The sequence below is a fragment of the Martinezella tropici genome, assembly GCF_008370325.1.
Classification (GTDB): Bacteria; Pseudomonadota; Alphaproteobacteria; order Rhizobiales; family Rhizobiaceae; genus Rhizobium; species Rhizobium tropici_B.
In genome coordinates this window covers 1-102,609 of the sequence record NZ_VNIP01000016.1, presented here as the reverse complement: position 1 = coordinate 102,609, position 102,609 = coordinate 1, and the positions used below count along the sequence as shown (strand labels likewise).

94 protein-coding genes and 7 pseudogenes are annotated in these 102,609 nt (G+C 58.5%); 50 read left to right on the top strand and 51 right to left on the bottom strand.

Translation table 11 applies throughout. The features are described from left to right. Positions 1-253 precede the first annotated feature (253 nt). Positions 254-895 (bottom strand): CGNR zinc finger domain-containing protein, encoded by a 642-nt coding sequence (locus FP026_RS27860; protein WP_149637798.1) that lies wholly within the window; start codon positions 893-895, stop codon positions 254-256. 50 nt (positions 896-945) lie between these two features. Here FP026_RS27860 and FP026_RS27855 point away from each other — a divergent pair, with 50 nt between their 5' ends. From FP026_RS27855 to FP026_RS27840, 4 genes are all read left to right on the top strand, one after another. Beyond that, a complete protein-coding gene (locus FP026_RS27855; protein WP_149637797.1) occupies positions 946-1,917 on the top strand; it encodes an EamA family transporter in 972 nt (323 codons plus the stop codon). Between the two features lie 466 nt (positions 1,918-2,383). Next, positions 2,384-2,599, top strand: coding sequence for a hypothetical protein (locus tag FP026_RS27850; RefSeq protein ID WP_149637796.1), 216 nt, complete (start codon positions 2,384-2,386; stop codon positions 2,597-2,599). Positions 2,600-3,435: 836 nt separating this feature from the next. After that, positions 3,436-3,687 (top strand): DUF982 domain-containing protein, encoded by a 252-nt coding sequence (locus tag FP026_RS27845; protein WP_149637795.1) that lies wholly within the window; start codon positions 3,436-3,438, stop codon positions 3,685-3,687. Between the two features lie 1,016 nt (positions 3,688-4,703). Further along, a complete protein-coding gene (locus tag FP026_RS27840; protein WP_149637794.1) occupies positions 4,704-4,886 on the top strand; it encodes a hypothetical protein in 183 nt (60 codons plus the stop codon). Between the two features lie 19 nt (positions 4,887-4,905). Here the strand turns inward: FP026_RS27840 and FP026_RS27835 are convergent, their stop codons facing one another. From FP026_RS27835 to FP026_RS30995, 3 genes are all read right to left on the bottom strand, one after another. Continuing rightward, positions 4,906-5,778: an NmrA family NAD(P)-binding protein gene (locus FP026_RS27835; protein ID WP_149637793.1), complete on the bottom strand. Its 873-nt coding sequence runs from the start codon at positions 5,776-5,778 to the stop codon at positions 4,906-4,908. Beyond that, a complete protein-coding gene (locus FP026_RS27830) occupies positions 5,771-6,229 on the bottom strand; it encodes a VOC family protein (RefSeq protein ID WP_149637792.1) in 459 nt (152 codons plus the stop codon). Before FP026_RS27830 ends, FP026_RS27835 begins: the two co-directional genes overlap by 8 nt. Before the next feature lie 227 nt (positions 6,230-6,456). Beyond that, positions 6,457-6,924 (bottom strand): hypothetical protein, encoded by a 468-nt coding sequence (locus tag FP026_RS30995; RefSeq protein WP_432444160.1) that lies wholly within the window; start codon positions 6,922-6,924, stop codon positions 6,457-6,459. A 394-nt stretch (positions 6,925-7,318) separates the two neighbouring features. Here FP026_RS30995 and FP026_RS27815 point away from each other — a divergent pair, with 394 nt between their 5' ends. Next, the gene (locus tag FP026_RS27815; RefSeq protein WP_149637791.1) at positions 7,319-8,227 is read left to right on the top strand and encodes a hypothetical protein; all 909 of its coding nucleotides are present in this window, start codon (positions 7,319-7,321) and stop codon (positions 8,225-8,227) included. Positions 8,228-8,417: 190 nt separating this feature from the next. On the opposite strand, the gene xth is transcribed toward FP026_RS27815, so the two are convergent. Continuing rightward, entirely contained in the window at positions 8,418-9,191 is a 774-nt protein-coding gene (gene xth / locus FP026_RS27810; RefSeq protein ID WP_149637790.1) for an exodeoxyribonuclease III, read from the bottom strand. A 503-nt stretch (positions 9,192-9,694) separates the two neighbouring features. Between xth and FP026_RS27805 the strand changes: the two genes are divergently transcribed. From FP026_RS27805 to FP026_RS27795, 3 genes are read left to right on the top strand one after another with little or no spacing between them, the layout of a single operon-like run. Then, positions 9,695-10,009 (top strand): co-chaperone GroES, encoded by a 315-nt coding sequence (locus FP026_RS27805; RefSeq protein ID WP_149637789.1) that lies wholly within the window; start codon positions 9,695-9,697, stop codon positions 10,007-10,009. A 51-nt stretch (positions 10,010-10,060) separates the two neighbouring features. Beyond that, positions 10,061-11,689 (top strand): chaperonin GroEL, encoded by a 1,629-nt coding sequence (gene groL / locus FP026_RS27800; RefSeq protein ID WP_149637788.1) that lies wholly within the window; start codon positions 10,061-10,063, stop codon positions 11,687-11,689. Positions 11,690-11,747: 58 nt separating this feature from the next. Next, a complete protein-coding gene (locus FP026_RS27795; protein WP_149637787.1) occupies positions 11,748-11,987 on the top strand; it encodes a hypothetical protein in 240 nt (79 codons plus the stop codon). Between the two features lie 225 nt (positions 11,988-12,212). On the opposite strand, the pseudogene FP026_RS30685 reads toward FP026_RS27795, so the two are convergent. From FP026_RS30685 to FP026_RS27730, 13 genes and pseudogenes are all read right to left on the bottom strand, one after another. Next, positions 12,213-12,317 (bottom strand): annotated as a pseudogene (locus FP026_RS30685) (ABC transporter permease); the annotation flags it as partial. A gap of 107 nt (positions 12,318-12,424) precedes the next feature. Further along, positions 12,425-12,649, bottom strand: a complete 225-nt coding sequence (locus tag FP026_RS27785) for a hypothetical protein (RefSeq protein WP_149637786.1) — start codon at positions 12,647-12,649, stop codon at positions 12,425-12,427. Between the two features lie 69 nt (positions 12,650-12,718). Then, the gene (rpsU, locus tag FP026_RS27780; protein ID WP_149637785.1) at positions 12,719-12,961 is read right to left on the bottom strand and encodes a 30S ribosomal protein S21; all 243 of its coding nucleotides are present in this window, start codon (positions 12,959-12,961) and stop codon (positions 12,719-12,721) included. A gap of 202 nt (positions 12,962-13,163) precedes the next feature. Beyond that, entirely contained in the window at positions 13,164-13,502 is a 339-nt protein-coding gene (locus FP026_RS27775; protein ID WP_432444159.1) for a YkgJ family cysteine cluster protein, read from the bottom strand. Between the two features lie 58 nt (positions 13,503-13,560). Further along, on the bottom strand, positions 13,561-13,884 hold the full coding sequence (locus FP026_RS27770) for a hypothetical protein (RefSeq protein ID WP_149637784.1): 324 nt from the start codon (positions 13,882-13,884) through the stop codon (positions 13,561-13,563). A 56-nt stretch (positions 13,885-13,940) separates the two neighbouring features. Beyond that, positions 13,941-14,981, bottom strand: a complete 1,041-nt coding sequence (locus tag FP026_RS27765; RefSeq protein WP_149637804.1) for a fatty acid desaturase — start codon at positions 14,979-14,981, stop codon at positions 13,941-13,943. Positions 14,982-15,066: 85 nt separating this feature from the next. Then, positions 15,067-15,447, bottom strand: a complete 381-nt coding sequence (locus FP026_RS27760; RefSeq protein WP_149637783.1) for a DUF6481 family protein — start codon at positions 15,445-15,447, stop codon at positions 15,067-15,069. 168 nt (positions 15,448-15,615) lie between these two features. After that, entirely contained in the window at positions 15,616-15,825 is a 210-nt protein-coding gene (locus tag FP026_RS27755; protein ID WP_149637803.1) for a cold-shock protein, read from the bottom strand. A 477-nt stretch (positions 15,826-16,302) separates the two neighbouring features. Further along, positions 16,303-16,413, bottom strand: a pseudogene (locus tag FP026_RS27750) (DinB family protein); the annotation flags it as partial. A 14-nt stretch (positions 16,414-16,427) separates the two neighbouring features. Continuing rightward, entirely contained in the window at positions 16,428-16,853 is a 426-nt protein-coding gene (locus FP026_RS27745) for a type II toxin-antitoxin system VapC family toxin (protein ID WP_149637782.1), read from the bottom strand. Further along, the gene (locus FP026_RS27740) at positions 16,853-17,107 is read right to left on the bottom strand and encodes a type II toxin-antitoxin system Phd/YefM family antitoxin (protein ID WP_034510174.1); all 255 of its coding nucleotides are present in this window, start codon (positions 17,105-17,107) and stop codon (positions 16,853-16,855) included. The genes FP026_RS27745 and FP026_RS27740 overlap by 1 nt, the downstream gene beginning before the upstream one ends. A 335-nt stretch (positions 17,108-17,442) precedes the next feature. Continuing rightward, positions 17,443-18,774 carry an alpha-amylase family glycosyl hydrolase gene (locus tag FP026_RS27735; protein ID WP_149637781.1) on the bottom strand — a complete coding sequence of 444 codons (1,332 nt, stop codon included), beginning with the start codon at positions 18,772-18,774 and terminating at the stop codon, positions 17,443-17,445. Continuing rightward, on the bottom strand, positions 18,755-19,222 hold the full coding sequence (locus FP026_RS27730; RefSeq protein WP_149637780.1) for a MarR family winged helix-turn-helix transcriptional regulator: 468 nt from the start codon (positions 19,220-19,222) through the stop codon (positions 18,755-18,757). The genes FP026_RS27735 and FP026_RS27730 overlap by 20 nt, the downstream gene beginning before the upstream one ends. Before the next feature lie 175 nt (positions 19,223-19,397). On the opposite strand from FP026_RS27730, the gene FP026_RS27725 reads away from it, so the two are divergent. Next, positions 19,398-20,183, top strand: a complete 786-nt coding sequence (locus tag FP026_RS27725) for a DUF899 domain-containing protein (RefSeq protein ID WP_149637779.1) — start codon at positions 19,398-19,400, stop codon at positions 20,181-20,183. 408 nt (positions 20,184-20,591) lie between these two features. Here the strand turns inward: FP026_RS27725 and FP026_RS27720 are convergent, their stop codons facing one another. After that, a complete protein-coding gene (locus tag FP026_RS27720; protein ID WP_149637778.1) occupies positions 20,592-21,491 on the bottom strand; it encodes a LysR family transcriptional regulator in 900 nt (299 codons plus the stop codon). A 109-nt stretch (positions 21,492-21,600) separates the two neighbouring features. Between FP026_RS27720 and FP026_RS27715 the strand changes: the two genes are divergently transcribed. The 4 genes from FP026_RS27715 to FP026_RS27700 all read left to right on the top strand — a co-directional run bounded on the left by FP026_RS27715 (position 21,601) and on the right by FP026_RS27700 (position 25,334). Further along, entirely contained in the window at positions 21,601-22,683 is a 1,083-nt protein-coding gene (locus FP026_RS27715) for a 4-oxalomesaconate tautomerase (RefSeq protein WP_149637777.1), read from the top strand. Between the two features lie 47 nt (positions 22,684-22,730). Beyond that, complete coding sequence (locus FP026_RS27710) at positions 22,731-23,732, top strand: ABC transporter substrate-binding protein (RefSeq protein ID WP_149637776.1); 1,002 nt, start codon at positions 22,731-22,733, stop codon at positions 23,730-23,732. 74 nt (positions 23,733-23,806) lie between these two features. Further along, the gene (locus FP026_RS27705; RefSeq protein ID WP_432444162.1) at positions 23,807-24,577 is read left to right on the top strand and encodes an ABC transporter ATP-binding protein; all 771 of its coding nucleotides are present in this window, start codon (positions 23,807-23,809) and stop codon (positions 24,575-24,577) included. After that, entirely contained in the window at positions 24,561-25,334 is a 774-nt protein-coding gene (locus FP026_RS27700) for an ABC transporter permease (RefSeq protein ID WP_149637774.1), read from the top strand. The genes FP026_RS27705 and FP026_RS27700 overlap by 17 nt, the downstream gene beginning before the upstream one ends. 144 nt (positions 25,335-25,478) lie before the next feature. Here the strand turns inward: FP026_RS27700 and FP026_RS30990 are convergent. Both FP026_RS30990 and FP026_RS27690 read right to left on the bottom strand, forming a co-directional pair. Beyond that, positions 25,479-25,700 (bottom strand): annotated as a pseudogene (locus FP026_RS30990) (cation transporter); the annotation flags it as partial. A 400-nt stretch (positions 25,701-26,100) separates the two neighbouring features. Then, positions 26,101-27,657 (bottom strand): winged helix-turn-helix domain-containing tetratricopeptide repeat protein, encoded by a 1,557-nt coding sequence (locus tag FP026_RS27690; RefSeq protein WP_149637773.1) that lies wholly within the window; start codon positions 27,655-27,657, stop codon positions 26,101-26,103. A 108-nt stretch (positions 27,658-27,765) separates the two neighbouring features. Between FP026_RS27690 and FP026_RS27685 the strand changes: the two genes are divergently transcribed. Beyond that, positions 27,766-28,227 (top strand): cupin domain-containing protein, encoded by a 462-nt coding sequence (locus tag FP026_RS27685; protein WP_149637772.1) that lies wholly within the window; start codon positions 27,766-27,768, stop codon positions 28,225-28,227. A gap of 283 nt (positions 28,228-28,510) precedes the next feature. On the opposite strand, the gene FP026_RS27680 is transcribed toward FP026_RS27685, so the two are convergent. Beyond that, positions 28,511-29,245, bottom strand: a complete 735-nt coding sequence (locus tag FP026_RS27680; RefSeq protein WP_149637771.1) for an SDR family NAD(P)-dependent oxidoreductase — start codon at positions 29,243-29,245, stop codon at positions 28,511-28,513. 84 nt (positions 29,246-29,329) lie between these two features. Here FP026_RS27680 and FP026_RS27675 point away from each other — a divergent pair, with 84 nt between their 5' ends. Beyond that, positions 29,330-29,785 (top strand): winged helix-turn-helix transcriptional regulator, encoded by a 456-nt coding sequence (locus tag FP026_RS27675; RefSeq protein WP_149637770.1) that lies wholly within the window; start codon positions 29,330-29,332, stop codon positions 29,783-29,785. Positions 29,786-30,079: 294 nt separating this feature from the next. On the opposite strand, the gene FP026_RS27665 is transcribed toward FP026_RS27675, so the two are convergent. From FP026_RS27665 to FP026_RS27635, 7 genes are all read right to left on the bottom strand, one after another. Then, on the bottom strand, positions 30,080-30,937 hold the full coding sequence (locus tag FP026_RS27665; RefSeq protein WP_149637769.1) for a transporter substrate-binding domain-containing protein: 858 nt from the start codon (positions 30,935-30,937) through the stop codon (positions 30,080-30,082). Positions 30,938-30,972: 35 nt separating this feature from the next. Further along, positions 30,973-31,740 carry an ABC transporter ATP-binding protein gene (locus FP026_RS27660; RefSeq protein WP_149637768.1) on the bottom strand — a complete coding sequence of 256 codons (768 nt, stop codon included), beginning with the start codon at positions 31,738-31,740 and terminating at the stop codon, positions 30,973-30,975. Beyond that, positions 31,737-32,477 carry an ABC transporter permease gene (locus tag FP026_RS27655; protein WP_149637767.1) on the bottom strand — a complete coding sequence of 247 codons (741 nt, stop codon included), beginning with the start codon at positions 32,475-32,477 and terminating at the stop codon, positions 31,737-31,739. The genes FP026_RS27660 and FP026_RS27655 overlap by 4 nt, the downstream gene beginning before the upstream one ends. Then, positions 32,477-33,196, bottom strand: a complete 720-nt coding sequence (locus FP026_RS27650) for an ABC transporter permease (RefSeq protein ID WP_149637766.1) — start codon at positions 33,194-33,196, stop codon at positions 32,477-32,479. The genes FP026_RS27655 and FP026_RS27650 overlap by 1 nt, the downstream gene beginning before the upstream one ends. Positions 33,197-33,276: 80 nt before the next feature. Beyond that, the gene (locus tag FP026_RS27645) at positions 33,277-34,131 is read right to left on the bottom strand and encodes a transporter substrate-binding domain-containing protein (RefSeq protein WP_149637765.1); all 855 of its coding nucleotides are present in this window, start codon (positions 34,129-34,131) and stop codon (positions 33,277-33,279) included. Between the two features lie 59 nt (positions 34,132-34,190). Continuing rightward, positions 34,191-35,867: a M28 family peptidase gene (locus FP026_RS27640; protein ID WP_149637764.1), complete on the bottom strand. Its 1,677-nt coding sequence runs from the start codon at positions 35,865-35,867 to the stop codon at positions 34,191-34,193. After that, positions 35,860-37,284, bottom strand: a complete 1,425-nt coding sequence (locus tag FP026_RS27635; protein ID WP_149637763.1) for a M20 family metallopeptidase — start codon at positions 37,282-37,284, stop codon at positions 35,860-35,862. Before FP026_RS27635 ends, FP026_RS27640 begins: the two co-directional genes overlap by 8 nt. A gap of 178 nt (positions 37,285-37,462) precedes the next feature. On the opposite strand from FP026_RS27635, the gene FP026_RS27630 reads away from it, so the two are divergent. Next, a complete protein-coding gene (locus FP026_RS27630) occupies positions 37,463-38,104 on the top strand; it encodes a GntR family transcriptional regulator (RefSeq protein WP_149637762.1) in 642 nt (213 codons plus the stop codon). A gap of 207 nt (positions 38,105-38,311) precedes the next feature. Here FP026_RS27630 and FP026_RS27625 read toward each other — a convergent pair whose 3' ends face one another. The 3 genes from FP026_RS27625 to FP026_RS27610 all read right to left on the bottom strand — a co-directional run bounded on the left by FP026_RS27625 (position 38,312) and on the right by FP026_RS27610 (position 42,952). Beyond that, positions 38,312-38,515 carry a hypothetical protein gene (locus FP026_RS27625; protein WP_149637761.1) on the bottom strand — a complete coding sequence of 68 codons (204 nt, stop codon included), beginning with the start codon at positions 38,513-38,515 and terminating at the stop codon, positions 38,312-38,314. 1,018 nt (positions 38,516-39,533) lie between these two features. Beyond that, positions 39,534-40,034: a GFA family protein gene (locus FP026_RS27615; RefSeq protein ID WP_149637759.1), complete on the bottom strand. Its 501-nt coding sequence runs from the start codon at positions 40,032-40,034 to the stop codon at positions 39,534-39,536. A 578-nt stretch (positions 40,035-40,612) separates the two neighbouring features. Next, positions 40,613-42,952, bottom strand: a complete 2,340-nt coding sequence (locus FP026_RS27610) for a methyl-accepting chemotaxis protein (protein WP_149637758.1) — start codon at positions 42,950-42,952, stop codon at positions 40,613-40,615. Between the two features lie 572 nt (positions 42,953-43,524). Between FP026_RS27610 and blh the strand changes: the two genes are divergently transcribed. Then, a complete protein-coding gene (gene blh, locus FP026_RS27605; RefSeq protein WP_149637757.1) occupies positions 43,525-44,820 on the top strand; it encodes a bifunctional sulfur transferase/dioxygenase Blh in 1,296 nt (431 codons plus the stop codon). Positions 44,821-45,030: 210 nt separating this feature from the next. On the opposite strand, the gene FP026_RS27600 is transcribed toward blh, so the two are convergent. From FP026_RS27600 to FP026_RS27575, 6 genes are all read right to left on the bottom strand, one after another. Continuing rightward, positions 45,031-45,876, bottom strand: a complete 846-nt coding sequence (locus FP026_RS27600; protein ID WP_432444161.1) for a carbohydrate ABC transporter permease — start codon at positions 45,874-45,876, stop codon at positions 45,031-45,033. Between the two features lie 69 nt (positions 45,877-45,945). Next, a complete protein-coding gene (locus FP026_RS27595) occupies positions 45,946-46,881 on the bottom strand; it encodes a carbohydrate ABC transporter permease (RefSeq protein WP_149637755.1) in 936 nt (311 codons plus the stop codon). Positions 46,882-46,947: 66 nt separating this feature from the next. Beyond that, positions 46,948-48,261 (bottom strand): ABC transporter substrate-binding protein, encoded by a 1,314-nt coding sequence (locus FP026_RS27590; RefSeq protein WP_149637754.1) that lies wholly within the window; start codon positions 48,259-48,261, stop codon positions 46,948-46,950. Positions 48,262-48,414: 153 nt separating this feature from the next. Then, positions 48,415-49,482, bottom strand: coding sequence for an ABC transporter ATP-binding protein (locus FP026_RS27585; protein ID WP_149637753.1), 1,068 nt, complete (start codon positions 49,480-49,482; stop codon positions 48,415-48,417). A 168-nt stretch (positions 49,483-49,650) separates the two neighbouring features. Beyond that, entirely contained in the window at positions 49,651-50,394 is a 744-nt protein-coding gene (locus tag FP026_RS27580; protein WP_149637752.1) for a FadR/GntR family transcriptional regulator, read from the bottom strand. A gap of 139 nt (positions 50,395-50,533) precedes the next feature. Then, positions 50,534-51,529 carry a LacI family DNA-binding transcriptional regulator gene (locus FP026_RS27575; protein ID WP_149637802.1) on the bottom strand — a complete coding sequence of 332 codons (996 nt, stop codon included), beginning with the start codon at positions 51,527-51,529 and terminating at the stop codon, positions 50,534-50,536. A 184-nt stretch (positions 51,530-51,713) separates the two neighbouring features. Between FP026_RS27575 and FP026_RS27570 the strand changes: the two genes are divergently transcribed. The 4 genes from FP026_RS27570 (at position 51,714) to FP026_RS27555 (ending at position 57,799) form a co-directional block, all read left to right on the top strand. After that, complete coding sequence (locus FP026_RS27570; protein ID WP_149637751.1) at positions 51,714-54,458, top strand: glycoside hydrolase family 2 protein; 2,745 nt, start codon at positions 51,714-51,716, stop codon at positions 54,456-54,458. A 243-nt stretch (positions 54,459-54,701) separates the two neighbouring features. Then, the gene (locus tag FP026_RS27565; RefSeq protein WP_149637750.1) at positions 54,702-55,961 is read left to right on the top strand and encodes a hypothetical protein; all 1,260 of its coding nucleotides are present in this window, start codon (positions 54,702-54,704) and stop codon (positions 55,959-55,961) included. Between the two features lie 66 nt (positions 55,962-56,027). After that, positions 56,028-56,921 carry a carbohydrate ABC transporter permease gene (locus FP026_RS27560; RefSeq protein WP_149637749.1) on the top strand — a complete coding sequence of 298 codons (894 nt, stop codon included), beginning with the start codon at positions 56,028-56,030 and terminating at the stop codon, positions 56,919-56,921. After that, on the top strand, positions 56,918-57,799 hold the full coding sequence (locus FP026_RS27555) for a carbohydrate ABC transporter permease (RefSeq protein WP_246665471.1): 882 nt from the start codon (positions 56,918-56,920) through the stop codon (positions 57,797-57,799). The genes FP026_RS27560 and FP026_RS27555 overlap by 4 nt, the downstream gene beginning before the upstream one ends. A 39-nt stretch (positions 57,800-57,838) precedes the next feature. Here FP026_RS27555 and FP026_RS30675 read toward each other — a convergent pair. Both FP026_RS30675 and FP026_RS27545 read right to left on the bottom strand, forming a co-directional pair. Continuing rightward, positions 57,839-57,967 (bottom strand): annotated as a pseudogene (locus tag FP026_RS30675) (helix-turn-helix domain-containing protein); the annotation flags it as partial. Positions 57,968-58,357: 390 nt separating this feature from the next. Continuing rightward, the gene (locus tag FP026_RS27545) at positions 58,358-59,656 is read right to left on the bottom strand and encodes an Nramp family divalent metal transporter (protein ID WP_149637748.1); all 1,299 of its coding nucleotides are present in this window, start codon (positions 59,654-59,656) and stop codon (positions 58,358-58,360) included. Positions 59,657-59,893: 237 nt separating this feature from the next. On the opposite strand from FP026_RS27545, the gene FP026_RS30670 reads away from it, so the two are divergent. Next, entirely contained in the window at positions 59,894-60,106 is a 213-nt protein-coding gene (locus tag FP026_RS30670) for a hypothetical protein (protein WP_149637747.1), read from the top strand. Between the two features lie 63 nt (positions 60,107-60,169). Here FP026_RS30670 and FP026_RS27535 read toward each other — a convergent pair whose 3' ends face one another. The 3 genes from FP026_RS27535 to FP026_RS27525 all read right to left on the bottom strand — a co-directional run bounded on the left by FP026_RS27535 (position 60,170) and on the right by FP026_RS27525 (position 63,834). After that, positions 60,170-61,192, bottom strand: coding sequence for an ABC transporter permease (locus tag FP026_RS27535; RefSeq protein ID WP_149637746.1), 1,023 nt, complete (start codon positions 61,190-61,192; stop codon positions 60,170-60,172). After that, the gene (locus FP026_RS27530; RefSeq protein ID WP_149637745.1) at positions 61,176-62,696 is read right to left on the bottom strand and encodes a sugar ABC transporter ATP-binding protein; all 1,521 of its coding nucleotides are present in this window, start codon (positions 62,694-62,696) and stop codon (positions 61,176-61,178) included. Before FP026_RS27530 ends, FP026_RS27535 begins: the two co-directional genes overlap by 17 nt. Before the next feature lie 151 nt (positions 62,697-62,847). Next, a complete protein-coding gene (locus FP026_RS27525) occupies positions 62,848-63,834 on the bottom strand; it encodes a sugar ABC transporter substrate-binding protein (RefSeq protein WP_149637744.1) in 987 nt (328 codons plus the stop codon). 335 nt (positions 63,835-64,169) lie between these two features. Between FP026_RS27525 and FP026_RS27520 the strand changes: the two genes are divergently transcribed. Continuing rightward, positions 64,170-65,180, top strand: a complete 1,011-nt coding sequence (locus tag FP026_RS27520; RefSeq protein WP_149637743.1) for a LacI family DNA-binding transcriptional regulator — start codon at positions 64,170-64,172, stop codon at positions 65,178-65,180. A gap of 1,750 nt (positions 65,181-66,930) precedes the next feature. Here FP026_RS27520 and FP026_RS27505 read toward each other — a convergent pair. Both FP026_RS27505 and FP026_RS27500 read right to left on the bottom strand, forming a co-directional pair. Then, complete coding sequence (locus FP026_RS27505) at positions 66,931-67,305, bottom strand: VOC family protein (protein WP_149637742.1); 375 nt, start codon at positions 67,303-67,305, stop codon at positions 66,931-66,933. Positions 67,306-67,350: 45 nt separating this feature from the next. After that, positions 67,351-68,157, bottom strand: coding sequence for an AraC family transcriptional regulator (locus FP026_RS27500; RefSeq protein ID WP_149637741.1), 807 nt, complete (start codon positions 68,155-68,157; stop codon positions 67,351-67,353). A gap of 472 nt (positions 68,158-68,629) precedes the next feature. Here FP026_RS27500 and FP026_RS27495 point away from each other — a divergent pair. Both FP026_RS27495 and FP026_RS27490 read left to right on the top strand, forming a co-directional pair. After that, positions 68,630-68,899 (top strand): annotated as a pseudogene (locus tag FP026_RS27495) (HlyD family secretion protein); the annotation flags it as partial. Positions 68,900-69,382: 483 nt separating this feature from the next. Beyond that, positions 69,383-71,638, top strand: coding sequence for a bifunctional diguanylate cyclase/phosphodiesterase (locus tag FP026_RS27490; protein WP_149637740.1), 2,256 nt, complete (start codon positions 69,383-69,385; stop codon positions 71,636-71,638). A gap of 406 nt (positions 71,639-72,044) precedes the next feature. On the opposite strand, the gene FP026_RS27485 is transcribed toward FP026_RS27490, so the two are convergent. Together FP026_RS27485 and FP026_RS27480 are read right to left on the bottom strand one after the other, a co-directional pair. After that, a complete protein-coding gene (locus tag FP026_RS27485) occupies positions 72,045-72,347 on the bottom strand; it encodes a hypothetical protein (RefSeq protein ID WP_149637739.1) in 303 nt (100 codons plus the stop codon). A gap of 121 nt (positions 72,348-72,468) precedes the next feature. Then, positions 72,469-73,065 carry a BA14K family protein gene (locus FP026_RS27480; RefSeq protein ID WP_149637738.1) on the bottom strand — a complete coding sequence of 199 codons (597 nt, stop codon included), beginning with the start codon at positions 73,063-73,065 and terminating at the stop codon, positions 72,469-72,471. Between the two features lie 388 nt (positions 73,066-73,453). Between FP026_RS27480 and FP026_RS27470 the strand changes: the two genes are divergently transcribed. Both FP026_RS27470 and FP026_RS27465 read left to right on the top strand, forming a co-directional pair. Then, positions 73,454-73,711, top strand: a complete 258-nt coding sequence (locus tag FP026_RS27470; RefSeq protein WP_149637736.1) for a hypothetical protein — start codon at positions 73,454-73,456, stop codon at positions 73,709-73,711. 326 nt (positions 73,712-74,037) lie between these two features. Next, complete coding sequence (locus FP026_RS27465) at positions 74,038-75,129, top strand: nucleotidyltransferase family protein (protein ID WP_149637735.1); 1,092 nt, start codon at positions 74,038-74,040, stop codon at positions 75,127-75,129. A 206-nt stretch (positions 75,130-75,335) separates the two neighbouring features. On the opposite strand, the pseudogene FP026_RS27460 reads toward FP026_RS27465, so the two are convergent. Further along, a pseudogene (locus FP026_RS27460) lies at positions 75,336-75,719 on the bottom strand (DUF4143 domain-containing protein); the annotation flags it as partial. Between the two features lie 200 nt (positions 75,720-75,919). Here FP026_RS27460 and FP026_RS27455 point away from each other — a divergent pair. From FP026_RS27455 to FP026_RS27415, 9 genes are all read left to right on the top strand, one after another. Beyond that, complete coding sequence (locus tag FP026_RS27455) at positions 75,920-76,528, top strand: J domain-containing protein (RefSeq protein WP_149637733.1); 609 nt, start codon at positions 75,920-75,922, stop codon at positions 76,526-76,528. Between the two features lie 272 nt (positions 76,529-76,800). Beyond that, the gene (locus tag FP026_RS27450; RefSeq protein ID WP_149637732.1) at positions 76,801-77,811 is read left to right on the top strand and encodes a LacI family DNA-binding transcriptional regulator; all 1,011 of its coding nucleotides are present in this window, start codon (positions 76,801-76,803) and stop codon (positions 77,809-77,811) included. Between the two features lie 44 nt (positions 77,812-77,855). After that, entirely contained in the window at positions 77,856-79,130 is a 1,275-nt protein-coding gene (locus FP026_RS27445; RefSeq protein WP_149637731.1) for an ABC transporter substrate-binding protein, read from the top strand. Positions 79,131-79,202: 72 nt separating this feature from the next. Then, positions 79,203-80,054, top strand: a complete 852-nt coding sequence (locus tag FP026_RS27440) for a carbohydrate ABC transporter permease (RefSeq protein ID WP_149637730.1) — start codon at positions 79,203-79,205, stop codon at positions 80,052-80,054. Continuing rightward, the gene (locus FP026_RS27435; protein ID WP_149637729.1) at positions 80,051-80,911 is read left to right on the top strand and encodes a carbohydrate ABC transporter permease; all 861 of its coding nucleotides are present in this window, start codon (positions 80,051-80,053) and stop codon (positions 80,909-80,911) included. The genes FP026_RS27440 and FP026_RS27435 overlap by 4 nt, the downstream gene beginning before the upstream one ends. A 13-nt stretch (positions 80,912-80,924) precedes the next feature. Continuing rightward, on the top strand, positions 80,925-81,983 hold the full coding sequence (locus FP026_RS27430; RefSeq protein ID WP_149637728.1) for an ABC transporter ATP-binding protein: 1,059 nt from the start codon (positions 80,925-80,927) through the stop codon (positions 81,981-81,983). Between the two features lie 31 nt (positions 81,984-82,014). Beyond that, positions 82,015-83,265 (top strand): MGH1-like glycoside hydrolase domain-containing protein, encoded by a 1,251-nt coding sequence (locus tag FP026_RS27425; RefSeq protein ID WP_149637727.1) that lies wholly within the window; start codon positions 82,015-82,017, stop codon positions 83,263-83,265. Between the two features lie 451 nt (positions 83,266-83,716). Continuing rightward, positions 83,717-84,013 carry a PRC-barrel domain-containing protein gene (locus FP026_RS27420; protein ID WP_149637799.1) on the top strand — a complete coding sequence of 99 codons (297 nt, stop codon included), beginning with the start codon at positions 83,717-83,719 and terminating at the stop codon, positions 84,011-84,013. Positions 84,014-84,209: 196 nt separating this feature from the next. Next, complete coding sequence (locus FP026_RS27415; RefSeq protein WP_149637726.1) at positions 84,210-84,557, top strand: VOC family protein; 348 nt, start codon at positions 84,210-84,212, stop codon at positions 84,555-84,557. Between the two features lie 129 nt (positions 84,558-84,686). On the opposite strand, the gene FP026_RS27410 is transcribed toward FP026_RS27415, so the two are convergent. Next, positions 84,687-85,262, bottom strand: a complete 576-nt coding sequence (locus FP026_RS27410) for a TetR/AcrR family transcriptional regulator (RefSeq protein WP_149637725.1) — start codon at positions 85,260-85,262, stop codon at positions 84,687-84,689. A 104-nt stretch (positions 85,263-85,366) separates the two neighbouring features. On the opposite strand from FP026_RS27410, the gene FP026_RS27405 reads away from it, so the two are divergent. After that, complete coding sequence (locus FP026_RS27405; protein ID WP_149637724.1) at positions 85,367-86,053, top strand: glutathione S-transferase family protein; 687 nt, start codon at positions 85,367-85,369, stop codon at positions 86,051-86,053. A 98-nt stretch (positions 86,054-86,151) separates the two neighbouring features. Next, on the top strand, positions 86,152-87,123 hold the full coding sequence (locus FP026_RS27400) for an alpha/beta fold hydrolase (protein ID WP_149637723.1): 972 nt from the start codon (positions 86,152-86,154) through the stop codon (positions 87,121-87,123). Positions 87,124-87,220: 97 nt separating this feature from the next. Here FP026_RS27400 and FP026_RS30390 read toward each other — a convergent pair whose 3' ends face one another. Continuing rightward, the gene (locus FP026_RS30390; RefSeq protein WP_188112705.1) at positions 87,221-87,364 is read right to left on the bottom strand and encodes a hypothetical protein; all 144 of its coding nucleotides are present in this window, start codon (positions 87,362-87,364) and stop codon (positions 87,221-87,223) included. Positions 87,365-88,215: 851 nt separating this feature from the next. Here FP026_RS30390 and FP026_RS27390 point away from each other — a divergent pair. From FP026_RS27390 to FP026_RS27370, 5 genes and pseudogenes are all read left to right on the top strand, one after another. Then, on the top strand, positions 88,216-89,241 hold the full coding sequence (locus tag FP026_RS27390; protein WP_149637722.1) for a ketopantoate reductase family protein: 1,026 nt from the start codon (positions 88,216-88,218) through the stop codon (positions 89,239-89,241). A 51-nt stretch (positions 89,242-89,292) separates the two neighbouring features. Beyond that, positions 89,293-89,877 (top strand): TetR/AcrR family transcriptional regulator, encoded by a 585-nt coding sequence (locus tag FP026_RS27385; RefSeq protein ID WP_149637721.1) that lies wholly within the window; start codon positions 89,293-89,295, stop codon positions 89,875-89,877. Next, positions 89,874-90,476, top strand: coding sequence for a 2-hydroxychromene-2-carboxylate isomerase (locus FP026_RS27380; protein WP_149637720.1), 603 nt, complete (start codon positions 89,874-89,876; stop codon positions 90,474-90,476). The genes FP026_RS27385 and FP026_RS27380 overlap by 4 nt, the downstream gene beginning before the upstream one ends. A gap of 52 nt (positions 90,477-90,528) precedes the next feature. Beyond that, positions 90,529-90,723: pseudogene (locus FP026_RS27375) on the top strand (FAD-linked oxidase C-terminal domain-containing protein); the annotation flags it as partial. A gap of 51 nt (positions 90,724-90,774) precedes the next feature. Further along, a complete protein-coding gene (locus tag FP026_RS27370; RefSeq protein ID WP_149637719.1) occupies positions 90,775-93,099 on the top strand; it encodes a molybdopterin guanine dinucleotide-containing S/N-oxide reductase in 2,325 nt (774 codons plus the stop codon). A gap of 105 nt (positions 93,100-93,204) precedes the next feature. Here the strand turns inward: FP026_RS27370 and FP026_RS27365 are convergent, their stop codons facing one another. After that, positions 93,205-93,480: a hypothetical protein gene (locus FP026_RS27365; protein WP_149637718.1), complete on the bottom strand. Its 276-nt coding sequence runs from the start codon at positions 93,478-93,480 to the stop codon at positions 93,205-93,207. On the opposite strand from FP026_RS27365, the gene FP026_RS27360 reads away from it, so the two are divergent. The 7 genes from FP026_RS27360 (at position 93,479) to FP026_RS27330 (ending at position 102,370) form a co-directional block, all read left to right on the top strand. After that, positions 93,479-95,131 carry an ABC transporter substrate-binding protein gene (locus FP026_RS27360; protein WP_149637717.1) on the top strand — a complete coding sequence of 551 codons (1,653 nt, stop codon included), beginning with the start codon at positions 93,479-93,481 and terminating at the stop codon, positions 95,129-95,131. The two genes, FP026_RS27365 and FP026_RS27360, sit on opposite strands and share 2 nt — an antisense overlap. 38 nt (positions 95,132-95,169) lie before the next feature. Continuing rightward, positions 95,170-96,180, top strand: a complete 1,011-nt coding sequence (locus FP026_RS27355) for an ABC transporter permease (protein ID WP_149637716.1) — start codon at positions 95,170-95,172, stop codon at positions 96,178-96,180. Further along, a complete protein-coding gene (locus FP026_RS27350; RefSeq protein WP_149637715.1) occupies positions 96,177-97,025 on the top strand; it encodes an ABC transporter permease in 849 nt (282 codons plus the stop codon). The genes FP026_RS27355 and FP026_RS27350 overlap by 4 nt, the downstream gene beginning before the upstream one ends. Beyond that, entirely contained in the window at positions 97,004-98,731 is a 1,728-nt protein-coding gene (locus FP026_RS27345) for an ABC transporter ATP-binding protein (protein WP_149637714.1), read from the top strand. The genes FP026_RS27350 and FP026_RS27345 overlap by 22 nt, the downstream gene beginning before the upstream one ends. After that, positions 98,728-99,816 (top strand): LLM class flavin-dependent oxidoreductase, encoded by a 1,089-nt coding sequence (locus tag FP026_RS27340; protein WP_149637713.1) that lies wholly within the window; start codon positions 98,728-98,730, stop codon positions 99,814-99,816. The genes FP026_RS27345 and FP026_RS27340 overlap by 4 nt, the downstream gene beginning before the upstream one ends. 157 nt (positions 99,817-99,973) lie before the next feature. After that, entirely contained in the window at positions 99,974-101,077 is a 1,104-nt protein-coding gene (locus FP026_RS27335) for an LLM class flavin-dependent oxidoreductase (RefSeq protein ID WP_149637712.1), read from the top strand. Between the two features lie 111 nt (positions 101,078-101,188). Further along, a complete protein-coding gene (locus FP026_RS27330) occupies positions 101,189-102,370 on the top strand; it encodes an acyl-CoA dehydrogenase family protein (RefSeq protein ID WP_149637711.1) in 1,182 nt (393 codons plus the stop codon). Positions 102,371-102,609 lie beyond the last annotated feature (239 nt).

Below are 102,609 nucleotides of genomic sequence, written 5' to 3'. Positions count from 1 at the left end.
CCCCACCGTGGGGTTACGCTGGATATGGTCCTTACCGAAAAGCATTGAGGACTGGGCGCGCATAGTATCCGCAAGCGAATTCCCGGTCACACTGACGCTTGGTCAGCCCGGCCTACTGCTCGAACGCGTTGAAGCGGAAGCGCTCCCGACATGCGGGCACACCCGATGCGGCGAGAACGTTGCGCCAGGGAAATCAATGCGATGGAGACGCCACATACGTCTTTGCTGCCTCCCAGGTCGAAGAGAATGCCGCCTAGCTGGAGGAACTGATGCTTTTATCGCGCGATCGTCGGTAATGCCGCTGGGCCTTTGCACGGTTTCCGCAATCTCCCATCGAGCACCAACGTCTATTCATTGCCCTGCTCTCGTCGACAAACAGCCACCCGCAGCCGCGATCATCCTGGCACTGGCGGACACGATGCGCTTTCGGACCGGTCATGAGGTTCGCCGCGGACATGATGATGGGTTTGAGCAGATCTGAATCGCTGGCTTCATCGATACACCAGAACAGTTCACCCGCCATCGACCGCAGCCTTATTCCATCCCCGGATCGAACCAAAAATAGGTTGAAATTCTCGAGAGCCTCCATCGGCGGGGCGACATCGGCGATGCGAGCGACAAGGAGCTCATAGATAGCCTCGCGCAGCGTAATCACCGCTTCATAGAATTTGGCGCCGTCCTGTTGATGTGTGCGCCAACGCGCACTAATCATCGCCAGCTGCTGTTCCATCCCAGTTTGGTTGGCGGCCAGCCAGCGCAAAAATGCCTGTGCGTCGGAAAGTCGCTCTTCGTGGGACGTGCGCAACCGCCAAGCTACAGTGTTCACAAACCGGATCGCCAATTCCTCTTTGGGGTCGCCGCCGGCGCTTGAATGACGGTAGCCTTTGGAACTCATGATCTTGATCCTAGTTTGGCTCCTAACCCTATAAAAGGTTAGGACTAGCCATGATGCTTTCAAGGACACATATCACGACCGGCGCGGCCTTTGCCGCAATCTATGTTATTTGGGGATCGACCTATCTTGCCTTGGCTTTGGGTCTGCAAACCCTGCCGCCGTTTCTCCTCATGGGCACGCGCTGTCTGATCGGGGGCACCATTCTCTACACCTATGCGAGGCTGAAGGGTGCTGCCGTTCCTTCAATTACGATGTGCGCCATCGCAGTAACCTGTGGTCTGCTCTTTTTCGTCGGATGCCACGGAGTTCTCGCGTATGCGCAGCAACGTGTCCCATCCGGCGTGGCCGCTCTGCTGCTGGCAACGATCCCGTTCTGGATCGTACTCCTGCAGGCTTTCATTCCCGGGGGTGAGCGGCCGACCGGGATGAGGGCGGCACTCCTCGTTCCCGGTATCGGAGGTGTTGCTCTCATCGCATGGCAGGAAATATCTTCCAACGCGAGCGCGGTGCACCTCGTGGACTTGCTTGTCCTGCTGGGGGCGTCGCTATCATGGGCAGTCGGAACGGTCATATCCGAGCGCTATTCCGCCAAATTTGCCTCAACGGGGCTCGCTGGCCTGGAGCTGCTCGCCGGCGGAGTTGCGTTGGCGGTGATAAGCGCGCTATCGGGTGAGTTGGATGCTGTGGAGCCGACCCAGATCTCCGCTGTTTCGCTGGGCGGCTTGGCCTACTTGATTTTGTTCGGCACCGTGATTGCCTTCGCTGCATATACCTGGTTGCTAAAGCGAAGATCGCCTTCACTAGTCGCCACCTATACGTTTGTAAACCCGATCATTGCCCTTGCCCTTGGCTGTACATTTCTGGGGGAAAGCGTGACGACGTCTATCATCGTCGGCGCTGCCATGATCATAATCTCGGTTGCCGGGCTGCTGCTGACCCAACACAAATCAAGTAAGGATGGCAAAACGTCCTATTCTCGCGAGGGTCAAATATCTCGGCGGCGCCCCCTGAGAACGCGTTGAAGCATTGCCTTAAGTCAGTTCCCGGGAGGGGGAAAACTTACCCGCCAAGGAATGGTTCCCAGTTCCTTGGCTAGCGCGTGGCTGGCCGCAGAAATTTTCAATTGGATTTGGGAAGCCTCGGGGATCTGGACCGAAAGCCCAGGCGATACGATTTAACTCTTATCGCGCCGCTTCGCGGCGGGGTGGGTGTAACGATGTTGCGCTCGCCTCGGCTCTTGAAGGAATATGATCCACTGATGCGAAGACATCGTCCAGCAAGAGCAGAAACGACAAGTTGCGCAAATCTCCACGCATCAAATAGCCTTAATGGAGAGGGATGCTGTTTCGTCAGTGCAGCTCTCGTCTTCTCGTCATTGGAATGCGAACAGCGGTAAGGCTCTTACAAGGGCAAGTCTTTGTGACAAGCGTAAAGGCAGGCTGAAATGTCCCTGCCCGCGCCGCTTTGCGCTCCAAGGAGGAAACAACCATGCAAGTCGAAAATTTCGCCGGCCCACCCGGCTTTAACATGGCATCGACGCTTCCTGATCCGATAAATGCAGGAGTGATCAAATCTCCAGATTTGAAAGTTTCCGATGAGGCAGCCAGAGAAGCCTACGAACGTGGCGGCGACGCCGGCATGCGCGAGATGGAAGATGACGAAAACCCTTACCCCGGAAGGAAGCGTGCTCGCGAAAGCCTTTGAACACGGCTATCTCGATGGGCAAAAGGCACACCGATAGGACAAGCTTTGGAGAGGAAAAGTACTAAGCGTCTTCATCTTCGGTCGCTGATAATACGGCGAGCACCGTCTTTTTCGTTAAGGATGGCGGTCCAAGCGCTCGCGGCCTCCTTATACGCAGTCTGCTCCAGTCGCGGCTTGTAGTGCTGGGCAATGCGTGTCAATCATAACTAAATTACGATTTTTTAAAGTTTATAAAACTTTTCTAAAAATCCATGCTACTGTGCATAGCTCGTAGAAAATAATCATAAAAAGGAACGAACATGACAAACGCTATTCTCCTTAACACGACACGCCGCATGACGCGCCTCTTGATTGAGACATCCGTTCTGATTGCTGGCGTGGCAGCTATTCTCAGCATCAGCCTTCCATCTGCTCACCTTTGGTCGTGACCATGTCCAAAAGCTCGAAGTGGTTTAATTGTCCCATCCGCGAGAAGACCGACACAGTCTTCCAGCCGATTGTAACTGGCGATGTGATCAAGCGACTTGAAACGGCCGCGCTTCTCAAGGCTCTAAGAATAGAGCGAGATCGGCCGACGCGGCCCCAATCCACGCGTTAACGAACGCCCAAATGCGAGTGCCGGAATTCTCCGGGCATCGCGAACAAATGTCACAATAACGATTGCGATATAAATCGACTCAAAACCCGAGAAGGGCAATTCCAGGCCTGACCGTCAGTTGGCAGCTTTTCGCCGTTGCCGATTATTGTGATGGTACAACCTGGCTGTGAAGTATGGCCGATCCACCATCGGGAACATTCCGAAACGCCAGTCGTTGACGGCGGATAGGAGAACGTACATGGCCCAATGGTGGAGCAAGTCGGTCATCGTGGAAACGCGACAATCCGCGGACCGGCTGGTCATCTCGAACGCCGAGCGCGCAGCGGAATATCTTCTGAACGAATGGCCTACTCTTGAAAATGAGCGGGCCCATAAAGCTGCAAGAAAAGCGTTGCTAGCCGCACATGAAGGAAAGATCGACGCGGAGGACGCCCGAGCGGCGTTCGTAGCCGCGTTAAAAGAAGGCGGCATCTATATCTTCGAGGAGTAGGGTTACTCCGCTCACCTTCAGATCGTGGCAAGGCCGCCCTGCATGCGCAAGGCGGCTCTCAATTCGACATTCTTGGCCAGTCGACATTATTGGCCAGCGATACGTCGGAAAACCACTTCTGAAACACCACGTCCGCCCAGCGCCGCCCAAGGTGCCAAGCCCGCTATCGATCTATCTTTAGCTTGGAGGCCGTCCTGTGCAGTCAGGCTGAAGGACTGAACGGCAGGTCCCTGCCGTTGCTTAGGCTCCGCGAGACCCTGGAGGCAAAGGAACATCAGTGTCGCCAGCCGCATATTCCAAATTGAGCAGCTTTGCCATATCCTCCGCGATACCTTCGCTCAGCCCGCCAAGAATGACGTCACTATAAGCTACAACCCGGCCAGTAGTTGCGTCGATGACAGACCAAGACCAGGCGGCATCCCGCACGGCGTAGTATCTTGTAGGGATCATATCCGATCTCCGGAAAGGCATGCTGCCGAAACATTCCGGATGGCTTGAAGTTCCCGCGGTGGCCGCATTTTTCACATATTACTATCGGAGTTTCCCTGGGTCCGTCCGAGCAAGAACGCAGGATCATGCCTGGTTATGCCCAGGTTTCGGGGACGAAACGAGCCGCGAGGATATCGTGCCTTTGTCCTCCAAAACGTCATCCGCGACCAGGCGTATCGCTGCCTCGTCGTCGACAACCAACATCGATTGGGCCATGCCGCCAAATCTTGCCTGTTCATTCTTCGAATAATGATCCAGCGCGCTCGCCGGTCAATGTCGAGTGGATAAGAAAGACTGAAATAACAATCGATACTTCGACGTCGTCCAGGTCGACGACACGACATCTCCAAAGACGGAAGCCGCAATAAAAAAGGCCGGGGCGAAACCGCACCGACCTTCCTCATCGTCGCTTACTCACCCTTGCCAGTACATCCGTGGTCAAAGCTGAAACGACTACAACATTGCGAGCGGCAGATTCATTCCAGCGCTCATCAGCAATGTCGACTGTGGTGGTATAGCTGGCGATTGTGTTAGAAACAAGTTCAAGCCGCGAGATCCTGAAATTCAAGGGCCGCGAATGCCAGTCGTCGTCCATCGCCCGCCGATCCTCGCGCACCATCAACAACGCCGTCCATTCCGACAAGGACAAGTTAATCGGTAAGGCTCAGGCTTCCCTGGACGAGGTGCTCGACGCCAAGCGCTTCCGGTGATGACCTGCAAAATCCGGCTCTACGGCTTCGGTGCACTATCGACAAGCGAAGCGATGTGTTCTTGCAAGGACGTAGCCCCCCGTTCGGGATCGGGCGGAACTTCGAAACCGCCGTCTATGCTTGCCTTCATCATTCGCGCGTAGGATTCCGCCGCCTCTTTCGAGAAGCCGAGTTTGCGAAAGCTTTGTTCGATCTCGTCTCGTGGGATCGTCCGCAATTCAACCCGACGGGAAAGGACTGACGAGAATGCGTCGGCAACCTCGGCAAATGTGTAACGCTCCGGACCTTCGACATATCGGATCCCAACGTCCGTGACAGCTGACATCAGACGCACTGCAGCGGCACGTCCCAGATCGTGGGGCGACACCATCGGTATCTTGAGATCAGCCGGGAATGGAGAAGCGATGACGCCCTGCCATGCGGATTCAAGGGAGGCGTCGAGGTTGGAGAAGTAGTACGCGCCGCGGTTGACGGCACAGGGAATGCCCGTCGCCCTGATCATCTGTTCGAAATCGTAGAGAATCGAAAGATCGCCAATCTTTTCGCCGGGCTGGGCACCGTAGGTCGAGGCGACCACCACCTTTTCCAACCCCGAACCCCGCACCGCTTCGGCAATGCACCTGGCACTTGCCGCTTCTCGCGCGTCGGTGTCCGAACTTGGATCAGCGGGGGGATTCAAAAGGAACGCGCGTCCGGCCTCCTTGAGGACCTCGCGGAGCGCTTCGGTGTCCATCACATCCATGACACGAGCCTCGACAGCTGGCCCGGCAATGCTCTGCGCGCTTTCCCGCGAATGAGCGATTGCGATTGCTGACCCGCCTGCTTCAATCAAAGTCCGGATAACCGCCGAGCCGATGTGCCCGGTGGCTCCAAGAACGACAAAGCTACTCATCCGCCATGCCTTTCTCCCGAAGCTCCTGCCGAGCTTGAGCGCGTTTTTCGATCTGCAATCCCATGGCGCGCATGACGGCGTCCGTTTTGCTGAACTGCAGATCGGCATACTCCACGACCTCGATCCGGTTACCCCATGGATCCAGGAAATCCAGGAACCGCCCCTCGACGAGCGTGGCTCCAGCTGCTTCGGCGAGCGTCCTCACCGACGTCCGGTCGTCGACGACGAGGCCGAAATGTCGGCTCTCGTCGGGAGATTGACCGCGTCCGCGAATGAGGGCAAGGAACTGATCACCCATATCGATGAAAGCCATAGCAATCCGGCCTTCGTCGTCCTTGTGCGTTCCCCTAAGCTCAAACTTGAAGATGCAATGGTAAAAGGCCAACGCGTCCTCGACGTTGCCGACCTCCAGAGCGACATGATTGATGCCGACAAGCCGTGCCCTATCCATGGTCTTCTCCATGACTGATGAGATGTGAGATAACGGCCGCCATTCCGGCAAGTTCCGCCTCAGGCGGGTGCGCCACTTATTTTGAATGCCCGTGGTCCGGTCGATAAACCAAGGGCGCGGGTCTCGACCGGCGATCACAAGCGAGCAAACCTTATCAGGCTGAAGAACGTCAGTTTACAAACATGGTTCCGGGTTCACGGGGTTCCGGGCGATCGTTGACCGGTTGTCTAATCATATTGTTCGCCATGACCGATCTGCTCGCGAACGACGTCGCTGATGACTGGATCGTCGGCGGGATCAGGATCGGCCGCGTCCGCTTTCTTGAGCACCCTTCCTGCTTCCAGGATTGCGGAAATAATTTCGCGCGTGCTCCAGCCTGCTTCGTTAGCCGAAGCGACGATATCGTCCAGGACGCCCCGGACAATGGTCTGCACCTCTTCGAAACGCTCCGCCTCGACGTTAGTCGTCGGTGACGGAAACACGCGATTTGCCGCGCCCCGAGCGGCCAAGGGTTTCAACTCTTCGCGGTCGACAGCGCCATCGGCAGCACGTACTTCGCCGTCCGGGTGGGAGACCACGACGTCGAGATTCTCTGAAAGCTTCGTCGCCTGGCTGGCGTTCATGATGCCCATCGGCACCTCATCGCCGTTATCAGTCATCACCTTCACCTCGACGATCTTCTTTTCCTCAGTCATAGCGGTCTCCTTCGGAGAGAAACTTCCGAGGCTCCCATCGGTTCCTCTCCACGGGAGCTGGCTCAGGCGTGCGGAGGCTAAACTTCCGTTTGGCAGATGCAAAATCCTCTAACTGTTCCTCGCTCATAGACGTCTCGTCCACGGCGTGCCGATCAGCAACGTAGCGCATGATGACTTCGAATCCCTCGCGCATTAAGCAACATGCCGGCGTTACTGAACAAACCGCATAACGCACCATCCAATTCTGGAACAAAAGCCCTCGATCGCGGTTGAAATTGACATCAGTTCACGCCCGGAGGATTTCAAAATGGGTCGAGGTATTCTGCTCTGGCTTCTCGGCATTCCGTTGCCGATCGTCATTCTTCTTGTTCTCTTCACTCGATAGGAGGCAGCGATGTCCTCCGCCGTCGAAAGTACCCCCGCAGGGACTACCCCTGTCGAATCGTCCAAATCCGCCCTTGTCTGGGCGCCCATCATCGGGGGCGCCCTTGCCGCAACCGGCATCGCCCTCATCCTTCTGCTACTTGGATCCGGCGTCGGCCTGACGATGGTATCTCCATGGTCAGGCCAAGGCAGTTCGGCCACTACGGCTGGTCTCACCGCTGCCATCTGGCTGGTGGTCGTTCAATGGCTGTCATCAGCGATTGGAGGCTACCTGACCGGCCGCCTCCGCACGAAATGGGTCGAAATCCACTCCGATGAGGTCTTTTTTCGCGATACGGCACATGGTTTCCTGAGCTGGGCACTTGCGACCGTATTCGTGGCAGGCTTCCTCGCCTCTTCGTTAACCTCGTTGGCGGGTGCGTCTGTCAATGCTGCAGGCCAAATCGCTCAAACCGCGGTTAATGCAGCCTCCTCAGCGACACAAAAAGACAACGCGGACGCGGCTGCCTATTTCACCGACGCCCTGCTGCGGCCTGCAAAGGCAGCAGACCGCGCTTCGTCCGACGATCGGGCAGGGGCGGCAGAAATCTCGCGAATTCTCCTGTACGGAGCAACCACCGGCCAGATACCGGACGGAGACAAGTCCTATCTCGTCACCATCGTTTCCGCCCGTACCGGGCTTTCGGAGACGGATGCCCGTAACCGCGTCGACGCGATGCTCAAGCAAATCGATGATGCTAAACTGGCAGCGAAAGAAGCGGCTGACAAAGCCAGGAAGACAAGCGCAACGACCGCTCTGATCGGCTCTCTGTCGCTATTAGTCGGTGCGTTTATCGCATCAGCAGCCGCAGCACTTGGCGGCCGTCAGCGCGATGACGAGGAAGACTTGGTCGCTGGAGTATACCGGCCGCGCCCATAGGCGAGATATTGCCGTGTGTCGTCGAGCACTCGCTTCAGATCCTCGCAATTGCCGAGATCAACGAAAACGTACTGGATTACATCACTTGCCTCCACGACGAATGAGATTGTAGCCGAGAAGCGCAACGCCAGGATAAACGCTCTCGGCCGCTTTTCCATGGATCGATAGCGCTCTACTCGCTTGCATGGAGTCAAACCGCGATTTCAATCCAAACCGGTGCATGGTCGCTGGTGTGTGGCAACGCGCGAATTGATTTATCGACGCCCGCGGCGACCAAGGCTTTCGCCAAGGGCGTGCTGAGGAGGAAATGATCAATGCGCAGCCCTGCGTCTCGTGCGAAGGCGTTCCGAAAATACTTCCAGAAGGTATAAATGCGTCGATCGGGATAGAGCTCGCGGATCGCGTCGGTCCATCCCTGCGCAACCAAATCCGCGAAGGCTTTTCTTACCTCCGGCCGAAACAGCGCGTCCTCGCGCCAGCGCTCTGGTGCATAGACATCGAGATCCGTGGGCATGACGTTGAAATCACCCACCAGCGCGGCTGGCACGCCAAGATCGCGAAGCTCTCGCGCATACCCCTGCAGTCGCTCGAACCAGCGGAGCTTATAGTCGAACTTCGGGCCGGGTGCCGGATTGCCGTTGGGAAGATAAAGGCAGCCGATGAGGATGCCGTTGATTGCCGCTTCGATATAGCGGCTGTGGACATCGTCCGGATTTCCAGGCAAGCGACGGCGTGTCTCGATCGGATCGATATCGCGCGCGAGGATCGCGACGCCGTTCCAGCTTTTTTGGCCATGCCAAATCGCCCCATAGCCCGCCTTCTCAAGCGCGCGGCGCGGAAACTTCTCATCCGGAGCCTTGAGTTCCTGCAGACAGGCGACGTCAGGCCGAGATTCTTCGAGCCACTCGAGCAAGATGTCGAGCCGACCATTGATGCCGTTGATGTTGTAGGAGGCGATCTTCACCGTAGCTCAGCGCTTCGTCTTACGGTCGCGCGATCGCCTTCGCGGAGCTTGGGCATCATGTTTGGCCCTCTGGCGGTCGGCGGGCAAGCGATCGGTCGACATCAACGCTCTCCTTGAAGTGTCCTTGTTCGTCGCGACGCACTGTGCCGGCGGTATCGGCCGGTTCGCGCTTGATCATTGAAAGGGTTCCGTACGATTGCTGCAAGGAAAACGCAGCCGACGCCCAAAGGATGCATCGCAATCATGATGTACAAAGCCTTCGCAGATGCCACTCCCAGCGCGCTGTTTTCTAACACATGACACTAGTTTGCTGTTCCTTTACAGCGCGTTAGCAGCCGCTGCCACCGACTGCTAATTTTTTCTTTCACCCCTCTTGAAATGGGAAAATCGCGAAACCAGATCATTGCGCGCAAAACGCTCGAACGAGGCTTTGCACCCGCCCGGACTGGTCATCCGGTCCGGTGAGGGGAACTATGTCAACATTGTTGTCCATGGAGGAAAACATGTCGTTCCGACCGCTTCACGATCGCATCCTTGTTCGCCGGGTCGTTTCCGAAGAGAAGACCAGAGGCGGCATCATCATTCCCGACACCGCGAAGGAAAAGCCGCAGGAGGGCGAGGTCATTGCCGCCGGTCCGGGCTCGCGCAATGATGCCGGTCAGCTCCAGGCGCTGGACGTCAAGGTCGGCGATCGCATTCTCTTCGGCAAATGGTCCGGCACCGAGATCAAGATCAATGGTGAGGAACTGCTGATCATGAAGGAAAGCGATGTCATGGGTATCATCGAACCCCAGACCGAACAGAAGCAGGCCGCCTAAGCGTGATTAGCGTCATCAGTCAAAATAGCTGCCTATCGAAGGAGTGAAGAAATGGCTGCGAAAGAGGTTAAATTCAATATCGATGCCCGTGAACGCATGCTGCGTGGGGTCGATATATTGGCAAATGCGGTAAAAGTGACGCTCGGCCCGAAGGGCCGTAACGTCGTTATCGACAAGTCCTTCGGCGCACCGCGCATCACCAAGGACGGCGTCACCGTCGCCAAGGAAATCGAACTCGAAGACAAGTTCGAAAACATGGGCGCCCAGATGCTGCGCGAAGTCGCGTCGAAGACCAACGACCTCGCCGGTGACGGCACCACGACCGCGACCGTTCTTGCGCAAGCAATCGTCAAGGAAGGCGCCAAGGCGGTCGCCTCCGGCATGAACCCGATGGACCTGAAGCGCGGCATCGATCTCGCCGTTGCCGAAGTCGTCAGGGAACTGAAAACCAACGCCCGCAAGATCACCAACAATTCGGAAATTGCTCAGGTCGGCACGATTTCCGCCAATGGCGATCCCGAGATCGGCCGCTATCTCGCCGAGGCAATGGAAAAAGTCGGCAACGAAGGCGTCATCACGGTTGAAGAAGCCAAGACCGCCGAAACCGAACTCGAAGTCGTCGAAGGCATGCAGTTCGACCGCGGCTACCTCAGCCCCTACTTCGTCACCAATGCCGACAAGATGCGCGTTGAGTTCGAGGATCCCTATATCCTGATCCATGAAAAGAAGCTCTCGAACCTGCAGTCGATGCTTCCGGTTCTCGAAGCTGTCGTTCAGACTGGCAAGCCGCTCCTCATCATCGCTGAAGACGTCGAAGGTGAAGCTCTTGCGACGCTCGTCGTCAACAAGCTGCGCGGTGGTCTGAAGATCGCTGCCGTCAAGGCTCCTGGCTTCGGCGACCGCCGCAAGGCCATGCTGGAAGACATCGCCATCCTGACGGGCGGCACGGTCATCTCGGAAGACCTTGGCATCAAGCTCGAGTCTGTTACCCTCGACATGCTCGGCCGTTCCAAGAAGGTGGCGATCGAGAAGGAGAATACCACCATCATCGATGGCGTCGGCTCAAAGTCCGACATCGAAAGCCGCGTTGCCCAGATCAAGGCCCAGATCGAGGAAACCACCTCCGACTACGACCGCGAGAAGCTGCAGGAACGTCTTGCCAAGCTCGCTGGCGGCGTTGCCGTTATCCGCGTCGGCGGCTCGACGGAAATCGAAGTGAAGGAAAAGAAGGATCGGGTCGATGATGCGCTGCATGCAACCCGGGCGGCGGTCGAGGAAGGCATCTTGCCGGGCGGGGGTGTAGCCCTTCTACGCGCGATCAAGGCACTCGATGGCCTGCCCACACAAAACGGCGACCAGCGGGTCGGCGTCGACATCGTGCGGCGTGCGATAGAAGCGCCGGTCCGCCAGATCGCCGAAAATGCCGGTGCGGAAGGCTCGATCATCGTTGGCAAGCTTAGAGAGAAGAGCGACTTCTCCTTCGGTTGGAACGCGCAGACCGGCGAATATGGCGATCTCTACGCGCAAGGCGTTATCGATCCAGCCAAGGTCGTGCGTACGGCTCTTGAGGATGCGGCCTCCGTTGCCGGACTCCTGGTGACGACGGAAGCCATGATTGCGGAAAAGCCGAAGAAGGAGGCCGCGCCTGCGGTGCCAGCCGGAGCAGGAATGGACTTCTAGTGCTTGAGGCGGCCCGCTCCATCCTGTGTTGGGGCGGGCTCTACAAACGGAGATCACCATGGTTCAGACGATCATTAAAAGATCAGATGCGCCGCTGGATACACGCGATTTGCAACTTTGTCAGCGCGTTTTCGATGAGATTCGGGCAGCGGCAGACATCCCACGCAAATCGGAAGAAGGCGAGCGCATCGCCGCAATAGTGATAGAGTTATTCCGTCAGGGCGTCAGGAATCCGGAGCACCTGAAATTGTTGGTACAGGGTGCGCGTGGCACCTTTCCAGAGGCGGCGGAACGATGAACAACAAGGTTTCTCTTTCGCGGGAAGATCTACGGATGGGCATGGATATTGTGAAAGCGATAGCGCGTGACAGGGAAGCCGCAGCATGGCACAACTTGTCTCGCTAGGCTTCGCCCGGCGCGGTCGCCCGCGGCTGGCAGGTAGTGGTGGCCGACGTTAAACCCGAGGTCTGATCGGAATCTCGACCATGAACGCATGACTCGGCAAGCTCCCAAGGCATGGGGGCACGCCCATCGGCAAGAAGGTCAGAAACGGCAGCCATCCACTGGCGGCGAACGCATTGATATGGTCGGCGAAGGCCAGATAGATTTCACGCTGATATTCGATAATCGCTACAGGCCATTCATCGTCGCACGAGGGATGGCAGCCATCTGCGGTGCCATCCAAATAGGTGCGCTGGCTGCAGGTTAAAAGCCGGCAGCTTGCGCTCGCGGTTGTTACGCCTTGCGACCTCTTGCGGAACTCGGCTTGGCGCCGCTTGGCTTATCAGGGGTTTCCGCCGCAGGTTGAGACAAACGAAGTGCACGAAGTCTCTCCGTCTTCTTAGCCCTGATCGCAGCCTCGGCATCGAGGATGTCGCGGGCGTTGGTGGCGGTTTGCGCCAATTTCGTTTCGGCGGTGGTTGTGGCCGGTTTGAAAAAACGGTCTTTTGTCGCAGTCATGTATTACCTCTCAGATGAAGATCCTATCGAGTGCGGAGCGTCGGCAGATAGCGAGCAATGGCAGTGCGCTCACCGCGCCCTTCCGATTGTCTTCTTTTTTGGCGCAGGAAGAAGGCCTTCTCGCTGCGCCTGCTTGCGGGCGAGCTTGCGGCTCCGTCGGATCGCATCGGCTTTCTCTCGCGCGCGTTTCTCCGAGGGCTTCTCATAGGCACTGCGGGCCTTCATTTCGCGAAAGAGGCCTTCGCGCTGCATTTTCTTTTTCAAAACGCGAAGCGCCTGATCGACGTTATTATCTCTTACATCTACTCGCAAGATTGCTCCTTTGCTTGGTGTTTTTCGATTCCGATTGCGTTTGAATTGAGCCGGTTAGAGTGCTTTGCCGGTGGGAGAAAGCGCGCTTGTCGGGCAGGACCCAGAGCGTCTCCGCTTTTCTTCGAATCGCGAAAACAACCTATCTTTCTGTTTTTACGCAATTCCTCCCGGAAAACCGCTGCGCACTTTTCCTGGAATTGCTCTAGGCTCTGCTATTTCGGTTCGAGGCATGATCTGCGCCGAGCAGGAACGCGTCACGTGCGATCATACATGCATCGTCACCCGGCAGACAGGCCCGGCAAACGTCGGGCCGAACATCATAGACGAGACAGGATGTCCGCGAGCCGACACGGCCCGAAAGCGCAGAACAGCGTGAGCCCTCACATCGCATCCCTCGTTGATCTTCGGCGACGAAGCGGGCTGGAACCAACTCGAGAGCAGCATCGCTTTCAGTGGTGAACCTAGGCCAGTCAGATGAATACGCGCAGCAAGCGCCGCATGTCTGACAGTCAAAGTCGGGTGTTGGGGATATGGGATTCATCAAATAAACATTCCTGAGGTCGACGGAAAGAGAATGGTTCTGCCGTCTGCGTCCAGTGTCACTTGTGTTTCAGCAGCCACATCTTGCCGGCCATCGTTATGGCATGAGCCGGTTCTGAGGAACCAATTTCGGCGTCGAGGCTTCGTAGAAGCCCGTAGTCCCGCAGTTGCTCCAAGGTTGTCGTCGTTACGACCTTCACCTTAATCGGGCGCTCCTTGAAGCGGTCGGATCTTGCATAGGTGACGGTGGCATTGAGGTGCGTCCACCTCTTCGCATCCTGAGGATAAAGGTCGCCATCTCTTGCCAGCTTCAAGGCTCTGATCTCGGTCGGGGTGAGGGTGATGCTCAAAGGGATTGCGTTGGTGGTGGTCTTCGCGCTCATATTCAAATTTCGATCCTAAACACGGGTAAGTTTGCAGCGGCCCTCATTGTTGAAGGTCATTCATGTGTTTTTGCCTGCGCAGCATCGCGGAAGGAAACGAGCCTGCCGCTCTTTTCATCCCAAAGAACGAGCCGGATGCAGCGGAGGCTCTGCCGCAGGGTGACCCGGCCGACATCGGCCAGTTCCGGATGGTCACGCAGCACTTCCGTCAGCCGGTAGTAGGGAATCCTGCTTGCAAGATGGTGTATGTGATGGAGGCCGATATTGCCCGTCAGCCATCGGAGCACCGGCGGCAGATCGTAGTGGGATGCACCGTGGAGGGCGGCTTCGGGAAATTTCCATTCTCCGGTCCGCGACCAATGGGTTTCTTCAAACTGGTGCTGGATATAGAAGAGCCAGACACCTGCTGCCCCTGCGAGAAGCACGACCGGCAGATGGACGATCACAAAGGGTACCGGTCCAACAAGCAGAACCATCATGACGGTCAGGATCGCGATCGCCACATTGGTGGCCATCGTGGAAATCCACGGCAACGCGCCCGCGTTCATCATCCCGAAAGGCAGACGCTGCTTGAAGAGAAAGAGCCAGGCAGGCCCGATGCCGAACATGACCAATGGGTGGCGATACAAACGGTAGGCAAGACGCCCGGATCGGGAGAGAGAGCTATATTCGGAAATGGTGAGCGTGGAAATGTCGCCCACGCCTCGCTCGTCGAGATTGCCGGCCGAAGCATGATGGGCCGCGTGCGCGCGTCGCCAGTAATCATAGGGTGTCAGGGTCAGGACGCCGAGCATACGCCCTGTCCAGGTATCGACCCCTCGCCGCGCAAAAAAAGATCCGTGTCCGCAGTCGTGCTGGATCATGAAGAGCCTGAGCAGGAAACCAGCAGCCGGCAAAACCAGGACAAGTCCCGGCCAGAAACCCTGAGCGACCGAGATACAGGCCCCACTCCAGAAGAGCGCGAATGGTACGAGCGTGATGATCAGCTCGAACACGCTGCGCCGCATGTGAGGCTGTCTGTATGTCGCGAGAATTTTTAGCCAAGCACCGGCATCATCGTCAAAGCTCGCTTCAGTCGCATGGGCATGAACATTCATGGATGATATCCCTTCCAGCCTGACGCCGCCTGCGTGGCCGCTAATGTCGGCGCCGAGCAGGCCAGTCTGATATAGGCCGCGCTTCTCAGCCCTGACGTGCCTTGCGGGCCGCATAGCGGCGATCCCGCTCGGCCTTACGTTCGGCCTCATCAGCCGCGACCTGCAAAAGGCGATTGTTGCGTTCCACTTCCCGAGCGTGAGCTTCCGCCTTTTGGTGCGCCTCAGCGGCCGCTGCCAACATTGCGGCTTCTTGTAGCAGACGCTCGTTTTCCGCAGCTTTCTGAGCCTCGCGTTCAGCCCGGCGAGCCGCTCTCGCCACGGTGATTGCCGCGCGGGCGGCAGAACGTTGCTGCATGGCGGGATCGGTCGGTTTTGGCGCAGATGCAAATTTCGTCAAAAGCTGCCGCTTGGCATTATCCGCAGTCTTGCGGCGTTCGGCGAAGCTGTTGTCGTTCGGATGTCTCAATAGATTGTCCTTCTGGCGCAAAAGGCCTGCACGACACGGCCTTGCTGCAAACCGCGCGATTGCCAGGCGAGATCGTATCGAATGAAAAAAGGCCAGACATCTGTCTGGCCTCCAAATGCTCCTGCCAGCCACGCCAGTACATCCGTGGTCGTGGCGGCTATAAGAGCTTTAAGCAGCTTGAAGCTGGCCGGCGGACATCTTGCCGGACTTGCGATCGCGCTCCAGCTCGAATCCGAGCTTCTGGCCTTCAGCGATCGAGTTCATTCCAGCGCGCTCGACGGCAGAAATGTGGACGAAAACGTCGGCGCTGCCGTCGTCAGGCTGGATGAAACCAAAACCCTTTGCGGCGTTGAACCATTTAACTGTGCCAGTGGTCATAACGAACCCTTTCATAGCAAAAAATAATGTCCCGCCGGGCGACGCACGGCGGTGTTTCGACTTTTGAAAGGGAAGTTGATCAAGAGGCGCTAAGCGCAGCCAAACAAATATCGGCAAACAAAGTATCGATTACCGTGTAATACACAAGCCGACCTCCGTCGTCTACCTTTTGTTTTTGAACTTTGTAAATTTGCTATACAGAGGGGTATTCGCGCACCTTAGGTCTCTGGCCGATCCACCAAGCGTTCTGGCTTGCATGGATTCCTTATCGCAACGCCCTCACATTTCTTTTCGCGGCGGACTGAGGATCGATGATATCCGTGGACAATTATCATTGCTCTGTTCAAACCGCGCGGCTGAATTTCTTCACAGGCCGCCTGTCCGATACTCAGCCTGGGCAGAAACCTACATTGACCATGCGAGCAGCTCATAATCTTTTCGGGTCAGGAACCTGCCCAGCTTGGGAAAACAGGCAATCTATTCCAGCATTTGAAGATCAGTCGGCTCTGGTTCTGCGCCCGCTGCCGTCAGCATCGCGTGGACCTGACCTCGATGGTGTGTCTGATGATTGAAAAGCTGCATGACACAGAAAACAGCCATCGCTATGCTGGCCTTTCCCACGGATTCACCAGCGCCACTCTCATGCCTTCGAAATCTTTGACGTTTCGCGTGACCAGTGTCATGCGCCGGGTGAAGGCTATCGCCGCGATATAGGCGTCATTGATCGGCTTGGGATTGGGGACATGCCATTTCGCCGCTTGAACGGCTGCCGCTTCGTCCAGCGGCAGGATGCGGCCAGAAAATGTCTTGAGGACCGTATTTTCCAGCCAGTTGCGCAGGACCTTCCCTGCGACAGTATCACTGTGCTCCGCGAGCCGGACGCCAATTTCCAGCTCGTGCAAAACCACAGACGAAATGAAGGTTTCGGCCGGATCAACGGTTTCGTTCCACACTACGACATTGGGATCAGCCTTGCCGCCCGCGACCTTGCGCAGCTCGGACACAACATTGGTATCGAGCAACAGCATCAGGACAGGTCGACCGGCTTGGCATGTTCCGTGCGCTGCGGCAGCGGCAAGTCAACGTCTTCCGCTCCCGGTGCGGCGAGCATATCACCGAGCGTCCGCATCTTACCGGTAAGACGCTTGTATTCGTCGAACGACAGGAGGACATGCGCGGGCCGGCCCCTGTCAGTGATGATGACAGGGCCGTCCTTGGCAGCGCGCTTCGCACGGCCAAGATCCTGATTGAGTTCACGGCCTGAAAGCGTGGTGACGGTCATGACAAGCTCCAACATTCGCGGCCCAACATTGTGGCTACGTAACCACATTTAATGCGCGGAAGCTGGAATTGCAAGAATCAGGTATGATTATCGGCCGTGTCGCCGCGACGTCAAACGAGCACCGATTTCCTGCGCCAGCTCTCGTAGATGCGAACGAAATGCGCCTGTCGGATCCGTCTCGGCTTTCGAGCCTATTGGAACCGGACAAATCCCAATCCATCACGATCCATTTCTCGATATGCTTCGCGAGCGTTTCCCTGATCGGCGCGTAGACATCCTGTGCGACACCGAGCCTCTCGGGCTAGGGCTGCTGGCAGGTCCGCTCGATATAGCTTTCAGGTGTGCCTCGAAGGGCCGAGCACGGCCCATCCGTGCGGTGCCAGTCGGACCGATATTGCGCGATCGGGGTAGGCCTTCCTCACCTCAGCAGCTCCGGCCAATACATCACCGCCACCCGGCGCAGGGAGTATTGTCTCCCTGTCATTGAGATTGAGCGCGACGAGAAGACTGTTGTCGCCCGCTTCCATGGCCCAGACGGCCTCCCGCTTTGTGAGATGAATCTTCCGGCTTCTGGCTTTGAAAAGCCAGGGGTGGCGACGGCGAAGTCCGATGAGTTGCTGATGAAGTCGGTAAGTTGGCCAGCCGAACGGGGCTAGCTGCTCCGGCGTCGCGGGAAAGGCAGGTCGGATCGCATCATCGCCGCCCGCCCGGTTTTCCTTGATACCTCGAAATGCCTGTTCATCCCCCGCGTAGATGGTTGGCGTACCGCCGATGGTCAGCAGGAGCGCCAGGGCGTGGGCAATGTGCAGTTCGTCGGTCAGCCGGCTCGCCAGTCGTGTCACGTCATGGTTTCCAACGAAGGTGAGCGGCTGGAAATGCTCGAGGAAACCGTTGTGCCGTTCGAGCGCCCATTGCAGCTCGAACAGATTGCCGTCGTTGATCGCGCTCCAGATCGCTTTCCACAATTCGTACTGCGTCACGGCGTCGACGCCCGTGTCCGCTACAATCCCCTTGTAGTCGCCGTGAATGACCTCGCCGAATATGTAGGCGTCGGGATGGTTTCGGCGCACATCCGACAGCACCGTCTTCCAGAACGGTCGGGGTACTGCGTAGGCTGCATCGAGCCGCCAGCCGGAGGCGCCCCGGTCCAGCCAGTGGTTCATCACGCGCGTCACATAAGCGATGACATCCGGTGACCCATGATTGAGCGTGACTAGGGCGCGGTGTCCTTCGAAGGTCGCATAATCGGGCTCGCCTGCACTATCCTCGCGGCCGAGCCAGCGGAACCAGCCCGCTTCAACGCAAGTCGGGCCGTTTTCAAGAGCTGCCCGGAGAAGCGGGAAGTCCCTTCCGACATGGTTGAAGACGCCATCGAGGACGACTTGCAATCCGCGTGGTCGCGCCTCTGAGATGAGCTGGTCGAAATCCCCGTCATCTCCCAGGCGAGGATCTATCCGAAAATGGTCAATCGTATCGTAGCCGTGCGTCGATGAGGCAAAGACCGGCCCCAACAGGAGACCTGATGCCCCCATCACGACCGCATAGTCGAGCCAGTCGACGATGTGGACGAGACGATGACGAACGTCGGCTTCCGCGTGCTGCGGAGCATCCACGAAACCGAGCGGATATAGGTGCCAGAAGACGGCATTATCGATCCAGCGAGTCATGAAGCCCCCGTTTGCCATGGCCGTCGAAGGCCAGCTTGAGCATGATGTCGGCGGCCGCGATCAAAGCCGTGCGCTCCTCTTCTGAAAGCGCTCCCAGCATCGCGTCGCGCAACCACGCCTGGCGCGCGCGCAAATCATCCGCGAACACGGTCTTGCCCTTCTCCGTCAGAGCGATGATCAACGCTCGCTGGTCGGTCGGGTCTCGCCGGCGTTCGATCAGCCCGTCGCGTTCGAGACCGGCAATGATCCGCGTCAGAGATTGAGGCTGAAGGCGCTCCTCGGCGGCCAGTTGCACGGCCGGCGTTGGTCCAAGGCGACCGAGCGTTCCGAGAAGACTGATTGCAGCCAGCGTCACCGCGCCTTCCGGGCGTTCCGAGCGCAAGCGCCGCCCGAGCGCGAGGACGGCGCGGAGCAGAAAGAGAGCTTCTTGATCGAGATCTTTTGTCATATGCTACGCATAGCGTATCAATTGAGGAAAGGCGAGCCCTCTCTTGTCAGCCGTCCTTCAAGCGAATCCCGGCAGAATTGTTACTCCCGCCCTCTCGTCATTCGGCGGTAATTTTTCCATCGCGACCGTTGGGATCACTGCTCCTAATGGCAAATCAGCGTGAAAGGAGAAGCTCATGAACACCGACAGCGAATTGACCAAAACACTCCAGAATCATCCCCCCGTCGTTTCGGCCAGCGAATGGCGCACGGCGCGGCAGGCGATGCTGATCAAGGAAAAGGCACATGTCAGGGCGCGTGATGCGCTTGCCGCCGAACGCCGGAGGATGCCATGGATGGCCATCGAAAAAGACTATGTGTTTGAAGGGCCTGACGGCAAAGCCAGCTTGCTTGATCTTTTCGCGGAGCGCCGACAGCTGATCGTCTATCGCGCCTTCTTCGAGCCTGGGGTCTTCGGTTGGCCCGATCATGCCTGCCGCGGCTGTTCGCTTGGCGCGGATCAGGTTTCCAATCTGGTCCATCTGAACGCACGTGACACCACTCTCGTCTACGCGTCTCGCGGATCACAAGACGATATTACGCGACTGAAGATGCGCATGGGATGGGAGCACATCCCCTGGTACACGATCACAGACGACTTCGATCGGGATTTCGGGGTCGACGAATGGCACGGTCACAATGTCTTCATTCGCGACGGCGGCCTGATCTACCGCACGTATTTCACCGACAATCGCGGCGACGAGGCATTGGGCACCGTTTGGAGCTATCTCGACCTAACCCCGCTTGGACGGCAGGAAATCTGGGAGGATTCTCCGGCGGGTTATCCGCAGGACCCTCCGTATAAATGGTGGAACTGGAACGACAACTATGAGACCGAGGTGACACCCAGTGCGCGATGGGCAGAGGTATCGGACGCAGGCGAAGCGGCATTTCGCAACGGGCAAGCCGAGCCGAAGCGATAAGGGTGGCCCACCGCGGTTCGGAACAACCGGCGCCAACATGCGTGGACGCATCGCGATGCGTCCTATCGACCCGCGGGCGCGCTGACCCGACTTGCGATGTACCAGCAAACAAAACCAGCGCCCGGAAACGCGGCGTTGGCTTATATCTTCTGCTTGTGACGGCATCAGCCGATCACGTTCATGCCCTCTTCTGCGACATCAGAGTTCTATCGGCGTTTCCCGCGATATCTCTTCATGATAGCCCCCAAATATCACCACTCGGGTTGAAATTGCCGCCCCCCACGCATAACGCGCATAGCGTCGGAACCAACTCGTCGATTGCAGTAGAGGCAGATGCCCCTGCAACCCCGTGCGTATCGCTGACGATAGATCATGGCATGATCGTCAGGTGCACCCATTCGCCAAGCCTTAGGCTTGCGTCCATGCACCGATCAACATGCGCATGAAATGCTCCGCGGCCGGCGACAAGGTCCCGCCGCGACGCCGGACGACGCCGATGGTGCGCGTGATTTCCGGGTTTCGAATTGGACGTGTGATAAGGAAGGGGTGTTCCCCTTGCGGTGTCGCCATTTTCGGCAACACCGAAATTCCCAATCCAGCCTCCACAAGACCGAGCGACGTTGAGAGATGAGTGACTTCGTAGAACCAGTTAAGCTTGATGTTTGACCTCGCCAGAGCGGCGTCCAGGAGTGTCCTGTTCGCGCTGGAGCGATGGACGGTAATAAGGGGGTAAGGTTCAAGGTCCTGCCACCTCACCTCTTTCGTTTCCGCCAAAGGGTGGTCCCTTTTGGCTGCCAGAACGAAAGGATCCTCGGCCAGCCTCTCGAAGACCAGATCGCTGTCGGAACTCCCCATGATATTGATCCCAAACTCGACCTCACCCCGTGCCACGGCCTGCAGTGCGTCAGTCGCGGTAAGGTCGAGAATCCGAAGCCGAATATTCGGATACTCCTGATTGAATTGACGAATGACGGAAGGCAGGAAGTAAAAGGCTGCCGTTGGCAGACATGCAATAGTTACCAAGCCCCCACGTTTGGCTCCCAGTTCCCGCATCGAAAACAGCGAACCGTCGAACTCCTCGAGCATACGCTGCACCAGAGGAACAAGCTCGGTCCCAAGAGCTGTCGCCGCGACGTGACGCGTCGTCCTTTCCAGCAGCGGCGCGCCGATCGCCTGCTCAAGCTTTTGAATGCGCCGGCTCAGCGCCGGTTGCGACATGTTCAACTGATCGGCCGCGCGATGAAAGCCCTGCAGCTCCACGACGGCCAGGAACGCTCTAAGGTCAAGAATTTCACAATTGATGTTCATTTCGTATCAATCGCCTCGATTTTAGCATTTCACATATCAATCATTCATTCGATAATAGCAATAACGAGGCTGATTAATACGCCAATCACATTATCCGACGAGAAAACGCATGAATGACTTGCTCTCCATACCCTGTGTGTTGATGCGGGGCGGCACCTCAAAAGGCCCGTTTTTTTTGGCATCGGACCTGCCGCAAGATCCTATCCAGCGGGACCAAGTGCTTTTGTCCATAATGGGCTCGGGGCATCCTCTCCAGATCGATGGCATCGGAGGGGGAAACCCTGTGACCAGTAAAGTTGCCATCTGTGGCCCGGGAACGGCGCCCGGCGCGGAAGTGGACTATCTGTTCGCGCAAGTTCGCGTGGATCAGCAGATCGTCGATACCTCTCCCAATTGCGGAAACATGTTGGCGGCTGTCGGGCCGTTCGCGATAGAGGCAGGGCTTGTGCCGGTTTCCGGTAACACCACTCTCGTTAAAATCTTCAACGTGAACACCGGCAAGATGATCGAAGCCGAGGTTCCGACCCCAAATGGTGCCGTAGCCTATCTCGGTGACGCAGAAATTGACGGTGTACCCGGTCACGCCGCTCCGATCGCGCTCACGTTCAAGGACGCGGCAGGTGCCCGAACGGGCCAGCTTTTCCCAAGCGGCAATTCGATCGAGACGATCGACGGCATCGATGTGACCTGTATCGATTGCGCGATGCCCATGCTCTTGATCGAAGCGGCCTCGCTTGGCGTGAGCGGATACGAGAGTGCCGCGGAAATGAACAGCAACCGTTCATTGATCGAGCGGCTGGAAGATCTTCGTATCCTTGCCGGCGAGAAAATGGGAATGGGTGATGTTCGCAATCAAGTCACCCCAAAACCGGTTCTCCTTTCTCCTGCCCGACAAGGCGGCGCGTTGAGCGTTCGATATTTCATGCCGAATGAATGCCATCCGTCACTGGCAACGACAGGTGCGGTCGGGATCGCAACGGCGTGCGTAAGCGAAAACACCGTCGCGTCTCGTCTTATCGGAGTTCAGACGCCGCCCGTCGTGCTTTCCATTGAACATCCCAGCGGCCATCTGGACGTAAAGTTGCAGTTACGGGATGGAAAGCTTGTCGCCGGAATTCTTCGAACCGCACGTAGGCTATTTGAGGGCCATGTCTTCGCGAAACCTGCCAAAGCGCTGGTTTGTGCCGCATAATCAATCAACCTATGGTGCCGGGAGGGTGCCGAAATGGAGGAGATCGAATGAAAAAGCTTATTCTCGCACTCGCTGCCACGGTAGCGCTGTCCGGAGCAGCTTTCGCTGAACCTGTTCGCATTAGCATGGGTTCCTACAACCTCAACAACCTGCCTTTTCCTGTCGCGCAGGGTTTGGGCCTCTATGAAAAGGAAGGGCTGGAGGTCACCGTCGAAAACTTCGCATCCGGTGGATCAAAGACCTTGCAGGCTCTGGTTGCGGGCTCGACCGATGTCGCTGTCGGCTTTTATGACCATACGATTCAAATGCAGTCGCAGAACAAGAATGTCGTCGCGTTCGTGGAGCTTGGACGCAATTCCGGGCTCGTGCTGGCCGGCGGCAAAGACGCGAAATTCGATCCGAAAAAGCCGGAAACCATCAAGGGCGCCAAGATCGGAATCACCGCTCCCGGATCGTCCTCGGATTTCTTTGTTCGCTACTATCTTCAGCGGCATAAGCTCACAGCGAACGACGTTTCGATCATCGGCGTCGGCTCGGGCTCGGCTGCTGTCGCAGCTCTTCAGCAGGGCAAGATCGATCTGCTTGTAAATTACGATCCCGCGGCGACGTTCGTTGTCGAGAAGGGTGTCGGAAAGATCCTGATCGATGCCCGTAACGACGACGGCGCTAAGGAAATCTATGGCGGCATCTATCCGACATCGGTGCTTTACGCCACGCAGGATTACATCTCCAAAAATCCGGAGACCATTCAGAAGCTCACGAACGCAACGGTAAAGGCGCTTCAGTGGATGAAGACGCACAGCGCCGCAGAGATCGTCGAAAAGCTTCCGCCTGAATTCATTTCGGGGGACAAAGACACCTACATCAAGGCAGTCGAAAATGCTCGACAGATCTTTTCCACGGATGGGCTGCTGAGCGAAGACGATATCAAGACGCCTCTCGATGTTCTGACGTCGTTCAACGACAAGGTCAAAGCCGCCAAGATCGACCTTTCCAAGACCTATACCAACGAATTTGTAGCTAAGGTGCCGGCGACGGCATCGAACTAAGGGAGGTTAAGATGTCCGTGACAGCCTTGAAACCGGCAACACAGACACCTCATGCAGCGGCGTCGCCCAAAGCGATGGTGGCGATCAAAAATGTCACCATGTCCTTCGGCTCCTTCGTCGCCGTCCAGGATGTGAATCTAGCAGTGGCCGATGGTGAATTCGTCGCAATCGTCGGGCCGACTGGCTGCGGCAAAAGTACGATCCTGAATGCGATCGCAGGGCTTTTGAAGCCGGCAGAAGGGTCGGTTTCCATCGATGGGGCGTTGGTCTCCGGTATCCAGAACAACATCGGGTATCTGTTTCAACAGGATGCGCTACTTCCTTGGAAAACCGCGATCGAAAATGTGGAACTAGGTCCATTGTTCCAGAGCGTTGGCGCCCGCGAGCGCCGAGAACAGGCTCTAAAATGGCTGGCGAAGGTCGGCCTCAAAGGCTTCGAAGACCGCTATCCGCACCAGCTTTCGGGCGGCCAGCGCAAACGAGTGCAGATGGCTCAGGCGCTGATAACCGGGCCGAAAGTCATCCTCATGGACGAACCTTTCTCCGCCCTGGACATTCATACCCGGCATTTGATGCAAAATGAGCTGCTTCGACTGTGGCAGGAAGAGCAGCGGGCTGTCGTTCTGATTACGCATGATCTCGAGGAAGCAATTGCTTTGGGGGATCGCGTCGTGGTTCTGGCCGCGGGTCCCCGGTCTCGGGTAATCGACAGTTTCCCAGTCGACCTGGAGCGGCCCCGCGATGTCGCCGAAATCAAGCTCGATCCCCGTTTTACCGAGCTGTATCGCAATATTTGGGCTTCCCTGCGCGGAGAAGTGGAGAAGAGCTATGAACGCCATGACTGAAAGACTTACGCAACTGGCATTGCTGCTGATCATCGTCGGCGGATGGGAAATCGGCGTGAACCTGGGCGTGGTCGATGTCTTCTTCTTTCCCTCTCCTGTCGATATTCTGAAGCAGGTGTTCGGCTGGGTTACTGATCCAGGGTTTTTCAAGCATGTGACCATCACCCTAACGGAAACGGTACTCGGCTACGTCATCGGCACCGGCCTTGGCGTTGCCGCGGGGGTGTGGCTCGGCCTGTCGCGCTCAGCCGCTCGCATCCTCGATCCGTTCATCAAAGGGTTGAACGCCATTCCCCGCGTGGTTCTTGCCCCGATCTTCGTTCTTTGGCTCGGGTTGGGTCTGTGGTCCAAGGTGGCCCTCGCCGTCACGCTTGTGTTTTTTGTGACCTTTTTCAACGCGATGCAGGGTGTACGCGAAGTCAATCCGGTGGTGCTGTCGAACGCTCGCATCCTCGGTGCGACGAGGTCCGAACTCCTGCGGCACGTCTATTTTCCGGCTGCCGCGAGCTGGATCCTTTCATCGTTGCGAACGTCCGTGGGATTTGCGGTCGTCGGTGCGATCATCGGTGAATATCTGGGTGCATCGGCCGGCCTGGGATACCTTATCGCGCAGGCTGAAGGGAACTTTGATGCCGTCGGCGTCTTCGCAGGGATCTTCATCCTTGCCGTGTTCGTCCTACTGATCGATCTCGTCCTGGATTTCGTCGAGGCTCGTCTGATCAAATGGCGGCCACGTGCCGCGGAACGTGCGACGTGATTCTACAAAGATCGCCAAAAGCCCCGGAATAGGGGCTTTTGGATCACGGCATCTTGTCGATTTTAATCCGCGCACGGCCAACCAGAAGGCTCCGTACAAATCCCTCAAGAACTACACCAAAGATTTCGATGACATCTCGTACGCTGTTGGCGGATGCCGCACCGGCACGAACGCGATCCACAGAGGGATCGCGGTCGTGGCATCTCCGATGTTGTGGATAGTGTCGGCGAGAAGTGCGCCAGAGCCAGAGGCGAAGACGACGATCAACGGCAGCACCGCCGTGATCGCGAGGATGACGAAGGACCATTTGATCGCCTAAATGCCGCGCTCGGAGGTGGCGATGCTGGAATCGACGACGCCGTGGGTTCTAATCATCGCCTCCGTTTTCGCACTTGCGGCGATAGGCGGCGCCTCCGCCACAGCAGTTTTTCCCTCTACGCGAAGATTTCGATCCGATGTTCACGAGCAAGGAATCGGGAATGGGTACGGGTCTTGCAATATGCCGATCTATTGTTGAGGCGCATGGGCAAACCTAACGGTCGAGCCCGCAAATCCGAGAACTGTTTTCAACTTTTCGATTGGTCTTGCGCCCAAGGTTTCGCAGCAGAGATCGGCATGGTTGAAATGTCGAACAGCTGAGCAAGTTCGCAAACCGTGCCCCCCGACATCGCAGGCCTTGCTGCCATTCCGTGCGGCGTGGACGGATGAGATGCTTGATAAAATCCGCCTTGCCTTCCGTGCGGCTGCGGTAGGTCTGAGACGCGAGCTACTCCGGCAATCCGGCGTCACGTAGGGCGCTGCCGAGTGTTGATGCGAGCTCCGGCGCGCAATTAACGCCTGCAAACTGACGGCCGTAACGAAAGGAAGGCTGAAGCTCAAGCACGCGCGCGGCCGCCGCCATTGCTTCCTCAAACCGGCCAAGTTTGGCCAGCGCGGCAGCCAATTGCACATAAGTGATGCTATGCGCGGGATTGGCCTGAACGGACTTATAGGCGGCACGACAGCTGTCCTCGTATCGACCGCGCAGCAAGTGGCTCATCGCCTGCGCGTCAAAAGCGGCGAAAGTCCATGGATCGAATGGGCTGAGCCGCATGCCGCGCTCGCTCCATTCGATCGCCCGTTCCGCATCTCCGCCCCATCCCAAAATGACGCTGCCAAGGATGTAGGTCAGCGCTGACGATGGACTGAGGGCGAGCGCGGCTTCCAGCGCCGTGAAAGCCGCGCCACGGTCGTGCCCATCCATGCCCAAGGAAAATCCCGCTAATGTTAATGCGGCCGCATCGTCCTGTCCGTGGATGATCGCTAAACGGGCGTGGCGGATCGAAGCGGTGCGGTTGGCTTCCTGCAAGCCCGCGCGGAGAAACAAACAATGATGACACATGGCGGCATTGCCGTGCGCCAGCGCATAAGCAGGTTCGAGTGCGATAGCACGCTCAAGAAGCGTCAGTCCTCTCGTGACTTGCTCCGGCATGCCCGAATCAACATCAGGCTGAGCCTGGAGCACCAGATCGTAGGCATCAAGGCTTTCAGGGCGTTTCCGCTTGACACGTTCAAACTCCGCTTTTCGAAGGCTTGGCGCGATAGCACCCACCGCTGAGAGCGAAATCTCGTCCTGAAGCGAAAAAATATCCGCCGAATTGCAATCATAACGCTCGGCCCATACATGGGCTCCGGTCGATGCATCGATCATCTGCCCAATCACCCGCACGCTGCCGCCAGATCTGCGCACGCTGCCTTCCAGCACATAACGCACCCCAAGCTCGCGGCCCACCTGTTTCACATCCGTAATGCGCCCCTTATAGGCAAAGCTGGAATTTCGCGCGATGACGAACAGCCACTTAATGCGTGCAAGGCCGGTGATAATCTCGTCGACTATTCCATCAGCGAAATAGTCCTGCTCAGGATCGCCGCTCAGGTTCAAAAAAGGCAGAACAGCAACCGAGGGCTTCTCGGGAAGTGCGAGGGCTGACGCGGCGCTAGCCGGAACATCGCGAACGTTCGTGACAACTGCCGGCGGCCCGACATAGCGATAGCCGCGCCGCGGCATCGTTTCGATCCATCTTTCGGCATCCGCCTCCGCCAGCACCCTGCGCAAGGCTGCAATTTGAACCGTCAGATTGTTGTCGGCGACCGCCAATCCGCCCCAACCTGCCTCGACCAGCACGTCTTTCGACACGGGTGCCCTGGCATTTTCGAGCAGCCGGCACAGCAGCACGACGGCGCGACGCCCAAGCATGGTTGGTTCGTCCCCTCGATACAAAATACCCACCGCGGGGTCGAGGCGGAACGGGCCGAACTGGTAGATTTCGCTCCCACTCGTCATTCACCACTTTTAGCAGATTTTTAGCAACGGATTCACGACTTTTCGGCACCGAGCGCCGATCTTACGACGATGTTTACAGCAGCAGACCCATTGTCAATGGAGGATCAAATGAGCGCCGCAACCATTGTCCGCATGCCCGATGAGAAGAACGGAGTGATATTGCGCGGTCACCCCATGCACTTTCTCGTCACCGGCGAAAATACCAGGCACACCAGCATGTTCGACTGGACGATTCCCGCAGGGTTCGCCACGGGGCGCCACGTCCACCGGGTACAAGAGGAAACCTTCTACTTGCTCGAAGGCGAATGTGAGTGGCATGTCGGCGACAGGATTGTCCGCGCGACGCCCGGAACTTACCTGTTCATCCCGCCAGGCGTGACGCACAACATTACCAATGTCAGCGAGAAACCTGCCCGTGTGTTGATGACGGTCTCACCGCCCGGCCATGAGCACTATTTCGAGGAGCTAGCGAAGCTTGCCGCGCAGGGCGCCCCGGATCCAGAAGCCCTCGCCAATCTGCGAAGCCGCTACGACACCGATCAGCTCTCAACCTTAACCACACGCACGTGAGCTTACGTTTTGGTCGTAATGACTTAGGTGGGGCGACCTGCCGAGATGAGGCAATGGCGCGTCTGTAGCCTCCGCGATGATCAAGTTAGCGTCACCAGCACATCGACGGTGGATGCTCTTGAACGAATACCCGCGTCTCGTCGATACGATTCTCCGACCTGGGCTCGCGCATTGAAAAGGTTGCCACAGGGCATGACGAGCGGCTGCGAATGCCAATCCTAAACCTTGCCGTGAGGGCTTCTTGTTCCAGATCATAAGCCCTCACGCTTTGCGTTAAAGCGTGTCAGACTTGTGCCAAGCCTCCATCGACAAAAACTTCGCCGCCGGTCATGAAGCTGCTGTCCGAAGAAGCCAAGAATGCAGCCACCGCGCCCGTCTCGGACGGGTCGCCCATGCGACCCAGCACTGTCGTGGCGCCTATGGCATTCATTCCTTCATCACCCAGGACCTCAAGCGCCAGTTCTGTTGTGATCGGCCCCGGTGACATCACATTGACGCGGATACCGCTGCCGCGAAGGTCGAGTGCCCAACTGCGGGCAAGGTTGCGAACCGCTGCCTTCGTGGCGCTGTAGATGCTGAACGCCGCCGTGCCCATCACACCCGTGCTCGAACCGGTCAAGATGATCGAAGCGCCCTGCCCCATGAGCGGCAGAGCCTTCTGCACCGTAAACACCAGACCTTTCACATTCAGGTCGAACGTCTGATCGTAATGTTCGAGCGTGATGTTTCCAAGAGCCGCGAATGACCCGGTCCCGGCATTGGCAAGTAATATGTCGAGCCTTCCACGTTCCTCTTTCACCGTCTCGTACAGCCGGTCGAGGTCGTGTGGATTGGTTACCGAGCCTTGCACGGCGCGGGCCGACGAACCCAATTGCGTGATCGCGGCGTCAAGCGTCTCCTGCCTTCTGCCAAAGATGTATACGAATGCTCCTTCGTCGATAAATCGCCTGGCAGCACCAAGCCCGATGCCGCTTCCACCGCCTGTTACCACCGCTGTCTTACCTTGCAGTCTGCTCATATGATTGCTCCTTCATTGAGACCATACGAAGCTGGCGACTTACATCCCTATTGACAAGTATGCACCTTTTGGTAAGTGCATAGAATGTCATCCGATCACGTCGGCCCGACGGTGCCGCCAGAGGAAACCCTGCCGCCAACCGAGATCAATCCCTCAACGCTTCCAGGCTTTACATGCGGCCTCGATGCGACTTTGCGCGTCATTTCCGGCAAGTGGAAACCGCTGATCTTATACTTCGTGGCTCAAGACGGCCCCACCCGGTACGGCGCGCTTCGGCGGGCAGTGCGAGACGTCAGCGATAAAATGTTGATACAGCAGCTTAAGGAGCTCGAGGCAGACGGTCTCGTGAAGCGGACCGATTACAAGGAAATTCCGCCACGGGTAGACTACAGTCTCACGCCATTGGGCCGCAGCTTGGCTGAAGCGCTGGTTCCACTCTGCTCATGGGGCACAGAAAATATGGCAGAGGTTGCACGCCTCTTTGAAGAGCGCGATACCTCGAGCAGAAACCTTCGCAGAAACGGCCAGCTCAGCACTTGATGGGAACAGAATCGGAGCGCTCCTCTTCAGCATCCAGTTGCAGTTGAAGGGGTCAGAGCCGGAAGCCCATTTTTAGTGCCGCCGCGAGGCCCGGCAGCAGCACGGGCTTCCGCCCGCATCTGTCGGAGAGCTGTCCAGCTGCCAGTAGGATCAGCAGCAGACTGAGGATGTAGGCGGCCGAAGACGATGGTTAGCGTCGCCGAAGAAAAGCCGATCGTGGCCTGCCAGCGCACAAGATGCGCTCCACTTTAATGAAATCCGGCCATGCGCCAGCTCGGGGATTTCAATAGAGTTTCACTTCGGCGTAACGTCGAAGCCAAACCACTTCTGCGATAGCTTGGCGATCGTACCATCCGCCTTGGCTGTGGCGATCGCATCGTTGAACATGGCTTTCAGTTCTGTGTCATCCTTGCGCAGGCCGACAGAACTGCCCCGCCCGAGCATGCCGCCCTGGAAGCGCGGGCCGGTGACGATCATGTCCTCATTGCCCGGCTTTGCCGCCGCGGTCGAAAGATAAGCCATGGAAGCCATAATGAGGTCGAGGCGCCCGGCCTTCAGATCGAGATCGTGCTGTTCGGTCGTCTTGTATTCACGGATATCGGCAATACCCTTCAGATATTTGTCGAGGAAGGTCGCGGCGATCGATGCTGTCTGCACGCCGATCGTCTTGCCCTTGAGTAGCGGCTCCAATTCCTTCACCGCCTTGGCGGCGCCGGCTTCGTCCGTCGCGAGCGAAAAGACCTCGCCCTTCAAAGGCAGGGTGGCAAGCGAGGAGTCTTTCAGTGTCGCGAAGGTCTGGCCCGTCGTGCCGTAGGAATCGCTGAAGGCAATGACTTCCTCGCGCTTGGCGGTCGCCGACATGCCGGAGATGATCGCATCGAATTTGCCGGCATTCAGCGCCGGGATCATGCCGTCAAAGGGCTGGATTACGGTCGTGCATTCGACCTTCATATGGGCGCAGAAATATTTGATCAGCTCGATTTCGTAGCCGTCGAGGCTGCCGTCGGCCTTGGTGAAATTCCACGGACGGAATGCTCCCTCCGTCGCGATCGTCACATGTGTCCATTTCTTCTCGTCGGCACGTACAGCGGTCGAAATGGCCAAGGTGGCGATCATCATGAACGCCGTCAGAATTGTGGTCAGGTATTTCATGCTCGAGTTCCCCTTTTTAATTGAGCTTGCTGAAACTATTGACTGATGAACTGCCGAAAGCGGTCCGACTGCGAGTTCGAAAAGACATCCCGCGGCCTGCCGTCCTCCTCGACGACGCCTTTGTGCAGGAAGATGACGCGGCTGGAGACGTCGCGCGCGAACCCCATCTCATGCGTGACGACCAGCATGGTTCGCCCTTCCTCGGCAAGCGAGCGCATGACCCGTAGCACTTCGCCGACAAGCTCGGGATCGAGCGCGGACGTCGGCTCATCGAACAGCATCACCTTGGGGTGCATGGCGAGCGCGCGCGCAATGGCGGCGCGCTGCTGCTGGCCGCCGGAGAGATGGGCGGGATAGAAATCTCGCTTGTCGGCAATGCCGACCTTGGCGAGCAAGGCCTCGGCCTCGTCTACACATTCGGCGCGGGAGCGGCGCTGAACATGGATCGGCGCCTCGATAAGGTTTTCGAGGATCGTCTTGTGAGACCAGAGATTGAAGCTCTGGAACACCATTCCGAGCTGGGCGCGGATCCGGTCGACCTGCTTTCCATCGGTCGCGCGCTGTGTACCGCGCGCGTTGCGCTGCATGCGGATCGTTTCGCCGGCGATGGTCACTTCACCGGAATCGGGTGTTTCCAGCAGATTGATGCAGCGCAGGAAGGTCGACTTTCCCGAGCCGGACGAGCCGAGAATGGAGACCACGTCGCCTTCCAAGGCATCGAGGGAAATGCCCTTGAGGACCTCGACAGGCCCGAAGCTCTTGTGCATGTCGCGCACCCTGAGTGCGATGGGCATGGCCGTCATTGTGATTCTCCTGCAGGGGTCGCCGTCGCCGCACTCTCTCGGGTGACGGGAAGGGGGGCACGCAAATGCGGGCTCAGCCTGTATTCGGCGAATTGAATGAGACGCGTCAGCACGAAATTGATGACGAGATAAATCGCCCCGGAGACCACGAAGACCTCGATTGCCCGATAGGTCTCAGAGATGATCTTGGCGGCGACACCCGTCACCTCCATCAGCGTGATGATCGAGGCAAGCGATGTCGCCTTGACCATCGATATCATTTCGTTGCCGTAGCCAGGCAAGGCCTGGCGGATCGCCAGCGGCAGCACGATGCGGCGAAACATCAAAAAGCGATGCATACCGCAAGCACGAGCAGCCTCGATCTGACCGTGTGGCACCGAGAGCAGGCCGCCGCGAATGATTTCGCTGGCATAGGCCGCGGTATTCAAGGTCAATGCCAGAACCGCACACCAATAGGGATCGCGCAGGAACGGCCAGAAGATGCTGTGCCTTACGGCCGGAAACTGGCCGAGGCCGTAGTAGATGAGAAATATCTGCACCAATAAAGGGGTGCCGCGGAAGACAAAGACATAGAGCCGCGCGAACCATTCCAGCACGGCGATGCCGGAAAGGCGGGCAAGTGCCAATAGCAGCGCCAGAATCGCGCCGAGGCAGATCGATGTCACGGCAAGTTCGATCGTCAGCGGGATTGCGGCGACAAGGCTCAGAAACGTTTCTTGGAGAAACTGCCAATCCATCAACGCCTCCTCACGCCGCGCGACAGGCGCCGCTCGGCCTGCTGGATGATGAGGCTCGAAAGGGTCGAGATCATGAGATAGATCGCACCGGCGATCAGGTAGAAATCGAATGGAAGCCCGGTCGATCCCGCTCCGACCTGAGCCTGACGCAGGAGTTCAGCGACGCCGGTGATCGATACCAGCGCCGACTCCTTCAAGACGACCTGCCAGACATTGCCGAGACCTGGAAGCGCATGACGCAGGGTCAGCGGCCCGATGATCCGCCGCAGACGCAGCCAGCGCGGCATGCCGCAAGCAATGGCAGCCTCGATTTCGCCTGGGTGGACCGCCTTGAACCCGCCGCGCAACACTTCCGTAAACTGCGCACCTGATGTGACGCCCACGGCGAGCGAGCCGGCAAGAAAGCCCGGAAAGCCGAGAAAGCCTTCCGCGCCGAAAAGCCTACCGACCGCCGTGACCACGGCACTGCCGCCGAAATAGAAGAGATAGATGACCAGCAGATCGGGGATGCCGCGCAACACCGTCGTATAGGCGTCGGCGGTGGCGCGAGCAAAACCGTTGCCGGCGATCTTGGCCCAGGCCCCGAGCGTTCCGATGCAGGCGCCGACGGCATAGCCGGCGACCGCGACAAGTATGGTCATCCATGCTCCGGCCAGAAGCGCATGTCCCCAGCCGTCCGGTCCAAAACCGGCGAGATCAAACAAACCCGGCTGGTTCATGGTGCCGCCCCGGGAAAGCGGCGTTTTGTGGCAAGTGACATTGTCTAGCCTCGGCTAAGCGTAACGCGGGAATCGCGCGCTCAATTGGCGTCGAAGGTTGGCGTGAGGTCGATCTTGCTCCACTTTTCCGAAAGCTGCTTGATCGTCCCATCCTTGGCGGCCTGCTTGATGGCGTCATCGAATTTGACCTTCAGATCGGTTTCGCCCTTGCGCATGCCGAGCGCCACCTCGGTTGCCAGCATCGCACCCTTCACCAGCGGGCCGGACATCATCAGATCGTCGTTGCCGGGCTTGCCGAGCACGGAGGTTTCATAGACACCGCTATCGAAGCCGGCATCGATGCGCCCGGCCTTCAGATCGAGATCTCGTTCACCGGAATTCTTATAGGCGCGCACGGCGACATCGGATCCGAAATAGGCGTTGATCAACTGCTCCTGGCTGGTCGATTGGACCACTCCGACTGTCTTTCCCTTGAGAGCTTTGCCGATTTCGGCCATCACAGGGTCGGCCTTTTCCTTGTCGTTCAGATTCAGTCGTTCGCCTGTCATCGGAAGCGAAGAAATCGGCCCATCCTTCACAAGCAGGAAGCTCGCGACCCCGCTTGCATAGGGTACCGTGAAATCGACCACCTGCTTGCGCTTCTCATTGATGCCGAGCGTCATCACCAGATCGAACTTGCCCGCATTGAGACTCGGGATCATCGCATTCCATTCGCCGGCAATCAGCTCGCAATCGACCTTGGCGCGCTTGCAGAGGTCATTGATGAGGTCGACGTCGAAGCCGGCCAGCTTGCCGCTGGAATCCATCAGGTTCCAGGGCGGAAATGCGCCCTCGATGCCGACCTTGACATGCGTCCAGTCCTTGGCGCCGGCGACAAGCGGGGCCAGGAAAGCGATGGCGCCGAACACGGCGGCCCATAGGTTTCTATTCCTCATTTTCAGTTCCCTTTTTTCAGCCACGAAATGGCCTTTGTTTGATCCGGAATACGACCGCGTCAGTCCTCCAGCGCCGTGCGCAATGCCGCATTGGCCTCCCTCAGCGCATGGGCGGCGCGATTTTTCACCTGCCGAGCATGGACGGCGTAGAAAGCTGTCTCCGGCGATGCCATGGGTAGCGCCGCCAGCGCTCGCAGTCCCTCCAGCGCCGGCCACGCCGGGTGCGGAAGGGCGGAGTCATGATGGAAGCGCTCTCCGCTCGTATAGTTCAGCGGCACGAGATGGCGACCGGCGCGCATCAGCGAGGCATTGATGCGAGCCGCCCTTTCAGCCGATACGTCACCCACCTTCGATATGGCTTTCGCATTGATGCGCAACTCGTCGATTGCGTTTGCAAGAACGGATATGTCAATGCGGCCGGCGAGCTCCGCCTGCAGTTGGGCAATCTGCTTGCCAAGGGCATCCGCGTAAACAGTATAGTCCAATGGCAGGATCGGCGAGGTCAGCAGGCGCCAAAGTATCTCCAGCACGATCCGCGTATCCCGGCTCAGATTGTCGGGATCGATATGTTCCGCCGTGTCGTGCGGCGTGTGCCACCACCAGCCGAGCGCCGTCAGCATCTTGACGGGGCCAGGCGGCTGATGGCTGAGACTTCCGAACATGGAAGGGATGCCGACACCCCAAAAGGATTGATCCGCGGCTCTGCCGTGACGCCTGCCGGCATGCCTTTGTCCACTTAGCCGCTCGATCACCTCGGCTGCCAGGGGTTTCAACTCATCGATGACGCCGGAATTGGTAAGGACGGTCGCCCCCTCGCCGCCAGTGGAATCGACGTTGACGTGCACGGCACAACGGCGATCGAGTTCGTCGAAATATTCGTCGGCATACCACGCAGAACCGGAGTAGCGGCCGTGCGAATGGCCCGACCAGAAGCAGACGCGCAGGCCACGCTGCCAATCGCTGGCGTGAAGGGCAAGCAGACGCGCCGCTTCCAGCATGGTGGCGTTGGCGCCGCCATTGTCCATGACGCCGAAATGCCAGGTGTCGTGATGGCCCGAAAACAACACGAATGGCTTGTCCTCGCCCGCCGGCTGAAGCTCGGCGACAAGGAGCGGCGTCTTGCGCCATCCGGTGTCGACCTTTGTCATGAGCGTTGCTTGCACCTTTTCGCCGCGAGCGAGCCTTTCGCGCAGGCACCTGCCATCATCCCTGGCAATGGTGCAGATGACTGTCTTCGGAAGTTGGGCGCGCGTATATTGCGACGGACTGCCCCAGACCGGCGACACACACATTTCGTAGAGATGCTCATTCGGGCTGACATGAAGCTCCCCGAGTGCACCGGCCGCGCTCGCAAGTGCGGCAACTTCCTCTGTCGCGATCCCATCGACCAGAATGATCTTTCCGGCTAGGTCCTTGTCGGCAAAATCGGCCTTCGTCCCTTCGCCGACATAGGCGAGGTCGCCGCTTACGCCTTCTACTTCGCTCGAAACCGACATCGAATGGGTAATGCAGCGCAGGCTTTCGCCCTCGATCTCAACCTTGCCCGCACCCGGTAGGCTTATGAAAGCATCATGCGACAGCAACTGCGTCCGATACCCGTAGCTATCCATCTGAGCTTGAAGATAATAAAAGCTCTGGAGTTCCTCCGGCGTTCCCGACAATTTCACCCGGCGGGCGAACTCGCGGATATGCGCCATTAGGCGTTCACGATCGGGCTGCAGAGCCGGGTTAGGCATGGGCCTTCTCCGGCAGCGGCGGCTCGACGTCATCCGGGATCGGATTGACGAAAGGCATCCCTTCAAGGCGCGCCTTATGGTCGGCCTTGGCGGCCTCGATCAGCTTGGGATTACGGATGAGATCGGCTGCCGTGCTCGCCATCACCTTAGCGGCATGTTCGGTTCCCTTGTGAGCAACCGGCAGCTTGCCTTGGGCGACCAATTGCCAGGAATGACCGGGCGTTCCGATGGCGTAGGTCGCACCGCGCATCTGCACGGTCGGCACCACCCAGCTGACGGTTCCGACATCGGTGGAGCCGACCAGCGTGCCATCGCCGGCGTTCAGCGGGAAAATCTCCTCGCAAAGCGGCTGGTCTTTCCTCGGCTTCAGCGCGAAACGGCCATAGGAGGCTGCTATATCCTCCGCATTGAAGGTCTGCTGAAACTTGCGGGCCGTTTCCCGGTCCGCATCATCGAACTCTGGAGGTCCAAGCCGCTGCAGATGCGAGAACATACATTCTTCGAGCGGTGTATTGCCGACGAGATTGGCATCGCCGCTGATGATCTCGCTGCGAACGTTCGTCTCGGTCATCAGGGCCGCACCTTCGGCGACCTTCTTGACGCGGGCAACCAGCGACAGCAGTTCCGGCAAGGTTCTCGCCCGGACAAGATAGCGCACCGTGGCGCGCGCCTGGACGACATTCGGCGCCGCGCCACCCGCATCGGTGATGGCATAGTGGATACGCGCGGTCGAAGGCATGTGCTCGCGCATGTAGTTGACGCCGACATTCATCAACTCCACGGCATCGAGGGCACTACGGCCGAGATGCGGCGTGGCGGAGGCATGTGAGGCGCGGCCTGAAAAATGAAAGTTGATTTCGTTGCAGGCGAGCGAGATGGGATTGTTGACGCCGGCGAAGGCCGCTGGATGCCAGGAAATCGCGATATCGACATCGTCGAAAACACCGGCTCGAACCATGAAGCCCTTCGAAGAGCCGCCCTCCTCGGCCGGGCAACCGTAGTAGCGCACCCGCCCCTTCAAACCGTTCTCCGCGAGGAAATCCTTGACGGCAGCGGCGGCGAGCATCGATCCGGCACCGAGCATGTTGTGACCGCAGCCATGACCATTGCCGCCTTCCACCAGCGGCCGCTCCTCGGCAATCCCGGCCTCCTGGCTCAACCCCGGCAGCGCATCGAACTCGCCAAGGATCGCGATCACCGGGCCGCCCTCCCCTGCTTCTCCCATGACGGCTGTCGGCAAGCCGGCAATGGCGCGCTCGACGCGAAAACCCTCGCTTTCGAGCAGGCGGGCATGCTCTTCGGCCGATTGATATTCAAGATAATTCGTCTCCGGGATCTCCCAGACCCGATCGCTCAACTCGAAAAACGCCGCGCGCTTTCTTTCGACAATTTCCCAAACGGCATCGGAGTTTTGCATGGATTTACAACCCGCCTCATATAATGGTAATCAAATTGGCGCCAATTTATGATCCAATTATAGTGAGTGCGCAAGAGATAAGCATGGATATTTTTTCGGCACCAATCATCGGCCTCGTTGTGAGCCAAAGGAGAGCTATGATAGTCATCGCCGAAATCGGGAGGCTGGGGAGAACTGCATGAATCCGCTGGAAGCCGAAGCGACAGCGCATACACAAGAACAGCAAACGCCGGACGTAACCGAGCTCATCCTCCAGGATATCCTTGCCGGCCGCCTCCCGCCTGGAACTTGGTTGAAGCAGATCGACCTCGAACGGCGATATAACTGTACGCGACCCGAGGTCCGCAGGGCGCTCGACAGGCTGGTGCAGAAGCGACTAGTGGAGCATGTTCCCAATCGTGGCTATCATGTCCATGAGCAGGATGGACGCCGTGCTCAGGAGGTCAGCGACATTCGCGTCATTCTTGAGGTCGCGGTCTGCGACCGTATCATTGCGAATGCAAGCGCGGCGGATATCGCGAATTTGCGGGTTCTCGCCTCACGCTTCGACGATCTGGTTCTGAACGGCACCACGCTTGAGCTTTACGAAGCCAACCTTGCCTTCCACCGCCATTTGCTCGCTCTCGCCGGCAATCAGGAACTCGTGGAACTGATCACGGAAATCAGGCAGCGAACGTCTTCGGCGCCGGTGTCGCAGTGGCGAACGCGTGCCCGCATCGAACAATCCGGCCGTGAACATCAGCAGATGGTCGATGCGATAGAGGGACGCGATGTCGATCGCCTGACGGAGCTAACGCGCAGGCACATTCTTCAAGCTTGATTGGCTATTTTCAACGGGCGCAGATGGGTTTCCTAGATGGGAACCGAACTTGCATCCCACTATGGTCCGAAGACAAGCTGAAGAAGTGATTGCCGCCACACCGCACTGAATCGCTCGCGATGTCGCGCGAACCGGTTGTTCACCGTCCGATGGCCTATCGCTACCTAACACAGACGCATGCATCTCTGTTCAGCGTGTTCATCCGCTTCAAGGTCCACTTTCCTCGGCCCGCAGCTGATCGATAGCCTCCAGCGCCTCGTCCGCCGACCATCCCGCACGCAGAGCTGCGGCGACCAGCCGGACTTCTAGCTCTTGCTCCAATTTAAGAAAAGAAACCTCGAGTGCTTCTTTTGCCGTCACGACATGATTGTCATGTGGGACAACGTCAGGAATTCTCGCAGTCTTTGGCACAGCACTCTCCGTCAAGTTGAGGGACTGTTTTTAATGGTTTCAACTTCCGCAGCGGCGGAATCGTTCTGTTTCGGCATTTGTCGGCGGGTTTAAAGCCCCCTCGCCTCAATAAAATACTCCGAAGCTCCCGAAATGTTCCACTCAATAGATAACTCGCTGTGGAACATCGGGTCGGCGCCTGACCTCACGAGTGGCAATGGGAATATCCCAGCTGATGGATTGCACCTATCTGCGATCGCGAGGTCCAAAATCTGCGCCGCAATGCGGTACGGTAATGATTGGGCTATGTGAGCGCCGCCCTGAATACCGCGGTCGAGCCGAGCCACAGCGGGCCATGGCGGAAGCACATGCTTGGCTTGTTAGCGGAGATAGAGGCAAATCTGTTGCCCTCGCATCAGGTAACGATTCCAAGCCGAGCTCAACGCGGAGGCCGGAGCCTGACGGTAGAGACGCCAGCCGTTGCAGCCGCCATTCGCGGCACGGACTGGAGGTTGAGACAAAGGGAGATCAGACGTTTCCACCAACCGCTCGGCCTGGCCCGAGAGATGAAGGTCGCGCTATCCGGGCTATTCGGCCGCTTCCGCTTACCTAAATCTGAGACAGGGCAGTTTGCGCATCTATCGCTCACCAACTGAAACGGGGACCGAAAGTGCCGTAGGAACCTGGCGCCGAGCCGCTTGGAGCTAACTCATTATCTCGTTGGACTCTCTCTGCCCATCGCCGACGGTCAGCCGCCTTGTCTTTGGCAGGGTCTGTCGATTTGCTGGCGGTCACGGCGGCAGGTCGACCGGCGGTTCCGCCGACCGTCGAGCAGGAAACAAAGAAAACAGCGGAAAAAATGAACAGGATGCCTAAAGCAGCTGCCCTCGTGAGCCCGTGGTAAATCGGCGGCATGGACATCCCTAACGCTCTCTTCGACCATTTCTAATAGCGAGATGTTATTCGGTTTCGCATCGAGTGGAAACTAAAGGCTATTCCTCGGCAGACAGTGCCTCACGGTCAACCGTCGGAATAGGTCTCAGTCGTCACGCCCCCTCACCGCCCATGAGGCGGTATCGTGATCGGGGTGCTGGTTGTTGCTCTCCTTGATCGCCGCGGCCCAATCGGTGCCGTTGTTTTCGGTCGCGCCGGCATTTTCTATGCCCGTGATCGTATCGAACCATGCCACCATGTTCTCGGTGCAGGTATTGGCGTGCGGCGAGAAGGCGTGCGGATCGTCAAGCGAGCCGATCATCAAATTGGTGCGGCCGTTTTCGAGGTGGTGGAAGAATAATGGCGTGCCGCAATTGGCGCAAAAGCCGCGCTCCACAAGCTCCGAGCTCTTCCATACGCTCGGCTTGCCGCGTGTCCAGGTGAGCGCATCATCGGGCGCCGCGACCAGCGCGGCAAAGATGTTGCCCGATGCTTTCTGGCACATGCGGCAATGGCAAAGATGCGCGTTGTCGAGCATAGCGGCTGTTTGGTAGCGTACGGCACCGCATTGGCAGCCGCCGCTCACCTCCATCTCGATGCGCTTCATTTTTCCCCTCCTTCAGAAACCGGCTCGATCTCTTTTAGGGTCGCATCGTTTGATCGTCCAGCGGAAGGATGGCCCCCATCACGCCTTTCTATTCAACGGCAAACTTGATCGAACCGAAGCACCGCCATCGATGACGATATCCTGACCGACAATATAGGCCGCGGCATCGGAAGCGAGCCAGATGGCTGGCCGCCCGCAACGGGTCTCAAAACAGAGATTGTCCGAGCTTTATCGCCCTTCGCTTGCATCGCTCGACTGAGGTCGTGCCGCTGTGGACACTCCGCCAACGAGATCCATTTCCAGCAGCGTGTAATCCTTGGGCACTGCCTGCGAAACTGGCGCCGGCCATGCCACACGACCATAGCGGCTCACTCGATGCAGCCTTTGTCCCGCTTGCGATTGCGACGGAAACGCAGGAGGCAGCATTGATTACGGAAGCTTACCGCAACGAGCATCAAGATCAAATCTGCTGCCGCGGGAAGCCGGCTAAACGAAAATGGCCCGCACAAAGTGTCCAGGCCAATCTTCGCTTCTTGAACCGCGGTAGAATTGCGGTGCCTGCCTTCACAGCAGACTAATCAGAACTCCGACCACTCCTGCTGGAGTTGTTTAAGCGCAGCATTGCCCTGCGTGACGGGAGCGGCGCGTGCAGCAAGCCGGGCTATTGTCGGGGCTGAGGCAGCTCGGGCGGCAGACCTCGCCTGCGGCTCCATGCGCTCGGCCTCGCCTGTGCGGAATGCGCTCAGGAGCTCTCCGAGACGCTTGCTTTCTTCGGCCAAACCAGCGCCAGCCGCATTCATCTCTTCGACCATGGCGGCATTCTGCTGTGTCGCCTGGTCCATGTGATTGACAGCGCTGTTGATCTCCGAAAGCCCCATGGACTGCTCCTGAGCGGCGGTGGCAATCGCATCCATATGCTGATTGATCTGCAGGACCAGGTCGGCGATAGCCGCGAGGCCCTCGCCAGTGTCGTTGACGAGTTTCACGCCTTCGCCAACGGCAACCTCGGAATTGCCGATCAGGGCCTTGATCTCTTTTGCGGCATTGGCCGAACGCTGGGCAAGCTCACGCACTTCCTGGGCGACGACGGCAAAGCCTTTTCCGGCTTCGCCCGCACGCGCCGCCTCGACGCCGGCGTTGAGCGCAAGCAGATTGGTCTGGAAGGCGATCTCGTCGATCACGCTGATGATCTGGGTGATCTGCTTGGAGGAATGCTCGATCCTGCCCATGGCATTGACGGCGTTATTGACGACTTGGCTGGAGTTTTCTGCCCGCGACCGGGCGCCGCGAACCAGGTCACGCGCATCGCCAGCCCGCTTGGAAGTCGACTGGACGTTTGCCGTAACCTCCTCGAGGGCGGCGGCCGTCTCCTCGAGCGAGGCGGCCTGCTGCTCAGTGCGCTTGGAAAGGTTATCGGAAGCCTGTGAGATTTCGTAGCTGCCGCTGTTGACGAGCGACGCGGCCTGGCCGACCTGGGACATGGCGGCGCGCAGCTGGCTGACTGATGAATTGAAGTCGTGACGCAGAGCTTCGAACTGCGCGGCCAGCGGCGTTTCGATCTCGCAACGCAGGTCGCCGGATGCCAGATGACGAAGACCTGTCGCAAGCGAACCCGTTGCCTGCAGCAGCCTCTCTTCGGCCTCTGCTTCGGCACGGCGCTGGACTTCGACGCGTTCGTTCTCCGATGTAATGCGTGCCTCGGCGGCTTCGGCTTCGAGCGCCTTGTTGCGCAGAGCTGCCTGCTGGAAAATCTGGACAGAACGCGCCATGGCGCCAATCTCATCACGCCGTTCGACGCCACCGATTGAGATCGAGAGGTTGCCTTCGGCGAGTTCGGTCATGGAATGGGTTAGCGCTCCGACCGGCCTGGTGACACGGAAAACGATGACGCAGATGCCCGTGATGCTCAGAATCGCCGCGACGAGGAAAGTGAGCCCGTAGGCGATCAGGCTGATGAACGCATCATTCTGGCTGGCGGCGGCCTTGGCGACCATGCCATCCGCTGCTGCCGCGGCGGTGTTTGTGATGGTCAGAAGGGAGGCGTTGCCAAGCGGACGCCAATCGTCGAGGGGCATGGCCTTCTTCTCACCGGCCGCGAACCTCGCGAGCAATGCGTTGTGTTTTGCTGCGAAGTCACCGCTGAAATAGGCCGTGCTGGCGACTTTGTAGGCGTCCTTAACGACCTGCGGTGTCGACGGATGATTGACCAGGGTGCCGATCTGTCCCCAGGTGAAATTCGCAGTGTAATCGAATTGCTGGATCTTGCTGACGTCCTCTGGCTTCATCGCCTCTCCAGAGGCAAGTGTGTTGACGAACAACAGGTTTGCAGCACCCGCTGTCGCGCGGGTGTACCATGTCAGTGCACGGATCTGAATGAGTGCCGTCATTGAAGGATCACTCGCGCGGATCCGGCTTTCAATGGCGGTCGAACCTGTCTCCAACGCGGTCAAGAACTGCTGACCGAGATCCAGCGTGGTAGCCTGCAGTGTGGGATCGCGATCAGCGAGCTTCTTGGCGATTTCGCTGTCGAGCTTTGAGCGGAATGCGACCCCCTGATCGTAGGCGTTCATGACGCCGGCAATCGGTGCTTTGAGCGTCTCGTCGTCGATGTTTGCAAAGACCGACCTCGCGTCAGTCATATATTTGTCGACGACGCCCCTATCCGCTTTCAGCAAGGCAAGCGTCGCGTCTTGCGCGCCAAGCTCAAGTTTGGCAAGCGACGATCCGTCACCTCGCTCGTTACGAAAGTTGGCGAGCGTCTGGAAGAGCGCCCGGTCGAGCATGGTGAGGTTCGAGACGTCGGCATAGGTGCTTTCGCCCCGATAGGCATGGAGCATGGACGAACCTGTCAGCACACATAGAGCGATGCTGAGAAGAAGGAAAATTCCAACAAGTATATTGCGAAGAGAAAAAATCATAATTGCTCACCTACGTTCGGGGTGCTGTGACGCTACCCGCTTCGCCGAAACCCGTATTTCTGGAGCTCTTGTGGTGAAACTTCTAAAAGAAAAGGAGTCCGTGAGCCGTCGAGGCGCCGCCCGACAACAGGCGCGTCATGCCCTGCCCAATCAGGAGAAAAGTTAGCCCAGCTTTATTGAAACAGAATTAATGGTTTCCCCTAAAAACACAGGGGGATGTTTCGATCAGCCCCGTTAGCGCTCTGTACCGCCTCGATTTGACCCGTTTTGCCACTTTCATCTTTCCTGGGTGAACGAAGAAAGACAAAGTATTCGAGAAAGAAGGAAGGCATCTTCTTCGGCACTAATGGGGTTGTCTCCAGTAACACGGGCAAGGGCCAAATGACGCTTGAAGACTTCATGTCAGCCAATCAGGCTTCGTTCTTCCGATAAATCGAAGCCACGGCGGACCAATTTTTCGGACACTTCGACATGAAAGGAGCTGCGACGAACAATGCTGCCAATTGACCTGCTTCGGCAAACCATCACACAGTGCCATTGTCCAGATGACGGATGCCCTTGGAGGAAAGCCCATGAACATCGTGAAAATCAACGACAAGCTCTCGGTCGCAAGCCAACCCGCGCGGGAGGATTTCGAGGATCTTGCGTCTCAGGGCTACAAGGCCGTCATAAACGCCCGCCCCGATAATGAGGAGCCGAACCAACCCGGCAACGCCATTGAGAAGGTGGCATCGCGAAACGCGGGACTTGATTATTCGTTCATTCCCGTCACAGGACCAACCATTACCGAAGCCGATGTGCGCGCTTTTCAAACGGCCATCAACAATGCCGAGGGTCCCGTTTTCGCGCATTGCAAAAGCGGAACCCGTGCACTGACGCTTTACACGATTGGCGAGGTGTTGGGCGGCAAGATGAAGCGCGAGCACATCGAAGCGTTCGGAGCAGCCCACGGCGTCGATCTGACGGGTGCCGGTCGTTGGCTGGACCAACACGCAAAAAGGGCTCCTGTCGTGAAAGGATTTTTCGACGACCGCACATCGAGTGTCCAATATGTCGTAACGGATCCGGCGACAAGGCGATGCGCGATCATCGATCCCGTTTACGACTTCGATGAAAAGTCGGGAGCGACAGGCACCATCAATGCCGACGCCATTCTGGCTTATGTCAAAAGTGAAGGCCTCGTGGTGGAGTGGATATTGGACACCCATCCGCATGCCGATCACTTCTCCGCCGCGTGGTATCTGAAGAACGCCACCGGTGCCCCGACCGCGATCGGCGCACATATCGTGGCGGTGCAGAAGCTTTGGAAGGACATCTATAACTGGCCAGGTTTGGCAGCAGACGGCTCACAGTGGGACAGGCTGCTCGCCGACGGAGACACCTTCAAGGTGGGCTCAATCGACGCGCTGGTAATGTTTTCGCCGGGCCACACGCTCGCCTCGGTAACATACGTCATCGGTGATGCCGCCTTCGTGCATGATACGCTTTTCATGCCGGATTCGGGAACAGCACGAACCGATTTCCCAGGCGGTGACGCATCGACGCTGTGGTCGTCCATCCAATCGATTGTCGCATTGCCGGATGAGACGAGGCTCTTTACGGGTCATGACTATCAGCCGAATGGCCGCAATCCGAAGTGGGAAAGCACGGTGGGCGAACAGAAGCGCTCCAACGCTCACCTTGTTGGAATGGACGAAGCGCGCTTTGTGGTGTTGCGGAACGCACGGGACCGATCCCTACCAATGCCAAAGCTGATCCTGCACGCCCTCCAGGTGAACGTTCGCGGTGGACGGCTCCCTGAGCCCGAAAGCAACGGACGAAGATACCTGAAGATACCACTCGACGCTCTCGGCAATGCTACGTGGTAGATGCGTTCGGCCTTCGTCAGGCGCCAACGTGATCGCCCGAACGAGGTGGGTGGAGCGCGCGAGAATAATGCAATTCCACATGGAGCGGCGAAAGTGACGAAGTCATCATTGCACAGGCAAAATCACCACAGCTTAGCTCCTTGACCGAATACTCTGAATGTTGGAACGCCGGGGAGCGAACTGCTGCCTAACGATCCGCCGTAGCATTCATCATTCTTTCACCGCACCAGTCATCGACGAAACGTAGTAATCGACGAAAAAGGAGTAGAGAATGACGACCGGCAATGAACCGAATAGAGCGCCAGCCATCAGCGACCCCCACTCGAAGACATCGCCGCGAACCAACTCCGTCAGAACACCAACTGGGATTGTTTTGTTTTCCGACGATTGAATGAAGGTAAGCGCGTAGATGAATTCGTTCCAGGAAAGAGTAAAGGCGAAGATGCCGGCCGATATCAGGCCCGGCACCGCCAGCGGGAGGATAATCTTGACAAGGATTTGCCAGCGGCTGGCGCCATCGACCAGCGCGCTTTCTTCCAGCTCGAAGGGTATCGACCTGAAATAGCCCATCAACAACCAAGTGCAGAACGGAATGAGGAAGGTTGGATAGGTGAAGATGAGCGCCAGCCTTGAATCGTAAATTCCAAGCTTGAAGACAATGAAGGCCAACGGAATAAACAGGATCGAGGGCGGAACGAGGTAGGCCAGGAAGATCAGCAACCCGATGGGACGCGAGCCTGTAAAGCGCACGCGTTCGATTGCGTAGGCGCCAAAAATCGACGCCAGCAGTGATAAAGCAGTCGATCCCACGGCCACCAGTATCGTGTTCCAGAGCCAGCCGGGATAGGAGGTTTCGAAGAACAGGTACTTGATGTGATCGAGCGTCGGCTCCACCACCCAGAAGGGGCTGTAGTTATTGTAGTCGGTCAACTGTGCATTCGGCTTGATGGCCGTTATCGCCATCCAATAGAAGGGAAACAGAAGCACGAAGACGAAGACTGCCATCGGCAGATAAAGCATGACGATGCGCCGAGGCAGGCGGTTGAGATAGCCCATGCCCTCGACATTATCAGTGAGTACCGGATTGGCGGTGTTAGCTTTGGTGTTCACGAGGTTCTCCCAATCTCAGTCCTGTCCGCCCTGCTGCCATTTGCGGCGCTGCAGACCGAAGAAGCTGAACATGATGGCGGCAAGCAGGAAGGGAATCATGGCAACCGCGATTGCGGCCCCCTCGCCGAGCTGCCCTCCGGGGATGCCGCGCTGAAAGGAAAGCGTCGCCATCAGATGTGTCGCATTGACCGGTCCGCCCTTGGTTAGCACATAGATGAGCTGAAAATCCGTAAAGGTGAACAGCACGGAGAACGTCATCACCACGGCGATGATCGGCGTCAACATTGGTAGTGTTACGTAACGGAAGCGCTGCCAACCGGTGGCTCCATCCAGGGATGCCGCCTCCTGAAGCGAAGCAGGAATGGTCTGCAGACCGGCAAGCAGGGAAATCGCGACGAAGGGAATGCCGCGCCAGACATTGGCGATGATGACCGAGATGCGCGCATTGGTCGGATCGCCGAGGAAATTGATCGGGCCATGGATCAGGCCCATCTTCATCAGCGACCACGAGATGATGGAAAATTGGGAATCGTAGATCCACCAGAATGCCAATCCCGAAAGCACCGTCGGCACGACCCAGGGCAGAAGCACGATTGCACGGAAGAACGACTTGAATGGCAGGTGCTGGTTGAGGAGTAGTGCCAACCAAAGGCCGAGCACGAATTTCAGGACGGAGGCAACGAACGTGTAGAGCAAGGTATTGAAGACCGTCAACCAGAAGACGGAGTCATGGGCCAGGAATTGATAATTCTCCAGTCCGATGAAACTCCCAGCACGCCCGATCCGCGTGTCGGTGAAACCGAGCCAGACCCCGAGCCCCAGCGGATAGGTGAGAAAACAAACCAGAAAGATGGCCGCCGGCAACATGAAGAGGAAGCCGAGCATATTATTGTTCTGCATGAGCGATCTGATCGGGCCGCGAGTCGTATCGCCTGATGTCACGGTCGACATGGTATTATCTCCTGATGGACGGTCGCAGCATGCCGTTACCGGCATGCTGCAGATCTTCGCGGGGGATCAAACCTTGTAGTAGCGGTTTGCTCGGCGCTCAGCCTCTTTCATCGCATCCTCTGGCGTCATCTGGCCGGTCACAGCGGCGGCGAACATGTCGACGAGCACGTAATCGGCCATCACGCCTGCCGAGGCATAGCCCAGTGGACCGGCATAGCCGTTTGGGCGCAGCGTTTCCGAGGCGCGGGCATAGGGTGCGTGGACCGGATCGGCGGTCCAGACAGGATTGTTGGCAAAGGCCTTCAGGGGTTGGCAACAATAGGCGCTGGACCCTTGAATCCAGGCGTTCATCTGGTCGCCTTCCATCATGAACTTGATATAGGCCTTGGCTGCTTCCGGATATTTGGTATGGCTGAAAAGAACCAGCGAACTCGTCTGGTGCAGCTCGACGCTCTTGCCGACCGGGCCGATCGGGAAGTTTGTGGTTCTGATATCGGCCGCTATTTCGGCGAGCTTCGGATCTTTCTTAGCTGCATAATAGACCGAAACGCCGTTGGCGATCAGCGATACCTGCCCGGCAAGGAAGGCCCGGTTGTTGTTGATGTCCTGCCAGCTTTCCGTACCGGGGATGAAGGTCGCATAAAGATCCATCGCATAGTGGATGGCTGCCAGCGTCTCAGGGCTATTGATGGTCACCTTGCCGCTTTCGTCCACCATCTTGCCACCATGGCTCCAAAGCAGCCAGTGGGCGTAATTGTTGCCGTCGCCGACGGCCTTGCCATGCGGGAAGCCGGCGGGCGTACCTTTCGCCTTCATGGCCTTGCAAAGCTCCAAGAACCCGGCGGTATCCTTGGGGAACTCGCTGAAGCCGGCCGCCTTTACATGACTATCGCGATAAACGACGGCGTTGCCGATCGCCGTCAGCGGCATGGCGATGAACTTGTCGCCGCGGGTTGCATAACCACGCACGCCATCATACCAGCCGCCGTATTTGTTGCCGAGGTAGTTGCCGAGTTCGGTCAGGTCGACGAGTTTGTCAGGATACTGGTGAGCATCGTCGAACCAGCACATCACCATGTCGGGACCGGAACCGACGTTGGCGGCGACGGCAGCCTTCGGTCGGATATCTTCCCAGCTTTCCTTGTCGACACGAACCTCGACACCCGTCGCCTCCGTGAACTTCTTGGTATTGGCAAGCCAGGCATCCTCGTCTCCCTTGACGAAGGGTGTCCAGCGAAGAAGCCTGAGACTTGCGCCCTTTTCGGGCGTGTAGCCGGGTTCGGCTTGGGCGAAAGATGGGCGTATGCCGAGCGGCGCGAGGCCTGCGATGCCGGCCGCTGCCGCGGATGCGGCAAGAAAGTCACGTCTCTTGAAAGTCATGATACTCCTCCTTTGAAAACGGGAGCAAATTCCCCCGGCGCCCACCTTCCCGTTTGGTGAACGACGACCATCGCATCCGAACCGGCCGAATGCTTCCGCATCGGCGGGCGAGCAGGGAGACTCCTCCTCTTCCCGCTTCCCACCGAAGCGATATCAGATCGTCAATCTCTGCCCGCTTTCAGCGTCGAAGAGATGGACATGCGGCGCATCGATGGAAATGCGCAGCGTTTCGCCGGGTCGGGCATTGATCCTTTCCCGAAAGATGCAGTTGACGTCGCTGCCGCCAAACCGAACCGTCATCTGCGTTTCATACCCGGTCGGCTCGATCACGATGATTTCCGCCGGCAGACCGTCGGCATCGAGCGCGATGTATTCCGGGCGCAGCCCATAGACGAGATCCCGACCCTTTGCGCCAGCGGGCGGATTTACAACCGGCAGCACCGTTCCATCCGATGCGATGAACCGGCTGCCATTCTCCACATCGAGGCGACCTTTGATCATGTTCATTGCCGGCGAACCAATGAAGCCCGCGACGAAAAGATTGGCAGGTGTGTCGTAGAGCTCCAGCGGCTTTCCTACCTGCTCGACGACGCCGTCATGCATGACGACGATCTTGTCGGCCATCGTCATGGCTTCAATCTGATCATGCGTGACGTAGACGGTCGTGGTACCGAGACGTTGATGAAGCTCCTTGATCTCCGCGCGCATGGCGACCCGGAGCTTGGCATCGAGATTGGAAAGCGGTTCGTCAAACAGGAAGACCTGTGGATCGCGCACGATCGCCCGGCCCATGGCGACACGCTGGCGCTGGCCGCCGGAAAGCTGGCGGGGATAGCGGTCGAGAAGCTTGGTAAGGCCCAGGATTTCCGCGGCCTTCTTGACACGCAGATCCATGTCGGCTTTCGGCGCGCGTTTGAGCATCAGCGAGAAAGCCATGTTCTGTGCCACCGACATATGCGGGTAGAGCGCATAGTTCTGAAACACCATGGCTATGTCGCGATCGCCCGGCGCGACGCCGTTGACGGCGCGATTACCGATACGGATCTCGCCCGCGGAAATATTTTCGAGCCCGGCAAGCATTCTCAGAAGCGTGGATTTTCCGCACCCAGACGGTCCGACCAGGATTACGAACTCGCCGTCCGCAATCTCGATGTTCACACCTTTGATAACCGGGAACGCCCCGAATGATTTCCTGACATCGACGAACTCGACACCTGCCATAAAAGTCCTCCCAGAACCTTTCACTTCCTTGACTTGCGGTCATCCCTCCTCCGGAACACTAACCGCCAGAACGCATCAATCCGATTTCGACGTCCTATACCCTGCCGACGAACGGCATCTTTGTCTCCCCCACGTGCATATCAGGCAGATCTCCTCATGCTGGTCAGATCAGACCGGATTGCCGCTGGCCAGTTGAACCTTGGTCGTTTCGTAAATACGTGTCAGATGATGCTCGAACGCCGCAACGACGGCGTCTCGGTCATGGCGAGCGAGCGCTTCAAAGATCGCTAGATGATCGCTGTAGCTCGCCTCGATGGCACCCGGCTTGGCCATGACGTAGCGGCGATAATTCATCATGTAGGTGTATAAATCGGTGACGAAGGCAGCAAGCAGCGGGTTTCCGCAGGCCCGATAGATGGCCACGTGGAATTCGCGGTCGCAGATCAGGAAACGCATCGCGTCGTTGCCCCCGAGACGCTGAGCCTCCAACAGGGCTTGCAGCTTTGCCAGGGTGATGTCATCGATGCGCTCGGCGGAGTCGCCGACAACCTTGAGTTCGATATGAAGACGTGCAGCGTGGACCGATTCCAGATCGTAGCCGTCAATTGCATTGGAAGAGGCGATCGTCACGGTAGTGTGGCTGAGGTCGACCTCACAGACGCGACTGCGGCTGCCATGCGAAACCTCGATAATGCCCTGCGCGGCGAGCGCCTGAATAGCGCCACGCACCGTCTCGCGGCTGACATGAAGAACGTTGGCCAATTCGCGCTCGCCCGGTAGCTCGTCGCCCGGCCGTAGCATGTTGGTGGCGATCAGGACCATCAGCTTCTCGGCGATGACATCACGCGCCGTTCGGCGGGCGAGGCTCCGCGCGATATTCGGTACCTCGGTCAAGATCGGACTTTCGTCCATCGCGCCCCCCGGTCCACTGGTTGGTCCAGTAGATCAGTTAATTAAAGGTCGTTGAGGAAGTCCGTCAAGACAATTTCGTTGCTGCAACCGAGGACACGGAGCCCGAATTGTTAGCTCCGCAGTATCGCTTCATATTACCTCAAGGCGGTGGGCCGATGGAATCGCGTATAACCAATTGGCATTCCATCTTTAGGCGCACTGGCGACTTCTTCGGCTGCACTACCTTTTCCAAGAGTTCAGTCACCGCCCATCGCCCCATGTCCATGTGCGGCAGCTTCAACGTCGTGAGCGGGGGCAGGATTTTTCGGGCAAGGCTTTCATCGTCGAACCCGACGACGGAAATATCGTCGGGGATTTTCAGGCCGCGCATCCTGATTGCGTCATAGGCACCCATAGCGACACGGTCAGAAAAGCAAAACACCGCTGTCGGCGGCGACGGCAGGTCGAGCAGTTGAAGCATCTTCTCCCGACCGAGATCGAGCGACCAGGCTTCGGAGAGGATCAACTCAGGATCGACGGCGATATCGTAAGTCGTCAGTGCCTGGCGATAGCCGCTTAGGCGATCCCGGGCGGCTTCAAGCCGCTGCCTGCCTGCGTCGATCATGCCTATGCGGCGATGTCCTGCTTTGATCAGCACTTCCGTCGCCGCAAAGCCGCCAGCGTGATCACCCGGAATGATGGACGAGAATTCGGCTCGCTGCTGGTGACAATTCAAAAGGACGGCCGGATAGCTACTAAGCTTGGTGGGCAGCACTGGCGCCAGCTGGGTGATGAGCGTGGCATAGATCACGCCGACAATTTGGCGCCGCCCCAGATAATCGAGAATCGACTCAGCGAATTCGACTTGTCCGCCGGTAACGACTGTGAGTGCCGCCATGCCCTGTTCTTCCGCCGCGCTGCGAACGCCTTCGATCAGTGGAGCCGCATGCTGAGAAGCCATGAGATCGTCGATCAGGAGAACAATAATCCCGCCGATGGGGTCATTGGCTGGCGCGGTCTTCTGATAGCCAAGTTCCTCGGCAACCGCCAGAACACGCTCACGTACCTTCTCCGAAACCCGCCTGCCGGGCACCTCGTTCAGCACCAATGAAACCGTCGCATGCGAAACGCCGACCCGCGAGGCGATATCGGACATGGTCGGTCGTTTCGTCGTTTTGTCGTTCACTCAGTTTCTTTCTCGGACTCAGCGCAGCTCCATGCACGTTAGAAAATCTGACGGACGATGTGAAGCTGCGGCTCTTGCGGAAGTTAAATATATAAGTTACGAAACTTATCTGTAACTTATTTTGTGACTTAATCCAACCGGAAAGCTCGCGGCTATGACCATCGCCTCCCGCCGTTTCGCCGGCACTCATTCCGGGCCGCGTGCGCGCCTGTCTCTCGATGGAACCTGGGACTTTCATCTGGAAGGACAAACGCCGATAACGATTGCCGTACCCGCACCTTGGCAGGCGCATTTTCCGGATCTGCGAGCCGAAGCTGGCGTAGCAATTTATTCACGCGCCCTCACGGTGCCGAAGGAGTGGCGGGATCGTCAGGTCATCCTGCATTTCGGGGCCGTGAATTATTTTGCCGAAGTCTCGGTCAACGGCCATGCTCTCGGTTCCCACGAAGGCGGCTATTTGCCGTTCGAATTTGTCATTCCCGGCGATCTACTTGATGGCGAAATGCGCCTTGAGGTAAAGGTTACGTTGCCGAGTGCCGATGCGCAGGCTTTTCCCGACTTCCCATTTGACGAGATCCCGCACGGAAAGCAGAGCTGGTACGGCATGCTGGGCGGCATCTGGCAGTCGGTCTGGCTCGAATGCCGCTGTAAGGCGCATATCAACCACCAGGCCATTCGCGCCGATCTCGCCACGGGTGACGTCATCGTTGATGTCGAGCTGGCATCAGCCTTTACCGGCGCGTTGACGATCACGCTTCTCGACCGCAACGGCACGATCGCATCGGCCACCGAGCTCGCACTCAATGGCGAAACACAAGCCTCTGCTGCCCTCAACGTCGCGAAGGCGGAGGCGTGGTCGCTCGATGATCCCGCGCTCTATCGCGCCGTCGCGGAGTTGTCCGAGGGCGGTGTCGTAATTGACGCAGCCGAGCAGAATTTCGGCTTTCGCACCTTCGAAACGAAGGGTGGCAAGTTCTTCCTGAACGGGCGGCCCTTCTACATGCGTGGCGCGCTGGATCAGGATTATTATCCCGAGGGCATCTACACGCCACCATCGATCGAGTTCCTGGAAGATCAGGCGCGCAAGTCGAAGGAGCTCGGCCTTAACCTCCTGCGCTGCCACATCAAGGTGCCCGATCCACGCTACTACGATGTGGCAGACCAGTTTGGTCTGCTGGTCTGGACGGAGATCCCCAACATTCAGACCTTCACCGAGAAATCGGCGAAGCGCCTGCTCGATACAATGGAAGGAATCCTGCGCCGCGACGGCAATCATCCCTCCATCGTGATCTGGACCATCATCAACGAGGACTGGGGGACGCGCCTTGTCGAAAGCGCCGATCAGCGATCCTGGTTGGACAACGCCTATCACTGGCTGAAAGAGAAGGACCCGACTCGGCTGGTCGTGGACAATTCCGCCTGCATTCCCAACTTCCATGTTGTTTCCGACATCGACGACTACCATTATTACGCCTCCGTTCCGGAAATGGCGCGCGAATGGGCCGATTGGGTTTCAGTCTTCGCCGGAAGGCCGAGCTGGTCCTATTCGCCGAACGGTGATGCGAAACGGCGCGGCGACGAGCCGCTCGTCGTCTCCGAGTTCGGGGTTTGGGGTTTGCCCCATCCAGACAAGCTCAAGCAGGATGGAAAGGAGCCGTTCTGGTTCATCAACGGCCTGGAATGGGATAGTGACGGCGCGACCTATCCGCATGGCGTCGAGCAGCGCTTCCGCACCTATCAGTTCGACAAGGTTTTTCCGTCCTTCGGCTCCTTCATCGACGACGCGCAATGGCATCAATTCAATGCGCTCAAGTTCGAGATCGAGGAAATGCGCCGCCATTCCTCGATCCAAGGTTACGTCATCACCGAGCTGACCGACTTGCATTGGGAAGCCAACGGACTGATGGACATGGAGCGCAATACGCGTGTCTATCACAACCGCTTCCATGAGATTAATACCGATGTTGTCATCGTACCGCGCATGCAACATTACGCGGTGTGGGCAGGCGATGCGGCGAGCATCGAACTCGAAATCTCGACCGGCGGCAAGGCGCTCCCACCGACCGAACTGCGCTGGAGCGTCAATGGTGCGGATGCCGGAAAGACCGCGATCCCCGCGCTGAACGCAACGTCGGTGCATCGTTTGCCAGCACTTTCCCTGCCCTTCACGATGGATATGGCCGGCGAACAGATCAGCATCCACTTCACGCTCACTGCCGACGACAGGGAGATCGCGCGCAACAGCCTCGACATCAGCGTCTATGGTCGTCGCCCGAAGCCTACATTCTCGGTATTCTCGGCGGAGCCCGAGATCGCGCAATATCTGAGCGCGCTTGGTTACGAGCTTGCCGATGCCGCAAAGGCGGAGGTGCGGGTTGCATCCTCCCTCAGTCAGACCGATATCGATGCCATGGAGCATGGTGCCCATTATGTATCGCTGGCCGATGCGGCAACCCTTCCCTTCGGCAATCTGCGCAATGACCAGCCAAACTGGAATTATCCGACTGGCGGCGATCGCGGGCAGTCCATGCCGCAGATGCGTGTCACCGAACGCAACGGCACCATCTGGAAAGGCAATTGGGTTACGGGTTTTAGCTGGGTGAAGCGTTCAGGGGCCTTCGAGCGCCTGCCAGGCGGCCCGCTGACAGACCTTTCCTTCGTCGGCGTGAACCCCAACCGCGTCCTTACTGGCTTTCGTCCGATCCATTTCGACGGACTGGTCCATGCCGGCACGATGGTGGGCTGGATTCACAAGCCCTGTGCCACAATTGCCGAACGACGGGTGGGTACCGGTCGCATTGTAGCCACCACCTTCGGTCTGATGCGCGAACCCGCCGGTGCCGATCCAGTTGCGGCAACCTTGCTTGATTGCATCATCGAAACGGCGGCTGCCGGATAGGCCGGTGGCAGAACCGAACCACCGCACCGTCAGCGAGAGGAGACGCAGAAGGTCAATCGGCATCGACGTTTCAGACGAACATGTGGCAGCCCCGGAAATGCGTTTGCCGCCGGCGAAACGACAGGGTGCCCGTTTGATGCAAGGGGCTACGAGTATTTCGCGGCTCGTTGGCGGCGAGGCAGGACTTAAGGCTACCCTTGAAGGGTTGCTTGGGAGGAAAATAGAACAGCCTGGAGGAGAGAAATGCGTAATCTGTTGAGAACATCGATCGCGGCGCTAGCCCTCATGACTGCCTTTCCGGCATTCGCAGTCGAGAATGTCGTCTGGTGGGACTTTTTGTCCGGAGGCGACGGCGTGCGAATGAAGGCACTGATTCAGCGCTTCAATGACGAGCATAAGGACAAGATTAAGATCACGGGCACCACGCTCGAATGGGGCATTCCCTATTATACCAAACTGCAGACATCTGCTGCTGTCGGCCAAGGACCGGATATCGCGACCTATCACCTGTCGCGGCTGGCTGCCGCGGTTTCGGCCAAGACGGTCGCGCCGATCGATCCGAAGGAGCTCGAGGCCGTCGGCCTGAAGGACAGCGACTATCCGCCGAACTCAATCGCCGCCTCGACGGTCGACAATTTACGTTACGCCGTTCCTTTCGACGTGCACGGCGAGGTGCTCTATTACAACAAGACTGTGCTGAAGGACTTGGGGGCACTCGGCAACGACGGAAAACCCACCGGCATCGGCACGCTGGAGGGCTGGCGCGCGCTCTTGGCCAAGGCCAAGGAGGCAGGCAAAAATGGTGTCGTCATCGCCTCGTCAACCGGCGATTTGCGCGACATTTATACGCTGTTCGGCCAGTTGGGAGGTACGCTAACAGACAATGGCAAGTTCCTGCAGGGCGACAATCTCGATAAGATGGAAAAGGCCTATAACGAAGTAGCCGATTGGGTGAAGCAAGGTTGGGCTCAGCCCTATATCGACTCCGAAACCATCACGCCGACTTTCCTCGCCGGTCAATCCGCCTTTTTCCTGAACGGAAACTGGGAGCTGCCGACCATGGAAACCGAGGTCGCCAAGGGCAATGGTTTCGATTACGGCATGATCAATATACCGGCCTGGATGGGCAAGCCCGCCAATTGGGCGGACTCGCACTCCTTCGTAGTTCCCAACAATGTCGGTGTCACCATGACGCCGGAAAAGCGCGCCGCGGTTCTCGAAGTCATCCGGTGGATGAACGTGAACTCGCTGGAATGGGCCGCCGCCGGTCATATTCCGGCCTATTTGCCGGTCAGCACATCCGCTGCCTACAAGGCGCTCAAACCGCAGTCGGATTACGCCGCCATGGCGCTCAATGCGTTCTACATGCCGAAGACGCCGCTCACCGGTGCCGCGTCCAAGTTCGATGACGACTGGCAGAACATGGTGTCCGGGCCGCTGAACGGCGAAGGCGATGTGAAGGAAACACTTGAGAAGTTTCGTGACCACATGAACTCTCAGTGAGTTTTCCGTCAACGATCCCCAGGGGCCTTACGCCCCCTGGGGTTGAGTAACCCAAGGCAGGCGACTATGGCGGCAGTCAGCAATAGGAAGCAGGACAATGTGATTGCGGCGTTGCTGGTTGCGCCGGCCGTCATCACCTTTGTGCTCATCTTTGCCTATCCGACTTTTCGCATGGTGGCGATGAGCCTGACCAATGCGCCGCTGATCGGCCCTGGCGAATGGGTGGGGCTCGACAATTACACGCGCCAGCTTGCCTCACCTCAGTTGCAAAAGGCGCTTGTGAATACGCTGTATTTTATTGTTCTGACCGTCGCTCCCGGCACGTTTCTCGCTCTGTTCATCGCCATGGCCATCAACCGTTTGAGCGGGCGCATACAGATGCTCGTCCTCGCGTGCTTTTTCCTGCCCTCCATTCTACCGGTTTCCGTCGTGACTCAGATCTGGACCTGGATCGCAAACATGCAATACGGCGTCATCCAGAACGTCATCGGCCTGTTTACCGGCGGGCGGCCGCTGCCGGTGCTGCGTTCGCCCACTTATTTCATGCCTTCCGTCGCAGTCGTCACGATCTGGTGGACGATCGGCTTCAATATCCTTCTGTTCCTGGCTGCCCTGCGCAGCATTTCGCCCGACATCTACGAAGCGGCCGCGCTCGACAATGCCAACCGCTGGCGCACGTTCTCAAGGATAACCTGGCCGCTGATCTGGCCCGTCACGGCACTGGTGCTGACACTGCAGCTGATCGCGCAGTTCAAGATTTTCGCGCAGCCTTACCTGCTCGGCTATTTCGCCCACACGCCAGCTGACGCTCAATCCGTCGTCATGAGCGTCATCTACGATCTCGCTTTCAAGCAGAACAAGGGCGGTGAAGGCGCGGCTGTCGCTACTATCCTGTTCGTCATCATTCTGGTTGCCTCGGTCCTGCAATACCAGTTCCTGCGGGCGCGAGGCGAAAGATGAGCGACCGGAGAAGCGATGCGCGAGCAGGCCTTGCGCCGGCAAGCCGACACCTCGCTGCCGGGCGCTGGAGCAGCCGCGCACTGACTGTGCTGACCGCGCTTGGAGCGCTGATTTGGTTTTTTCCGCTTTACTGGGCCATCGCGACATCGCTAAAATCGGACACCGAGGTCGTGAGCAGGACGCCCGGGCTTTTTCCAAAAGCGCCGACGCTGGAGCCTTATCGCTACGTGATCGAGCGCTCGAGCATCATACAATGGTATATCAACTCGGTCGCGACATCGGCGATTGTCGCGGTTATGGTGCTTGCGATGAGCCTCTGCTGCGCCTATGCGCTCAGCCAAATCCAGTTTCCCGGCCGCCGCCTGATTTACGGCGCATTGATTGCCTCGGTGATGGTCCCGACTGAAGCGCTCATCATCAACCATTTCGTGCTGATGAACTCGTTCGGATTGATCAACACCTGGGGCGGCATCGTTCTGCCGCAGTTGGTCGTACCGTCGGTCATCATCATCCTGAAGCAGTTCTTCGATCAGATCCCCAAGGAATTCAGCGAGGCGGCAATGCTCGATAATGCAGGTCACTTAAGAACGCTTTGGAAGATCTATGTGCCAATGAACTGGGGTGTTATCACCGCGCTTGGCATCACCACATTTATCGCGGCATGGAACAATTTCCTATGGCCTTTCCTAGTCGCGACGTCGGATGCGACAATCACCATTCCCGTTGGCATCACCCAGGTGAAGGACGTCTTCGGCGTCCGTTTCGCCAAAGACATGGCTGCGGCGGTATTGGCGGGTCTTCCGGTCGCCATTCTTTATCTCCTCTTTCAACGGCAAATCACGCGCGCCATCATGCTTTCCGCCGGAATAAAGGGATAATAGTCGGGCGATATTCAAGCCCGCGTGGCAGAATCGACGCTCGCAGCCAACTCGCCGCGCCGCCTGCGGTGTCATCTCGAGCGTGTTGGCGACCATGCCGGCCGACACGACCGGCCGCGCCATGACGAACTCGACCAGTTGTAGCAGCTTTGACCAGGTGCGTCGGCCACAACTGGTTTCTCTATGCCGAAACATGGCCAAGGCACCTCGCATTGACGAGATCGAGCGTCCTCTGATCCCGCTACGCGATCGGGTGACGCCGGCAAGGCTTTGCCGTGGTCGCACAGAAGCGACGAGCGAACTCGGACAGGGATCCATCATCACGGCGAAAGAGTTCACGGCACTCATTTCCACATCCGGTCACCAGGTCGAAAGCGGCGCTGCATTTGCCGGTCCTCATTCAAAAGGACGGCTTTTACACGAGAGTCATAAACGGTCCGAGAGAGATGCTTCGATATCTGCAGAAGGACTTCGAACAACACTCGGATCAGCTCTTTTAGAACGCGGTTTATTCCTGCACGAGGACAAATAGTCGGAAGTTCGCTTCCCAAACGATTTCTACAAAAGGGTGGTTACGCCCATCCCGATCACGGCGACAAACATGGCGACGCATGACAGCCAGCCGAAGACCTTCAGCCACGTTCCGATGATAAACTGCTTCATGACCTTACGGTTGGTCGCGATCAGCATCAAGATCACCATGACGGGAACGGCGACCATGCCATTGAGGACGGCACTCCAGAACAAGGCCTTCATTGGCGGGATCGGCGTAAAGTTCAAAAGCATGCCGACGGCAGTCGCGAGCCCCACCGTCACATAGAATGCCTTGGCTTCGCTCGGCTCGCGCGATAGTCCCACTTTCCAGCGTGCCGCCTCGCCGACCGCATAGGCTGCCGAGCCGGCGAGAACTGGGACAGCCAAAAGGCCGGTTCCAATGATGCCGGTCGCGAAGATGATCTTGGCAAAACTTCCGGCAAGCGGCTCTATCGCTTTCGCTGCATCGACCGAGCTTTCGATGTTGGTCGCACCCGCACTGTTGAGCGTCGCGGCTGTAGTCGTGATGATCGCGAGTGCGACGATGTTGGACGCGGCCATTCCGATCAGCGTATCGAGCGTGATGCGCATGTTCGCTCTTTTCGCTTCCTGAGGATGCTCGACGAGTGGTTCCTGACGGGGCTTCTCCTTCAGGTCTTCGGCTTCCTCGGACGCCTGCCAGAAGAAAAGGTAGGGGCTGATCGTCGTCCCGAAGATCGCGACGATCATCGACCAGTAGTTCGCGTCTCCCTTGAATGTCGGCAGCAAAAGCCCTCTCGTGAAGTTCGACCAATCGACATGCACGACGAATAGCGTCGCGATGTAGGAGAGCAGCGCGAGGCTCAGCCACTTCAAGACCGCAACGTAGCGTTTGTATTTCAAAAGTACCTGCAGGAGGACGCAGATCACGCCGAAGGCCGCGACATAGATCAAGGAGTTGCCATTGAGGAGCAAATGAGCTGCATCGCCCATCGCTCCAAGATCCGCGCCTAGGTTGATGACATTGGCGAGCAGAAGCGGAACGGTGATGCTGACGCCAACCCAGCGGGGATAACACCGCGCCATGCTGCCCGCCAAACCCCGGCCCGTCGTCCGACCGATGCGTGCACTAATCATCTGCACGGCCGCCATCAGCGGATAGGTGAAGATCAACGTCCAGCTCGCGAGATAGCCGAATTGCGCTCCCGCTTGCGAGTAGGTGGCAATGCCGCTCGGATCGTCGTCCGAAGCGCCAGTGACCAGGCCCGGTCCAAGGATTTCCAACAGCCGTGGTTTTGATGGTTCGACGACGGCGCTCCTGTCGTCCAAATTATAGTTACTCATGACCGCCTCCCAGCAGAAGTCCGACGCAGCACATATCCGCTGATCTCGGTGCGAGTGAACCGTACTGGCAGCCTGATTGTTCCCCGGGAGCAGGAGACGCTAAAAATAATGCAACTCCAGAAACTTAGCGTCTGCGCTTACGCAATTTTAGCGTGCGCTTTTCCAATTTTTCGCGTTCGAGGGAACTTTCCACGCCTATGTCTATTTGCTTCGTCAGTACAAGGAGGATCATCCGATATGGAAACACAACGGTCTTTCCAACGGCGCCGACCCATAAGGGGCGCTGCCTATTCCCTGGCGGATTTCCAGAGGAAATACGGTCTCGATGACGTCTTGGCAGAGGATCTCTTTATTCGCTTTGGCCCGTCTTCGATCGAGCTCGATTTGCTCATGGCGGCCAAGCGCCGAATTCTCTCCTTCGATGAACTGACGCGCACCCTGACGCCTTAACTTCATTAAGAAGAAGACTGCCTGGGCAATGGTTGCACGGTGGCGGATCATCGAAGCCGCTCGTCAGCGGCTTTCCAATATCCGCATCAGCCGGCCGCGATAGCTATCGAGAATAACGGCCAGCACAATGACGGCGCCGATGACGATCGGCTTGATGTTGTCGTCGGCGCCGAGTAGCTGCAGCCCAGTGGACAGTACTTGCAGAATGCAGGCGCCCACCAGCGTTCCGACGATCGATCCTTTACCGCCCGAAAGGCTGGTGCCGCCGATGATGACGGCCGCGATCGCGTTCAGTTCATAGCCGATGCCCGCAACCGGGCTGCCCACATTGAGACGAAGCAGGTAGACCATGGCCGCAATGCCGGCGGTCAGTCCGGAAATGGTGAAGACCGCGATCTTGTATCTCTTCGGTTCATGGCCGGATAGGCGGACTGCCTCCTCATTCGTCCCAATCGCGAAGACGAAACGGCCGAACACCGTGTAGCGCAGCACGAACCAGCCGACGAGGACAACGAGGATGGCTATCAAAAAGATTGACGGAAAGACGCCCCAGAAGATCAGATTGCCGAAATCGACGAAGGGCTGCGGCAGGCCAGTGATGGTGGAATTGTCGCTGACGACGCGCGCCAGGCCGCTTGCGATGTTGAGCATGCCGAGCGTGACGATGAAGGATGGAAGTTTCCACTTCTCGCAGATCCATCCGTTGATGGCACCCAGGATCGCGCCTGCGCCCATCGAGGCGAGCGATGCGAGAGCGATCGCCTGCCAGGGGGAAAGCCGCGGGTCGATCATGATGGTTGCGCCGATGACCGTGCAAAGGGCAAGCAGTGATCCGACGGAAAGATCGATGCCGCCAGTGAGTATGACGAAGGTCATACCGGCGGCAAGCACCGTGTTAATTGCGATCTGAACGAAGATCTTCAGGAAGTTCTCCGGCGTCGCGAAATAGGGCGCAGTCAGCGAGAAGAAGAACAAAATAAGGACGAGGGCGATGGTGACGCCGGCCTCTTTCATCGAGATCCGGATGATCTTGTCCCAGACGCTTGCCTCTTGCGCCTCGTTCGTCTTTTCAATGTTGCCGGACACGACGGTACTCCTTGTAAGCGAGTGAGAGGATCCTGCTCTCGTCAAATTGCTCCCGAGGAATTTCCCCGGCTATCTTGCCATCCGAAAAGACGATGATGCGATGGCAAATGCTCATGAGTTCGGGCAGGTCCGAAGACACGACCAGAACACCTTTCCCCTCGGCGGCAAATTTCCACAGAAGCTCGTAGATTTCTGCCTTGGCACCCACATCGATGCCGCGTGTCGGCTCATCGAAGATCAGTACCTTGGGACCGCGAAACAGCCATTTGGCGATCACCACCTTTTGTTGGTTACCACCCGAAAATGTCCTGACGACCTGATGGATGGATGGTGTTTTGATCCTAAGTTCGCGCACTAGGCGATGCGAAAGGCCCTCTTCCAGCTTGCGCACGATCAAGCCATTGCGGGACACTTTGCTGAGGTCGGTTATGGTCGTGTTCTCGGCGCAACTAAGGTCGAGCATCAGACCTTGGATCTTGCGGTCTTCCGTTGCCAGGCACAGTCCAGCGGCGACCGCATCCTTCGGTGACGTGATATCGATTGCTTCGCCGTCCACACGGATTTCACCGGCAGCCTTGGCGTCGGCCCCGAATATGGCACGAACCGCCTCGGTGCGACCGCTGCCAACAAGCCCGGCAATGCCGACGATTTCTCCCTTCGCGACAGAAAATGATAGCTCCGGGCTGTTACGCGTCACCTTCACGCCGGAAACGCCAAGCGCCTCGCCGGATATAATGCTGTCGCCGCGGAAGGCGTCGTGATGCGCGAGTTCGCGCCCGACCATGAGTTCAACGATTTTTGGAATACCGAGCCCTTCGAGCGGCCGCGTAACTACGTGCTGTCCGTCGCGTAGGATGGTCACGTCGTCGCCCACCTCGAAGATCTCCTCGAGCCTGTGCGATATGTAAAGCGTGGTAACGCCACGCGCCTTCAGCCGCCTTAGGATCTCAAAGAGACGGTCAACTTCCTTGAAGGTCAGGGTCGCCGTCGGCTCATCGAGGACCAGCAGCTTGCTTTCGTTGGAGAGCGCCTTGGCGATCTCGAGCAATTGAAGCTGTGCGACGCTCAGACTGCCGGCAAGTGTCGTCGGCGCCACGTTAAGGCCGACTTCAGCCAGCAATTCCGCCGCCCTCACGTTCATTTGTTTGTAGTTTACCAAGCCGTATCGGCGCGGTAGATGCTCGAAAAGCAGGTTCTCGGCGACGGTGAGATTAGAAAGCGGGTGCAGTTCCTGGTGGATGACACGGATGCCCGCCTTGAACGCTTCCAGCGGAGAGGATGGATTATAGGCTTGGCCGTCAAACAGAATGCGGCCATTGTCTGGTTTGAAGACGCCACCAAGCAGATTGATCAATGTCGATTTGCCGGCGCCGTTTTCGCCGAGAAGAACGTGACCCTTGCCGCGGCCGATCTCTATGGAAACATCCCTCAGCGCCACAACACCCGGAAAGCGTTTGCCTATTCCTTCCAGCTTCAGGATGGACTCGTCTGCTGTCTCTGGCATGTCCACCTCACGCGCGCATCTGTTTCGAATTGGAGATTGCGACCTTCATTGCGCTGCCGCTCATCCTGAGTGGCCAACAAGAAGACTGATCGCGAAATAGATGCGTCGGCATTTGCCGACGCATCCTTGCCCGCAAGATCGATAGCATCGGCTATTTGAGATCCTTGGCGGTGACGAGCGTGACATCCGTCTTGACCCAGCCGGTGAATTTTTCGCCGGCGTACTCGCGAAGGCCATACTTGATGCCCATGGCCGCCATTTCAGCGCCATATTGTTCGACCGTCGCAAGCATCTTGCCGTCCTTGATCAGCGGCTTGACAGACGGGATATTATCGAAGCCGACGACTTTAATCTTGCCTGCCTGGCCTGACGCATCGAGAGCCTTGACCACGCCGAGGGCCATGGAGTCGTTAGCAGCCATGACGCCTTGAATATCCTTATATTTCGTCAGGAAATTCGTCATGACAGTGTTGGCTTCTTCGGTCTCCCAATGCGCGGTCTTGCTGTCGAGAAGCTGAAGCTTGCCGGCCTTGATGGAATCCATGAAGCCTACCTTGCGCTCCTTGGCGTTGTCGGCCTCGGGATTGCCTTCCAGGATCACGACCTTCGCGCCGGGTCCCAGATCCTTGGCAAGCGCATCGCCCGCAAGTTTGGCGCCCGCAGCGTTGTCGGGGCCGAAAAAGGCGAGATCGATACCGGCCGTCTTCTTGGCGTCGGCATCAAGTGGTACGTCGATGTTGATGACCTTCACGCCGGCCTTCACCGCCTTTGCAAGCGGAGTTGCCATTGCCTTGGAATCAGCTGGCGCGACGACGATGATATCGTATTTCTGCGTCACGAAGTTCTCGACAGCATCGACCTGGGCTGCGAAGTCGCGCTCGTCCTTCATGCCGACGGCCTTGAAGTCAAACTTGTCCTTGTTTTCGGCCGCATACTTGTCGGCGCCGGCCTTCATCTGCTTGAAGAACTCATTGGACAGAGATTTCATGATCAGGCCGACCTTGGGCTTGCTGGCCGCAAAGGCAGGCGACATGCCGCAGGACAGGGCAAGCGCTAGGGTGCCGACAAGCCCGAGTTTCAGCGCAACGCGCCGGTGCGCGTTGATCACGATGGTTTCATGCTTTTTAGAATTAGACATTTCTCTCCTCCCGGACGGTCCTGGACTCAGCTCCACCTGAGTTGTCAGCGACAATGAACCGTTTCACCAGTCAATGGGTAACAACGCCTCCAGAAATTGTCAAGGCACCTAAAGCTCCACAAAAATTGGCGTGGATTGCAATTTCGCTCATATGTTGCAGTATATGCAATGAACCGGTTCCAACGCGTTGCGAAATGCTTCCCATTCGACCGCTTGCCCTCAATCGAATTTGAGATGCAGTATCTTGATGAAGGTAGCAGAGACCGGTAGCTAAATGCGTGAACCAGGCACCTTGTCGGCGACTGATTCCGAAGAAAAAGGACCCATGTTCTATTATGCCGAAGGTCGGAATTCGAGACGTCGCCAAGCTCGCAGGAGTCTCTACCGGGACCGTTTCGAGAGTCTTGAATGATCACCCCTCCGTTACGCATGAATTGAGGACGAGGGTCAATGCCATCATAGAAGAACTCGGCTATACGCCCGATCCGTCCGCAAGAAGCATGCGCAGCAAGGTCAGCCGCCTTATCGGCATCGTTATCCCGGACCTGACTAATCCATTCTTCTCCGAACTCGTCCAATCTGCCGAACAAGCTGCCGCGACGCACGGCTACAACATCATCGTCATGACATCCTTCGATCATGCGACGAAGGAGGCCGACCGTATCCGGCAACTGACGAGCCGCAAGGTGGACGGCATCATTCTCGTTCCGAGCAACGATTTCCATGCGATCAGGCTGCCGAAAGGACTACCAATCGTCGTCGTCGACCGTCTCATGCCGGGCTATTCGGGCATAGCGTCGGATCACCGCAACGGCGTTCGCCTTGGCGTCGAGTATCTCATGAAGCTAGGGCATCGCCGCATCGGCTTCATTTCAGGGCCTGAGCATTCCGTTCCCGCCAACGATCGCCTCAAGGGCTATATCGATGCTATAAAACAAGCCGGCGATAACGAAGGAGGCGCAACCCCGCCGCTGGTCGCCGAGGCCAGCTTCGATTATGAAAGCGGACGATTGGCCGGAAATTATCTGCTCGCGCGCGCTCGCAACGAGCGTCCCACCGCCATCTTTGCGAGCTCGGATCAGCAGGCGATCGGCTGCATGAGGGCGGCATATGATCTTGGCATCCCGATACCGGCAGCGCTTTCCGTCCTTGGATTCGACGGCATCCCGCTCTCCACTATGACGATCCCGCGCCTGACGACCGTGAAACAGCCGATCCGGAAGATCGCCGCAGCCGCCGTGGAGGTTCTCCTGAACGTGCGGCCCGTGCCGAGCGTCGACCAACCGGTCTTGTTGGCCTGCGAACTTTCCGAGGGAGAAACGACCTGCGCGCCGCAACCCGACTGAATACCGATAAGATAGCACTACTCTAACGCTTTATCTGCAAACGTGGTTCAACGCCCAGACTTCTCGCAAATCGCCGTCGATGCTCGAAGTGAGCATGTACTTGCGAACGGGCAACAGCCGACGCGCCGGCTATCGAACACGCCCGCTGAAATCCGTTCAAACACGCCTGTTCTTATTGGATTAATGACCATTCCAGTGCGGGTTAGAATAGGCCGGAGAGCCGATGGCGCATATGAGAATAGGAATTGCGGAAGCATACTTCCCGCCGACATAGAATGCCCGTCACGATCTAGCAGACCGTGCAGCTACTGTAGCTGAAACAGCGAAGAATCCGGAGGCTGTTCGCGGTCAATTTACATGGATCGGCACCGAAGCTCGCCCCTGGCCGGCTTCCCGGCATTCGAAAATCGGTCCGCGAAATCTGGCAGAAATGTCTCAAGAGACGGCCTATAGCCTGTCGCCACCACAATCGCGTCGAATTCCGCGGATCGATCATTGACGAAGAGTCCCTCGCAAGGACATTGACCGAACCGCGGACCGACATGGCAACATCAAGACCCGCTTCAGCGCATTCCGGCGCAAACCGAGATAGCCTGGCAGCTTGACGTTTTCGTCCGCCGATTAGGTGCCAAGCAGGCACCTATGTTGTCGGGACGAGCAAAGTTCGTAGGTTTGTGAACCCGCATTGACGACGCTATTCACAGCGCCTCATGGTCCTGGTGACCCGATCGCCGTTTTCATCGGTGCGAGTGACGGTCCTAGTCACACATCGGCCGCGATCATTATAGCGATCGTAACGGTCGCGATCACGAACCGATCCGACTGAGATGCCTCGATCGCTCAGCGCAACATACGGGTGGTGATGACGATGGTGACGATAGCCTTGATCATAGGAAGGTCCGTCGACGATTACCTCCTCAGCCGAAGCAGGCAAAGCAGCACCAATAGTAACGGCGGCCGCGCAGGCAATAATTAGCTTTCGCATTTGCGTTTCCTCCTTAATTTCCCTCATGATCAACTGCCGATGTGGAATATTGTTCCAGCCTGCTAGTCTGAGCGTCGAGCATAGTACAAAAGCCCGCGCCGGCCATGGCGTGGCGGCACTTCTCACAGCGCGTTTGCGGGGTCTCGCGTCGATGGCTGCTGAATATGTTACCTCCCTGCCGGTGAAGGAGATGAACTACGAACTGGCGAAACCATTTGGTACGAGTTGGTGGTCGCTCTCAGGTAAGGACAGGAGGCGGTGGACCAGGACCGGTTACGTCTTTCGAAGCCCTTGGGCGATTTGGTCTCCAGATTGGCTCACGAAGTGACAGGATTTCGACGCTATGGCGCCGTCACTTCAAAACGATGATTGGGCACGAACCAGCATTCATTGCCATCTGCAGCGCCGGAACGAAACGCCAGGCGCCCCGGACATGAGGCTGTCGAGCGCGAGCTTGCCGAGAAGCCGCTAATCTGAGTTCCGGCCCTGGTGCTGCACAGCACCTGCGACGGCTGTGATCTCGCTAATACGTCGGCTCCTTACATGCTCCCCGCGCAACATATTCTTTTGGTGGGCCAGGAACTTGGGCTGCCGGGAGAGGACGATCCGGGGCTGGCCATCTGCTTTCAGCTTCTAACCCCAACTGGGAACGCGAAAACATCCGCTGCGATAGTCCGGAAGCTATCCGGAGCCGCCATCCCATCCCATGCCTGCTCGCTTCTAACCATTGATCACGCTGTCCAGCAGGCGGTACGCACACCTATCTCATTTCGTCGGGTGAGATCGTGCAGTCAGCTTGTTCCCGTCAGGGTCGCGAAGATATGCAACGAATGCCCCGTTCGGACGCTCCGCGGGCGGGCTCTCGATTGCCGTGCCACCATGCGCGGTACCGGCGGCATGCCACGCTAGAACATGGTCGCGGCTCGCGGCGGCGATACCGATCGTCCCCCCGTTGGCAGCAGTCGCCGGCTTACCGTTGATCGGCTTCGTGATCATCAGCCGGCCCCCCTCGTGAGCGTAGATCAGCCTGCCTCTCGCATCCATCTCGCCAGGCTTGCCGCCTAACGCCGCGAATGTGGCGTCGTAGAAGCTTCTGGCCCGCTCTAAGTCGTTGCTGCCGATCATGACGTGTGTGAACATGTTTCATCTCCTGTAGGGTGCTTCTGCAATCGTATTCCCTGGCGTTTACCGGTCAAAGTTCCTTAAATATTTTGCTGGCGATGCGCCGAGCGCTTTCTTGAACATGGTGATGAATGCAGACACCGACTCATATCCAAGGTCCGCAGATACCCGCTGAACCGTTGCCCCGGCTGAAAGGCTGCGGATTGCGACGATCAACTGCAATTGCTGTCGCCAACGTCCGAAGGTGAGTCCCGTCTCCTGCTGAACAAGACGAGCGAGCGAGTTCTCGCTCATTGCCATTCGCTTCGCCCATTGTTCGATCGTGCTCCGATCCGATGGATCATCGACCAATGCCGATGCGATGCGTCCCAGTCGCGGTTCGGCCGTCAGTGGTAGATGGAGATGCTCCACCGGCATCCGCGACAAAGCCGATAGAAGCAGTGTTGTGATGAGTTCAGCATCCGCCGTCGCTACCTCGGAATGATCCGCCATCTCAATGATAAGCTCCCTGACAAGAGGAGACAGAGAAAGCGTGCAGCACCGCTCCGGCAGATCGGCGGCGCCCGGCTCAATGAACAGAAAGAACAAACGTGCATTGGCGGTCGCTACATTGCTATGGGGCATGCCCCCCGGAACCCACACACCGCAGCGGGGCGGAACCATCCACATCCCGTTTGGGACACGACATGTCACGCCTCCGTGCTCGGGCATGACGAGCTGCCCTTTACGATGACGATGTTCGGGGGCCTCGCGCTCGTTCTGCGAGACATCGATCCTCACAGCGTTCAGTCGCGCCGTAGACTTGTCGATATCATCATCGTCCCGTGCCAAAGCAAGGGATATCGGGAATTGGTGGAATTTCGCTATCATTAGAGAGAATATCTAAATTCATCGAGGAGCTTTGTCGATAGATTTCGATCAGACACGAAGTTAGGAGATGATGATGGCGGTCCCGCTATATGATCCTGCCACGGCCACACTATCGCCGGTTAAAAGCACATTACCGCCGCCGAAAACGCGGTTGGTTGGACGACTTATTCACACCACGCTCGAGAAAGCCGGCTCGTTCGTCTCAAGGTTTCGTGCCTTGCTGACATCTCCGGCGACGAATATGCTAATCATTTCATATGCTGATCCTGCGGAAGCTTATCTTCATGCCTGCATTGCGGCGCCGTTCTTCTGTTACGTTTCGCCCACGATCTACGATCTCACCACCTCCGGCGATGGACGAGACATTACGCAGAGAAGCTCTGAGCGAGGAGATGATTTGTGAACGGTCGATCGATCGTGACCACCGGAAACGTGATCTTTTCATTGAAGACATTCCTGGCGGCCATGCTTCCCACGAATCCACCTCGGCGATCGAGTGAGGATCGATATCATGGGCGAGTCGCAATCGGTCATGGGGCATGTGGCAGGTATCGCCGCCGGAATTGAAGATCGGGAGCGAAATGACTCTGCAGGCTCGCTCGCAAGCGTGGTTCCGACATTCTCATGGGTCCGTCTGGCCCAGAGAATTCCGGTGCGGATCGAGATCGATGATGTTCCAAACGCAGTTCGGCTGATTGCGGGGAGGACCGCGACAGTTTCTGTCGAACCGAAGGGCAACTAAGGTGTGAACACATCTGATGCTCTGGAATGCGTAGATCAGTGTGCTCGCGTTCTTGCGCCTTGGTCGCCTAAATCCCCAGTAAAGCGAGAGTTGACAGGCCCCACAGCGGTGCTGCCCAAACTATGTCTGATTTCAGCCATCCGCAATGATGGCTTCTAAGACCGTGTTAGCCCCTAGGGCTGCAGATGCCTTTGCAGTTGAACGGATTGGAACCTGTGACCCAGTCAAGCTATGTGGTCTAGAACGCATTATTCTGGAAGCCCACTTTAGCGCCCATATTTCTCGCAAAAGCGCCTTCAACCAACGTTGATCAAGTAGCGTTGTCTCAATGCCAGAACTGAGCATCTGATGATCACAATATCCAATCCCGCGATTCAAGACGAGCGCGCAGTTTTCCTTGATGGCAGGTTGGCTCGTGGACTTTAGCGTTGCTTTAAAGAAACTGTGTGAGGATGCAGGTCTGTCTCCTTTACCGGCAACCTGATGAAGTTTCGAAGAAAACCAAAGATATTGCGCGGCTTGGCGAGTTCTGCAGTAAACCATGCTAGCGCATTTGCTCCGGCAATATTTGCGGCAACCATCGCAGTAATCGTCGTCTATGTTGCAACGAACTGGCGGCTGGAACGATCACTAGCCGACGAACGCTCAGCAGTTGCCGGTGAGCTTGCCACCATATCATCGCGGCTTCAGACGAACCTCAACAGCAATGTGAAGCTGCTGCAAGGCCTGGCGGCCGGTATCGCAGTCAACCCGACGATGGACCAGAATACTTTTTCCAAACTCGCTGCGGAGATTTTGCAGCCGGATTCACAGCTGCGAAGCTTCGCCGCAGCGCCCGGCATGGTGGTCAAGTGGGTTTATCCAGAAAAAGGAAACGAAAAAGCGATCGGACTCGATTATCGAACGAACGAAAAGCAACGGGATAGCGCGATGCTGGCGCGCAATACCCACAATATCGTCCTGGCAGGCCCAGTGGACCTGATCCAAGGCGGAACGGCTTTCGTGGTCAGGTGCCCGGTTTATATCAATGACAGAACAAGTCAGATCTTCTGGGGTCTTGTTTCTGGAATCGTAGACATACCGAGGCTCTACCAAGATAGCGGCCTTGGATCAACCGACCTTGAGATTGCCATCAGCGACGTATCGGAGCCGAGGCTGGCCAAACAAGTTTTTCTCGGCGACCTGGAAACTTTTTCGAAGAATCCGGTCGTTACATCCGTTGATATGACTTATGGCCGATGGACCCTTGTCGCGGTGCCGAAGGATGGATGGGGCCAAAAGAGCGGCATGGCGACTTTCGAGCTCTATGCATGTCTATTGTCCTTGTGTGTCGTTGCGCCGATTGTCTGGGTAGGCTTTCTGACCAAATCACGCCAAAGAACCATCGAAAAACTTCGCCTTCACAAGAAAAAGCTCGTTCGAGCACGGCAAAGGCTCGAATACCTGTCGTTGCATGACTCACTCACGGGGCTTCCCAATCGCCGATTTATTGATCGGATGATCTCGCAATCGCCGAGCCCCGGTTCAGAAAATTGTCTGATACTCATTCATATCGACCTGGATCGATTTAAGGAGATCAACGACACGAAGGGACATGCCGGAGGTGATATAGTCTTGCAGGCGGCGGCTTCGCGCCTTGTCAATTTGGCCGGCCCAAATGACGTAGCGGCTCGGATCGGTGGAGATGAGTTCATCTTCGCTAGCTGGAGCGCCCATCCCGCGCCTAGGGCAACCGAATTGGCCCACCAGATTGTCGATACACTCAAGCAGCCCGTATTCGTTGATGGTTCAGAGTGTGTGGTCGGCGCAAGCGTCGGCGTCGCCTGGGAAACTGAGCGTGCACAGCGGAACCCCAGTCAGCTGCGTCTCAATGCCGATTTGGCTCTATACGAAGCGAAGAAGACGGGCCGCGGCCGGGCGGCCGTTTTCACTGAGGAGCTTCGCAGTGCTGCAATCCATACGAAGGAATTGGCGGCCGAATTCAATCATGCGCTTGATCGCGATGAACTGGTTGCATTCTTCCAGCCGCAGTTTCATGCAGAGACGTTGGATATCGCGGGCGTCGAGACCCTTGCCCGTTGGGATCATCCGCAAAAAGGTCTGCTCGCCCCGGATAAATTTCTCGCTGTCGCGGAAAATTTGGGACGCTCCGGCGACATGGACAGGCTGATCCTGCAAAAGGCCCTGTTCGAGCTTGCAAGATGGGACAGCCTGGGAATGCGTATCCCGCGCGTCTCGGTCAATATTTCGGCGCGTCGACTGGCGCAGGCAAATCTGCTTGCCGAACTGTCTAAGCTTCCTATGGCCAAGGGTCGCCTGTGTTTTGAGCTGCTTGAAACAATCTCCTTCGACGATCTTCAACCCGTTCTGAATGAGATAATTCCGGCCGTCAAAGAGCTCGGTATTGAAATCGAGATCGACGATTTCGGCACCGGACACGCCAGTATCGTTAGTTTGCTTAGATTTGAGCCACGAAGGCTTAAAATCGATCGGGAAATTATCAACCCGATCGTCACATCTCCGTCTCAGCGCCGCCTGGTCTCCTCGATTATCGAAATCGGCCGGTCGCAGAACATCGACATCGTCGCCGAAGGCGTGGAGACAATGAAGCATGCGAAGATCCTGAGAGAGCTCGGTTGCCATTTGCTGCAAGGTTACGCTCTGGCACGACCAATGTCCTCAAAGCAGTTGATCGAATTTTGCCGAACGAAGGATAAGCAACTTAAAGAGGTGGGATAAAGGCTAGGCGCGCTTCCCGGCCATCAAAAATCGACCAACCAAATTATGAATTTTCTCGACCTCACCGCCTGGTTCAAGCTTCGCAAGAAAGGACATCGCAAACGTCTCGCCCAACATCGTTTCGAGCAGATAGAAAGCATGAGATCGGTATCGCTGAACCACGATGGAATCGCTGGAACCTATGACGATCGGGAAATCGGAACGTGAGGTCCGCCGGCACTAGCCGTGCGAAGTCAAAGCGCGACGCATGACAGCCAAGAGCGTGGCCTCATTGGCACCGCTAGCCAGCAAGTCGGATGAGAGCGGACGGTCATCCACGCGTTGAACTATTTTGCCGACCATACGCATTCGTGCGTCGATTAAGCCGGTTAGAAGAACAAAACGTCTCGATAGAATGGAACCTGCTTCAATGCCGGGTGGCGGTATGCGAAATGCCGTCGAGCGTCGCCATAAGCTTTTCGAACTCGCTAAGAACACGGTTGAAATCGGCAACCTGCATATCGGCGATTTCAGGCATCGTCGAGGAAACGCGGGCGATCAGCCTGTCCATCCAAACGAAACGGTCGGCCGGCACATTTCCGAGTAGTGCCCATCGTTGGGTCTTCAGCTCATTCAGGATGCGAACGATAAGTGCTCCTCGGTCCGCCCTGCTCAAGAACAAACCTTTTAACTGAGCTTGCTGGATTTCTGTTATCAGCGTGGCCGTCATCTCTGTCTCCAATCTTCAAATTTAGTCGGCTATCGCAACCGACGTATTTCCAACGCGGACGTTGGTCGCTCTAACCAAATCGGCATATCCGCTGTGCTCACTTCGCCGACGGCACGGATGATCACTTGCCGATAGCAACACGGTCTGGACCGGGAAGGATGTCTCGAGGGCTGCAGGTGCGCCGCGGCCCTTCCCACGGTTGATAGGTATTGTCTTCCGGTCGATACGACTTGTAGCGCGCGGCGCACCACGCTGCTGAACGGACATTTTCCTTCGTGCCGACGGGCTGATCTGCCTCAGAGACAATCTGTTGGAATGGCGAAGAGCATTCTCGGATCCCGCCACTATAAGATCGATAGAAGTTGGTTGTCGGGTTGAAGGAGCGGTGGTGTTGCGCGCACCAGGCAAAGTGCTCTCCCGCAAGCTCTGGCTGAGGTGCAGGACGTTGGGGTGTCGGGTGGGCAGAATCCTCCGCGGCCTTTGATGTGGTCGCCGACGCTTCGATGACATAGCTGGAATAAAGCGGCGGAATGCGTTCGTAGTGCTGCTGCCGGGGATCGACTTTCACCGGCCTCGTCGTCCATAGGTCATGTGCTGCAAGCTCTTTAAAGGCGTGCGGTTCAGAATCCCCCACGACATGGGACGCGACAGATGCGACGGCGACACAAGCCCCGACCGAGCTGACGATACCGAAGGCGACGGATGCGAGCGCCTTCATTTTCCCTCCCCCTGGTATTGGACCTGTGGAACTAAGACGGGGCCGGCAGTATGCCAGGCGCCGGCAACGAAAAGCGTGGCCGGAAGGCCGGGGATCGCGAGCAGAATGGCCATCAGGGACATGGCCAGGCCACCGGACTTTTTGCTGAATGGACCATGTTCTTTCTCCTCGTTCTGGTGGTGTTGTCCCAAAGCGCTTCTCCCTCCTTCTATCGGAGGCAGATCTTGTGACCGCTGGCGAACCAACGGACCGCCCGGCAGGTCGTTCCACGGCAGGGACTTCAGTCTGAGGCCCACGGCCTTTGGTCCTAAACCCGTTTCAATGGCCCCCACCAGCGCTACCTGCGAATGGAAGCTCATACTCACGGGCGTAGTGGAGATTAAAGCAGATGGCGCGATCCAACCGGCAGGAGGCCGGGCGCAGACGCCTCGCGATGCGATTGCCACAGATGCGAAACCTTATTATGGAAGCGCGCGATCGCTGGCAGCTCGAACTTTTCGAGACTTACCAGGTAGCAGTCGAAACGCGCGATGCTCTCCAGGGACAACCGTTCAATTCCGATCTGGTGCAGGAGTGCGATGAGACTTGTTCCGAGATCGAGCAGCGCATCGTCCGCGCGGTGCTCGAAGATTCCTGGCCTCAGTAACCTAAGCGTGGAGCACCATCTGGTTCTGCAACGCAGATCGGCACAATCAATCTATGCTCTAAACGCAGCTTGGCGGCTACAATCCGCTTCACGGAGCGTACACAACAAAGATGCCGCGTATGCAATGCGATGGATGCGGATGCGACCGGCGAATGGGCGTCACGGCGATTTCGTCCGTTGCCCGTCTACCTCGCGAGGCATTTGTCGGGGTATAATGCCGGTCCGACAATCCCTCGACAGTCCGTGCGGCAGTCCCTCTTCCCTCTTCCCCCTATTTCAGTTATGACCATATTTGCAAAAGTGGTCACAACTCGCTGGGGGATACGGTGAAGACCATCGACCTCATGTACCAGACGATGCTTGCCGAGTTGGCGCAGCGGACTATGGATGCGGCATGGACAGCGGACTTCCCTCCCGAGGGACGCTTTCTAACGTCCGAGGTCAAGGGCAAGCGCTACTGGTATTTCGACATGCCGGATGGTGCGAGGGGGAAGAAGCGGCGCTACGTCGGCCCTTCCGACGATCCCGAGATCACGCAGCGCGTCGAGGACTTCAGGCGCGAAAAGGACAGCCTTCGCGACCGCAGGCGCATGGTGGCCTCCCTCACTCGGCAAGGAGGCATGATCGCCCCCGATCAGATGTCAGGCGACGTCGTCGAGGCCCTGTCCGTCGCTGGCCTATTCCGGCTCCGCGGCGTCCTGATCGGCACGGTGGCCTTTCAGACTTATTCCGGCATCCTCGGCGTGCGCCTGCCCATGGCTGCGATCCTCACCGGGGATGCGGACATCGCCCAGGACTACGCGATCTCTCGCGAGGTCGAAGACACCCTGCCCCCGATCCTCGATCTCTTGCAGGCAGTCGATCCGACATTCCGCCCGGTGCCTCATCGATCGGGCTCCCCGGCGTCTAGCGCATTCCAGACGAAGGGCGGCTACCGGGTGGAGTTCCTGACTTCCAACCGAGGATCTGACGATTACAATGACCAGCCCTCCAGGATGCCTGCTCTCGGCGGCGCGAGCGCCGATCCGCTTCGCTTCCTCGACTTCCTGATCCGGGACCCCATGCGAACGGTGCTGCTTCATAAGAGCGGTGTCCCGGTCAACGTGCCGGAGCCGTCTCGGTACGCTGTCCATAAGCTGATCATCGCCACAAAGCGCAGAATAGATGGACATTTTGCGTTGAAGAGGGACAAAGATCTCCGGCAAGCCGAACTATTGTTCGAAGCCTTGTACAAGACACGCCGAGCCTCGGACTTTGCCCTCGCCTATGACGAGGCTGAAGAGCGCGGACCTGCGTGGCGTGAAGCTCTACAGGAGGGTACGGACATGCTATCGAAGGATGGCCGAAAGATGTTCACGCAGATCCTCCGGCAGGGCAACCAGCAGATCGGCAAGGAGCGACCTGACGATCCGCAGTGAAGAATTGAAGCCGGGACGGGCGATAGGCTGTTCACGCAGTCGTCTTTCCGGCTTGCCGCAGGACGGCGATGACTACGAGACGTGTGTCGGCAGCGCAGTTTCGACGATCGGCCGAGCTTTTGTTCCTTCGGCTTTTTCAGTGGCGGTGGGTCTTTCATCGGCCATCATTAACCGAGTCTCGGCTAATTTTAATTGCGTCATGGCCATCAGCCCCACAAGGCGGACAATGGAGCTGCGACCAACCTGTCGCCGAAGGGCACGAGATCAGTGCTGTCGTAGAGCACCACGCCGTAGGCGAAATGCTCCTTGCACGCTTCGGCCAAGGTCCGCAGACCGGCGAAATCGCTAGACTTCACCGTCGCTGACGCCTTGACCTCAATCCCCACGATTATGCCGTCGTCGCGTTCCAGCACGACATCCACCTCGTGCATCGGCTGGTCGCGAAAATGATATGACGCCAGCCGCAAGTCGGACGCATCCATGAGCTTCAGGACTTCGGCGAACACGAAGCTTTCCAGAAGCGCTCCGAATACGCCGCGATCCGCCTTCACCCGATCGAAGCTCAATCCGCTCGCCCTAGCGAGAAGGCCCCGACCCATACGTCCGGCGTCTGACGAAGTCTATCGGTTCAGGATCCGGCGGGGCACGATTTGCCTCCTGCAAGGATATTGCGTTGACCTCGGCGGCGTGTTGATGAATTGGCCCCAATATCCGCGGATTGCCTGGAATCTGTTGACAGCCAATTCGCTATTTCTTGCCGAGATGACGTGCCACGCGCCATATAGGCGCCATGACGCCTGATTCGAAAATATTCGTTGGCCTTAGATCGACTCGTAAGAGGCCCACCCCGCAGAGCGAACCCACCGGTCCTAGATGCCAATGGGACGGCTGCGAAAAGAACGGTACGCACCGCGCGCCGGTGGGACGGGACGCTGAAGGCCTGTATCTGTTCTTCTGTCTTGAGCACGTGAAGGAGTACAATAGGGGATACAATTTCGCGACGTATCTATCTGACAAGGACATTGCCCGCTACCAGAGGGAAGCGGCCGCCGGCGACCGTCCGACCTGGGGGACTAGTGCCAGTCAGGGTTCCGAAACTCCGCTCCCCGGCAATGTCCGTTCTGGTTCTGCAAAGGCATTGAATGCCCGCAAAACTGCCGCGCAGCGCCAAACGCGAAACACTGAACTCCAGACACGCAAACTCAAGGTGCTGGAAGCCAAGGCATTTGAGACACTCGGTCTTTCGCCGGATGCAACACCGGAGGCAATCAAAAGCCGCTATAAGGAAAGGCTCAAAATGCACCATCCGGATGCCAACCAAGGCGACCGCGCGTCCGAGGACGAGCTTCGAGCATCGATCGAAGCGCATAAGATCCTTAAATTGAATGGATTTTGCTGAACGATTCTTCCGTTTGGCTGTACGCAGGCTTCCTGAGCGACCGTAAATCCTTCTTGATGTCATGGCTTAAGTCCGCCGCCGTGCAACGAAGCCGGAGAACCTCGAGACATAGTGTCTCTATGGTCGTCCTTCACGGTATGAAAGAACACGGTTTGCAGTTGAAGAGAGCTGAACCGTCGACCCCGCCGGTTGCGCATCATGAGATCCAAAACGTTTTGCCTTGACTCCCAAAACGTTTTGGCAAATCCTTTGCGCCATTCTGGAGGATGATCTTGGCAAACCTCAAGCAGCTCGCGCAGTCGCTCGGACTGTCGATCACCACGGTTTCCCGTGCACTCGACGGTTACGATGATGTCTCTGCAGCAACCCGGAAGCGGGTGAGAGAGGCTGCAGAAAAAGTTGGCTACCGCCCAAACGCATCGGCGCGTAGGCTAAGAAAGCAACGTGCGGAACTGGTTGCCGTCACGCTGCCGAGCGACCCCGGCCATATCGGTCCGCCGCATTTCCTCGACATGCTCTCCAGCTGTGCTGAGCATCTTGCGAGTGCCGGCCTCAATCTGGTCATCGCGCCTGTGCCACGCGGTGAAAGCGAACTCGACATCTGCCGTCGTTTCGTTGATGGCCAACGCGTCGATGCCATGCTTCTCGTCCGCACCAGGCGTAAGGACGAACGCGTCGAATTTCTCCAGTCGCGCGGCATTCCCTTCGTCACCAACGGCCGCACCGAAAGCCTCGTGCCGCATCCCTATATCGACGGCGACGGTTTTGCCGGGTTCCACGCGGCAACGGTCCGTTTTCAGGTCGCCGGCCACCGCCGCATCGGCCATGTTGCCGGGCCGCAGGAATATTACTTCGCGCATGTGCGCCGCACGGGCTGGAAGGCCGCGATGGACGAGGCAGGTCTGAATGCCGATCTCTGCGCCGAGGGCGCGCCCACGGAACAGGGCGGTTATCTCGCCGCACTGGAATTGCTCCGGCAGCCTTCGCGCCCCACCGCGCTCGTTTGCTCCACGGACGAAATGGCAATCGGAGCGCTCAGAGCGCTACGCGAGATCGATGGCGGCAACGCGATCAGCATTGTCGGCCACGATGACCTGCCCACGGGCGCCTTCACCAGCCCTTCCCTCTCGACCATGCGCATGACCGGCGAAAACCTCGGCGCGAGCTTCGCCTCGCTGCTGTTGCGGGCGATCGCCGGCGAGCCTGCGGAGGAACTGCAGGAGCTTCACGCGATCGAATTCATCGATCGCGACAGCCATCGCCGTCCGATGAAGGCGGCATGAGCAGACAGTGCATCACAGACAAAAACAATGAAGGAGGAGAGAATATGAAACGTATTACATCATTCGGAATTCTGGCTTCCACAGTGCTGGCCTTTGCTTCACCAGTGCTTGCCCAGACAGTTTTCGTATCCACCCAGCTTCGCCCGATCGAAGAGGCGACCGTGGTGCGGCAGGACCTGCTGAAGGATGCCGGCAAGGTGGATTATGTGGTCGAAGAACCGCCGCAGTTCGCCGTACGCATGGAAGCCGAGGCCAAGGCCGGCAAGCATACCGTCAGCCTGGTCGGCGCGCTGCACGGCGAGCTTTCACCACTCGCCGACAAGGATCAGCTCGAACCGCTTGATAATCTCGCTAAGAAGCTCGCCGCCGGCGGCATGCCGCAATCGCTCCTCGATCTCGGCAAGCTCGGAAAATCCACCCAGCAATACATTCCGTGGATGCAGGCGACCTATGTCATGGCCGCCAAGAAGGAAGCCCTGCAATACCTGCCGAAGGGCGCCGATATCAACGCCATCACCTACGATCAGCTGATCGAGTGGGGCAAGAACATGCAGCAGGCGACCGGCCAGCCGCAGATCGGCTTCCCGGCCGGCCCGAAGGGCCTGATGGCACGTTACTTCCAGGGTTATTTCTACCCGTCCTTCACCGGCGGCGTGGTGCGCACCTTCAAGAACGCCGATGCCGCAGCAGGCTGGGAGAAACTCAAGGCGCTCTGGGCCTATGTAAACCCCAACTCGACCAATTACGACTTCATGCAGGAGCCGCTGGCCGCCGGTGAAGTCATGGTCGCCTGGGACCATGTCGCCCGACTGAAGAATGCCATTTCCGCCTCGCCGGACGAGTATGTCGTATTCCCGTCTCCGGCCGGCCCGAAGGGGCGCGGATACATGCCCGTTCTCGCGGGCCTTTCGATCCCGAAGGGTGCCCCGGATGCGGCGGGCGCGATGAAGATCATCGAAACACTGACGACCCCGAAGATCCAGCTGCTCACCGCGTCCAAGGTCGGCTTCTTCCCGACGCTGAACGTCCAGCTGCCGCCGGATCTCGACAAGGGCGTCGCACTTCTCGCCGGTGCCGTCACCAAGACCCAGGCGGCCAAGGATGCAGTGATCTCGCTTCTCCCAGTCGGCCTCGGCGACAAGGGTGGCGAGTTCAACAAGGTCTATATGGACAGCTTCCAGCTGATCGTGCTGCAGAACCAGCCCGTCGGCGACGTGCTGGCCAAGCAAGGCGCCGTCATGGCCAAGCTGATGACCGATACCAAGGCTCCTTGCTGGGCACCGGACGCCAAGAGTGACGGCGCCTGCCCGGTTCAATAATCCTCCCCGAAGTGCCTGGGCGCGAATGTCCGGTCATTCTTTCTGCAACCCTGCTTTTCGAGGCGGGAGCCTATGACCCGAAACCGACCCTGGATCCCCTATCTGCTGATCCTGCCATCCGTCATTTTCCTCGGCCTGCTTTTCATCGTGCCGCTGGTGCAGACGATCTGGCTGGCGGTCTCGGATGACGGCGCACCGTCGCTTGCAAACATGCAGCGCATGATGACAGACATCAATTTCATCCAATCGGTGCACAACACGTTCCTGCTGACGATCGTGGTCGTACCGGTCCAGATCGCCATCGCGCTCGCCATGGGCACGATGGTCGCCAAGATCGGCCGCGGTCGGGAGACGATTCTGTGGATTTGGACGATCCCGCTCGGCATTTCGGACCTCGCCGCCGGCCTCGTCTGGCTGTCGATCCTCCAGAATACCGGTTATTTCAACTCGCTGCTCTTCAGCCTCGGCGTGATCAGCCGCCAGGCGAGTTGGCTCTCCTACCAGACGCCGGTTGCGCTTTTCATCGCCATCGCGGTGGCGGAGATCTGGCGCGGCACGGCGATCGTCATGGTCATCATCGTCGCCGGCCTCAACCAGGTGCCGAAGGAGTTCAAGGAAGCCGCCGAAATCTTCGGGGCCGGTCCCTGGACGCGCTTCTGGAAAATAACCCTGCCGTTGATCCGCCCGGCGCTGCAATCGGCCCTCATCCTGCGCACCGTGCTCGCCTTCGAGGTCTTCGCAGTCGTATACGCCCTGGGCGGTCGTAATTTTCCGGTCCTCGTGGGCGAAGCCTACAACTGGCAGAACCAGAACCAGAATTACAGCGTCGCGGCCGCCTATGCGGTTCTGATCATGGTCATCTCGCTCGCCGCAACCCTCGTCTATCTCAGGGCCTTCAAAGTCGATCCGGAGCGCCTGCCATGAACACGCAAGCCATCAGTTCCGAAGCAGCCGCCACTACCAATCCCGCAAGCTTCGTTTCATCGCGCCGCTGGTTGCTCTGGAGCGGTATCGCCGCGCTTTGCGCCTGGGTTCTGGTGCCGATCTATCTCGTCGCGCTAGGCGCGCTCGGCGGGCGACAGGGCGTCTACATCTGGCCGAAGACCGGCCTGCCGACCGGCATATCGCTCGAACCCTTCATCCTCTTCCTGCAGACGGAAGGGGTCGTCCGCTCCTTCCTCAATTCGCTGGGCGCCGCGGGCATCACGGTAGCGCTCTCCATCCTGCTCGGGGCGCCGGCGGGTTATGCGCTCGCCCGCTACAATTTTCCGGGCAAGGACAGCTACCGGCTGCTGGTTCTGCTGACGCGCGCCTTCCCGCTGGCGATCCTGGCGCTGCCGCTCACCGTCTCCTTCATCCGGCTCGGCCTTTACGATACGATCGTCGGCGTCGGCCTGATCCATACGGTCCTGGCGCTTCCCTTCGCGGCTCTCGTGACCCAGGGCATTTTCCTCGGCGTCCCGAAGGAGCTAGAAGAAGCCGCATGGGTTTTCGGCTGCACCCGCATCCAGGCTTTTTTCAAGGTCGTGGCGCCGCTCGCCTTGCCGGGCATCGTCGCAACGGCCGTCTTTGCGTTCGTCATCTCGTGGAACGAAGTCTTCGCTGCCTCGGTGCTGACGGTGCGCAACCGCACGCTGACGGCCTATCTGCTGTCGGTGCTTTCCGAAAGCCCGATGCATTACCGCTTCGCCGGCGGCCTGATGCTTATCCTTCCCTCGGTTGTCTTCATCTTCGCGGTCAGGCGCTACCTTTTCGCGATCTGGGGCATTTCCTCCAAATAACGGGACCAATTCCATGGCCAATATTGTCATCGACCGTGTCCGCAAGAGTTTCGGGGCATTCCAGGCCCTGAAGGAGGTCTCGCTGACGATCAACGACGGTGAATTCGTCTCGCTTCTCGGCCCGTCCGGCTGCGGCAAGACCACGCTCCTGCGCATCATTGCCGGTCTCGAAACCGCATCCGGCGGCGATGTCCGCATCGGCGACAAGTCGGTCCTCGGGCTCGCTCCCAAGGACCGTGGGCTCGCGATGGTTTTCCAAAACTACGCGATCTTCCCGCATATGACGGTCTACGAAAACGTCGCCTTCGGGCTGCGCATGCAGAAGGCAGACCAGGCGCGCATCAAGGCGCAGGTCGAAAAGGCCGCCGGCCTGCTGCATATCGAGCAGTATCTCGACCGTTATCCGAACAAGCTTTCGGGCGGCCAACGCCAGCGCGTCGCCGTTGCGCGCGCGCTTGCCGTCGAGCCCAAGGTACTCCTCATGGACGAACCGCTCTCCAACCTCGATGCGCTGCTTCGCCTCGAAATGCGCACCGAACTCAAGACGGTGCTGCAATCGGCCGGCACGACGACGATCTACGTCACGCACGACCAGACTGAGGCGATGGGCCTTTCCGACCGCATCGCCGTTATGCACGGAGGGATCGTCGAGCAAGTCGGCTCGCCGGTCGATGTCTACAATCATCCCGCAACGCGCTTCGTCGGCGGGTTCATCGGCAATCCGCCGATGAACTTCATCAAAGTACCCGTCCTGAACGGCCAGGTCTCTGCCGGTATCGAGCAACTGAACGCACCGCAGGAAACCGGCAAGGAGATCATCCTCGGCCTGCGCGGCGAGGCGGTCGAGCTCACGAGCCTGCCCGAGGGCCTCGAAATGAAAGTGCGGGTCGCCGAACCGATGGGCTCGCACCTACTCCTGACCGGCTCGATCCACGATCAGCCCGTCCGCGTCATCCTGCCTGCCTCCGAAACCGTCAGGAGCGGCGATACGATCGGCCTGAAGCTCGATCGCAAGCGCATCACCTGGCTTTCCCCCGAAAGCGGCAAATCCTTTCCGTCCGTGACGGCCTAGGGGCGTCCCTCCCCAATACCGGAGTACCGACATGAACCTGCATATCGATCAAGCCAAGCGCATTCTCGTCGCCAACGACCGCGGCGGCTACACGGTGCCGACGGACCGGCTCTATCCCTTCCAGTGGAACTGGGATTCCGCCTTCGTCGCAATGGGCTTCGCGCTCTACGATACGGACCGCGCCTATCGCGAACTGGAGCGGCTGATCGAGGGGCAGTGGGCGGACGGAATGATCCCGCATATCGTCTTCCACCAGCCGAGCGATAGCTATTTTCCAGGCCCGAACGTCTGGCGCACCCGCCATACGATCCCCACCTCGGGGATCACCCAGCCGCCCGTTTTCGCCATCGCCCTCCGCAGGCTGCACGAAGCCACCGGTGACAAGACCCGCACCCTGCCGCTCTATGAGGCGGCCCTGAAATGGCACCGCTGGTGGTATGCGGCCCGCGACCCTGAAGGAACCGGCCTCGTTGCCCTGCTTCATCCCTGGGAAAGCGGCAGCGACAATTCTCCCGCATGGGACGTCGCGCTCGCCCGCGTTCCCATCACCACCGACACGCCGGTCGTGCGCAAGGATACTGGCCATGTGAACGCTTTGATGCGTCCCCGCAACGAGGACTATCAGCGCTTCATCCACCTGGTTGACACCTATGCCGCCTGCGGCTGGGAGCCGGCCAAACAGTGGGCGAAGGCACCTTTCAAGGTCGCCGAGATCCAGACCACCGCGATCCTGCTCAAGGCAGGCGAAGACCTCGAAGCACTCGCCCACGAATTCGGCCGCATGGAAGACAGGTCCGAGATCGCCGCGCTCAATGAAAAAACTCGTAACGCGATCCTCGCCCAGTGGCGACCCGATCTGTCGCGTTTTGTATCCTGCGATCTCGTTTCGGGCCAGGATATCGAGGCCCCGACACAGGCGGGCTTCATCCCGCTTCTGTCGCTCGATCTCGACAAGGCGGTCGTCGGCGCTCTCGTCGATGAAATGAAGGCATGGTCCAAGGGGATGAAAGTCGCCTTCCCGACAGTAAAGCCCGGCATTGCCAGCTGGGAGCCGAAACGCTACTGGCGCGGCCCGGCCTGGGCGATCATCAACTGGCTGCTGATTGACGGCCTGAAGCGCAATGGCCGCGTGGACGATGGCGAGAAGCTGCGCAAGTCGACCATCGCGGCGATCGAGGCGGAGGGTTTTGCCGAATATTTCGATCCGGTCACCGGGGAAGGCTGCGGCGGCCTTGGCTTTTCCTGGACAGCTGCAGCTTATATGTGGCTCGTCGCGTCATGAATTTAGGTACCGGTCGCGCCCGCGAATAAATCCTAGGTCGTGCACCAGTCTAATAGATTTCAACCTGAAGCAATCGCAATCCAGTGCCTGTAGTTCTTGAAGGGATTGGAACCGTCGGCCCGGTGTTTCAAACACCCATAAGCCTACTAAGGCTTCGAGAATGTTACGTCGCCGGTGGCTGGCTCGACAAAGGCGGCGCCGGATCCCTGATCCTCCGATTTCTCTCGCTGTTTCATTCAGGCCGACACGCCGGCAGACGTCGGTCATAGGAATTTATCCCCGAAGTTGCGGCCCGGAACAAAGCTTTCGCATGGCCGTTCGTTCTTATGATGAATGGAAGAGGAAACCCATGCCGTGTGGCGATCAATCCAAATACGCGAACAAACAGGAACGCAACGCCAATCACATCGCTAATCGACATTACACCCGAGATCAAAAGGAGGAACAACTCATGGATCACAACAACCACATACGACTGACCGAAGACGAACTGACACAAGCTAACTTGGAAGGCGTATCGATCTATGGTGCCGACGACCACAAGGTTGGAACGGTTGACCACGTGCATGGAGCCGGCAGCGGCAGCAGCGTGGTGATCGACGTCGGCGGCTTCCTTGGCATCGGCGCAAAGCCGGTATCCGTTCGAGTGATCGATCTCGATTTCATGCGCGATGAAAGCGGTGAGATCCATGGCGTGACGTCTTGGACAAAGGACCAGCTGAAGGCAATGCCCGAGCATCGCGATTAAACTTTGGAAGGGAGCTTCCGCATGCGCGGCAGGCTTCCTTTCGAACCGAGATCTCAGGAGGTATATCGAAGCGCACTGGACACATTCGCTGCAGCCAGCAGAACGATAATGGTATGCGACAAGCGGCGATAAGTGACCCCAGAAAACATTCCGGTCGGCGAGGCGCAGATAAAGCCCAGGTAGCGGAGTGTACAGAATGATCAAAATTGGTTCGATCGTGATCCACTGCTACGAATTTGAACCGATGGTCGCGTTTTGGCAGGAAGCCTTGCATTATGTTCCTCGTGCGCCTGCCAGCGGCGATTGGATTGTGCTTTGCGATCCCGAAGGCCGTGGTCCAAATCTTTCCTTTCAGGCTCGCGACCGCCGGAGCTGGCGGAGAAGCTGGCTGCACCTGGACCTTTATACCGATCGCCAGCAGGAGGAGGTTCGCCGTCTGTTGGCGATTGGGGCGAAACAATATCCGTGGCGCTACCCGCAGAACGCCGATTACATGGTCTTGCAGGATCCGGACGGCAATCTTTTCTGCGTCGTGCAGAAATGACTGATCCCATAAACTGCTTTGGTGATGTCAGTTTAGCGAGGCGGGGCGATTTTTGATCATTGGTGTGTCAGGCACTTGCCCGAATCTTAGCCTTTCAATGTGCAATTGCCCAGAGACGACGCCGGCCACCTATGGGATGAGCCCCGTGGTCCGATAAGCTCGGATCGCCCGGTCATAGATGCCGATGTTCCGGCAACCACGCGCGACGAGTTGGGCCCCCTCGATGGCAGCGAAGATCGCCATCGCGTGCTCCTTCAGATCCTGCTCGCTCGCCGAAGACTTTGTCAGTGAAAGCACCTTTGTAAGCCAACCGACGTTCATCGCGGCAAATTTATCGACCTCGGTCCGGACCTCCGCAGGAAGGTCGTCGAGTTCCGCGCTCATGATGCCGCACAGGCACATGCGATTGTCGTTGGCCAGGGCAGAGCGAAAGATCTCCGTGTATCTGTCCATGCACCAGGTCGGCCCCTCGGACGTCGCTAGCAGCTCCGCCAAGTAGGCTGCCCCCTCCTCGGTATAGCGACGCGCCAACGCGGCGCCGAGGTCACCCTTGGTCGGGAAATGATAGTGCACGCTGGCGCTCTTTATCCCGACCTCTTTCGCGAGCTCGCGAAAGCTCAGCGCATTGTAGCCACGCGACTGCACAGTCGCTCTTGCAGCGGTCATGACCGCCTCGCGCATATCCGTCTTGGTTCTTGCCATCATCTGATCCGCACCTATCACTCGATAGATAGTTGTTGACGCCGAAAAAGGGAAGAGATAAACGAGGGCCGTAATCTATCTATCGATAGACAGATAAGGAGTCTTTCATGAAAATCTTTGATCGCCCCGGCTTTCCTAATCCGGCCCGCATCCGCATCGTCCTCGCCGAGAAGGGGCTCGAACCCCAGGTCGAGTTCGTCTCCGTCGATCTCATCGCCGCCGAACACAAACAGCCGGCTTTCCTCGAAAAGAATCCTTCCGGCGTGTTGCCGGTCCTGCAACTCGACGACAGCACCTACATCGCCGAATCCACCGCCATCACGGAATACCTCGATAATCTCGACGGCGAACCGAAGCTCACCGGCAAGACGCCGAGGGAAAAGGCTGTCATCCACATGATGCAGAAGCGAGCGGAAACCGAGCTGCTCGACGCGGTCGGCAATTACTTCCACCACGCAACGCCTGGCCTCGGTGCCGACCTGCAGGTGTTCAAGAGCCCTGAATGGGTTGGCCGCCAGGAATGGGGCAACCGCCAGCGCGACAAGGCGATTGCCGGCATGAAGTATTTCGACGCGGTGTTGCGGGGGCATTCGTTCGTCGCGGGCGACGTATTCTCGATGGCCGATATCACTGTGTTTGCCGGGCTGATGTTTGCCGATGCGGCCGGCATTGCTGTGCCCGAGTCCTACACCGCGCTGAATGCCTGGCGCGCGAAGGTTTCTGAACTGCCGAGCGTCAAGAACCGCAGCGGCCAGACGTTCGTCACGGAGGATCTGCGCAGGCTAGGCTTCTGATCCCAGACAGGGAGGCGGCTCGACCATCGCGCCAACACGCCCATCCGCATTCGACAATCATGCCGCCGCGGGCGGCTTATTTCTCACGGAGTTTCCTCATGTCGACGATCACAACACCCGAAAGCGCTTCCCGGCGCAACCTCTTGAAAGGGGTCGCCATCGCTGGCGTCGGACTTGCGGCTGCAGGGGCCAGCGCCAATCCGGCGGATGCAAAGACCCCCGCGTCAAACCGTGCCGGCAAGCCAACCGGCGATCACCTCATCACGAAAGACGGCACCAGCCTCTACTACAAGGACTGGGGCACCGGTCCGGCCGTGGTGTTCAGCCATGGCTATCCGCTCTCGTCCGACGCCTGGGAGGACCAGATGTTCTTCCTGTTGCAGAATGGCTACCGCGTCATCGCCCATGATCGCCGGGGTTTTGGCCGATCGAGCCAGCCCTCCGATGGTTACGACTACGACACCTTCGCCGATGATCTGGCGCAACTGGTCGAGGCACTCGATCTGCGCGAGGCGACCTTCGTCGGTCATTCGATGGGTGGTGGCGAGGTCGCACGCTATGTCGCGCGCCATGGCCAGAGCCGCGTCGCAAAAGTCGCCTTCGTGTCCTCGGTGACACCCTTCCTGCTCAAGACCACGACCAACCCGAACGGTGCACAGAAGGAATTGTTCGATACATTCCGCGCCGCCGTGCAGACAAACCGGTCGCAGTGGAATCTCGACGTCACCATGCCGTACTATAGCTTCAACCGTCCGGGCGCGCATGTATCGGAAGGCCTGCGGGAGAGCTACTGGCGGCAGGGGCAGGCAACCGGGTTTCTTGCCGCCTATCATGCGCTTGGCGCCTTCTCGGAGACCGATTTCCGCGATGACCTGAAGAAGATCACCGTCCCCGCGCTGGTAGTCCACGGCAGCGATGATCAGATCGTCCCACTGGAGATCTCCGCGAAACTGACGGCTGGGCTCGTTCCGCATGCCAAGCTGATCGTTTACGAAGGCGGCTCGCATGGATTGCTGCATGTCGACAAGGACCGCTTGAACGCCGACCTGCTGGCGTTCCTCCGCGGCTGATGGCGTACGAAAGGCCGAGGGCTGGCCGTAGCCCAGCCCTCGGCGGCTTTAAGTGCGATCGAGCGCCAGTCTGGCAATCAGGAGGCCGCGATCTCATTCACCGACGTGTCGTAAAGAGATCACCATCAAACTCCTCCCCGACGATGCCGCCAAGTCCTGCCGACAGTGACACCGCGGAATCCAAAGGCGCAAACGTCATCGTCACGCGCCGCACGAGCCCGGTCTCGTCGCGCTCGATCACCCCACCGCTTCCAGATGACCGTTCAGGACTTCGTCACCTCGCACCGGGCCGCCTTCAATACGCTGGACGCGGCCGCGTAAGCCACTCCGGCGCAGACCGACGAGCCTCGGCATCACCGGGTCTGAAACACCGGTTCCGTCCAACAAGCTGATGGTGGCGCGACGAATGCACCGCCCGCCCACCTTCCAGCAGAAACGAGTTGAGTATCAACCTATCAGGTAAAATCGGCTTGGTTACGGGATCCACCGCAGGCATCGGATTTGCCGTTGCCTGTGGGCTCCACGAGGCAGGCGCAGCAGTCGCTCGCCCTATGCTGGGTCTGTCGCAAAGCGAAACCCGCCGATGTGTACGCTACAACCCGCATCTTTCACGGTCGACTGCGGCGCGTGCACTTGGTATCTCCGTGCGCCATCTTCATCGTCTCTTCGAAGGAACCGGCGATCTGTATCCAGATAGGTACTGCACTCCCTCCCCATCAGATCGAACCCGCGCCCCACGGACTATCGCATTGAAGGATAGGTACCCAGAAGATAAGGGCCGAGCAAATATTTTCTACTAATTCAGTAGAAAAAGAACGACCTGTCTTTCTGCTGATGAGGTGATAACCTACACTTCTCCCAACATTCAGGAAGCGGGCGCTTACGTTATGTAACGCTCAATGGGCCATCAATGTTGACCAGGATTTCGAATTCAAAGTGTTGCGTTAGCCGGCTGTCATCCCCAGGCAGATCATGCGATTTCCCAATCGGAGCAACTGTCTTTTATTCCTTAGCAGGAACCGTAGGTGTTGAATGGCGACAAGCGCGACGACGGCGCGTGTGTCAGCCGCAGATTAGATTTGGAAAGACGAAATGACCCGGTACATCATCATCGGAGCGGGGGCAGTCGGCGCGAGCATGGCTGCACAGTTCGAGCTTTCCGGCATCAGCTACGCGTTGATCGGACGAGGCGCGCAAATCGGCCATGTGAAGGAACATGGCTTAAGCTACCAGCGTCCATCCGGTACGCAACAGATCAGTCTGAACGCCTTCGATCTCGCCGATCTGCCCGAGTTGAAGCCGAGCGATATTCTTTTGCTGACGGTGAAGTCGCAGGATGTGGCCGGCGCCCTCGCCTTCTGGTCATGGCGGCCGGTATCAGGCGCGACAACCACAACTGCCGCTAATCTTCCTGTGGTCACCTTCCAGAACGGCCTGGCAGCAGAAGCGTTTGCGCTCAGAACCTTTGACCGGGTTTATGGAGCGAGCATCATCACGCCTGCCCGCTTCACGGAAACAGGCAAAGTCGCTGTCAGCGGCGACCCGCAGGTCGGCGTCGTCACAGTCGGGCGTTTTCCACTGAGCCGTGATGAAACGAGCGATCGAATTGCTGCGGACCTGAACCGTGCAGGCTACCTCGCGGAAACGAGCCCCGACATCCAGCGTTGGAAATCGGCCAAACTTCTTCACAACGTTCGAAACGTGCTGGAACTGTTCGACGGTTCTGCCGATCTATTGGTTTCGATTGGCGAGGCATTGGTGAGCGAGGCTCGCCAAGCTCTGGAGGCTGCCGGATACAGTCCCGCTTCACCTTCGGAGCGGACTATCGATATCTCAGGTTGGCGCGTAGCGCAGAACAGCGGCATCCAGCCGGGGCAGCAATCGACGTGGCAAAGCTTTATTCGCGGGGCGTCGAGCGAAGTCGATTTTCTGAACGGCGAAATCGTCCTGCTTGGCCGCCTTCACAATATTCCGACACCCTATAACGTGGCGGTTCAGACGCTTGCCGGCCGACTGGCGCGTGAAGGCTTCTCAAAACCGCTGCCGCTTGACGCGATCCGCTCACTTGTCGACAGATCACATAGCGGCATCGACACTGGTCTTCTCGAGACCGCGTGATCACTTGCCTGCCAATCCCACAACGATGAAACCTCAAGCTGAAGCGACCCAATGAGAGAAGCCATATCAGATCATATCCTCATCGCAGCCGGCGCGCTCTTTTACAAAGAAGGCATCCGGGCCGTCGGGATCGATCGCATCATCGAAGAAGCGAAGGTCGCGAAGGCCACACTCTACCGGCACTTTCCGTCCAAGGACCATCTCGTCGCCGCCTATCTCGAGGATCGCCACGACCGCGTCATTCGCTCGCTGCAAGACGTTCTTGAGGCGACGAATGAACCAAGAGAGCAGATCAACGTGATCTTTGAACGGCTGCACGAAAAGGCTGATAGCCCAGAGTTTCGCGGCTGCGCCTTCGCTCTTGCGGTCGCAGAGCACGGCGACTCCGAACGTGTCGTGTCAGTGGCGCGGGCACACAAGGCCATGGTGAGAGGCATATTCGGCGCCATCATGGCAAGAACAGGCGGCAGCCCGAACCAGGCGTCAGCGCATCTCTCCCTTCTCTACGAAGGGGCACTCGCCACTGTGGCGGTTGGCCGCGATCCACAGGCGGTACTGATTGCCCGCGACTGCGCGCTTTCCGTCTTCGACGCCGCAATCCATTCGAGTGAGCCTTCAAAAAAGAGCAAAGCATGACAAAAACCATCGATTACTTCTTCGGCATCGGCTCGCCTTGGTCCTTCATCGGTCTCGAGCCGTTTGCCGAACTGGCTCGTGAACATGAGGCCACGATCCGTCCTTTTCTCATCCCGCTGATCGAGGATAATGGCGCGATCTACGCGCGCAACCGGCCGGCGGCACGCCGTGCCTACTGGACTACGGATTTGAAGCGTTGGGCGGCACTACGAGGTAAGACGTTAAATTTCGAAAACCGCGCCGCGCTTTCAGATCCGACATCCGCCGGCTTCATGATCATTGCCGCTATCGAAAATGGCGCAGACTGGCTGCCGTTGACGCGAGCCCTCCAGGAAGCCTTCTGGGGACGCGGTGAGGACATCGGCAAGGCGGAGGTTCGCCGGGCGATAGCGGATGCCGCTGGTTTCGATGGCGCTACGCTCGATGCGCAAGGTCAGAGCGATGCCGTGCAGGCAATCTGGAAGGCGAATTACAAGGCGGCCAAGCAGTCGGGTGTTTTCGGACTTCCGACGTTCCGCTACGAAAACGAGCTCTACTGGGGACAGGACAGCCTGCCCTTCCTCGAACGGCATCTCCAGGGCGAGATGCTGGTTGCCTGATTTCATTCCGACAGGTGCTTGCGACAAGCGCAGCTGCCGGAGACTTGTTCAGTCCGCCATCGACAAGAAGATGGTCGAATATGCGATTTCGGTCGGCGGCACATCGACGGGCGAACATGGCGTGGGCACGGGCAAGATTGCCTATCTGCGCCAGGAACATGGCGACGCCGTGAATCTCATGGCGGTCATCAAGAACGCAGTCGACCCCGGTGGCATCATGAACCCAGGAAAGATCCTGCCGGGCTAGGTTTCGTCAGCCTCCTTTTGGAAGCGCATCGATCGCCGAGGACACTCTCAGATGAACGCGTTCAAGACCCACAGTTCCCATTGGGGAGCGTTCTCAGGCCGATACGAGAACGGCAAGCTAGAGATCCGGCCGCATCCGGGCGATCCGCACCCCTCCCCATTGCTGGGCAATCTTCCCGCGATTGCCGATAGCCCGGCTCGCGTCAGGCGCCCCGCGATCCGGCGCGGCTGGCTCGAAGGCACACCTGGTCATGCAGCCAAACGCGGAGCAGACGACTATCTGGAGGTCAGCTGGCCCGAGGCGGAGAAACTGGTCGCGAAAGAGCTTCAGCGTGTTTACGGCGAGTATGGCCCTCGCGCCGTGTTCGGTGGCTCCTACGGCTGGTCGAGCGCCGGACGCTTCCACCATGCGCAAAGCCAGATCCATCGCTTCTTGAATGTGCTGGGCGGATATGTGCGATCCGTCAACACGTACAGTTCCGGTGCGGCCATGGTCGTCATCCCGCATGTCTTGGGACCATATGACCAGTTCGACCGCAAGAGCGTCACCTGGGATGCCATAGAGCGGAGCAGCGAACTGGTCGTCGCCTTCGGCGGAATGGCGATCAAGAATGCGGATGTGCACGGCGGCGGCATCAGCACGCATGTCGTACGGCAGAAGCTCACCGGCGCCAGCGCCCGCGGCGCCCGCTTCATACTCGTCAGCCCGCTCGAGGACGATTTTCCCGCTGACCTGAGCGCGGAATGGCTGCCGATCATACCCGGCACCGATGTGGCGCTGATGCTTGGCCTCGCGCATGTGCTTGTCGGTGAAGACCTGCATGACCGTCCCTTCCTGGATCGGTATACGGTCGGCTACGACCGTTTCGAGGATTATCTGCTCGGCCGCACCGACGGATTGGAAAAGAGCCCCGAATGGGCTGCAGATATCTGCGGCATCGGCGTAGAAGTCATCAAAGACCTGGCACGCAAGATGGCACGCGCAAGGACGCTGATCACCGTCAGTCATTCCCTGCAGCGCGCCGACTACGGCGAGCAGCCGGTCTGGATGGGCATCGTGCTCGCCGCAATGCTGGGGCAGATCGGGCTGGATGGCGGCGGCTATTCCTATTCCCTTGGAGCCTTGGGCAATATCGGCAAGCATCAATTGGCGGTACCGCTGCCGACCCTCAATCAGTTCCGAAATCCTGTGACCGATTTTATCCCCGTCGCGCGTATCGCCGACATGCTCCTTAATCCCGGTGAGGAATTCCACTACAACGGCCAGGCTTTGCGTTATCCGGACATTCGCCTCGTCTATTGGGCGGGCGGCAATCCGTTTCATCACCATCAGGATATCAATCGGCTGCGGTCGGCATTCAAACGGCCGGAGACGATTATCGTGCACGAGACGGCCTGGACTTCGACTGCTCGTCATGCCGACATTGTGCTGCCCGCGACGACGACACTGGAACGAGACGATATCGGCGCAGCAGATCGCGACGAGCTCATGATCGCCATGAAAAAACTGATCGAGCCGGTTGGCGAAGCACGAGACGATTACGAGATCTTTGCCGCGATCGCCCGTCGTCTCGGGAAAGACGAGGAATTCACCGCGAACCGGACCAGTCGGGCATGGCTCGCCTATCTGTTCGAGACGACGCGTAAGGCGCTCGCCGATGGCGGTCACGACGCGCCTGATTTCGAGGCGTTCTGGGAAAATGGCGAACTTCGTCTGCCGCTCAAGCCCGAGGATGGCGGACCGGCGCGCGCCTTCCGGCACGACCCTTCTGCGTTTCCGCTGCAGACGCCCTCGGGAAAAATCGAGATCTTCTCGCAAACCATCGAAGACTTTGGCTACGACGACTGCGGCGGTCATCCACGTTGGTATCCGCCGAGGTCAGAAGCGGATGAGAGCCGCTATCCGCTGCATCTGGTCTGCAACCAACCGCACCAGCGCCTGCATAGCCAGCTGGACTACGGCGATTTCAGCCGCTCGACCAAGATCAAGGACCGCGAGCCGGTTCGCATCAACCCCGTCGACGCGGCGGAGCGCGGCATATCGGACGGCGATGTCGTCCGCCTCTTCAACGCGCGGGGCAGCTGTCTTGCTGCCGCTCGGTTGAGCGCAACTGTCCGAAAAGGCGTGATGCAGCTTGCAACGGGAGCATGGTTCGAGCCGGATGATCCGGCGGCGGGCACAGCCATGTGCATTCATGGCAACCCGAATATTCTCACCCGTGACGTCGGAACGTCCCGATTGGCGCAAGGCTCGACCGGGCAGATCACGAAAATCGAGGTGGAACGGTTTGCCGGAGAACTGCCGCCGGTGCGGATTCTCGAGCGCATGACGTTCGCACCATCGGCCGACAGATCCGGCGATCGAAAGCCTCTCTGAAAAGCTGATCCTATCATCTTTGGGAACCGGGGGAAAATAATCCATAGAATTAGTAGAAAAAGAACAACTGGTCTTTCTCCTTCAAGCCACCCTGCTAGGCTGTCGTCATGATCTTCTCGGCAAAAACAGGGGACCTTTCATGACCGAAAAACGATCAGCAAACAGAGGCTTCGACTGTAAGACGATCAGGCGCTGAGCAATATCGGCACCTTCGTTCTGAGCGTCGAAACGACGTAAACGGACAAATACATCTCGGTTTTTCAGGCAGGCGTTTTGCCCGCTCGGCGCGGTTGTCGAAGCGGAGGCGGCTTGACGCGCGCACTTCGCGACGACGGTCGCAATACAGGCATAGACAATACTCGAACCATCAGGATCCTTCATGACCGAACGTTCCACCTTGCTCTCCCTTTCCAGGCGCCGTCTGCTGATCACGACGTCCGCGGCGGCTGTCGCCGTTCTGGTTGCAACGAAGGGGTTCACTCCGGCTGAGGCTGCCGACAGCCCGCGCGAAGGTGGCGACATCACGTTCCTGATCGACTCGCTCGGCGACACGTGGATCCCGAACAACAGCGCCATCTCCAGCTTTCAGGGCCACATCTGGGGCCATGTGACCGACAAGCTCCTCTACGTCGATGCTGACGGCAAGGTCAGCCCCTGGATCGCCGAGAGCTGGGAGCAGAACGACACCGCCACCGAGTTTACCCTCCATCTCAAGAAGGGTGTGACCTTCTCCGACGGCACACCGCTCGATGCTTCGGCCGTCGTCGCCAACCTCGATATTTGGTACGCAGGCCGCAAGAACGAGGGCATCAACCCGATTGGTCTCTTCCCGAAGACCTACGATCATGCCGAGGCCGTTGACGCGGCCACGGTCAAGGTCTTCTTCAAGAAGCCGACACTCGGTTTCATTCCGACGCTCGGCTACCATGGCTCGATCCTGATCTCGCCCAAGACCCTCGCGCAGCCAGCCGCGCAGCAGGCCGACCTCAGCAAGACCTCCGGCAGCGGCCCGTATGTGGTCGAGTCCTGGAAGGAGGGCAACTTCGTCAAGCTCACCAAGCGCAAGGACTACAACTGGGGGCCTGGGGCGGTTGGTCATACCGGTCCGGCCTATCTCGATACCATCACCTACAAGCTGGTATCGGAGCCGTCGCTGCGGGTCTCGGCCGTTCAATCCGGACAGGCCGACGTCGCCTACAACGCCTCTCCACAGGAGTTGGAGTCTCTCAAGGCAGACGGTTTCACCGTCGCGACACCGCGCTATCTCGGTTTCGTAAACGGCTGGGCGATCAACACCAAGCTCGCGCCATATGATGACGTGAAGGTGCGCCAGGCCCTCCAGGCCGGCATCAACCGCCAGGAGATCATCGACACCGTCTATACGCCCGACTGGAAGCTTGCGACATCCTTCATCCAGAGCAACGTGCCGGGAGCGACGGACCAAAGCACCCTGCTGGCCTACAACCCCGGCAAGGCCGAGAAGCTTCTCGACGAGGCGGGATGGACCAAGGGCGCCGACGGCATCCGCGCGAAGGCCGGCAAGCAACTGTCGCTGACGCTGAATTCCAACCCCTATCTCGCAACCTCCAAAGCGATCGATGAACTGATCGCCCAGCAACTCGGCAAGATCGGCTGGAAGGTCGATATCCGGGCCTACGACGTCGTCACCTTCGGCCAGAAGGTGAAATACGGCGGTCCTGCCGTGCCGGCCTACGAGGTGACGCGCAGCTTCATCGACGCAGGAACAGTCGCCAGCATCCTGACGAACGCCAACAATGGCGAGAACTGGTTTGCCCTCGACGAAAGCGACAAGACGCTCAACGAACTCCGCGACAAGATCGCCGGCGCCGCTTCGATCGAAAGCCGCAAACCGCTTCTGGATGAGCTGCAGAGATATGTCCTCGACCAGGGTTACTTCATTCCGCGCACGCAGATCGTCCAGCGGATCTATGCGCAGTCTCCCAAGCTGACAGGCGTGGTCTACAACGGCGTCGCCTATGCCAGCTACTACACGGCGACGAAGAGCGAGTAATCCGCAATGCGACCGAGCAACGCGAGAAGGTGATCGGCATGAGCAAAGCCTACCTGAACTATGCTGCAAAACGCCTTGTGCAGGCTATTGTCGTGATCCTGCTGGCTTACGTCTTCACCTTCGTCGTCGTCAGCATCCTGCCCGGCGACCCGATCACCAACGTGCTGAACAACCCCCAGAATGGGTTCACGCCGGACGAGATCAAGGAGATCATCGCCGCGCAGGGGCTGGATAAGCCTATTCCGATCCAGTTGTGGACAGCCTTTTCCGGCTTCGTGACCGGCGATCTCGGCCTGTCGATGCGAACCAATCGGCCGGTGTCGACCCTGATCGCCGAGGTGCTGCCGTCGACGTTGATCCTCGCTTCCGCCGGCCTTGCCGTTGCCCTTATCCTGGCGGCGGTAATCGCTTATGGCACGCAGTTCCTGCCGAAACGCTTTGGCCAGGGATTACTGCGCGGCTTCCCGTCGCTGTTTCTGTCGGTGCCGAACTTCGTGATCGGCCTGGTGCTGATCCACCTGTTCGGCTTCCAGCTTGGCATCTTTCGCGTGATCGAGCCCGACAGTTTCTGGGCGACCGCGTTTGCGGCGATCGCGCTTGGCATCCCCATCTCGGCGCAAATCGCCGAAGTGCTGATCGCCAACCTCGACCACGAGTCCGGACAAGAATACGCCGCCGTCGCGCGTGGCCGTGGCCTTGGGCAAATGCGCCTCTTTGCAAAGCACCTGCTTAAGCCGTCTTCGCTCCCGGTCATCACCGTCATCGCTCTGACGATCGGGGAACTGCTGGGAGGCTCGCTGATCACCGAGACAGTGTTTGGGCGCACCGGCCTTGGCAGTCTGGTGCAGCGGTCGGTGAGCACCCAGGACCTGCCGGTGCTTCAGGCGGTCGTGTCGTTGGCAGCCGTCGTCTTTGTGATCGTCAACCTGATCGCCGATCTCACCTACCCGCTGCTCGATCCGCGCGTAAAACTCCTCGGCACACCCGGACGTCGTCCAACTATGGCGGAGGAAGGTTCCGTCAATATTTCCAAAGCGGTGACGTCATGACGCTTGCCACCACTCACTCCTCCGCGCGCGTGACGACGATCGGCCGGCTGACGGCGCTGCGCGTGCCACCGATTGTGCTGCTTTCCTTCGCCGTGGTCACGCTCGCGATTGCCTGGTCGCTCGCCCCTGGCCTGTTTACCAGCTATAGCCCGGTCAACGGCGTTACCGCTCAGAAGCTGCTCGGCCCAAGTGCCGCGCACTGGTTCGGCACCGATCATCTGGGACGCGACCTCTATGCCCGCGTCGTCTATGGCACGGCATCCTCCGTGGCGAGCGCGCTGATCGCAGTGGTCATCGGCGTCGTCGCCGGCGGGCTCATCGGTCTTCTGGCCGGTTTCTTCGGCGGCTGGGTCGATATCGTATTCGCCCGACTGGTCGACGTGCTGCTTGCCATTCCCAAATTCCTGCTGGCGGTCATCGTCGTCACCGCGATCGGCTTCGACACCACCAACGCCGCCATCGCGACAGGCGTATCGGCGGTGGCTCTATTCGCCCGGGTGATGCGCTCGGAAGTCATCAAGACTCGGCAAGCGACCTTCGTCGAGTCGTCCTTCCTGCTGGGCGGATCGCGCTGGCACATTCTGTGGCGCCACGTCCTGCCAAATGCGTCCCGCTCGGTGCTGCCGCTTGCGGTGCTGCAATTCGGCGACTCGATCCTGGTGATCGCCAGCCTCGCCTTCCTCGGTTACGGCGACCCGCCGCCGGCTTCCGACTGGGGCCTGCTGATCTCGATCGGTAAGGATTACCTCAAATGGCCATGGCTGGTCTACGCACCCGCCTTCGTCACGATCGCGACCGTCCTCTCTGTAAACAGGATCAGCCGATGGCTCCGCAAGACAGACTGACCGCCCCCTTCACCCGCACCGAGACCACCGCGATACCGCGCAGGCCGGCTCCCCTGCTGCGGGTGAGCGACCTCTCGGTCTCCTACGGGCCTAATCAAGTCGTTACCGACGTCGGGTTCGAACTCAGCCGCGGCAAGAGTCTCGCCCTCATCGGAGAGTCAGGCTCGGGCAAATCGACCATCGCCCGCACGGTGCTGCGCCTACTCCCCAGCGGCGCGCGTGCCACCGGCCGCGTCGAGTTCGACGGCCAGGAAGTGCTGGGGCTCTCCGAGCGCAGTTTCCGGCCGCTTAGGGGACGTGCCATCGGCTTCGTACCGCAGGACCCCGGCAATTCCCTTAACCCGGTGCGGGCGATCGGCGCCCAGGCAATGGAGGCGGCAGCACTCCTCGACGAGCCCAATAAAGCCATCCGAAAGGCGCTCATTCTGGAGACCTTCGCCCAGGTGGGGCTCGACAATCCCCAGCGCGTCTACGACTCCTACCCGCATCAATTGTCCGGCGGCATGCTGCAGCGCGTGCTGATCGGCCTTGCGGTCCTGCCGCGGCCGCTGCTGCTGGTGGCAGACGAGCCGACCTCCGCGCTCGACGTCACGATCCAGAAGCGGATTCTCGACCTGCTCTCGAAGCTCCAGCACGAGCTGGATATCAGCCTGCTCCTCATCACTCACGACCTGGCGATCGCCGCCGAACGGGCGGACTCGCTCGTGGTGCTCAAGGACGGCGGCATCCAGGAGACGGGCCGCACCGCGGCTGTCTTCTCCTCGCCAGCCTCAGCCTATGCGAAAAAGCTGCACGCCGACGTCCCGGCCCTCAATCCCGACCGCTACGCCAGGCTGCGCGACTCCGGCTTCCGCTTCCTGAGGACCGAGGCCAGCAAGGTGCCGAAGATCGAGGTCAGCGGCGTCACCAAGACCTTCGCGGTCGATGACAAGGTGCTGACGGCCGTCAACGACGTGTCATTCTCCGTTCCGGCGGGCACCACGCATGCGCTGGTCGGCGAGTCGGGCTCGGGCAAGACGACAACGATCCGGCTGCTGCTCGGACTCGACGAACCCGACACGGGAACTATCTCGGTCGCCGGCGAAGAGCTCACCGGCCGCTCGCGCCAGTCGCTGCGATCGGTGTGGCGCCACCTCCAGCTCGTCTACCAGAACCCCTTCACTTCGCTCGACCCGTCTTGGACGGTCGAGCAGCTGGTGCGCGAGCCGCTCGACCGCTTCAAGATCGGAACGCCTAAGGAGCGGACCGAAGGCGTCCGAGAGGCGCTCGCCAATGTCGGGCTCGGCGAACACCTGCTCTCACGCAAGCCGACGGCGCTATCGGGCGGCCAACGCCAGCGCGTGGCCATCGCCCGCTCGCTGGTCCTCAAGCCTGATGTGATCGTACTCGACGAGCCCACCTCCGCGCTCGACGTCACCGTCCAGGCCGACATCATCGACGTGTTGCTGTCGTTGCAGGCAAATCTTGGCCTGACCTACGTGTTCGTTTCCCACGACTTGGCCCTGGTACGTCAGCTCGCCCACACCGTCTCGGTGATGCAGCGTGGCCGCATCGTCGAACACGGGACCGTCAGCGATATCTTCCACAACCCGCAACACCCCTATACGGCATCGCTTCTGGGATCGATCCCCTCCGGCATCGCAGCTCCGTCCCGCGTGCCACAGACGGATCCGGAGCGGGCTCTTCGCAAGGAAAAGATTGCATGACCATTGCTGCGGCCGCCAGCACCCTTCCCGCGTCGTTCCGACCGAAGCAGCGGTTGGGCTTCAACACCCGGGTCTCGTTCAACGACGAGGCCGGGCCGGCTCAAGGGTTGCGTGACGGGATCGAGCTCTTCAAACAGGCCGAGCGGCTTGGCTACCAGTCAGGCTGGGCCTATCAGCGACACTTCGACCATTATCTGTCTTCGCCGCTTCCTTTCTTCGCGGCCGTCGGACAGCATACCAGCCGCATCACGCTTGGATCGGCGGTCATCCCGATGCGCTACCAGGATCCGATCCTGCTTGCGGAGGCGGCCGGCACGACGGATCTGCTGATCGATGGCCGGCTTGAACTCGCTATCTCAACCGGCGCCAATGGCGCCTTCGATGCCGTGTTCGGCGCTGTCGATGCCGACGCACGCACGGAAGCGAAACGCCGGCAAGCACGCTTCCTTTCCGCAATCGCAGGCGACGTCCTGCACACGGTCGCCGAGCCGGGCCAGGGCGCGCCGCAAGGCGCAGAACTCCGCGTGACGCCACATAGCCCGACCCTGCGGGCCCGCATCCGGCAAGGCTCGGCCAGTCTAAGCTCAGCCGTGCAGGCGGCCGAACTCGGCATCGGGCTGATCTCGGGGACGGTCGTGCACGACCAGGCCGAGGGGGAGACGTTCGGGCAATATCAGGCCCGCATCATCGAGACCTTCCGCTCTACCTGGCGCAAGACTTGGGCAACCGAGCCGCCACCCGTGGCCGTCGCCGCCTCGATCCTCGTCGGCACCAGCGCAGAGCTGCGGGAAAAGTACGCCGCCTATGATCTCGAGCGTCGCACCAAGGGAATTGCCGCATCGCGTCCCAAGGGTGCGCTCGAGCCTCCCAGCCAGCCTGCCGGCATCCTGATTTCGCCTGTCTTCCAAGGTACGCCCGACCAGGTGATCGAGGCGGTGTTCAATGATCCAGGCTTGGCCGCCGCAGACGAGATCGTGCTCTTTCTGCCACCTGCTTTTAGGCTTGGCGAGAATATACAGCTGTTGACCGATCTGGCGGCAACGGTTGCTCCAGCGCTTGGGTGGTCGCCTGCCGAGGCTTTGTGAGGTCGGTCGAACTTCGTCACGTTGCCTCAGTGCTACCTCATCCGCGAGAGCAGCGAATATTTTCTATATATTCAATAGAAAAAGAAAGACCTGTCTTCCTCGCCTCATCGCCGCGACTTAACCTTCCCCCATTGTTCGGAAGCCTATAGGAGCTCACATGGCCGCGGAATTCATCAGCGTTAGCTTTCCCAACGCGTCGAACGACCTCAACCCCATTCCCGACGCCCCTGTGGATCCGGGTTTTCTCGAGCGCTACGCACGAGCCCTCGACGACTACGGGTTCAACTATACGCTGATCCCCTACTCCTCATCCTCGTTCGACCCCTTCACGATCGGGGCCACGGTGCTCGCGCATACGAAGCACATCAAGATCATCGTCGCGCTCAGGCCGAACACGGTCTATCCGACGGTCGCGGCCAAATCACTCGCAACCCTCGATCAGTTGAGCGGCGGTCGTGTGGTCGTTCACTTCATCGCCGGCGGCAGCGACGAAGAGCAGGCGCGTGAAGGCGACTTCCTCAACAAGGAAGAGCGCTATGAACGGCAGGAAGAATATATCCGCATCCTGCGCCTGGCGTGGGCATCGACGGAACCTTTCGACTTCGATGGCAAATATTATCAGTTCAAGCAATTCCGCAGCGCGGTGCGCCCGACCAATGGACTCATTCCAATTTCGCTCGGCGGCTCGTCGGACGCCGCCTATCGCATTGGCGGTTCGCTGTGCGACATCTTCGGCCTCTGGGGCGAGCCGCTCGCGGAAACGAAACAGCAGATCGAGCGGATCTACGCGGAAGCCGCAAAGGCAGGTCGAACGGACCGCCCGCGCATCTGGGTCACCTTCCGGCCGATCGTGGCTGAGACCGACGATCTGGCATGGGAAAAGGCGCATCGCGTCCTCGACCAACTGAACGCCAACCGCCAGAAGGGGTTGGCACGTGCTCCGATCAATGCCACTCCGCCGGCCAATGTCGGTTCCCAGCGTCTCCTGGAGATTGCCAAGCGCGGCGATGTCCATGACCGCGCCTTGTGGTACCCGACCGTCACGGCCACGAATGCCAGCGGCGCGACCACCGCGCTTGTGGGTTCACCGCGCACGATCGCCGATTCCATTCTCGATTACATCGATCTTGGTGCCGATCTGATCTCCATCCGCGGTTATGACAATTACAACGATGCCGTCGACTACGGGCGTTACATCCTTCCGCTCGTGCGGGAGGGCATTCGCGAACGCGAGGATGCGAAGAAGAAAAACGCGGCGTAATGCGTGGGCCTAGCGCCCAACACCGAGCAGATGACCTTCTCTAACGACAACCTGAACTATCCGCCCCTCTCGTGATGACGCACCCTCGACAGCTAGAAGGTCTTGAGCCGTATGTCCTATGATCCAACCGTCCTAGACGCGACTGTGAACGTTCTCGCCGAAGCCGCACCCGACGCGGACCAGACCGGGCAATTTCCCTGGGCCGGTATTCGTGCCGTGCACGAGAGCGGGCTCCTCGAAAGCACCGTTGCAACGCGCTATGGCGGCAAAGGCGCTGCGCTGAGCGACGCCGCTTATATTCTGGCGGCATTGGGACGGGGTGATCCTTCGGTGGCCTTGATCAGCGCTATGACGATCTTCACCCATCTCGGCCAGGCGACGAAAAATCATTGGCCGGACGATCTCTACAGGCACCTCCTGAGCGAAGCGAAGCAGAGGCCGCTATTGCTGAATGCCGCCCGCGTCGAGCCGGAGCTGGGATCACCGGCGCGTGGCGGCCTGCCTGCGACACTCGCGCGCCGCACGGCGAATGGCTGGTCGATCACGGGGCGCAAACGCTTCGTGACAGGTGCATACGGTCTCACCCATTTCCTTGTCTGGGCGCATACCGATGAGACGCCTGCACGCGTCGGGACCTTCGTGGTGCCGAATGGATTGCCGGGCATTCAGGTGATCGAGAACTGGAAAAGCCTCGGCATGCGCGCCTCAGGATCGCATGATGTGGAGTATATCGATGTCGAAATTCCCGGGGAAAACGTACTCGAACTCGTCGATCCCTCGGTTGCCCAGCAGGACAATCGGGCGCATGCGGCGATCAACCTGGCTCTGACGGCAATCTATCTCGGCGCCGCCGAAGCCGCGCAGGAGGCATTCATTCGTTTCGCCCATGAACGTGTGCCCGCCAATCTCGGTCACCCCATCGCTCGCACCGAGCGCTTCATGACACTCTCCGGCGAAATCGACCTGCTCGTCGCCGGCGCCCGCCAGATCATCTTTGGCGCGCTGGACGGCAACCATGGTGATGCGGAGATCTTCATAAGGGCCAGGCTCATCGCGGGACGGCAAATCCGCGAGGCCGTGCAGATCGCGGTTCGTGGCATCGGCAATCCAGGTCTCAACGCCGATCTCGGCCTCGAACGACATTTTCGCGATATTCAGTCCGTGCTCATCCATGCTCCGCAGGAAGATACATCCATCTCGATATTGGGCCGCGCTGCCTTCGACAAATGGAACCGGGCCGAGCTCGCTCAAACAGCGCGCGGGCCGGCCGTACCCGTTCTGAAAACGGCCTGACGGGAGCGCATTAGCGTTGCCGCTCCTTGATTATCGCGAACGCATTTTTGGAAGGAACGCGAATGAGCAACAATTTGATCGTTGGCTTCTCAGGTGACTCGTGGAAAGCGTGACAGAAGCGCTGGGATCGCTTGAAGCGACGGCAGATATTCTGGCGCAAGGAGGCTTTTCGCCTCGCCCATTCGAGGGTGGCCTGCTCGTTGATGCCGATGCCGCCAATGGAGTCGCGCTATGGTTCA

Excerpts from the sequence above, each read along its gene's own strand:
- FP026_RS27860 (WP_149637798.1), bottom strand. The coding sequence starts at position 895 with ATGAGTTCCAAAGGCTACCGTCATTCAAGCGCCGGCGGCGACCCCAAA.
- FP026_RS27855 (WP_149637797.1), top strand. The coding sequence starts at position 946 with ATGATGCTTTCAAGGACACATATCACGACCGGCGCGGCCTTTGCCGCA.
- FP026_RS27850 (WP_149637796.1), top strand. The coding sequence starts at position 2,384 with ATGCAAGTCGAAAATTTCGCCGGCCCACCCGGCTTTAACATGGCATCG.
- FP026_RS27845 (WP_149637795.1), top strand. The coding sequence starts at position 3,436 with ATGGCCCAATGGTGGAGCAAGTCGGTCATCGTGGAAACGCGACAATCC.
- FP026_RS27835 (WP_149637793.1), bottom strand. The coding sequence starts at position 5,778 with ATGAGTAGCTTTGTCGTTCTTGGAGCCACCGGGCACATCGGCTCGGCG.
- FP026_RS27830 (WP_149637792.1), bottom strand. The coding sequence starts at position 6,229 with ATGGATAGGGCACGGCTTGTCGGCATCAATCATGTCGCTCTGGAGGTC.
- FP026_RS30995 (WP_432444160.1), bottom strand. The coding sequence starts at position 6,924 with ATGACTGAGGAAAAGAAGATCGTCGAGGTGAAGGTGATGACTGATAAC.
- FP026_RS27815 (WP_149637791.1), top strand. The coding sequence starts at position 7,319 with ATGTCCTCCGCCGTCGAAAGTACCCCCGCAGGGACTACCCCTGTCGAA.
- FP026_RS27805 (WP_149637789.1), top strand. The coding sequence starts at position 9,695 with ATGTCGTTCCGACCGCTTCACGATCGCATCCTTGTTCGCCGGGTCGTT.
- groL (WP_149637788.1), top strand. The coding sequence starts at position 10,061 with ATGGCTGCGAAAGAGGTTAAATTCAATATCGATGCCCGTGAACGCATG.
- FP026_RS27795 (WP_149637787.1), top strand. The coding sequence starts at position 11,748 with ATGGTTCAGACGATCATTAAAAGATCAGATGCGCCGCTGGATACACGC.
- FP026_RS27785 (WP_149637786.1), bottom strand. The coding sequence starts at position 12,649 with ATGACTGCGACAAAAGACCGTTTTTTCAAACCGGCCACAACCACCGCC.
- FP026_RS27775 (WP_432444159.1), bottom strand. The coding sequence starts at position 13,502 with ATGAATCCCATATCCCCAACACCCGACTTTGACTGTCAGACATGCGGC.
- FP026_RS27770 (WP_149637784.1), bottom strand. The coding sequence starts at position 13,884 with ATGAGCGCGAAGACCACCACCAACGCAATCCCTTTGAGCATCACCCTC.
- FP026_RS27765 (WP_149637804.1), bottom strand. The coding sequence starts at position 14,981 with ATGAATGTTCATGCCCATGCGACTGAAGCGAGCTTTGACGATGATGCC.
- FP026_RS27755 (WP_149637803.1), bottom strand. The coding sequence starts at position 15,825 with ATGACCACTGGCACAGTTAAATGGTTCAACGCCGCAAAGGGTTTTGGT.
- FP026_RS27745 (WP_149637782.1), bottom strand. The coding sequence starts at position 16,853 with ATGCTGTTGCTCGATACCAATGTTGTGTCCGAGCTGCGCAAGGTCGCG.
- FP026_RS27740 (WP_034510174.1), bottom strand. The coding sequence starts at position 17,107 with ATGACCGTCACCACGCTTTCAGGCCGTGAACTCAATCAGGATCTTGGC.
- FP026_RS27735 (WP_149637781.1), bottom strand. The coding sequence starts at position 18,774 with ATGACTCGCTGGATCGATAATGCCGTCTTCTGGCACCTATATCCGCTC.
- FP026_RS27730 (WP_149637780.1), bottom strand. The coding sequence starts at position 19,222 with ATGACAAAAGATCTCGATCAAGAAGCTCTCTTTCTGCTCCGCGCCGTC.
- FP026_RS27725 (WP_149637779.1), top strand. The coding sequence starts at position 19,398 with ATGAACACCGACAGCGAATTGACCAAAACACTCCAGAATCATCCCCCC.
- FP026_RS27720 (WP_149637778.1), bottom strand. The coding sequence starts at position 21,491 with ATGAACATCAATTGTGAAATTCTTGACCTTAGAGCGTTCCTGGCCGTC.
- FP026_RS27715 (WP_149637777.1), top strand. The coding sequence starts at position 21,601 with ATGAATGACTTGCTCTCCATACCCTGTGTGTTGATGCGGGGCGGCACC.
- FP026_RS27710 (WP_149637776.1), top strand. The coding sequence starts at position 22,731 with ATGAAAAAGCTTATTCTCGCACTCGCTGCCACGGTAGCGCTGTCCGGA.
- FP026_RS27705 (WP_432444162.1), top strand. The coding sequence starts at position 23,807 with ATGGTGGCGATCAAAAATGTCACCATGTCCTTCGGCTCCTTCGTCGCC.
- FP026_RS27700 (WP_149637774.1), top strand. The coding sequence starts at position 24,561 with ATGAACGCCATGACTGAAAGACTTACGCAACTGGCATTGCTGCTGATC.
- FP026_RS27690 (WP_149637773.1), bottom strand. The coding sequence starts at position 27,657 with ATGACGAGTGGGAGCGAAATCTACCAGTTCGGCCCGTTCCGCCTCGAC.
- FP026_RS27685 (WP_149637772.1), top strand. The coding sequence starts at position 27,766 with ATGAGCGCCGCAACCATTGTCCGCATGCCCGATGAGAAGAACGGAGTG.
- FP026_RS27680 (WP_149637771.1), bottom strand. The coding sequence starts at position 29,245 with ATGAGCAGACTGCAAGGTAAGACAGCGGTGGTAACAGGCGGTGGAAGC.
- FP026_RS27675 (WP_149637770.1), top strand. The coding sequence starts at position 29,330 with ATGTCATCCGATCACGTCGGCCCGACGGTGCCGCCAGAGGAAACCCTG.
- FP026_RS27665 (WP_149637769.1), bottom strand. The coding sequence starts at position 30,937 with ATGAAATACCTGACCACAATTCTGACGGCGTTCATGATGATCGCCACC.
- FP026_RS27660 (WP_149637768.1), bottom strand. The coding sequence starts at position 31,740 with ATGACGGCCATGCCCATCGCACTCAGGGTGCGCGACATGCACAAGAGC.
- FP026_RS27655 (WP_149637767.1), bottom strand. The coding sequence starts at position 32,477 with ATGGATTGGCAGTTTCTCCAAGAAACGTTTCTGAGCCTTGTCGCCGCA.
- FP026_RS27650 (WP_149637766.1), bottom strand. The coding sequence starts at position 33,196 with ATGAACCAGCCGGGTTTGTTTGATCTCGCCGGTTTTGGACCGGACGGC.
- FP026_RS27645 (WP_149637765.1), bottom strand. The coding sequence starts at position 34,131 with ATGAGGAATAGAAACCTATGGGCCGCCGTGTTCGGCGCCATCGCTTTC.
- FP026_RS27640 (WP_149637764.1), bottom strand. The coding sequence starts at position 35,867 with ATGCCTAACCCGGCTCTGCAGCCCGATCGTGAACGCCTAATGGCGCAT.
- FP026_RS27635 (WP_149637763.1), bottom strand. The coding sequence starts at position 37,284 with ATGCAAAACTCCGATGCCGTTTGGGAAATTGTCGAAAGAAAGCGCGCG.
- FP026_RS27630 (WP_149637762.1), top strand. The coding sequence starts at position 37,463 with ATGAATCCGCTGGAAGCCGAAGCGACAGCGCATACACAAGAACAGCAA.
- FP026_RS27615 (WP_149637759.1), bottom strand. The coding sequence starts at position 40,034 with ATGAAGCGCATCGAGATGGAGGTGAGCGGCGGCTGCCAATGCGGTGCC.
- FP026_RS27610 (WP_149637758.1), bottom strand. The coding sequence starts at position 42,952 with ATGATTTTTTCTCTTCGCAATATACTTGTTGGAATTTTCCTTCTTCTC.
- blh (WP_149637757.1), top strand. The coding sequence starts at position 43,525 with ATGAACATCGTGAAAATCAACGACAAGCTCTCGGTCGCAAGCCAACCC.
- FP026_RS27600 (WP_432444161.1), bottom strand. The coding sequence starts at position 45,876 with ATGGGCTATCTCAACCGCCTGCCTCGGCGCATCGTCATGCTTTATCTG.
- FP026_RS27595 (WP_149637755.1), bottom strand. The coding sequence starts at position 46,881 with ATGTCGACCGTGACATCAGGCGATACGACTCGCGGCCCGATCAGATCG.
- FP026_RS27590 (WP_149637754.1), bottom strand. The coding sequence starts at position 48,261 with ATGACTTTCAAGAGACGTGACTTTCTTGCCGCATCCGCGGCAGCGGCC.
- FP026_RS27585 (WP_149637753.1), bottom strand. The coding sequence starts at position 49,482 with ATGGCAGGTGTCGAGTTCGTCGATGTCAGGAAATCATTCGGGGCGTTC.
- FP026_RS27580 (WP_149637752.1), bottom strand. The coding sequence starts at position 50,394 with ATGGACGAAAGTCCGATCTTGACCGAGGTACCGAATATCGCGCGGAGC.
- FP026_RS27575 (WP_149637802.1), bottom strand. The coding sequence starts at position 51,529 with ATGTCCGATATCGCCTCGCGGGTCGGCGTTTCGCATGCGACGGTTTCA.
- FP026_RS27570 (WP_149637751.1), top strand. The coding sequence starts at position 51,714 with ATGACCATCGCCTCCCGCCGTTTCGCCGGCACTCATTCCGGGCCGCGT.
- FP026_RS27565 (WP_149637750.1), top strand. The coding sequence starts at position 54,702 with ATGCGTAATCTGTTGAGAACATCGATCGCGGCGCTAGCCCTCATGACT.
- FP026_RS27560 (WP_149637749.1), top strand. The coding sequence starts at position 56,028 with ATGGCGGCAGTCAGCAATAGGAAGCAGGACAATGTGATTGCGGCGTTG.
- FP026_RS27555 (WP_246665471.1), top strand. The coding sequence starts at position 56,918 with ATGAGCGACCGGAGAAGCGATGCGCGAGCAGGCCTTGCGCCGGCAAGC.
- FP026_RS27545 (WP_149637748.1), bottom strand. The coding sequence starts at position 59,656 with ATGAGTAACTATAATTTGGACGACAGGAGCGCCGTCGTCGAACCATCA.
- FP026_RS30670 (WP_149637747.1), top strand. The coding sequence starts at position 59,894 with ATGGAAACACAACGGTCTTTCCAACGGCGCCGACCCATAAGGGGCGCT.
- FP026_RS27530 (WP_149637745.1), bottom strand. The coding sequence starts at position 62,696 with ATGCCAGAGACAGCAGACGAGTCCATCCTGAAGCTGGAAGGAATAGGC.
- FP026_RS27525 (WP_149637744.1), bottom strand. The coding sequence starts at position 63,834 with ATGTCTAATTCTAAAAAGCATGAAACCATCGTGATCAACGCGCACCGG.
- FP026_RS27520 (WP_149637743.1), top strand. The coding sequence starts at position 64,170 with ATGCCGAAGGTCGGAATTCGAGACGTCGCCAAGCTCGCAGGAGTCTCT.
- FP026_RS27505 (WP_149637742.1), bottom strand. The coding sequence starts at position 67,305 with ATGTTCACACACGTCATGATCGGCAGCAACGACTTAGAGCGGGCCAGA.
- FP026_RS27500 (WP_149637741.1), bottom strand. The coding sequence starts at position 68,157 with ATGATAGCGAAATTCCACCAATTCCCGATATCCCTTGCTTTGGCACGG.
- FP026_RS27490 (WP_149637740.1), top strand. The coding sequence starts at position 69,383 with ATGAAGTTTCGAAGAAAACCAAAGATATTGCGCGGCTTGGCGAGTTCT.
- FP026_RS27485 (WP_149637739.1), bottom strand. The coding sequence starts at position 72,347 with ATGACGGCCACGCTGATAACAGAAATCCAGCAAGCTCAGTTAAAAGGT.
- FP026_RS27480 (WP_149637738.1), bottom strand. The coding sequence starts at position 73,065 with ATGAAGGCGCTCGCATCCGTCGCCTTCGGTATCGTCAGCTCGGTCGGG.
- FP026_RS27470 (WP_149637736.1), top strand. The coding sequence starts at position 73,454 with ATGGCGCGATCCAACCGGCAGGAGGCCGGGCGCAGACGCCTCGCGATG.
- FP026_RS27455 (WP_149637733.1), top strand. The coding sequence starts at position 75,920 with ATGACGCCTGATTCGAAAATATTCGTTGGCCTTAGATCGACTCGTAAG.
- FP026_RS27445 (WP_149637731.1), top strand. The coding sequence starts at position 77,856 with ATGAAACGTATTACATCATTCGGAATTCTGGCTTCCACAGTGCTGGCC.
- FP026_RS27440 (WP_149637730.1), top strand. The coding sequence starts at position 79,203 with ATGACCCGAAACCGACCCTGGATCCCCTATCTGCTGATCCTGCCATCC.
- FP026_RS27435 (WP_149637729.1), top strand. The coding sequence starts at position 80,051 with ATGAACACGCAAGCCATCAGTTCCGAAGCAGCCGCCACTACCAATCCC.
- FP026_RS27430 (WP_149637728.1), top strand. The coding sequence starts at position 80,925 with ATGGCCAATATTGTCATCGACCGTGTCCGCAAGAGTTTCGGGGCATTC.
- FP026_RS27425 (WP_149637727.1), top strand. The coding sequence starts at position 82,015 with ATGAACCTGCATATCGATCAAGCCAAGCGCATTCTCGTCGCCAACGAC.
- FP026_RS27420 (WP_149637799.1), top strand. The coding sequence starts at position 83,717 with ATGGATCACAACAACCACATACGACTGACCGAAGACGAACTGACACAA.
- FP026_RS27415 (WP_149637726.1), top strand. The coding sequence starts at position 84,210 with ATGATCAAAATTGGTTCGATCGTGATCCACTGCTACGAATTTGAACCG.
- FP026_RS27410 (WP_149637725.1), bottom strand. The coding sequence starts at position 85,262 with ATGATGGCAAGAACCAAGACGGATATGCGCGAGGCGGTCATGACCGCT.
- FP026_RS27405 (WP_149637724.1), top strand. The coding sequence starts at position 85,367 with ATGAAAATCTTTGATCGCCCCGGCTTTCCTAATCCGGCCCGCATCCGC.
- FP026_RS27400 (WP_149637723.1), top strand. The coding sequence starts at position 86,152 with ATGTCGACGATCACAACACCCGAAAGCGCTTCCCGGCGCAACCTCTTG.
- FP026_RS27390 (WP_149637722.1), top strand. The coding sequence starts at position 88,216 with ATGACCCGGTACATCATCATCGGAGCGGGGGCAGTCGGCGCGAGCATG.
- FP026_RS27385 (WP_149637721.1), top strand. The coding sequence starts at position 89,293 with ATGAGAGAAGCCATATCAGATCATATCCTCATCGCAGCCGGCGCGCTC.
- FP026_RS27380 (WP_149637720.1), top strand. The coding sequence starts at position 89,874 with ATGACAAAAACCATCGATTACTTCTTCGGCATCGGCTCGCCTTGGTCC.
- FP026_RS27370 (WP_149637719.1), top strand. The coding sequence starts at position 90,775 with ATGAACGCGTTCAAGACCCACAGTTCCCATTGGGGAGCGTTCTCAGGC.
- FP026_RS27360 (WP_149637717.1), top strand. The coding sequence starts at position 93,479 with ATGACCGAACGTTCCACCTTGCTCTCCCTTTCCAGGCGCCGTCTGCTG.
- FP026_RS27365 (WP_149637718.1), bottom strand. The coding sequence starts at position 93,480 with ATGAAGGATCCTGATGGTTCGAGTATTGTCTATGCCTGTATTGCGACC.
- FP026_RS27355 (WP_149637716.1), top strand. The coding sequence starts at position 95,170 with ATGAGCAAAGCCTACCTGAACTATGCTGCAAAACGCCTTGTGCAGGCT.
- FP026_RS27350 (WP_149637715.1), top strand. The coding sequence starts at position 96,177 with ATGACGCTTGCCACCACTCACTCCTCCGCGCGCGTGACGACGATCGGC.
- FP026_RS27345 (WP_149637714.1), top strand. The coding sequence starts at position 97,004 with ATGGCTCCGCAAGACAGACTGACCGCCCCCTTCACCCGCACCGAGACC.
- FP026_RS27340 (WP_149637713.1), top strand. The coding sequence starts at position 98,728 with ATGACCATTGCTGCGGCCGCCAGCACCCTTCCCGCGTCGTTCCGACCG.
- FP026_RS27335 (WP_149637712.1), top strand. The coding sequence starts at position 99,974 with ATGGCCGCGGAATTCATCAGCGTTAGCTTTCCCAACGCGTCGAACGAC.
- FP026_RS27330 (WP_149637711.1), top strand. The coding sequence starts at position 101,189 with ATGTCCTATGATCCAACCGTCCTAGACGCGACTGTGAACGTTCTCGCC.